Origin of the sequence: Candidatus Acidulodesulfobacterium ferriphilum (genome assembly GCA_004195035.1) — a bacterium.
GTDB classification, from domain to species: Bacteria; SZUA-79; SZUA-79; order Acidulodesulfobacterales; family Acidulodesulfobacteraceae; genus Acidulodesulfobacterium; species Acidulodesulfobacterium ferriphilum.
The window spans coordinates 1-115,343 of record SGBD01000003.1; the positions used below are offsets into that span (position 1 = coordinate 1).

The following is a 115,343-nucleotide window of genomic DNA, read 5'->3' on the forward strand; positions in this document are numbered from 1 at the left end:
TACCTTTCATAATACAAACTCTACTATTTAAATATATTTTAGCTAAAGGTGTCGCATACATAAGTTTAGAACAGAAACTTTTTAGAAAGGTGTTTGTCCTTTTGTTTATTTTTCTTAAATTAATTAAGAAAAGCGCATAAACAAAGCGTTAAGATTTTCTTGTTTGAATAAAATCGGAATGGTTTGTTGCAAAAAAGCTCCGACGGGCTAAATTAGCGGCGATAAAATCTTTGAAAAGCCTAAAATAATGGGATTGTTTGAAACAGGAATGAACCGCATAACTGGGTATGCAGTTTTATTATATATTTTTTAGATAAGAAGTTTCCCGGCAATACGGGCGTTTTAGTGCCGCAAATCTTTCTCTCCGCCTTTAAGGCGGGGGTGTGTAAAATAGATTAGCGTGATTTGCGTTAGGGGGCGGTAAATTGAATAAAACAAAGAAATGCTATGACCGCCAAAAAGTAAAATCCTAAAAAAATAAAAATATCCCTATACCTGAAAACAGGTGTTAAATAAATTTAAAATTTTAAGGATTTTATTAATGTTTTATTATTTAAAGAATTATAGATTATCCGTAAAAGCGGATATTATAATAAAATAAATAATAATTTCTAATAGGATTTAAATAATAATAAATAATTTTTAATATTATTTAAATTTAGGATTTTTGGACAAAATTGTCCGTAGAATGGATAAAATAGATAATTATTAAAGGCAATTATCTAACGGCGGTGTCTACTTTAAAATAATAATTTTAAAACTCAACCGCGTGGATAAATCTTCGGGGATAAATTTTCAGTGGTATCCCTTTTGTTGATTTTAAGTTTTGAATTTAAAATCTTTTCGCTTTTTGTTATAATTTCCGGTTTTAAGCTAATCAGCAAGTTGTTTAATCTAAAAAGCTCTTGCTGAACACACCCCCAAAAATACTACTTGAAAAAGGTAAACAAAATGTGTGCATAACCGGCAGTGCTTTCGTTTTTCTCTTAAGAGAGATACCGTAAACGAAGCATGAAAGATATTTCTAATTAATTGATTTTATTTTCTCATATTTTTAAATTCTATGTCAAGACTTTTTATTAATTTGCCTAAAAAAACTTTCCGCTTCGGATAAGGCTATCACGCGCGATAAATTATCTCCTTTCACAAATTCTTTTCTATAAAGCGTTTCCGTATGCTGTATGGGTTTATGATTCGTTTCGTAAACCCATACAAAACTATCCGTAACCAATACAGTTATTTTATGACTTACGACTTTTCCCGTCTTGCCGTCTTTAAATATTTCCGTCAACTTCTTGCCGGAACGTTCCTGTTTCGCTTTTATTTTAGGCTTAGATAAAAATATACGGACAAAACCTTTGTCGAAATGACGGACAACGCTTTTAACGAAAAATGGATATTTTTTAAAAGTTTCGTAATAACCTTCCGATAACGGCAAATATGCGATTTTACCCACCCCTATATCAACAATGTAGAACTCGTCCGTTTTAGATACTATCATACCCCTAATGTGTTTAGAAATTAAATAATTATATTTAACCCAATCCTTTGAAGTGCTTAATTTATTGGCTTCTTTGTTAATCTCCAAAACTATCTCTTTAAGAGAAATGCTGTCTCTCAAATTGCTTATATACTCATTTTTCAGGTTAATAACTTTTAAAAATATCTTATGCCTGATATTTCTCACGTCCTTAAGCGACGATATAAGTATCTTTTCATCATCGTTTTCGGCGTATAAATCATAGGAATCATCAAATACAACCCTGTATTTGCCGTAAAAAACGTTTTCCATCGCTTTTTCTATAATAAATATAGCCTCTGGCATACTTAATCCATTCGTTGACGATATTGTCCGAATTATGTTTTTAATATCCTGAAACCGTTCCATAAAAATTATTCATTAAATAAGTTAATTTATTCATGATATATGTTTTAGCATATATTATTGAACGTTGCAAACTTATAGCCAAGTTAAAAATAATCCGGCAACTTTTTTCCTGTCGGCGCAAATCCTTCTTTAACTTTTTATTTAAAACAGGTTTTGTCGTTAGCTCTCTGTTTGTATTTTTTCGCTAAAGCTCAAAAATACAAACAGAGAGCGGGTTTGCGGATATATTGCAGAATTAATTAATTTTGTAATCCGCAACAATTTAAACAACGATGTTGAGGTTTGTTTCTTGCTTCGTTTTATTTTGGTTTCCAAACCGGCAAGCGGTTTGAAAACCAAGCCTTGCGGCAAAATTAAACTACGGCGAAACAAACATTTAAAAGCATTGTATCGGGCTTCCGCCCGAACCTGACAAGCGTATGCACGCTTGACCGCAGGGGGTTATAGAGGCGTTAACCGAACGTTAATGGTTATTTCCGGCAGTGTTCACACTTCATACATTATTTTATTAAACAAAAACATCCCGACCAAGTCAAACGCAGTCGAGAGTGCGAATATGGAGGCGGGCGCTTATAAAAGTGAAGCTTTTATGTCCGCCAGAGTGATTAAATCTGACTTTAATTTTAGTTTTGGGAAATCCAGTTTATTTATAAAAATTTATAAATAATGATATAATTAATCTATGGAAAATAAAAATTATATATTAAATACCGCAAAACTAATAATTACTGAAGAAGTCGAAAAAGCTGGATATAAAACCGAAGCAATTTATCTTTTCGGTTCCCGTGCAAGAGGTGACTATAAAGAGGATAGCGATTGGGACTTTTATGTCGTCGTAGATAAAAATATGGAAAGAGATACAAAAATAAGAGTATCCGGAGATATTAGAAGGGGACTGAGAAATAAATTAAGAATATCGAGCGATATACTTATTCAGCCTCTTAATATCGTAAACGAAAGAAAAAAACAATCCGGTTATGTAGCATATTTTGCATTAAAAGAAGGCTTAGCCGTATGAATGACGAATTAGTAAATCTCTGGATAATTAAAGCAGACCATGATCTGAAAACGGCTAAAGATGAAATAACCGCAAACGATCCCGCTACCGACACCGTCTGTTTTCACGCCCAGCAGTGCGTTGAAAATATTTAAAAGCATATCTTGTTTTCAACGGTATAGAAATAATAAAATCTTTAAAAACTCACGATATTAGCGAATTAATCGATTACTGCAAGGATATAGATAAAGATTTTGAACAACTAATATCGGATAACGATGCCGATAGATTAACAAATTATTCTATCGAAGCGAGATATCCGGACGACTTTTATCTACCGTCCGTTGAAGAAAGCAATCAAGCGATATATATTGCAGAGAATGTAAAAGAATTTGTTAAAGTTAAAATTAAATAATGCGTTACCGCACCCGCTAATTGATTAGAATAAAAATAAGACGTAACAATTTACCCGGTTATTTTTTCATAAATCGTTTCAGAAGTAAAATTACCGCAAACTCAGGCGAGAGTGAGAGAATAAATAAATCTGGCACCTTTAATTCAAAATACATGATGCTATTGAAACGGAACAGGTCTTAAAAACTCTTTTTGATAAAACAAAAAAAGTGCTCCCCGAAACAAAACAAGACTGGTTAAATTTTGTAAAAAATATGAGAGGCAGATACCTGAATATATTGAAAGAATTATAAATAATAATTATATAACCTACAAACACAATTATGAACCAAGGAACCATTTTAATTGACATTAAAAATACGATAACCAGCACAATAAACGAAATCCTAAAGGATTTTGGTTGCTTTCCGGGTAAATATTTAACCGAAAGCGATGCCAGATGCCTTTTATTTAACCTGCTTATGCAAAATGACATTTTCAGCGAACTAAAACCAACCGCAGATAAAGATTTATCGCAATCTATCCCGCTTCACACAGAAGTGCGCTGGTATGGCGATTCAGGGAAATTAAAATACAGGTCGGATATCGTAATTATTGAAGTTTCCTCTTTAAGAGTTAAAGAAAAAATGAAACTACCCAGTAAAGGATTTAGCTTTAATAAATTCAGCGCGATCATCGAAATTAAACTGCGCAGAATAAACGGCGACCCGGATAAAAAGTTTATTGAAAAAATAAAAGCGGATATAAAAAAATTAAAAAATATCAAAAAGAAAATCGATGGCGTATGGGATTTTATACCCTTTTTATTAATTTTAGATAAAAAGAATAATATACAACACTCGATCAACAGCTTAAGTAATAAAGCAGATAGCTCAAATAATTTGCAAATTTTTTATAAATCATCCAAATAATAATAAAGATATGTTATGCCGCCGATACACAAATTACTTAGTCGCCGCATTTCAATTTTCATTATCAATGCCCGGAAAGATAACACCCTTGGGTTTTAGGTCAACGCAACAATGTCATTGGGAATAAATAAATCTTTTTTAAAAATTTAAGGCAGCCAAGAAAAAAGACCTTTTTCTTTTTTTTATAACAGTAAAAACAAAAACTCCCTGCCACGGCAAACGCAGTCGGGAGTATGAGAATAAATAAATCTGACACCTTTAATCTTAATTTTTTGGTGACATTGGCTTTTTTCTTTGCCTCAATAACTATGAGATTAGATTTATTACTGCCTCTTTTATGAATTATAATATCGGGATAAACCGTCGTTCCTTTATCGTCATTTGAGCGTGTTTTGGATACGCTTAAATTTAATTCTTTAGGAATAAACTTTGCCTCTGCTTCGCCATTATTATTTCTTTTGTTCGGCATCCTGTTATACTCGCAATCCACATTATAATCGGAAAAATATTTCTGTATATATTCGGCAAGCTTATGAGTAATACTTCGCTCATTAAGATTATTCTTTAACAAAAAACATTATTTTAATAAAAACTCGCTTATTGCTTTGACCAAATCATCCCCGCGCTCGAAGTCTTCAGGGATTCTTCCGATTATTGTTTCTTTAAATTTAACTTCGGATTTGCTCATAACGGTTGCCCTTTATTTTAAATATCCATAAATAAAAACTCCCGGCCGCGTCAAACGCAGTCGGGAGTAAGAGAATAAATAAATCTGACACCTTTAATTGTTTTTAATTTTTAAATAATTCGCTTGTCTTTTTGTTCTTAATCATTTCAAATTCAGTCATTTTTTCTTTATCATTGGATTCTTCAAGTTTGGCAATATATTTTAAATATTCAATTGAAAAAAAGAAAGATATAAAATCTTTTTGCGTTTTTAAAAGTTCTATTTTTTTTATAATTTCTTTATGTTCATTTGTAAAATTATGATAATTATCCATAACGTTTCTCCTATTTTAATTTAAATTTAAATTAAGTCTAAATAAAACCCCCGGCCGCGTCAAACGCAGTCGGGAGTAAAGGAATAAATAAATCTGACACCTTTAATTTTTGACAAAATCATCCCCGCGCTCGAGGTCTTCAGGGATTCTTCCGATTATTGTTTCTTTAAATTTAACTTTATGTTCGTTTGCAAAATTATTATATTTATTCATAACGGTTACTCCCCTTTATTTTACAATATCCATAAATAAAAACTCCCGGCCGCGTCAAACGCAGTCGGGAGTAAGAGAATAAATAAATCTGACACCTTTAATCTTAAATATCAGCCGTAAAGTAGATTAAGATTAGTAAGCTGTTCCGGAAACTAAATTCGCCGAACTGCTGAAATCGTCAACGGCATATATCTGCCAGTTAGAGCCAGTAAAATTGGTTTCAGCAAAAGCGGCATATCCGCCTCCGCAATAGCCGTTTGCTCCTGCTGCCCCTGTTTGTGTGGCGCCTGATGCGAGCGAGGTGACTGTCGGGGGCCACGCTGCAGCTACTCCTGCTGCTTGAGCGGCAACGGTGGGGCCGGAAAGTGATGCCACCCCATAGGAGAAATACAGGGTTCCTTTGGGATAAAAACCGATATCGGCAAAGCCGCCTTGAGCTTGAACAGATAAGGTTGTTGACGTAGCGGCGGTTGGGGCTATTGCACCGGTCGTTGTATTGATTGTATTAAGTCCGCCCATAGTGTCTAATGTCCCTCCATTGCAAGCAAACGGAGGTATATCGGAAATATATAATCCTGCTCCCTTTGTTAATGTTGCATCGTAAAAAGCGTGGGTGGGCGAAGCTGCCTTAGCAGTAAGAGCCGTTGCCGGTGCAGAAGAAGTTCCCGCGCTGATATAAGTCGAATTTGTCGCGTTAAACGCTGTTTCGTCCGTAAAGATTGCGCCGAGGTTCGTGGACGCCTCCGAATCCTTTGCGCGGTTTACATAGCTCAAATAAGTGGGAATCGCTATCGCCGCCAAGATGCCGATAATGGCGATGACGATTAAAAGCTCTATCAATGTAAAGCCTTTTTTCCCTTTTAATCTGTTAATGTTCATTTGTGTTGCCTCCTTAAAAAGTTAGATATGTTAATTTGGTTAATTTAATCCGCAAATAATTATTTTATTTTTTTGTTTGTTTTTTTACTTTATATTATAAAGTATAGATAAGCATATTTTATGCCAGAGCGTAAAAAAAGCATTAAAACCTGTGCAATAGGTCTATTTTACTGCCATTTTTATAAAATCTAAATAAATTAATATTCTTTCTTAAAATATGTTATTTGACAAAAATTGTCAACTTAAAATTAATAAATCCTTTGAAATGTATAATTTTATTTATATTTACGGGGTATGACAAAAATTGTCACCGATTGACAAAAATTGTCGTTTGAATTTTTAAAACTGTGACAAAATTGTGCCAGAATTGAAATCAAAATACGGAAAATACAGAAAATCCGGTAAAATATAGAATGTCTGCAAATGCTTAATACTGTTAGAAAGCAAGGCGGAGTGCCGGTTTAATTAAGTTAATTCGTCAATTTAAGCTACGTCAATAGGGCAAAGGATTCGGAAGCGTCCACGAACTTAGGAGCCATATTTACGGACGAAACGGCGTTTAACGCGACAAACTCAATGTATATTAGTGCGGGGTCAAGTTCTGGTCCCACTGCAACAGCATTGGCCGCAGGCGCTGTTTCACCTGTTCACGCTATGTATGATGCCACAAACACAGCAGGCGCAGGAACATACTATGCAGATGTTGCGCCTTTTGCGTGTACTGGTGGTGTTCTTACTAATAACGGCAGTTATACGACATATGCTCCCGGTGCGGCGCCTAAACCTACCGTGGGTAATACACCCGGAACTAAAGCAATTGGAGGCTTCGCTGATATTGGTTTTTACCCTAAAGGAAGCCTATATTTCTATTATGGCGTAGGAATAAGCTCTACTGCTACCGATGCTACCCCGACGGTTATAGGCACAGCTGCTTGGCCGGTAACTGTTGCACCGCTTGGTGTAGGTGGAGCAGCCGTTGGAACAACTGGTACGAACAGCTCTTGCGGAGGCGGTTATGAAGCCGTTGCCGGAACCAACTTTGCTGGTTCAAATTTCCAAATATACGCTGTTAATGATTATAGCAGTTCGCCTATTCTAATTGCAGGAACAGCATATTAATAAATTAAAGGTGTTATGATTTATTAAAGGTGTCAGATTTATTTATTCTCTTACTCCCGACTGCGTTTGACGCGGCCGGGAGTTTTTAAGTAAAATGCTATCCGATTTATTTTAATAAAGTCAGATTTATCCCCCCTGCCCCTAACCGTATTTGCTAAGCGTGATAAAGTAATCTAATATCCGCATTTCAACCCTCCAAATATTATAATTTTGTAAAAAATTATTTTTTCTATTTTTTTATATGGTATAATATATAAAAAAAGTTTATAAAATATAGGAAATAAAACGAAGTAACTCTTAATCAACAAAATTAGAACAATATGAAAATAACATTGGAACTTCCCGAAGACATAACGGCATTATTAAACGAAGATGCGCAAAACCTTGCCGACGATATAAAGCTTATGGCCATAATAAAAATGTATGAACTCGGCAAAATATCTCTCGGCAAAGTCGCCGAATTTCTAAAAATAAATGAAATGAATTTTATGGAATTATTAGGCAAATATCAAATACCCGCAATAAATTATTCTCCCCGCGAATTAGACGAAGAATTAAAAACATTAAACAAGTTTATAAATTAAATGATTGCCGTTGCCGATAGTTCATCACTGATAGCATTGTCTATATGCAACCGCCTTGATTTATTAGATATGTTTTTTGATAAAATAATCGTTCCCGAAGCCGTTTATAATGAAATAACGTTAAATGACAAACCTGAATCCGAAAAATTAAGAAATTATTTATAGAATAAAGTATCAAAAGAAAACATAGGCGAATACTTATTAAACGATATTTGTTTGGGGCAGGGAGAATTAGAAGCCATAGCTCTTTGTAAAGCCATAAATGCCGATTTTCTAATAATAGACGATAGGCTTGCAAGAAAAGCCGCATCGGCAAATAATATAAAAATAACGGGAAGTTTGGGAATATTATTGTCCGCAAAAAAGAAAGGATATATAAATACTATAAAACCCTGCATAGAAAGCAGATTAATAAAAAAAAAGGTGTCAGATTTATTTATTCTCTTACTCCCGACTGCGTTTGACGCGATCGGGAGTTTTTGTTTTTACTTCTTGTCCTACAATTTATAATTATGTTAATTATTTCAATTATCAAATTGTATTGATTTTATTTTTTATTTTATTTTGATATAATAATATAAAAAAATAATTTAATATGGATTTTAAATTATCAAAATATTTTACGGATAAGGTTTTAATTAAAAGACCTTATATTAAATTGGAATGGTTATCAGAAATTAAAACAAGTTATGTTAAAAAAGAAATTCAAGGCGATGGAAGAATAAGATACTGGGATATATAGATGAGGTTAAGAAATATTTACGCGTAGTTTTCTTAGAAGACGGCGAAACTATTCATAATGCTTTTTTTGATAGGAATTTTAAAGAAGGTAAACAATAATGAAAATAGATTATTATAATGATACAGACACGCTATACATAACTTTATCCGACAATCCAAGCGTTGAATCAGAAGAAATAAGCCAAGATGTAGTTATTGATTTAGATGAAAATTCGCAACCTGTTGGTTTTGAAATTGAGCATGCTAGACAAAAAGTTAATCTGAATTCAATTATTTTTAATTTAGGAAATATTCAATTAGAAAAAACCGCTTAAAAAAAAGTGTCAGATTTATTTATTTTCTTACTCCCGACTGCGTTTGACGCGGCCTGGAGTTTTTATTTCCTTTCACAGTTTTTCATTCAGTTATATAATTTTTAATTATGTAAAATTATTTTTACTGTTGAGAACGGAAAAATTGTAGTAATAAGTGTATTTCCATTTAAGAGAGGTAATAAAAAATGAAGATATTCTACGATAAAGAAGTTGATGCGGCATATATAAAATTATCCGACGTTAAACCTACAGGGGTTATCGAAGTTGAAGGCGGTATAAATATTGATACGACAAATAAAAATGAAATCGTGGGCATAGAGATTCTTGATGCTTCGCAAAAGTTTTCTTTAGAATCTTTATTTTCTTGCGATTTTCATGAAAATTATTTATTGGATAAAGCTAATTTATAATAAATAATAAAATTAAAGTTAATCAAAAATTAAAGTCAACTATGTTATTTAATTTCTGAAACCCTTGCCAATTCTGCGTTTCAGGAAAAAAAGGTGTCAGTAACTGTGTTATTTGTCAAGTATTGAAAAAATGAAATAATTAAAATAATTAAAGGTGTCAGATTTATTTATTCTCCTACTCCCGACTGCGTTTGCCGTGGTCGGGAGTTTTTGTTTTTTCCTTCCTTTCTTCCTTGCCTCATAATTTTCCGCTATGTAAACCGCATTATTCATAATTTATTATTTTTTATTATTGATTTTATTTTCGTGATATAATGTAAGTAAATTTTTTTTATAATAAAAACTGTTTTATTTAAATGAAAAAATACAGGAAATTAAATATATTTTATTTTTTGCTTTAAATGGATATTCAAATTGATACACACACATTATTGAGGGCTAAAGAAAGAGGAACTAATGAAACTGAAATTAAAGAAGTTATTAACAATGGTTTTATAATTGGGTCAAAATATGGTCGCATTGGAAAGGCTAAAATTTACGAATTTAAGCAAAATAGACTTAATAATTATTATGAACAGAAAAGGGTTGAAGTATTTTTTATTATTGAAAACAATAAAATAATTACTGTAACCGTATATGTTTTTTATGGAAAATGGGAGGTTGAAATATGAATATTGCCTACAATGATAAAACAGATCTATTATATATCAGGTTAGATGATAGGGCTCAAGATTTAATTAATAAAAGAGTTTCCGAAGATGTCGTTTTAGATATAGGAAAAGACGATAAAATCGTTGGTATAGAGATAACTGATGCATCTAAACGCATTTCTTTAGATAAGATTTTTCCTTTGAGTTATGAATTCAATAAAATCGCCTCTTAATTATTAATTTTTAATTAAAGTCAGATTTATTTATTCTCTCACTCCCGACTGCGTTTGCCGTGGTCGGGAGTTTTTATTTATGGATATTTAAAATAAGGGGCAACCGTTATGAGCAAATCCGAAGTTAAATTTAAAGAAACAATAATCGGAAGAATCCCTGAAGACTTGAATTAAAGTCAACTATATTATTTAATCTCTTAAACCCTTGTCAAATCTGCATTTCAGGACTTATTGGCATTTATGCAATAAGTCCTTTTTTTCCCTGACTTTGACACCCCACCCCATTTAAACAAATATCTTTCGTAAAAATATTCGGACAGACAGTACCGTTTCAGGCTTGAGGACTTGGATAAATTTATCGTTGACGACAGGACTCCAAGCTTGACCAAGCATAAATCAAAAATTGCCTTTCATCGCCGGGAGGCTTTAGGTTAGGCAAAAGGCTAAAATTATAGCCGGAATGTAACACAAAACTAAATCTCCTGCTTCTTTTTAGGTAGGGCGGGATACGGTTATATCTAAATATTAGCTTATCTATTGATTTTTGATTAAATAAGGGCATGGGGAAATTGACTTTACTTTAATTGTTATATGTAATAATATATTTAATATATAAATTAATAATTTTAGAGGCATTAATATGAAACTAAAAGACCAAACCATAAAGGAATTAGAATATCTGGAACCGTCCGAAATTATAAAAGTTTACGATATGGTAATTGCATTAAAATCGTCGCAGATAAAACCGGTTAAAAAGAGCGGCTTGTCTTATATGAAAACGCGAAAGGCTCTTGAAAACATAAAGGGCTCTCTCGGAAAGGATATCGTATTACTCAGAGAAGAAAGGATATGATTCTATTCTTTGACACATCCGCACTTGTAAAATTTTTTCACGAAGAAGACGGTTCGGAAAAAGTTACAAAACTTATAGCCTCCCAAAACAATAAAATTTTCGTATTGGATCTTTGTAAATTGGAGTTTTTAAGCGCTTTATACAGAAGATTCAGGAATAATGAGATAGACGAATATTCTTTAAATTTGGCAATTGAAGGTTTTGAAGAAGAAGTTGCCCTGTTCAATGTTGAGAATATGAGCTATCCCGTTTTATAAGAATCCGAAAATTTATTAAAAAAATACGGCAAAAAACACGGCCTTAGAACTTTAGACGCATTGCATCTCGGATGTTTCAGCTTAATTTCCGAAAATGATTGGTATTTTGTTTCTGCCGATGACAATCTCTGTAATATAGTTAAAATTATTGGCTTTAAAACAATTAACCCATTAACTAATGCGGATTAAAAAAGGGAATGGCGGTTTCATTTCTTTTTGAAGAGAATAAATAAATCCGACACCTTTTTTGTTTTTTGATTTGATTTTATTTTATTTATATATATTTTTCCTATGGCCGACTTCTAAAATCGTAATGGTTTTCTCTGTTTCATTAACAATATATATAATTCTATAATCACCATAACGATATCTAAACATTCCGGAAAAATTTTGTTTCAGAGGTTTACCAAGTCCAATTGGATCTTGTGATAAGTATTTTTCAACTTTTTCAAATATTTTTCGAGAAAGAGAAATGTCTAAACTTTTTAAATCATCTAATGCGGATTTATGCCAGATTAATTTATAATCCAAGATATTTCTTTGCTTCCTCGTGGTTTAAGTACTCGGCATTTTTATCATTCAAACGCTCTAATGCAACAGAAGCATCATCATTTTCTTCAAGATACAACTTTAAAGCTTCTCTTATATAAAAACTCTTTGATTTTCGCGTTTTAATCGACAAATCTTCAAGCCTATTTTCTAACTCTTCAGGCAATTTTAAATTTAACATAATAAAATATCTCCATAAATTTAATTTATAATTATATTATTACATTTATTACTGAAAATATCAAATAATTTTAATATTTTTTGGTCTGCTTTTAACAAACCGGTTTACATAATTAGAAATTATGACATGAAATTAAAAGGTGTCAGATTTATTTATCCTCTTACTCCCGACTGCGTTTGACGCGGACGGGAGTTTTTGTTTTTACTGTTATTTTAAATTTTTAAATGAAGTAGGAGGTATTAAGTGGAAGAAAAAGAAGAAAAGCCTCAAATTGTTTTTTTATTAGGCGCGGGTGCTTCGAAAGAAGCGGGTGTTCCCGATACTGTAGAATTTGTTGAGGATTTTAAAAAACATATAGAAAATGGAAATAATTCAAATGATATTCAAACGGTAAATAAGATAATAGAAATTTTGGAAAAATGGAAAAAGGCTGAAACAAGCAATTCTGAACAAAAAATAGATGTAGAACTCCTTTTGGAATCACTTACAAAACTTAATAAAAAGAAAGATGAGCCATTATTACGATTTTATAAAAATATCGAACAAAATTTTATATTAAGAGATTATGCTGAAAAGAAGCCGCTAATTGATGAATTAAGGGATTTTATAAAAAAGGAAGCTATAATATCCGACAGCAGAAAGATTGAATACCTTGAACCGCTTTTAGATTTTATCGAAAGGAATAAATAAATCTGACACCTTTTTTGCTTATTAATTCAAGGAACACCTTTTTTGCACCTTTTTTTGAAATTTGATTATTTCCTTAAACAGTGATATAAATGTAATATTAAAAGTTTAATAATGTATTAAGTAAAAGAGGTATTCAATGCTTACTATAACGAAAGAAGATATAAAAAATATATTTTATGCCAATTTATTTTACGAGATTCATAAAACAGAAGAAATCATTTCTCTTTTCAAAAAAAAATACGGGAAAAATTTTGAAGAATTTGAGAAGGACGCAAAAAACGGCAAAGAAAATTTTGAAATATGGGATGACTATATAGAATGGAAGGCATATAAAAAAACATTGGAAAAACTTAAAAAAGATGAAAAGGATTTAGCGAGTGGAAATATTAGATTGCCTCAATAAATCAAAATCGATAAAAAGTTATGAAATTTTAGATTTCAAATCATTTGAAAACGGTTTTTATATAAAAATTAAAGCTATTATCATCAATAATACCGAACTATTTATAAAATTAAAGGTGTCAGATTTATTTATTCTCATGCTCCCGACTGCGTTTGACGCGGCCGGTGCCGTTAAGGGTTGTATCGGCCGGGGAAATTTTTACGGGAGTTAGAATGATTTTATTATCGTCTTTTTTAATATCAAAATAATCCACGCCTTGAAATTTTAAAGCTATTTCTTTAGGCAAGGTAATCTGATTTTTAGATGTTTTTTTTGCAAGACAAATAATACACCCAAATCCCGATTTAGAAATTTATCTTCTGGATTACCGCGTAGGCGGGAATCCAGTATTGATAATACTTTGAAGCAGTTTTAAGAGTTTCTATCGGCAATTTTGGGTTATAAGGGGTCGGATTTATCCCACTTCCGCCCGCCCCTCTACCTCACTACATCGTAATGCTCCGGCGGTTTAAAGAAATAACCCCCCATCCATTCCAGCGCAGTCCTGATATAGCCGTTTGTCTCGAACCGCCTCATAGATGTTACAGCGCTTATATCTCCCAAATATTTAAACTTTGCCCCGCTTTTTAACGCAATGCTTATAAACTTAAGGTCTTCTCCCGCAGTCATACTCTCATCGAACCCGCCCGCTTCTTTATAAACATCCCTGTGGCAAAATATCAAAGCCATAGATGTTTTTGAAATTATATGGGCAATATTGTTGCCAAACATAAAAATCCTTGCCTTTAAAGTATTAATATCGGGCAAAAGCCTTGATGTTCCGATAAAATTATTTTTCTCCTTAAAGCCGTCAAGCCGTTTAATAAAACCGTCGTTTAAAAGCGTATCGGCATCTAAAAACAGGAAAACATCGCCCCTCGAAACATTAGCCCCGATATTTCTTGCCTCGGACACCCCGCTGAAATTATCCGAAATAAGATTTACCTTCGGGTATTTGGCAACCGCCCCTTCGGTATTGTCTTCGCCGCATGTAACGACAACCGTAAGTTCGCAGACGGTTTTGCCTTTGCCTTGAAAATCTGCGGGGTTTTCATCTTTTCCTATAAAAATAACGCCGCTCTGACTTAACAGTTTTTCGATAGATATTCCTATGTATTTTTCTTCTTCACGGGCAGGTATAATTATCGAAACCATTAAACCTCCAAATATAAATTTACTTTTTGTAATTCCCACATTATATATTATCAGTCCTTAATCCTTACCACTTTAAGAAACCTCTCGACACTTTCGCCGGTTTTCCAAGGCGGAACGAACCCTTTGAATTTTAACGCTTCTTTTGCGTCTATGTCAAGTTTAAGTTTCCCCTGTTTTACCGAATGAAAGAACCCGACCTTTTCTAAATGGTTTGCCAGATAAACCTGCTCCGTCTGTCCCGGGGTAGGTATAAAAAGGGCATTCCTGTTAATCTCGGCAACATCCATTATGGTTGTATAACCCGACCTTGAAACGACTATCTTTGCCCTGTTCATAAGCTCATCGCGCCTTGCTTTTTCAAGGTATGAATATATAACCGTATTGCCCACGACCTCTTTCGTAAACTTACCCGGCTTTCCAAGCGCAACGGCAATTTTAGAGCCGTTTAAAAGAGGAAGCTGCGAAAACAGCTTTTCTTCAAGTATCGTCCTTGTAGGTTCAGGACCGGAAATGGAAAACAGGTAATCTAAATCCTGTTTGACATCAAGACTCTCAAAATCGGAAAGAATCCCTATATATTCTACTTTTTCCGGTTTAAAATATCTTAAATTATGCGACAAATCCCCCGAAAGCGAGTTTTCGGCATAATCAGGAACGATAATTTTTTCAAACTTGTTTTGCAGATTATGATTATAAAACTCGGTTACCATTTCTGCCGGCGCCAGCCTTAAAGGCGCTATAAACCGCAATTGATGAAAAATAAGATAAGACGGAACCACCCTGGAATACGAGCCAAACCTTGAGTCAGAAATTATCAGATCAACTTTGTTTTCCTTAATCATCCTGTCAACCTCAAGGTTTTCTTCCTTAATAACTTTCATTATCTTTGGGGCTGTTTTCAAAAATCTGAAGGCAAACCCGATTTTATCGGAATATGGGGACGGATAAGGCACCGAAGCGACAAACCTTGCGCCGTCTTTAAGCTCGGACTGTAATAGCGCCAGACTTCTTCCAGAGGTGTAAACTATTACCTCATGGGAATCTTTTACAAGCCGCCTCAAGATGGGAAGAGACCTTGTGGCATGCCCCAAACCCCAGCTGCATAACGAAAATAATATTTTCATATATTATGAATCCTCTTCGCTTTTTTTAAAAAAATGTATGCCGTAATGAGGAACAAGAAAAAAAGAAATGGCGACCATAAGCAAATTTACCGCTCTCATTATAAGGCTGAAGGTAAGACCCAAATCCGACCCCAATCCCAGAATATCAAAAAGACCGACCTGCGACAGCTCATAGGTTCCAGCGGAACCGGGCGCGAGCGGCAGGGCGAATACAAGCATCGAAACCGAAAACACGAGGAGAGTCTTGGAAAAACCCATATTAATGCCAAGAAAGTGAACAAGAAGCCATATTTGAAAAACAAGAATTACAGTCTCCGTAATGCTTAAAAAGAGGCTTAAAAATAGATATTTTGCGCCTTTTACATAAAACAGGTGAAGCTCTTTTTCAAAATCGTTTATATGCTTTAAAATCTTGGATATTAAATTGTTAAGAATTTTAAATCTTGTTAAATATTGCAATATTTTAGTGAAAAACCTGTTGTCTATAATCGGATTAATTAAAAAAACAAGGGTTACTACGCCGACAAATATGCCTGCGATAAATAAAAAAAACCAGATTTCCGGCGGAAGATAGAAATACCTGAAACCGAGTATAAGACCGAGGTAAATGAACAGCAAAAATACCGCAAATTCTATCACCTTAGCCGCGAGGCCCGCCGAAAAGCCCCGTTTAAATTCAAGCCCGCTTCTTTTTTTCAGTATTAACGCCATAATGGCATCGCCGCCGATAAAACCCGCAAATATTCCAGACGGGGCGATGTAATTTGCGCTATAGCCTATAAGTTTTATGTTCGTAAGATTTTTTAAATCAATTTTGGCATCATATACATTTAAGGCGTTATTAAATGAAAGCGCCGAAAAAAATAGCGCGAGATAAGACAGGCAAAATAAAAGTATAAAGTCTATAATACTTAAGTGGCTTATCATCTGCAATATGCTTTTCGGTCCTACGATAAAAATCAAAGCTATAACAAACAATAAGCCAATGGATGTTGAAAGTACGAAAGTTTTAGTCAATAAAAATTAACTCCTTATTTATCCCCGCCTATCCCTCCACCATAAAAGGGGAGGGGAGTTATGAGCGGGCATTGTTTAAAATTTATTTATTAGTTAAGAGTTTCGAATACCACATAGGAACGCCTGCAAAGGCACAGCCCCAGCTAACCGTAACGGTATGTTCTACGGCAATCGATTTTATCTCCTTAATCCCGATATTTCTGTAATTCATGGCATCCTCCGCCATTTTTCTGACCGTCTCTTCGGCATTTTTTGCAGATGCAACGCCCGAATATTCCATTATAACACCAAATCCGTCTTCTTTGGATATGGCAATCGCAACTGATGCCGAAATCGTTTCGCCCTGCTTATCGCTTACGGCATAGCCGTAAGCGATGGGAACTAAAACTCCCTTCGGATATGTTATTTTATTTGTAAAAGTTGAATTTGGAGGCAATATGGAACTCAATTTAATTAAATTCGTATTGCCGATGCCCGCTTTTAGAATTGCAATGTCAAATGCCCCCAATTTTGAAGTTCCATTGGACTCCCCACTCACTAATGTGTATGTATCAGGCGTCTCAAACACTGTTTTCGCTCCTCCCGTATTTCTATTTTTTAAATTTTTTAATTTGGTTTATTGCTTTTAGATTATTTTTTGAAATAAATATTATGATTTCTTGCTTAAGCCGATAATAATTTCTCTGATAAGTTTTGCCGCGATAGCCGATGTTCTATCGGAATTATCCGTCGGCGGACAAACCTCGACCACATCGACACCCACAACATTAAGTTCCGATATAATTAACGATACGGCGTCAAAAAGCTCTTTAGACGATATCCCTCCCGCTTCGAGATAGCCTGTGCCGGGAGCAAAAGCAGGGTCAAGCACATCGATATCTATCGTTAAATAAATATCCCTGCCTATTAACTGTCCGATAACCCTTTTAAGTGGTTCGCAAACATCATATTTATAAAGACGGGTAAATTTATCCGCAAATTCGAACTCTTCCTTCGAACCCGAACGAATGCCGAACTGGTAAAGGCTGCCCTCTTTTAGAACCTCATAAACACGCCTTAAAACAGTGGCATGGGAAAACTTTTCGTTGCTCCATTGATCTCTTAAGTCGGTATGGGCATCGAGGTGCACCACGGTTAAATCTTTAAATACAGATATATATTGCTTTATAATGGGGTAGGTTATTAAATGGTCTCCGCCTATGCCGACAATTTTTTTGCCGTCCCCCAATAAATCCTTTGCGATTTTGTCGATAAATTTGATGCTTTTGTCGATATTGCCCCACGGCATAACAATGTCGCCGATATCGTAAAATTTATCGTCTATCGTTTCATCGAAAACGGGGCTATAACTTTCAAGCGTGCCCGATAATTCCCTTATCCTTTTAGGAGCAAACCTGGAGCCGGGAATATTGCTTGCGGTATAATCCATTGGAATTCCGAGAAGAACTATTTTAGAATTTTCATAAGAATCGGAGGAGTTAAGAAAAGATGCGGTTTTTGATATTAAATTTTCTTCTTTCATTTTCATAAATCTATTTACATATCTCCTTTACAAAATTAGGTAAAATAAATGACGAGGCATGAATTTCGGGCGAGTAATATTTGAGACTGAGAGAGGTAAAATCAAACCCTTTATAGCTTTCATTGATATTTTGAGGCTGATATTTTTTGGAACCTATCGTAAAACTCCATAAGCCGCTGGGATAAACGGGAATCATAGCATAATAAATGGACGGTTTTTCGTAAATATCTTTAATAATTTTATTAATATCCCTTATCAAATTTTTATTAAAAAACGGGGATTCCGTCTGTGCCGCAAAGATGCCGTCATCTTTCAGCGCTCTTTCGGCCGACTCATAAAAATCTCTTTTAAATAAGCCCTCGGCAGGACCGACAGGGTCGGTTGAATCTATCAAAATAGCATCGTATCTGCCGCTGCTTTCCACCCTTTTTAAAAATTCTATCCCATCGTCTGCAATCACCTCAACCCTGCGGTCTTTAAGCCCGCAGGCAATCTCGGGGAAAAACTCCTTGGACACATCCACAACCCTTTTATCTATTTCGACAAGGTCGATATGCTCAACAAAGGGATTTTTAAGGCATTCCCTGATAACCCCGCCGTCGCCCCCCCCTATAATGAGAATCCTTTCGGGGTTTTTATGCGAAAAAAGAGGGACAAGTCCGAGCATTTCATGGTAGATAAACTCGTTTTTATCGGTAAACATAATCGCCTGATCCAGAACAAGCATCCTGCCAAATTCAAATGTATCGTAAACCGTGATTTCTTGAAAGTTGGAATATTCGTGATGCAATATCTTTTCTATGCGAATTTTTATGCCAAAATTGCCGGTTTGGTTTTCGAAAAACCAGGCTTCCATTAATGTGTATTCTCCTTTATTATTTTTTTAATTTTTAACCCGGGGGCCAGCCAAAACCGCGTCCCGCCATAAAATGTATGTGCATATGATTCACTGTTTGACCGCCGTTTTCTTTAGTGTTTATGACAATTCTAAAACCCCTTTCTTCGACCTTAAAATCGTTTGCCAGGTCGTTAATTAAGGCAAATACTTCATTTCCGTTAAATTTGTTATTTATATCGAGAATGCTGTCGTAGTGTTCTTTCGATATTAACAAAAGATGAACCGGCGAAACCGGATTTATATCCTTTATAACAATAAAATTATCGGTTTCTTTAACTACACCCGCATTTATTTTTTTATTAACAATATTGCAAAAAATGCAATCCTTCATTTCCTTTTCCAATTTTATAAATGTTTAGTTTTTTATTATAATTAATTTATAAAATATAAACAATACAATTTTGAATCCCAAATCCCGATTTAGAAATTTATTTTCTGGATTCCCGCCTACGCGGGAATGACTATGTAAAGATTTAACTTTTAACCCAAAATGTGTCATTCCTGCGAAAGCAGGAATCCAGTGTTATTTAGCATTAAAACTTATAAATATTGTTCTAAATCGGGATTTGGGTGAATACCGAACCGAGAATTAAAAATTAAAGAAAGCAGGCGGCGGATAGCAGTTTTCCTAACTCATCAATGGATTTATGGTTAAGCCTGTAATGAGTTTAGGATAAAAGAAGGTGGATTTTTGCGGCATTCGTAAGTTTTGCGAGGCTATCTTAATTACATCCTCTATTTTAGTGGGGTTCATAAAAAATACGGCGTTCACAACCCCGTCGTTAAGCTTTTCTAAAGCCCTGTTTGCATCCTTTTCGTAAATTAAATATCTTTGATTGTCAATGTCGTCCTGAGAAATTTTCAGGGCTTTTTTCAGTGCATAATTTTCCAAAATAGAAACATCGAGGGATTCCAGGGGACTTTTTTCGGCGTCCGCATCTTTTCCCGTTTTATTATTTTTAAAAGACAATATAAAATTCCTTCCCGAACTATGCGCAAATCCAAACGAAGTGCCGCTTTTTCCGGCTTTTTTCGTCTCTTTCAGCAAAACCTCTGAATCAACCTCCCGTATGTTAAAATCGGCTTTTATTTCGTCAAGAAATGCTTCGAGCTCGATTTTTTTATTGACGATACAGCGGTGCGTAGGCAATATAATAAGACCTTTTTGGTTTGCCGGAGCAAAGTACATCATGCAGGCATCGGCATTAACTCCGTTTATTCCGTTTTGTCTGACATAGTTTCTAAAATTAACGCATGTTTCGAATCTATGATGACCGTCCGCTATGTAAAAGGATTTTCCGTCTATTTCATTTTGAATGGATTTTATTATGCTTTCGTCGGAAATTCCGTATAGTATATGTTCCGTATTGCTATCATCTTTAAAATCGAAAATTTTCCTTGCCGCGGCACTTTTTATCGAACCGGTCAATATGTTTAAAACATTTAAATCCTTATCTTCGAATATCGAAAAAATAGGGCTGAAATTGGCTTTTGCAGCCTCCATGAGCTTAAATCTATCCTCTTTCGGCTTTGAAAGCGTCATTTCGTGTCCGTAAATACTGTTGTTATTGCCGCCGCCTTCTTCATCCGCCTTATTTAACGAAAAAAGCGATATAAATCCGATTCTTTCATAAAGGGCGCCGCCTGCGTAGAATTTTTGAACATAAATATATATAGAATTTTCGGTTTCTAATTTTAAAATCCCTCTCTTAATCCAGTCCTTAAAAAACCCGCCTGCTCTGGAATATCTGTTATTGCCGCCACCGTTATCGCCGCTAAACTCTTTTCCGAGTTCCAATCTTATAATGTTAAAATCCGATTTTTTATACAGGTTGTCTTGAAGTTTCTCATCTATCACATCGTAAGGCGGGGAAACGACATCTTTAATATCGACAAATTCACTGTTATAAATATACGGTTTAAAGGGTAAAATTTTTTTGCCCGCCTCTTTCAAGTTTTTTCGGAGCCTCGACTAGATTATTTTTTATAAATATTTATTTTTATAATACAGGGGTTGACCCGGGGGTTGCGTAAGAATGAAGACCCGGAATTATTAAATCTACGCCCAGATAGCAGAATATTACGACGACAAATCCGATAACCGCAATCCATGCCATTTTCTTTCCCGCCCAACCCTTCGCAATTCTGGCATGTATAAACAGGATATAAGTAAGCCATGTTATGAGCGACCATGTTTCTTTCGGGTCCCAGCTCCAGAATCCTCCCCATGCGCTGTCCGCCCACGCGGCGCCGATAACGATACCCGCCGTTAAAAACACAAGTCCGAATACTATAACCTTATAAATGGCCTCATCGATGATGGTTGAATCTGGCAGCAGGCTTAAAAACCTTCCCTGTTTTTTGACCAGGTTGTTTTCTTTTTTGTATTTAAGCAGATAAAGAATACCGAGACCAAAGGATACCCCGAACGCCCCGTACGCCATAAAAAGCGCTATAATGTGATAAAGCAGCCAATAGCTTTGAAGCGCGGGAATAGTAGGTTCTATTGCGCTTGGGGCAAGCGGGGAAAACGATGCAAAAGCCAGAGCCGCAGCCGCGACGAATGTTACGATAAATCCCAGAGCGTCAAAATCGTAGAAAAGCCGAATAAGAATAAAGCCGAATATGACGACATAGGCAAAGAACGCCAGCGAATCGTATAAATCAACCAACGGGGGCGTATTTATTCCAATCTTATACGCATAAATCCATCTTTCCGCAAAAGCGAATGTCTGTATCGTAAAGGCCGTAATCAAAGCGGCAAAAGACAGCTTGGAAACCAGCTTATTGCCCGAAAATAAAAACGAAAAATAGCCTAAAAACGATAACAGCGCGAATACCAGCGATATAGTAAAAAACAAAGAACCGTCTAATATCGATATATTTGGAGAAATCATAATATATGCTCCCTTTATCTACCCTGTTTCAAAAAACATTTAAATTAAATAAAATTTTCGGGATATGTTCAATATTTATTTAAGTTTATTTTTTATATTTGCCGCTTTCTTGTCAAAATTTTTGTAAAACGACGGAAATTTCTTGCGGGGAATCGATAATATTTCTATACCTATACCTGCGCCTGCACCTTCCTTTTTAGGCATTAATCTCACCCATGTTTCCTGCTGATTAAAGAAAAACGAAAAAAACAAAGCGATGATAAGTATGATGGAACCTATCCATACAACCGAGGTGTAGGAATTTTTAGTTATCTCGACTCCGCTGTAATAATAGGTTTTTATGCCGTTGTACAAAAAAACTATATTTTTATATTTTGCAAAGACTAACGGGACTTTTTGGTCATGATTTTTGTATGGTAAAATATTAAATTTCAGTTCCTGAAAATTATTTTTATTTTTATTGTTATAAATATGAATTAAAAAAGGTATCTCAAATTTTTTAGGATGCAGCACCGGGATAAACTTAAATCTTATGTTATTATTTTTTAGATTATAAAAGGTATCCGGTTGGGCATAGATGACTTTTTTATAGCCGCGGTTTTTTAAATTAAGGACAAGAAGCCTCACGGCCGTCGGTTTGTAATGGCCGTAACTTGCCTGATATATAGTTATTCCGTTATATGTCAAAGGATGATTTACCTTAATTTCTTTGTTGGTGAGCACGGCTATATGTTTTTTATTAATTATGCTAATTGTGCTGATATAAGATTTCGGTATGCCGTCGGGGTAATATTTGGTTTCGTATTTATCGAGCCTTACGGTAAAAGGGAGTTTTATCGGTTTGTTGTTTTTTAGCAGGTATGAAATATTAGTCTTCTCCCCCACTTTTATATTGGTATAAGACCTGAAACCGTATTTTACGGTTAATAATACTCCTATAATAATGATTATAATGCTGAGGTGGGCGATATAGGGAGAAAACCTGAATATCGAATTTTTCGAATAGTATAATTCTTTGCCTTTTCCGTCTGTTTCGGAGGGGACGGATTCTTTAAGCGGGCGTCCGAATGCGCCGTTTAAAACTGCGGTAATGCCCGCAATGTCCTTTTTTGATTCAAAACTTTCATAGACGGCTTTAGGATTTTTTTTCTCAGCCGTTTCTTTAAAAGACGGATACGGTCCAAAAACAGCCCTCAGAGTTCGGGGCAGTATATTGGCCGATGCCGCCAAAAGATTTATAACCAATAAGGCTGCAAGCCCGATAAAATACCATGAATCATATATATTTAAAAATCCGAGCCAATATAAGATTGCAAAAACTTTCGCGCCGTATATAATTTTGTATTGCGCCATAGTATTGCCCTGGTTTATGAATGTCCCTATCATCGAAACCGCGGCAATAGCGATAAATAAAAATATGGCTAACTTAACGGAGGAAAAAAATTTGTTTAATTTCGAAAACATTTTTTTATTGTATTGAATTATCTAAAAATTGTAAAGAAAAAAATATCACCCAAATCCCGATTTAGAAAATATTTAAGATATTCTAATATTAAGTAATTCTGGATTCCCGCTTTCGCGGGAATGACACCCGCCGGGTGAAAAGGCTAAATTCCATAATTGTCATTCCTGCGAAAGCAGGAATCCAGAAAATAAATTTCTAAATCGGGATTAGGGAAACTAATAAAATCTTGACAAATTATAAAAATATTGGTTAAATGGTATTTAGCACTCATAATGGTTAAGTGCTAAATTAAAATCTTATTAATCTTATAAGATTGCAAAATAAATTGCGATATGGAAGATGCGGATATAGCCGTAAATGAAAGATACAGAGATGTTTTACTGGCAGTAATCGAGGGGTATTTCGCAACGGCAAACCCCGTAGGCTCAAAGTTTGTTTCCGAAAATTATTATCTAAACCTGAGTCCCGCAACAATCAGGAACATAATGGCGATTCTGGAAGAAGGCGGGTATATTTACCAGCCCCATTTTTCCGCGGGCAGGGTTCCAACAGCCAAGGGGTATAAGCTTTATATAGAAAGTTTAATGAAAACCGAAAAAATATCAAAAAAACAAAGGGAACAGGTAAAAAAAGCATTTAATTTGGAAAACAGAAACATAAGCGGCATATTGCATCAAACATCGAGGGCATTATCGGACTTATCGCATTACACGGGAATAGTTCTTGCCCCCGAAACATCGCGAATCACTCTTTTACATATAGAATTCGTGAGGGTTAAACCCAATAACATCCTCGTAATTATGGTATTTAAAAATGCCATAGTAGAAAATAGGCTTATATATGTTTATAAAGATATTAAACAAAACGAACTTAACAGGTATTCCGGAAAATTAAACGAGATTATAGAAAAAAAGGATTGCGGCATAGACGACCTTAGAGATATTATCGATGGCGAAATACACGATGACAGGGAAAATTTTTATTCCATATTGAACGATATGATATTTGATTTTACAAATAACGCCGACCAGAATACGGACACCCGTCTTTATATCGGACCTGAAACCGCTTTGCTCGACGAACCTGAATTTTCCGACAATGAACAGATAAAATTGCTTATCAAGACTATTAACGATAAAAAAATAATAATAAAACTGCTCGGGCTTGCCAAAAATTGCAAAACTAAACGAATATTTATCGGGTCAGAAGCGGAATGGTCGGAAATCAGCGGATTATCTTTAATAACCGCGCCTTATTTAAGCGAAAATAAAGTATTGAGGGGATCGATCGGCATAATCGGACCTTCAAGAATGAATTATTCCCAAGTTATTCCGATAATAGATTTTATGGCTGAATTTCTTGGCGAAATTATATAAGATTTATAAATTTATAATTTATTAAGAGATTTAAGAAATTTAAAAAAAGAGATTTAAAAAATAGAATTTTTAACCGGGAGATTGGACCGATGAATGAAAAGGAAAAAGATTTTAACGATGCGGACGACATTGAAAAGGAGTTAGGTAAGAAATTGCAAAATCCAGCCGAAGAGGCTATAGCCAACACGGCCGATTTAGATATAAGCGAGCTTCCAAACCCTTCCAGTCTCGCCGAAGCGGGAGATGAGCTAAAATATCTGGCAAATGCCTTTAAAAATATAAAGAAAGAGTATGACGACCTTAACCAAAACTACCTTAAAAGTTTAGCCGACGCTGAAAATTTTAGAAAAAGAATGAACAGGGAAAAAGAGGAATCGTTAAAATATTCTAACGAAAAACTTATAAAGGATTTGCTTCCCGTGCTGGATTTCTTAGATCTCGCGATAGGGCATTCGGAAACTTACTTAGAACAGGATAAAACGGGAAATTTAAAATCGTTTGTAGAAGGGGTAAAATTATCGTATGACGAGTTTGTTAAGACATTAAAAAACCACGGCGTAGAGATTATCGAAACAGCCGGAAAAACCTTCGACCCTAATTTTCATCAGGTAGTCGAAATGGTGGAAGATGCGAATCAACCGGAGGGAAAAATTTTAGAGGAAAAAAGAAGGGGTTATATTTACAAAGAAAGGCTGTTAAGACCTTCTTTAATATCTATTTCTAAATCAAAGAACGATAACGGCGGCAATTAAATAAAATATTACATATTACATAAATAACATATTTAAGATATAATTTATTTTATAATTACAAATAATTAAATAATTTTAAATTATATCGCATTTATAGCGTATTTATAACAAGTTTAAAAAATAAATTTACATATTTTTAAGGAGAAACTGATCATGGGAAAAGTAATTGGAATCGATTTGGGAACTACAAACTCTTGCGTTGCGGTTATGGAAGGGGGGGAGCCCGTCGTAATCGCAAACTCGGAGGGAGCAAGAACAACCCCGTCCGTCGTATCCATAACAGATAGCGGAGAAAGACTTGTCGGACAGGCCGCAAAAAGGCAGGCCGTCACTAATCCCGAAAATACGATTTACGCAGTTAAAAGATTAATAGGCAGAAAATATAACTCGCCGGAGGTTCAGTCTTTTAAGAAGGTATGCCCGTATAAAATCGTGGAAAGCGACAACGGGGATGCATGGGTTGAAATAAAAGGAAGAAAATATTCTCCCGCCGAAATTTCATCGATGATTTTAACTAAAATGAAAAAAACCGCCGAGGATTATCTCGGCGAACCCGTAACGGAGGCTGTTATAACCGTACCTGCTTATTTCAACGATTCGCAAAGGCAGGCAACGAAGGATGCGGGTAAAATTGCGGGGCTGAATGTTTTAAGAATTATCAACGAACCGACGGCATCCTCTCTTTCTTACGGACTCGACAAAAAAAAGGAAGAAAAAATTGCCGTATATGACCTCGGCGGCGGAACATTCGATATATCGATACTGGAACTGGGCGAGGGGGTTTTCGAGGTTAAATCCACTAACGGCGATACATTCCTTGGAGGCGAAGACTTCGACCAAAAAACGATAGATTATATTGCTTCCGAATTTAAAAAGGACTACGGAATCGACTTAAGAACCGATAAAATGGCGCTTCAAAGACTAAAAGAAGCTGCGGAAAAGGCAAAGATAGAACTCTCGTCGTCATTGGAAACGGATATAAATCTTCCGTTTATCACGGCGGACGCAAGCGGACCTAAACATCTCAATATGAAACTTACAAGGGCTAAGTTTGAACAGCTCACAAACGATTTAATCGAAAAATCTATCGGTCCTGTAGGAACTGCATTAAAAGACGCAAACTTAACGCCTTCTCAAGTCGATGAGGTTGTGCTGGTCGGAGGACAGACAAGAATGCCGAAAGTCCAGCAAAGGGTTAAAGAATTTTTCGGAAAAGAACCCCATAAGGGGGTTAACCCCGATGAGGTCGTGGCGGTAGGCGCGGCAATACAGGGCGCCGTTTTAAAAGGCGAGGTTAAAGATGTGCTTCTGCTCGATGTTACGCCTTTATCGCTCGGCATAGAGACTCTTGGCGGCGTTACTACAAAACTTATCGAAAAAAATACCACTATCCCGACAAGAAAAAGTCAAATATTTTCTACCGCGGCCGATAATCAGCCTGCCGTTACCATTAATGTTCTTCAGGGCGAAAGGGAAATGGCCGAAGGCAACAAAAGCCTTGGAAGATTTGAATTGACGGGGATTCCGTCTGCTCCGAGGGGCGTTCCCCAAATCGAAGTTACATTCGACATTGATGCCAACGGAATAGTTCATGTCTCCGCGAAAGACCTTGGGACGGGAAAAGAACAGTCCATTAGAATCACTGCTTCCAGCGGACTTTCTAAGGAAGAGATAGATAAAATGGTTAAAGAGGCTGAACTCCATAAGGAAGAGGACTCGAAAAGGAAGGAATTAATCGAGGTGAGAAACCACTTAGACGGTTTGGTTTACTCCGTCGAAAAAACCCTGAAAGACTCCGCGGATAAGATTGAATCTTCCGATAAAATGACCGCCGAAGAAAAAATTGCGGATGCAAAAAAAGCAATAGAATCCGATGACATAGACAAAATAAAGTCAATAACGGAGGAATTGGAAAAATTGTCCCATTCTATCGCAGAAACGATTTATAAAAAGACGGCTCAAGCTTCCGGCGCCGGTCCTTCCGAAGCTGAACAGGGGCAAGCCGCAGGGCAGGCATCGCAGGATGAAAATGTCGTGGAAGCGGAATATGAAGAAGTAAAGGATAAAAATAAAAATCAATAATTGATTTAACTTAACAATATATATTAGAATAGTGTAAAGAACAATATATTAAACTTGCTCAAAATTGCCGATAGAAATTATTAAAAATATTACAATGCGTTAATCCAAAAAAAGAAATTTCTACCTGCAATTTTGGGTATATTTATATAAATAATAACGATTATATTATTAAACACAGGTGATATGGCAGCTAAAAGAGACTATTACGATGTTCTGGGGGTTGACAGAGATGCAACCGCCGATGAAATAAAAAAGGCCTATAGAAAATTGGCCTTGAAGCATCATCCGGATAAAAATCAAGGCGACGGGGAATCCGAAGAAAGATTTAAGGAAATAAACGAGGCTTACGAGATTTTATGCGATGAGGAAAAAAGGGCGGCTTACGATAGATTTGGGCATGAAGGAGTCGGCGCTCAAGGCGGAGGCTATGGTTTTGGGTTTAGCGATATATTTAACGACTTTTTCGGAGATATCTTTTCTCATTCAAACAGGAAAGCTAAGCAAAGAAGGGGTGAAGACCTCAGGTATGCCGTTAAAATTAAATTTGAAGAGGCGCTCCTCGGCGTATCGAAAGAGATAAAATTTAACAGGTATGAGAAATGCGCAAGTTGTGACGGAACAGGGGCAAAAAAGGGGTCGAAGCCCGTTGTGTGCCCCATATGCAAAGGAACAGGTGAAATCAGGCAGCAGCAGGGGTTTTTTACGGTCTCCAGAACCTGTTATAAATGCAAGGGCGAGGGTGAATTTATAGAAAACCCGTGTCCCGTTTGCAAAGGCGACGGCAGGGTGATAAAGGAGCGCAAATTAGACATAAAAATACCCGCCGGTATCGACGACGGCAACAGGCTTAAGGTTTCAGGAGAGGGAGCGTCCGGAATTTACGGGGGACCCGCCGGGGATTTGTATGTGGATGTTGTTGTGGAACCGCATCATATATTTAAACGGAGCGACAGCGACATTTTTGTCAGCATACCGATAAGTTTTGCTCAGGCTGCGCTGGGCTGCGAGGTGGAAGCCCCCACCGTTGACGGAAAAGCAACTATAAAAATCCCGTCAGGAACTCAAAGCGGAACCCAATTCACATTGAAAGGCAAGGGAGCTCCAGGGCTTAATAGCGGCGTAAAGGGGAATGAGTATGTCAACATTATCGTGGAAACGCCGACGAACTTAACCTTAAAGCAAAAAAGATTGCTTGAGGAGTTTGCTTTAGAAAGCGGTGAAAAAACGCATCCGTTAAAAAAATCATTCATAGACAAGATTCTTTCCATCAATAATAATTAATACGCAGGGTCATGTACATTATCGCTGTTCCTGATTTATTTGATTTTGGAATTTTTTAAATAGTTTCTAAATCGGGATTAGGGTATTATATATCGTATTTATCGTACTCGATTTTTTCGGGAAGGGATTTTGCGGATTTTGCCCCCAATTTTTTTATTCCCTCGAGCTTACCGATTAAATTACCTCTTCCTGTCCGTAATTGTTTAAAGGCTTCCTCGTAAGCGTTACCTGCTTTCTTAATTCCCATTTCTATTTCCTGCATGCTTTCGATAAAATTAATAAACTTTTCGTGCAATTTTCCCGCTTCATTCATTATTAATACGGCATTGCGTTCGAGATTTGCCTGATACCAGAGATTTTCCACCATTCTCAGCATTAAAAGAAGGATGGACGGGGTGGCGATTATTATATTTTGATTTAAAGCCTTTTTAAGTATATCTTTATCTTCGTTCAGCGCAACGGTATAAGCAAAATCTATCGGTATAAACATGATAACAAAGTCAAGGGATTTGCCGCCCAGAGCCGTGTTGTACCGTTTCCCGCTTAATTCGTCGATATGCTTTTTAATAGAGTCGATGTGTCCTTTTAAATAAACCTTTCTGCCTTCATCGTTTTCGTCGGCGCTTATATACCTTTCATAATCTGTCAGCGAGACCTTTGAGTCTAAAATTAGCTCTCTTTTCTCAGGCAAATAGATGATAACATCCGGCCTTAAATTTTGAGCATGTTCATTTTCACCCGTTACGCTAAGGTTTTTTTGCGTTTCATAATTTTCGCCTTTTATCAGACCGGAGTTTTCAAGAAGCATCTCTAAAACCATCTCCCCCCAATTTCCCTGAACCTTTGCGTTTCCCTTTAAGGCTTTGGTGAGATTTTCGGTTGTCAGCTTCATATTGTTTTCCGTCTCTATAAGCTTAGTTATTTCGTTTTTTAGCGAATAGCGCTCTTTTGTTTCGGAGATATGGGTATCCTCGACCTTTTTTTCAAATTCCTTAATCTTTTCGGACAAAGGCTTTAATATATTATCCATGTTTTCTTTATTAGTCTCGGTGAATTTTTTGCTTTTATCCTCCAATATCTCTGTGGAAAGGTTTTTGAATGCCTCTGTAAACCTGTTTTCAAGCTCCAGAAACTCCGATTTTTGATTATTTAATCTTAAATCAAAATCCGCCTTTTGGGCGGCTATTCTTTCCTCAAGATTTTTATTATTGGTGGCCGCCTCGGAAAGGCCTACCCTGAGACCGGTATTTTCTTTTCTCAGGTTGAAGATTTCGGTTTCCGCGCCGCTTAACCTTTCGGCTGTCTGGTTATGCCGGCTTTTTTCGTTCTTAAGCTCGCTCTCAAGCACGATGTTGTTTTTGATATTTTGGTCGTTTTGAAGGGAGTTTTTTGTTATGATGTCGGAATAGTATGTTTTAAGCTTAGCTGTACGAACAAGCGAAACAATTACGGAAGCGGTAAATAAGACGAAAAATACCGCGGCTATAATTATAATAATTATCATCTGGACTGAGTCTTAACCTTAATATTTAAATATTAATAAAAGTTGAATCGTTAATAAAAAAATAATAAATATATAGATTTATATATAAATTTAATATTGCATTTTTATTCCGTTTTGTCAAATGCCGGGGGAAGAAATAATTGTTGACTTATGACTTTAAAGTCATTATAATAAAATTTACGCTTCAAAAAAAAATAGATATAGATAAATATAATTATAATTAAGGGTAACAAGGATTAATTATGGAAGATAAGTCTAAAAAGAAAAAATATCGCATTGCCCTTTCCTTCGTTTTAATTATAGTATTATGTTCGGTTTATTTAATTATTCCGGTTAGCAAAGCCTTTGCCTTTAAGGCGAGGCACGGAATCGGGATTAGAAATCGGCAAAGCTCAAACTCAAGAGTGCTCACTTTAAAAGAAGCCTACATCTTGGCTGCCCGCCGCAACGGCGCCATCAGGGCCAACAAAGAAAGCTATTACCAGTCCACGCTTTTAAAATGGTCTGCTATCAGTATGCTTTTGCCGAATATAAATCTCACATACAAAGACCAGAGGTTTCATTTGCATGAGCCGGCACCCGTGCCTTCTACCTCCGGTTCAAGTAATAATTTTAGTTTCTTTTTTCCCAATTATGAATACAGTTTTACCTTAGACCAGCCGATACTGAAGCTGGGCGCTCTTCCTGCTTACGGGGCTGCCGAGAATACGGTTTCGCAGGCAAAAATGAACCTTAATAATGTTTCGGCAACAACCCTTTATAATGTCGCCGCATCTTATTATACCGTTCTGAACGACATCAGTTTAATTAATGCCGACACGAAGACCTATAACGAAGCAAAGTCGCATCTTGAGCTTACCGAAGCAAAACTTCAAGCTGGGCTTGCCATAATTACCGATGTTCTTCAGGCAAAATCACAGTTCTATGCCGCAAAACAGGAACTTATCGGCGCTAAAAATTCGCTTAAATCGGCGAAGGCCGAACTTGCCTCTATTCTTGGCATCAGCCGCCGTTTCAAAGTTATTAAACCGCCGGAGCCGGTTATTAAAAAGGCTTTGTTAAAAAAATATATTTTTTTGGCTTATAAAAATAATCCGGGGTTAAGGTCGTTAAAATATGCAAAAAAGGCTGCAAACAATGAAACGCAGTATTACGAGACCCAATATATTCCTCAGATTAATTTTCAGGCTTCTTATAACGCCCTTTCCGATAATCATTTTATACCCGGGGGTTCTTTGAATTACTGGACGGCGGGGGCAATATTAACTATGCCTATATTTCAGGGCGGCACAAGAATTATATCCATCGAGAAAGCCCGTTCCGCCGCTAATGCGGCAATGTACAATATGATACAGTCTAAAAGAAATTTAAAGGCGCAGGTTATTTCGGATTTTTACAACATACAGAACCTTAAATATGAAGTTGCGGCTCTTGAGCACGAGGAAAAGTTCGCGTCAAAAAACTATATGCTCGTCGAAGAAGAGTATAAGGCGGGGGTTGCTACAAGCGTCGATGTCGTAACCGCTTTAGCCCAGCTCACTACCGCAAGGCATAACCTTTTGACCGCCAATCTAAGCTATTACAAATCCGTTTTAAACCTCAAAAGGCTTACCGGCTCTTTTAAAAGGAAACTTATAAGTTTAACCGTGGATAAGTTTAATTAAATAAACTTTATTTGAATATTATTATAATAATAAGAATAAAATGGTGATGCCTAAATGAACGGTGATAATGAAAAAATCGGCGGTAACGAAGACGGCGGCGCGTTCGCCAATAATAGTAAATTTACTAAAAAAAATATTATAACCGCATCTATTATACTTTTATTAGCCATAATAGGCGGTGTTTTTGTTTTAAGATGGTATCTTTTCGGTCTCACCCATGTTTATACCGAAGACGCCGAGATAGACGGGCATATCGTTTCCGTCAGCACGCAGGTTCCGGGCAATATCACGGCAATCTATGTGTATAAGAACGAGCATGTTAAAAAAGGGGAGCTGATTGCGCGCATTAGCGATTCCACATATTACCCTGCAATGCTTCAGGCAAGGGCAAATTATAAGCTGGCAAAGGCCAAACTCTTTAGCGCGGGCGGCAGTGTAGCGCAGTTTATAGGAAACTCTTATAATTCGTATTATTTGAATAAATTGGCTTACAGGACCGCTTTAGCAAATCTTCATAAGGCTAAGCTTACTTATAAATTAGACAAAAAAAATTACTTAAGAGGGCTTAAACTTTTTAAAAAAGAGTTTATAACAAAACAGCAGTTCGATACATTAAAAACGCAGTATTTAGTTTCTAAACAGGCGCTTATTTCCGCCGTGTCGTCCTTAGGTTCCGCAAAAAGGAATTATTTTGAGTCAAGCTATGTGAAAAGCGTCAGTTTTGCAAATAAGATGACCACATTAATACCGTTAAAAAAAGCTATTAAGATTGCGAAAGCGGCATATAAAACCGCCCTCGCAAACTATAAAAACACCTATATATATTCTCCTATAAACGGCGTTGTTACCGAAAAAATGTCCTACATCGGAGAGTATATTACGCCGGGGACGCCGATAGTTATGGAAAATAACCCTCAAAGGGTATGGGTTACCGCAAATGCTAAAGAAACCGTCATTGGAAATGTAAAGAGGGGAGATCCTGTTAAAATTACCGTAGATTCTTTCCCCGGAAAGACTTTTAAAGGCACGGTAGAATTCGTCGGTTCGGTGAGCACTTCTAAGTTTGCGTTGATTCCGACAAATAACCCCTCGGGAACATTTACGAAGGTTACGCACCGGCTTCCCGTAAGGATTAAAATATTGAACGATAAAAATCATATCTTGAAACCGGGAATGATGGTTGAGGTGACGATAAATACGGCGGCAGATGCGAATAAATGAATAATGAAGCGGTAAAATGGCAAAAAGTATGAAAATAGGGGGATAAATTTATGAAAAGCAGCCTTAAAGTTATAGCTATAACATCGATATTTGTGCTTGCCTTCTTCTTTTTAGGTTTTATAAAGCCCAAGCCTGCATCCGCAAGATTTTTTAATACATATAAAAGCGGCGGTAAATACCTATTTCATTATTATAATTGCGACGATTGTCATTCAATTAACGGAGTCGGCGGCAGTTTAGGTCCCTCGTTATCTAACTATGGCAATATTATTCCGGATTTTAACTGGACGGTAGAGCAGATTAAAAATCCTGATTCTCATTTTAAAAGAGGAGATAAGATAAGCATGAACGGTAAAACCTATTATGTCATTATGCCCTCTTACGATTACATACCGCTTAAAAACATTAAAAAGATAGCCTCGTATCTTGAATCCTTAAAAAAATAACCCTATATTTATTTATTGTATGTTTTACTTTTAAACAAATATTAATAAAGGGCGCTTTAACCGTCAATCACTGCTGTCTTGCTTAAGGATGCCACCGTCTTGCCTGAGGATGCCGCCTGTTGCATCAGTATTTTGTATCCTTAAATCGTTTTTAAACACTAAGTTTGTCCACGGATATGTCAAGTCGATGTCATATTCCGCGAATTTCTTGGCTATCTCAAAATTTATATCGCTTATAACAAAGTGCCTTCTAATCGGGGTTGCTATCCATAGAATCAGCTCGAGATTGAAAGATGAGCTTCCAAACCCGATAAACCAGACCGTCGGTTTTGGCTTTTTTAAAACCTCCGGATTATTCTCGGCTATTTCAAGTAAAACCTTCCTTGCAGGTTCTAATTTAGAGGCGGTTTCCTCAATGCCGAGAGGTATATGCAGCCTTATTTTCGGGTCCCTATGAGACCAGTTTATAACATTTGAGGTTATAAAATTAGAATTTGGAACGATGATAGAGATGTTATCCCTTGTGGTAATCGTTGTGCTTCTCGCTCTTATATCGCTGACAATTCCGTCGTAACCCGACACCTCGACATATTCCCCTTCCTTTATCGGCTTTTCGAACAGTATAATAATGCCGGAAATAAAATTGCTTATAATGTTTTGCATGCCGAACCCTATGCCAAGCCCTATAACGCCTGCTAAAAAGGCAAGCGAGCTTAAGTTTACTCCCAGAACCTGAAAAGATATAAAAAAACCGATTATTATTATAAGGTATTTGATAAATCTTGTTACGGTTTTTATAAACAGTCTGTTTAGCGTGGCATTCTTCTTGAATTCCTTTTTAATTAGAAATGAAAATAAATAGGCGGCAAGGTACGCGATTATGATAATAGAAATAGACAGGACTATTGAATAAAGGCTTATTTTATCGCTGCCGATATTATATGTTTTGTTTTTAAGAAATTCGAACATAGTTAAAATTATTAATTAATGCTGGATTCCCGCTTTCGCGGGAATGACATAGCGATGATATGCATTCACTTTCCGAATGATACAGCGATACATGCATTCACTTTCCGAATGTCATTCCCGCGAAAGCGGGAATCCAGCATATAAAATTCTAAATCTGGATTTAGGTTGCAATTTTCATTTGTTTTATAATTTATAATTATAATATAATAATTATATAAAATAAAATTAAATAACAATAAAAACAGCAGGGAATAAAATAAACAAAAAAATATAAAATATAAAATGATAAAAAGAAGACCCACCCGAACCGTTAAAGTCGGCAGTGTTTTGGTTGGCGGGGATGCGTCCATAAGCGTTCAGTCTATGACAAATACGGCCACGGAAGATACGCTTTCCACTGTCCGCCAAATAAAAGAACTGGAAAGTTATAGCTGTGAAATAGTCAGAGTTGCGGTGAATACGATTGAATCCGCAAAATCCTTAAAAGATATAATAAAGCAGGTTAGTATTCCGGTAATTGCCGACATTCATTTTGACCACAGGCTCGCGCTGGCAGGGGTGGAGGCGGGAGTGAGCGGTTTAAGGATTAATCCTGGAAACATCGGGGATAAGAAAAAAGTAAAAGAAGTCGCGGCCGCCTGCAAAGATAAAGCTATACCTATAAGAATAGGGGTAAATTCCGGGTCTTTGGAAAAGGGAATTTTAGACAAAAACGAAGGCGATTTTGCCGCGGCAATGGTCGAAAGCGCCCTTAAACATATTAAACTGCTCGAAGATGAATCGTTTTACGATATAAAAATTTCATTAAAATCAACCGATGTTTTAACGACCGTTCGCGGGTACGAGCTTTTAGCCGCGCATGTCGATTATCCCTTTCATATCGGCATAACCGAGGCTGGAACCGTTTTTTCGGGAGCGATAAAATCTGGAGTCGGGCTTGGGCTTTTGCTTTATAAGGGGTTTGGTGATACCGTCAGGGTTTCTTTAAGCGACGACCCCGTCATGGAGGTTATAGCGGGTTATCATATTTTAAGGGATTTGGGCTTGCGGGAGGGGGGCGTCAGGTTAATATCCTGTCCGACTTGCGGAAGGGCTGAAATAGACATAGTCAATATCGCAAAGGAGTTCGAAAGAATCTCTTTTAAAATAAAGTCTAACATAAAGGTTGCAATAATGGGGTGCGTCGTAAACGGACCTGGAGAATCGGCTCACGCGGACGTCGGTATCGCGGGCGGCAAAGGAAAATCGGTTTTATTTGCAAAGGGCAAAATAATCGGAAAATTTGACAACGAAGAAATATTGAGCGTATTAATTAAGGAAATCGAAAACATTACAGGAGAGAAAATTTTATGAGGCAAAGGGGTAAATAAACATGAGATATTCTAAATTTTTTATACCGTCGTTAAAAGAAGACCCGAAGGAGGCCGTTCTTAAAAGCCATAAACTGCTTTTGAGGGCGGGATATGTCAGACAGCTTTCGGGGGGCATTTACACCTATCTGCCGCTCGGCTTAAGAAGCTTGAGGAAACTGGAATATATAATAAGGCAGGAAATGAATTCAGCGGGGGCGGTCGAACTTTCTATGCCTTTTGTTCAGCCTTTGGATATTTGGAGGCAGTCCGGCAGGGATGAAGACTACGGAAAGGAATTGTTAAGGTTCAAAGACAGGCAGGACAGGGATTTTTGTCTTGCGCCGACTTATGAAGAGGTTATAACCGACCTTGCAAAAAGAAACATTAAATCTTACAAGGAATTGCCGTTAACCTTATATCAGATACATCTTAAATTTAGAGATGAAATGCGCCCAAGATTCGGCCTTATGCGCGCAAAAGAATTTATTATGAAGGATGCTTATAGCTTTGACGCAGACGACGCAGGTTTAGACAAAAGTTACAAAGCGATGAGGAAAGCGTACGAAAGCATATTTAAAAGGCTCGGGTTTGCCTTTAAATTTATTAAAGCCGAAGCGGGGGAGATAGGCGGCTCATACTCCGAAGAGCTGATGGTTTTTTCGGAATACGGCGAAGACAGGATAGTCCTGTGCGGTAATTGCGGATATTCAGCCTCTATAGATGACGCCGATTCCGTCGGCGATTATCACGGTCCTCTCGAATCGTGCAGACAGCCCAGAATGACAAAGCTGTTTACCCCCGGCAAAAAATCGGTCGAAGATGTCAGCGCGTATCTTAAGGTGGATAGAACCTGTTTTGCGAAAACAATTATATATGAAACGGAGTCCGGTTTTGTAGTCGGAGTCGTAAGGGGGGACAGAGAGATAAACGAGCATAAATTAAAAAAGGCGGCAGGCGTTAAAAACTTGTTTCTTGCCAAGGAATCGGATGTGGAAAGAATAACAGGCGCTCCTTGCGGCTTTGCCGGTCCGTTCGGTCTTAACGGGGTCCGCCTCATAGTTATAGACGAGGAGATAAATAATTCGGAATACTGGATTACCGGGGCAAACGAACAGGATGCCCACATGGCAAATGTAAAGCCCGAACGCGATTTTACGCCCGATGTCGTCGCCAACATAAGAAGCGTTCAAAACGGGGATAAATGCCCCAGATGTTCGGGCGGCTTAAGCGTTAAAAATGCAATCGAGCTTGGGCATATTTTTAAGCTCGGCGATAAATATTCAAGCATTTTAGACGCAAAATTCTTAGATGAAAAAGGAGAATTTAAATTTTTCGTTATGGGATGTTACGGGATTGGAGTAGGAAGAACCCTTCAAACGCTTATAGAGGTTTTTTCCGACGAATCTGGAATAAATCTTCCCACGTCTATAAGTCCGTTTACCGTTGCGGTTGTTTCGCTGAATACCGGAGATGAGGAGATAGTCGGCCTTTCCGAAAAGATTTACGGCGACCTTAAATCTTCGGGAATAGATGTTCTTTACGACGACAGAAAATTATCGGCGGGGGTTAAACTTAAAGATATAGATTTAATCGGAATACCGTTTAAAATAGTTATCGGAAATAGAACGATTAAGGATAAAAAATATGAACTGATTATAAAAACCGGCAACATAAAAGAGTCTTACGAAGACCTCGAAAGTCTTTATAAAAGGGTGTCAGAATTATCGAAGATAGACGGCTTTTTCGGGAATGACGCATAGACGCATGGATATTACAATAGTTTCTAACGGTGAGTTAAGAGTATATTATTAATTTATTAATTAGCTGAGCTGAAGGGGTACGCCATGATAGAACTAAATATACCGGGCATTACAAATGTTAAAATAGAAAATGTGGTATTCGATATGAACGGAACGCTTTCGGAAAACGGGTTAATAAAAGAGTCCGTAAAAGGGCTTTTAAACGAGCTTTCTAAGCATGCGTCCATATATATAATTACCTCCGATACTTTTGGAAGCGCCAATGAATCAGTTAAAGGGATAAATGCCAAACTTTACATAATAAAAGGAGACGATTCAGCCCAGAAGAAAAAGGAGATGGTTTATAAATTAGGGTATTCAAAAACTGTGGTTATAGGCAACGGCTATAATGATTATGCAATGTTTAAGCAGGGTGTTATAGGTATCGGAATAATGGAAAGCGAAGGGCTTGCCGTTAAAGCCGCCCTTCACTGTGATATTATTGTGACAAAAATAGAAAATGCTATAAATCTTTTGTTGAATCCTAAAAAATTAGCTGCCACATTAAGAAATTAATTTAATTTCGCAAGAATAACAAGCGAGAATGACAACTTGCCGGAAACGGGCAGACCGCCCGCTAAATTAAGCTCAGCCAAAACCGCTGCTGTGTCCGCCGCCGCAAGAGCCGGATGAATTATAACTTACAGGAGACCCGGAATTTCCATAGCTGCTAAAAGAGCTAACCCTTTTAACCGGTTTTTCTGCTCCGCAAACAGGACATTTAATATCTTCACCCTTTTCGCTGAGCCTCTGATAAATTTCAAATACTTTTCCGCATTTTTGGCACTGATATTCATATATCGGCATATTTTACAATATCCTCCTTTATAATTTAGATTTATTATTTTGGTTATTATAACATAAAACCCGCCGAAAATCTATGGCGGTGCGTCAACCCAAAATTGCCGATAGAAACTCTTAAAACTGCTTCAAAGTTTTATAAGCACTGGATTAACGCTTCGCTCTCGACCTTTGGTCTCATGAAGTTTATTCTAAACTTTCCCGCCTACGCGGGAATGACACCAGTTGGGTGAAGGTCTAAAAACCTGCAAAGTCATTCCTGCGTAAGCAGGAATCCAGAATTAAAATTTTCTATCGGCAATTTTGGGGTCAAGATTTAGATTCGGGAACCATCGTTAATCTTCCCGTAACAAGTTTTATGTAATATTTATTTAAAGTTAATTCGTATAACGCGTTTAAATAGCTTACTCTGGCTGTTTTATACTGATCCAGCGTTTTATATAGATTTATTAAGGTTGTCATGCCCGCCTTATATCTATTGGCCGTAATTCTTAATGTCTCTTTGGCATTTAAAACGGCTAATTTTGCAACATTTGTATTTATAAAATTTGTCTTATATTGCAAATAAGCCTTTCTAACCTGCATTTCAATCTTATTTCTAAGCAGTCCCTGATATTCAATCATTGTGTTATAACGGCTTTTTGATTTTTGCAGATTATTATAATCGCGTAATCCCGAGAAAATATTGAAGTGGAGCATTACGGTAAAGGCGTAACTGTAAGAATCATCCGGATGTATGGCAGGCCCGTTGCTAAAATAGTCATATCCGGCAACAAGCGTGGGTAAAAACTTTCCGTACGCCTCTTTAATTCCAATGCCCATATTCTTTTTATTAAAAAGAAGCGCTTTATAATCGGGTCTATAGGCAAACGCTTCTTTTTGCAAAGAATTAATCGACAGAGATTTATTGTAAGAAGGCGTCAATTTAGATGTCAATTTATATTTTGCGTCAACATTCAGTCCTATCGTGATATTTAAAAAATATTTGGACAGTTTATAATTCTTTTTTGCCGTAGCAAGCTTTTCTTCCGCCGTAGCAAGCTCGACTTTCGCCCGTAAAACATCCGAAGAAACAACCTGTCCGGCTCTATAAAGGTTTTCCGACAAATTTTTATAAGCCTTAGCGGTTTTCACAATGCTTTTCATTAACTTAACATATTTATGCGCCAGAATGACGGAGTAATAAGCCTTTGCTACGCTGTAAAGCACCTTTTGCTTTGTCTCGCTTAACCCATTTTTTAAGGATAACTTATGAAGGCGCGCCCTTTGATAACCAAGGTAAATTTTTCCGCCCATAAACAACGGCTGTTCTATTTGGAATTCGGATTGATAGTTGTGAATCATTCCCGGGTTATTTAAGAAATTGGGGCTGAAATAACTCTGGACATTTTGATTTGTAAGGATTTTTTGGTTCAGAACGCTCCCAAATGCGTATAGCGGATTATCCGTGTTTAAATATGTTTCGTTAAAATTAATCTTCGGGAAAAAACCGCTTAAAGCCTCATTTTCTTCATAGCCGGCTATATTAAGATTTGCCTTTCCCAATCTCAGTATTTTATTGTACTTTAACGAGTATAAAAAGGCTTTGTTTATAGACATACCCTCTATTCCGGCTGCGCACGCGCCTTTTGGAACAGTTATCGCCGTTATAAGAATTGCGATTGGAATTAAATAAAAAATACTGCTAAAAGGATTATCGGTAATTTTAGTTGTTTTACTTTTATTCATATATATTAATAATTATATATTTAAATTTAGAACATTGCAATTAAAATAAATGACCCAAATCCCGATTTAGAAAATATTTAAGATATTCCAATATTAAGTAATTCTGGATTCCCGCTTTTGCGGGAATGACACCCAAAGGGTGAATATTTAAATCGCAGTTCAGTCATTCCTGCGTAAGCAGGAAAGTTTCTTTGAAACTTCACGAGTGCCGTAAGGCACGAGAGCGAAGCGGTAATCCAGAATATAAAACCCTAAATAGGGATTAGGGAATGAATTGAAAATCAGCGGAGCTCATTTATTACAGATATAGGGTAAAGGTTTTTTTACGATAAAATTTAAGATTTATTTTGGTAAATTCAAAGAAATAGAATTATCGGCTTTTGCGCCATGATTGTTATTGGAAGAATTACTGTAATCTTTTAACTCGTTGAATATCCTTTCGATCCTCTTATCGCTAAGCTGATAGCACATCATCACGCCATCGCGCTTGCAGCTGACTATGCCTTTATTTTTAAGAGAAACAAGGTGCTGTGATACGGTTGCCTGAGGAAGCCCAAGGGTTTCCCATATATTCTTTACGCACGATTTATTGCTGATTAAAACTTCTATTATTTTGAGCCTTATGGGATGACCAAGCGTTTTAAGAATCTCAGCCTCGGCAACAAATGAGCTTCGCTGATTTTCAATTTCATTTTTTTTATCCATTATTTATTTATTCCGTGGAAATTTAATAAATTAAAAAAAATTATCAACTATAAAATATAAATATATACATATATCATGATTATATTTAATTTTAAAAATTGTGTCAATAAAAAATAAAACCCCTGTCTGATGCCAGGGGTTTTATTTTAGCAGTATCGTTTTTGCCGTTTATTTTTAGAACGCTAAATGTATGTCGGCGCCGGCGGCATAATCCAAAAATGAAGCCGCTCCCGCGAATTCAAGCCCGTCGATCAAATCCTCTTTTTTAAAGCCGAATAAATCCATTGTCATCTGGCAGGCTATCATCCTGACGCCCGTTTCCTGACATAAGGCAATAAGTTCGGGAACGGTAGCAACGCCATTTTTTTTAATCATGGATTTCATCATAGTGGTAGCCATGGCGGTCATACCCGGCAGCGCGCCGATAATATTTGGAACGGGCATCGGCATTGCCGGATTGCCAAGGGGGGCAACTTTGAGGCTGTCTCCCGCATCCTTTCTTAGAATTGCCAGTCCGTAAAATGTAAAAAATATGGCGCTCTCGATATCGAGCGTTGCGGCGGTTGAAGCAAGAATAAGCGGAGGATATGCCATGTCAAGCGTGCCGTGAATGGAAATTATAGCCATTTTTTTTTGATCAGCCATTTTCTTTCTCCTTCTTTAAGGTTTAATTAAATTTTTTAATAAAATAAACGAAGTCAGTTAAATTTATATGGATTAGGCCGATGCTCTAAACCTGTTCAAATTTAAATTAAAAATAAAATGATTTATTAATTTAATAAAATAAATCAAAAATTGTCAATAGTTAAATTATAATCCCTTATAAATTCATGAGAAATAACTTATATTAAATTTTAAATTAATTTTTTATTAAAATAATATAAAAAAATATAATTTATACCCTGTTTTTCGTTTTAAAAGCATTGTTTTAGCTAAAATTATGCCCCAAATTTGACAAATCATAAAAAGTGTGGTACATTTTATATCAAAAATATAAAAAAAGTTTATTTATTTTGCAAAAATAATATTCGTTAATATTTATTTTAGATAATTTTGAGGAAAAATATTGAAGATAGTTAAAAAATTCTTTGGAAATTTGAAACCTGCTCCGCTGGGCGCGCCGTTTGCAGGCGAAGCGGGCCGCGCCGGTTTCGCATCCCGTTTCCGCATATCTATAAGAAGTTTTGTTAAGAAAATTAAATTTAAGTATTTTCTGCCTATTTTTATGTTAATTTTCATACTGGCTTCGATAGCCCTATTTTCTTATTATTATGCACTCCCTATGTATTACAGCCTGTTAAAAGAGCATCGCGAAATAAAAATTCTTAAAAACAAAATTCGCGTAGATCATGAAAAAACCCAGATTTTAAAAATTATAACTTCGTTCCATTCGGGACTTCCTCCGGCGGAAGAAAAAAATATTTCCGACCTTATTTTTAATATCGGGAAAAAATATACGATAAGCCCCGCCTTAATTTTAGCGGTTATCAGGGTTGAAAGCTCGTTTAACAATTTTTCATATTCCAATATGGGCGCCGTAGGCCTTATGCAGGTTAGGCCGGTCACCGGACTTTATTTAATCAAAAAATATAAGATTAAGTCGAAGGAATTTAATTATAATACGAACCGTATAGAATATCTGCCTGTCAGTTATTTATATAATCCTTCCCTGAATATCAGGATTGGGGCAAGATATTTATTAAGTTTATTGTACGAATTTAAAAATTTAAAGCTGGCACTGTTTGCCTATAACGCCGGTCCGACTATTATTTTTAAAACCATAAATTCAAATCAATTAAATTTAAAAGAAGAAGGGAGCATTTTAAACAAACTGGAAAGCACGAACCAATTATTCTCGGATTTTTATTACGGATATTATAAAAGAATTAAGAAATATTTTAAGGAGTATAATAAAAAGATATTTAAAAATGATGATAATTTAAGGGTTAGCTGGAAACATAAAACTTTAGGCGGAAAGCCTTCCCAAGTCCGCATCGCGCCCGTTAATTATAATCCTGTGCTGGCCATAAAATAGCGGATAGCGGGGAAATCGATATTCACATAAAATCAGAGTTATGGCTTTTTACATATCCCAATGATTTTATAAAGGATATTACCATTATAAAAGAAATAATAAAGACGACCAAGAAAAATCCTACCCCGAGACTGTGAAGATTATGAACCTTAATAGGGGTTATAATTCCTATCTGAATTAATTTAGGAAAGGCAAATTCCAGTATCGCGACAAATACAAAAGTCAGTCCGCCCCAGAAAAGGGTAAGTCCCGATGTTCTTTTGGCAATATATTCTATGCCCTTTTTTGGAATATTCAAAACTTCCATAAACCTTCCTATAAGCATGCCGACAATTATTTGCGTTACCATAGTTCCAAATCCAAACAGAAGCCCGGGTAAAAATCCAAAATAAGCGTTCGGCATTTTAGGGGCAAGGACGGTATATACGATAATGGCAAACGCCCCCGTGCCCCATCCTGCGATGAAACCGTGTATCAATACCATATATATAGGAACAGGCTTATGTTCTTTATTAGCCGTCAATTGATTTCCGTGTTTAATATTATTAAAACTATTTCTGTTTTTAAGATGCGGTTTCTCATTCGAGTTTTTTAGAATCAAAAAATTTAATAAATTCATTACGGCGTGTTCTATTCCTTCGAATAATTCGAAATTTTTTCCAATGCCGATTATGTAAGCCCCGGCGTATGACATAACAATTCCGACGAATATATATACGACAGGGATAACATCCGGTTTTGTCAATATCTTTCCAAGGGCAAAATATGACAGCTCGGATGCGAAGGCTCTTTGAAGCGTAAACGCAAGCGAAAAAAGAAGTCCGGTTTTAAACCCTCCCTTCGTGCTATAACTGCCTATAGAATAACTGAAAGTAATCGGCCAGGTATGTTCATCGGGGGTAAATCCGTGAATAATTCCCAGAAGAAATGCGGTAAGCAGTATCGAAAATATGGATGAAAAACTTTGAGGATTCCAGAGATTTATCATATGGGGATGTTAAATTTGGAGCCGTAAAACTCCCTTGTTTTTATATAAATTATGACATTATTTTATGCTATAATATTATAATATAAAGTCGATGCAAAACAAAGCGTATTTATGTTCCTTAATCCTGCAATAGAAAATATTGCAATGTTTCTTTTATATGTAAATACTGGATTCCCGCTTTCGCGGGAATGACTATACGGGGATTAAGGTTTTAACCAAAAGGGTGTCATTCCCGCGAAAGCGGGAATCCAGAAAATAAATTTCTATTGCAGGATTAAGGATGTTCAAAAATATTAATTATAAAAGCATTGACCATTGACGCAATTCGGCAAAACTTGACAAAAACGGCTTGCCGGTGATAAAATACAAACCAGTCGGTATGAGAGGAATTTAATAAATTTATTAAATTTAATTTGCAAATTAATAAAACAGGCAAGAGGTTTTTATGGAACTGCTCGATTGTATTTTAACACGGTCGTCGAAAAGGGATTTTAAGGATATTCCCGTTCCGAGGGATGTTCTTGATAAATTATTGGAGGTTTCTTTAAATGCCCCGTCCTGGGCTAATTCCCAGCCGTGGGAGATTGCCGTTTCGATCGGCAGGACAAGCGAATTTATTAAAGAAAAGATTTATAAGCCGGCATCGGAGGATAATCCCGGAAATCCCGATTATCCGTTTCCGGAGTTCTGGCCCGAAAGGCAGGCTAATAACATGTTTGAAACGGGCAGGCACAGGTATGAAGCTCTCGGCATTGCAAGGGACGATAAAGCGGGGCGCAGGGAGATAACCCTTTCAAACTATCTGTTTTTCGGATCCCAAACGGCAATATTTATTTATATGGATCAAAAATTGGGACACTGGTCAACGCTCGATTGCGGAATGTTGATTCAAAATATTCTTCTGGCCGCGCACGATTTAGGTCTTGGAGCCTGTCCGCAGGCTTATTTAGTCAGGTATCCCGATATATTAAGAGAGGCTTTTAAGCTGCCCGGCAGTAAAAAATTTGTGCTGGGAATTTCCATAGGCTATTATAAAAAGGATAGTGCTATTAATAATATTAAGACTTCGAGAACAAGTTTGAAAGACGCCGTAAGGTATTACGAATAATTTGCGAAATAAACTTATAATCTTAATGTTAAGCGGTGAGCAGCGCGGGGGTCGAACCCACGCGGCCGCCTGAGTGAAACAGTTTTGAACGAAACATATTTATGCGCTGTTTACTTTATATTACTTCGATTATTTCCGAAACATTTTTTCTTTCGGTTTTAGAATGTCTTTCTACCGGCTTTCCTACAGGGATAAGTGCAACGAGATTGTCGGGGCTTTTTACGCTGATAATGTCTTCCAATTCCTGCTTTGCGATTAACGGGCCGGTCATCCAACAGGCTCCCAAACCCTCGTTATGGCAGAGAAGCAATATGTGGGTAATAAAACTTGAAACGCTTTGAAGCCCCGGGTTTACGATAAATTTTCTGGCGAAGTTTCTGTCTTTGTCCGTTTTTTCAAGAATATTATCGATATTTCCGATGTACGGTTTTTCAACAATTGCCAGTACGATAGGCGCCTCATTAAAGAATGTATAAACACCGGGAGTATCTTTTTCTGTAATGGTTTTATATACCTTTTCGACCCCGTTTCTCATCCTGCCCAGAACATCTTTATTTTTAATTATATAAGTAAACCAGTTTTGCGAATTGCCCCCGCTCGGGGCGTTCGACGAAATTTCGATAATCTTTATAATTTGGCTTATATCTATATCTTCTTTCTCGAACCTTCTAATGCTTTTTCTTGTTTTAATCGCAAGGGTCAGATCCATAGTATAATAACATCCTCCATGATAGGTGAAATAATCAAGATTTTAAGATTTCAAAATATTCGGGCGGCAGCACTTAAGCCGCGGCCCGAATATTATCGCCGGAATCTCAGTTTTATTTCTTCTTTGTTGACGGTTTTTTTGTTTCTTTCTTTACAGGCTTGTTTGCCATTTTATATCACCTCCCGTTGGTTATTATGATTATTATATATTATATATATCAAATATTAATATTAGGCAAATAAAATCGTTCATCTAAAATCATTTAGATAAGATTATTTATCGCGCCGTTAAATATTATATCGTCAACTTTTAATTTGTCTTGAATCTGCCCAAATTCATTTTTCTATAATTTTTCTATAACTGACATTGTAAAAATTAATTTTATGGATGAAGAAGAAAAGGAAATTATCAAATCCTTAAAAGACATAGATGTAGATTCCATTAAAAACGATAAAAAGAATATTGAACTGCTCCAAAAATCTGCAAAGGATTATATTGCCAAACCCCCAAACCCCTGCAAATTAAGCGACTAGAAGGAAGACGGCAGACACCTTTTTTCAACCATATGGCGTTTTACGGCCATCAATCGTAAAATTCTGTTATAATTAGCGGGATATTAAGATAGTGCTTGTCGGTCGTAATAACTTTAAGCCCGTATTCCATAGCCGAAGCGGCTATCCATATATCGTTGGATGGTATCGGCGTACCGTTTTTGCGCAGGTAATTTATTATAGCCGCATATCTTTCGGAGGTTTCTTCGCCGATAGCGGCAACATTTACCCTTGAAGATTTTAAGAATTTCCTGAGAATTTCCCTGTTCCGCTCCTCGTTTTTCCCCATAACGAATCCGGATAATAATTCACCTATCACAATCGGATTTATAAATATCTCATCTGAAATTTGTATTGCAAATTTTATCTTATCGTGTCCTCTCAAGAAAGAAGAGTAAGCGGAAGTATCAAGTATTATTTTTCTGCTGTCCATAACTCTTTATCAATTTTTCTTATATCTGAAAGATTTTTTTTAAACGCTTCGGCTTCGCTTTCCGACCATAAACCGGAAAAACAGTCTAAGTCATGATACAGCTTTTCTTTTTTGCTTTTATTTTTATTAATGCCTATAGATTTTACCGCCAGCGAAACAAGCGCCCTGTTAAGACTGATCCCCTTTTCCGCAGCCTCTTTTCTAATAATATTTTCGAGTTCGTCCGGTATTCCTCTTATAGTAAGTTGTTTCATCGATATTGCCTCCATTTATGATTCACAATAGAGTCATTTTATATTATAAATAAATCTATTATCGCATCATACGAAAATATTATCAACTATTTTTTCCCGCCCAAAGGTATATTTTTGTATTTAATGAAAAAGGTATCTGAAAAAGGTATCTGTAATGAAAAAGGTATCTGATTTATTTTATCTCTTACCCCCGCCTGTATTTGCCTAAAAAGGCATCAAAGACATCAAGCCGCAGCGAAATTATTAAGTCGCCGGCAGTATATTTCGTTTCTCTTATCTATAAAAGGGAAACGAAATATACTGCCGAAGCAAAATCTTCCGAACTTAAAAAAACCAGTTATTACAAGGTCGTTCAGGAGCTTTATCGAAAAATACAATCCTAAGGAAGCAGGGATAATAAATCTTTCGCTTAATTTTAAGACGGTTTATAAAGGCACGGAAATAAAATTTATACCAGCGGTTGATTTAGCAGTTTAAGAAAAATCCCAAAATTGCCGATAGAAATCTCTAAAATGGTTTTTATCTTTGCACGCCAAAGATGACGAAGTTTTTTTTGGGATTTAATTTTACTTCGGCTATCAATATTGTTTTATCCATATTACTTACCGCCCGCCAGACATGGAAAACCGCCCCTTGCAAAATCTGGATTTGGGTTGCAAAAATACCTTGTAATTTTGCAATATGATTGATATAATCTTTTTATGGATTATATTGAAAGATCGATTACCGATAAAATTATATCAAGGTTTCAACAAAGGCGCGTTATCGCGATAACCGGAGCAAGACAGACCGGCAAAACCACGCTTTGCAAAAATATTATTCCGGCGGCGATAGATAAACCTTTTAAGTATTACACGTTTGACGACCCCGATGAAAGAATAAGATTTAAAAATTCTGCAATAAGGATTCTTGAAAATATAAAAGAACCAGTAATAATTCTTGATGAAATTCAAAAAATACCTGAAATTTTCGATCCCCTAAAATATTTAATAGACAAAGAAGGGCAGAATAAAAAATTTATTATTACCGGTTCATCGCAGATACTGCTTATAAAGGGAATAAAAGAAACGCTTTCCGGCAGAGTATTCCTTTTTAATCTTTATCCCCTTTCTTTTTCGGAAGTAAATCAAAGACGGGGTAAATTAATTTTTTTAAATAAGATAATAGAGCAAAAAGGAATTTTTAAAAAAGATATCGAAGAAATAAGTCTTATCCCTTCGGATAAACTTAGATATTTATTGAATACAAGGGATAAACTTTTGGAATGGGGCGGCTATCCTGCAATATGGCGGATGGACAATGACGATAAGGGCATAGAAAAGATTGGTTGGTTAAAAGACTACAGGAAGACATATCTTGAAAGGGATGTACCCGATGTTGGAAGTTTTACTAATCCCGAGGCGTTTATTTTAACGCAAAAACTATTGGCGTTAAGAACAGGGCAGATTCTATCGATTTCCGAAATAGCAAAAGAAGCCGGTGTAGCTGTTAATACCGTTAAAAGATATATTTACATTTTAGGTGCAACATTCCTATGTTTTTTGCTCAATCCGTATTTTAATAATACATCTAAAAGGTTAGTAAAGAGTCCTAAGATATATTTTCCGGATAATGGATTAAACAGGGTGATAGCAGGGGAAGACGGAATTTCCAGAGGAGCCGAATATGAGACATGGATATTTTCGGAACTTTTAAAATGGAAAGAACTCCAGGACATAGAACCAGAGATTTATTTTTATAAAAGCGCTTCGGGGCTTGAAGTCGATTTTATTATAAAAGCTAAAGGTTTTATCCTGCCTATCGAAGTAAAATCCACTCAAAAAGTAAATTACGCCGACGGAAGAGGCATCGAGTCGTTTCTTAAAGAATATAAAATTCCTTTAGGAATAATCGTTTATCAGGGTAAAGAAATAACGGAAATAAGAAAAAATGTTTTTGCCGTCCCCGATTGGCTTTTGTTTACCTGATCATGCAAACGGGTAATTGGTACTATTACAATTTTACAATAAATAATAAACAAGATTACGAAAATCTATGAAAATCCTTCACATTATTTCTTCGAGGGGATGAGGCGGGGGCAGAAAACAGCGCCGTTTATCTTGCAAAAAAACAGATAGAAAAAGGAAACGAAGGGTGCATTATGCTTTCAAAATTTTCCCAATAAGTTCTTCCATAATATGAAACATCGACTTCATAGATTCTTAATTCTGTGTCAGAAATAAAGAACCTTCCGGGCGGATTCACCTAATTTTTGCTATCCCATGCATTTTAAGATGTTTATTTCCTTTAAACATTTACGTTTTCGCTTTTTCCTTTAGTCCTATATCTTCAATTACCCTATCTATATCTATTTCTTCCATACATTTTAGATTAACCGGATTATTGCAACTGCTTATTTTATAAAACGAGCAAGGGGAGCAATCCAAATTTGACCAAAAATACCCGATGTTATTAAAGGGAAGCGAGTTTTTTGGGTTGGAGTATCCGAACAGGCAGTAAGTATTTTGATTTACCAAAGACGAGATATGCATTAGTCCTGAATCAATGCAAATATTTAAAAAGCTGCCTTGAAGGAGTAAAAAAGCCTCTTTTATATTTTTGGTTTTTTTGATGAACACTTTTTCCTTAAGATTATCGTTAATAAGTTCTAAATATTTATAGTCATCCGGTCCGCCCAGAAGATTTATTTCGCAATTTATAAATCCGTTTCTTAGCAAGTTGATTAACTTAAGCGAATTTGCCAAGGGGAGCATTCTGTGCATAAGCCCCCCGCTATTGCTTGATAGTATTAAGTTTACATATCCGGCTTTTCTATGTTCTTTGCTTTCTTTTTCCAAATCGGGTAATTTCAAAGTGAATTGTTTATCTAATTTTTTAATATCAAAAAGCGGGGTGAAAAGATTTAAATAATTCTCGAAGATATGGGTGTCTGCCTCTAAATTAACGAGGAGATCGTATAGCGCCGTTTTAACCGGAGCACTGTTAAATCCTATTTTATAAGAATTTACGAAAAATAGCATCAGCGGAATGTTTACCGGCATACCGGTCATATCGAAGACGGCATCGTATTTGCTTTTTTTGATATGACCGGTAATTTTAAAATAGTCAATTAAGTTTAATGGATTAAATGAGATAATGTCGAATTCATTGTTGGTTTTTTGAAAGATTGAAAAAATAGGATTTTGTTTTGTTGTCAGGACATCAATTTTTAAGCAGGGATATTCCGCCTTTAACCTGTGGATTATTTCGGTGATGTAGATAGAGTCGCCCAGCCCTTCAAGTTTGATAATCAGTATTTTTTTAATTGAAACAGGAGGGTTTTTTTTGCTCCCCCCAAAGATTTTAAAGGTTTTGAGAATTTTAACCGAAATAGGGCTGTTAATAAAGCCCGAGATAAATTCGTTAATTTTTTTGTTATTCAAAATATTAGCTATAAAATAGCTTAAAATAAATTAATGTAATTGTATAATTACCTCTTTTATTAATTATAGTTCATTATAGCAAATTTATTTTCTTTACAAAATATAGAAAATAATGTGAAAGATAGTGTATAATCATAATGTCCTTGAATGTAAACAAATTTAATTTAAATAAGTCGTATAATTTCTTTAAAATATAAGAGTGAAACTATATAAAGGGAAAATATCTATATTAATGCCCGCTTATAACGAGGGCGACAGGATTTTCGGCAACCTTTTAAAGGCGTGGCAAACATTTAAAAAGTTCAGATTTCCGTTTGAAATCTTGGTTATAGACGATGGAAGCAAGGATAATACCAAAGACGAAATAAAAAGAGCAGGTTCTATCCATTCAGAGATAAAACTTGTGGAAAATAAAACGAATATAGGCAAGGGTTCTGCTTTAAAAAACGGATTTTTAAATGCGTCCGGAGATATAATCGTATTCCTGGACAGCGACCTTGAAATCGCCCCGTTTCAGGTCGGAAATTTATTGAAGGCGATGAGGGATAACGATTCGGAGATTGCTATAGGTTCTAAACGGCATAAGGAGTCCAATTTGGTCTATCCTTTTTCGAGGAAGATATTAAGTACCGGCTATTACGTTATCATAAAGTTATTATTTAATCTGCCCGTTAAAGACACGCAGTCCGGCATTAAAGCATTCAGGCGCGATGTTCTCGATAAAATATTTCCAAAGATATTGTGCAAAAAATATGCCTTTGATGTGGAAATACTTGCAAATGCGGTTCGCAGAGGATACAAAATAACAGAAGTTCCAATAAAAATTGTTTTTTCAAGAAAAAATAATATTGGACGTATTAAAATAAAGGATATACTGGATATCTGGACAGACACCATGGCTATATGGTACAGAATGAAGTTAATAAAATATTATGATAAATAAAATGCAAAGCCTGGTTAAAAGGCTGACTTCCGACAAACTTTTTTTTAATAGCGCGCTGGTTTTCTTTTTTATAATGGCCGGGAATTTTTTTAACTATCTTTTTCAGATTGCCATGAGCAGGAGCCTCAGCGTTTCCGATTACGGCACGCTAAACTCCCTCCTGTCTTTGCTTGTTATAACCTCTATACCGTCGGGAGCCTTAACAGCCTTTTCCGCAAAAAATATTTCACACAATCTTGCCGGCGGGGATATTCGGGGTGTAAGAAAATTTATTAAATACGCTCTTGTTAGAACTTTCTTATATGATTGCCTGTTTCTGGCAGTTTTTGTTATCGGTATTCCTTTCTTAATGAAATTTATGAAAATAGATTCTTATTTTTATTATGCCATAACGGGACTGGCTATTTTTCTGATATTCCCTTTTTCATTACTGCTGGGCAGTCTTCAGGGTTCCAGAATGTATTTATCTCTAGGGCTGTTCTCAAGCCTGTCTTCAATCATTAAATTTATTTTAGCCGTTGCGTTAGTATATGCCGGTTTAAACGTCGTCGGGGCTTTATTTTCGGTTGCGGTTTCACCTTTGCTTATTATGGTGGTTGCCGCCATTGTTTTATTTTCATATTTAAAACATAAACAAGGTGAGGCAGAGGAGAAACATATAATCATCGATAAAACAGGAGAAAACGGCCTAAAAACTGGAAAGTTTTATTTTTTATCTCTATTTTTTATGTTATTCTTTTTTACATTTTTTACGAACATTGACCTTGTAACGGTGAAACATTTCTTTCCGGCATATAAAACGGGGATTTACTCCGTTGCCGACATTCTCGGCAAGATAATACTTTATTTTCCTTCCGCCGTTGTACTTGTTATGTTCCCCGAAGTTTCCCACGCCCATGCTATCAACAACAAAACAAAGCATATATTGCTTAAAACTCTTTTTATCACATTTCTTATGTGTTCGTTTCTTGAAATATTTTATATATTATTCCCGGATAAAATAATTTCGTTTCTTATGGGAGCAAAATATATAAGCTCAGCCCCATTGCTTACCTTATACGGTTTAAGCATGTTCCCTTTTGCCTTCATAAATATTTTTATTAATTACTTTATGGCCGTAAATAATTCAAAGATATTAATTTCCATGTTTTTATTTTCACTGCTGGAGATATTACTATTTTATCTGTTTCATTATTCTTTAAGGGGAATAATTTTAATCATTATGATAACCGGCTGGGCAGCGATGCTTTCCTTGTCCATCCATGCCTTTTATAAAGAGTTATCCCTGTTGTTGAAAAGATTTTTGCGTATCGTTCAAAACATAATACCCATAAATAATAATTAAAAATAAAATGAAAAACAATGCGTTTGTTTCAATCATAATTCCGCTTGTCGGCATAAATGACTATTTTTTGGAATCTTACCCGCATTTGCTTGCTCTCGATTACAAAGACTATGAAATAATTGTTTTGCCGGACGAGCCTGTTCCAGAGGATTTTCAAGGTATAAAAATAATTTCCACCGGCAGAGTTTCTCCCGCGATAAAAAGGGATATAGGCGCCGAAAATGCTAATGGAGAACTTTTATTTTTCCTTGACGACGATTCTTATCCAGAAAAAGACTGGATAAGCAAAGCCCTGCCTTATTTTAACGACCCATCCGTTGCGGCTGTGGGCGGTCCTGCAATAACGCCTCCCGACGACAACTTTCTTCAAAAAGTGTCAGGAGCGGTTTTCTTAACAAAGGTGGGCGGGGGTATTCCCGAAAGATATTATCCTAAAGGTGGAATTAAAGAAATTGACGACTGGCCGTCCGTTAACCTCATCGTCAGAAAGGAAATGTTTATGAAAGTAGGCGGATTTAAATCGGAATACTGGCCGGGCGAAGATACAAAGATCTGTCTAGAGATAATAAAGGAAGGCGGCACGATATTATATGCTCCGGATGTTGCGGTATGGCATCACAGGAGGCCCGGTTTATTGCGCCATTTGAAGCAGATCGGCAATTACGGACTTCACAGGGGTTTTTTTGCAAAAAGATACCCCGAAACATCCTTTAAACTCTTATATTTCATTCCGGTATTTTTTGTGCTATACTTATGTTTGTTTATTGTTTCCCTGTTTTTCTTTAGCGGATTAGCATATTATTTGGCTTTCGGCTTTGTTTTATATGCAGGGGCATTAATATACGCTTTCTTTGATATTAACGGAAAAGTGAAGGATTTTAAAATATCGCTGGTATCACTTTATTATATTGTTTTGACGCATATCTGGTACGGCCTAAGATTTTTTTACGGCTTTGTATTTGTGAAAGAACTTAAAAGCAAGCTAAGGTAAATAAATTTAATAACAATGAAAATTTCGATATCGTTTCCGCCGTTAGAATCAGAAAAGGGTGTTCCTCTTTTAACTCAAAACCGGCAATTTCAGTGGTTTAAAGACCCTACATTTATTTATCCTGTTATCCCGGCTTATGCAGCTACATTATTAAATAAAAACGGTTTCGATGTCATATGGGACGACGGCATAGCCGAAGGGCTTTCGTATAATGAATGGCTTTTAAGGCTGAAAAATGAAAAACCCGATGTAGTTGCTATAGAAACAAAGACACCTGTCGTCAAAAGACACTGGAAAATAATATCCGATATAAAACGACTTTACGAAAGTAATTCTCCTAAAGTCGTTTTAATGGGGGACCATGTTACCGCTCTTCCTGAAGAATCCCTTTTAAATTCGGAAGCCGATTTCATAATTACGGGAGGAGACTACGATTTTTCGCTTTACGGTTTATGTTCTTATTTAAATTTATCAAAACATTCAGCTTTAGAATCATTAAAAACTTCAGGCATATATTACAAAGACAACGGAAAAATACTTAATACCGGCAGGTTTGAGCTTAATAACGACCTTAACGACCTGCCTTACATAGATAGAAAGTTAACCAAATGGCATTTGTACGCTTATAAGAACGGAAATTTCAAATATACCCCCGGCACATATGTAATGGCTGGAAGGGACTGCTGGTACGGAAGATGTAGTTTTTGTTCATGGACGACCTTATTTCCCGGTGCAAAATTCAGGTCCGTATATCCCGAAAGACACCTTGATGAAATAGGAAAACTCATAGAGGAGTTAAAAGTTAAAGAGATATTCGACGACAGCGGCTGTTTTCCGGCGGGAGACTGGCTTAAAGAATTTTGCAACGGAATGATAGAAAGAGGATATAATAAAAAAGTCGTAATGGGCTGTAATATGAGGGTAGGGGCTTTAAAGCAGGAAGATTGGAACCTGTTAAAAAGGGCCGGTTTCAGGTTTATCCTTATCGGTCTTGAGTCTATGACGCAAACTACACTCGATAAGCTCAACAAGGGCATAAAAGTATCCGATATAGAAGAAACTGTTAAGACGGCTAAAAAGGCGGGATTGGAACCACATATTACTACAATGGTCGGTTATCCGTGGGAAACCAAAGAAGAAGCTTTAAAAACTATTGATTTTGCAAAATATTTGTTTAAAAAAGGTTATCTCGACTCGCTTCAGGCTACTATCGTTATTCCGTATCCAGGCACCCCTTTGTTTGTTGAAGCAAGGAAAGAAGGTTGGCTATTAACGGAAGATTGGGATAGGTACGATATGAAAGAGTCCGTCTGGAAAAGTCCCGTGGATAATAATGATGTCTTAAAATTCACGCAGGGTTTGTATTCGGCAGCGTTAAATCCGGCATTTATAGCCCGAAAAGTAATTTCCATAAGAAATGCGGAAGACCTGAAGTTCATGTTGAGGGCAGGCAAGAAAGTTGCGGCGCATTTTATGGATTTCGGTAAGAGCAGAAAGTGAAAAAACATATGAAACGTAAGGTAAGCTAAAATTAATGTTTTAAAATTTTTATGGTTAAAAATAAAAAACTTCTTTTAATATCCTTAAGAGACCCATTTCTTGATTCAGACAGGGTAATGCCGCCTATCGGAGTAATGTCTTTGCAATCTTATATGCTATCCTTAGGATTTGATTCTAAAATAGAAAATGATTTCGATTTGTATAATATAGACAAATATCATGAGTATACCCATTTTGCAATATCATGCATGACTCCTCAGAAAAAACAGGCATATAGCATTCTAAATATAATCAAGTTAAGATTTAACGATAAGAGTGTGATAATTGGTGGGCCTCATACGCAGTATTATTTAGAAGATTGCGTAAAAGAACCGTTTGATTATATAATAGTCGGGGATGGCGAATATTCTCTTAGAGCGGTAATAGAAGGTAAAGCAAGTCAAAGAATACTTAATATACCTATAACATCGGCTGAAATGAATAAACTGCCTGTTCCATACAGAGAACCTGAATTTTTAAAACAGTATAACTTTAATATTCAGGGAATCAATGCCTCTACTATTCTGACCGCGAAAGGTTGCCCAATGTCATGTGCTTTCTGTGAAGATGCCGGGACCAAGGTAAGGCTTTATAATCCAGAAAACATAGATATCCAAATAAAGGATGTACTAAATGCAGGGTTTAAGGGGATTATGTTTTTTGACGATATATTTGCGATTTCAAAAAAAAGGATTAAAGATTTAGTATATGTAATTGGAAGATATAATATTTCCTTTAGATGTTTCGGACACGCGAAAAGCATGACCGATGAAATGGCCAAATTACTTTCTGATAGCGGTTGTATTGAGGTAGGATTCGGAGCAGAATCCGGTTCTCAACGCATTTTAAGTGCAATAAATAAAAGAACCACAGTTGAGGAAAACATTAAGTTTATTGAAATCTGCAACAAATACGGGATTAGGGTAAAGGCTTTTATAATTATAGGACTCCCTGGAGAGGATTTTACTACCATAGAAGAAACAAAAAAATTTCTTGACATACTCTTGTCTAATAAATTTACGAATAAATTCGGAAAAGAGGTTACGAACGATTTCGATATAACGGTATATTTTCCCTACAAAGGGACAAAAATCAGAAGCGCTATGGATAAAAATTCTGGAGAATATGATATTTATTTTTCTCAGAATCCCGACGATTTGCAGGGTTTTTATAAAGGAAGAGGGGGAAGTACCGAGATTTCTGTGAGGACTTCTTTGTTAGACTCTGGTCTTATCCAAAAAACGCAGAAAGAATTGTTAACAGAGTATAAGCGTAAGGTCATTAACCATTAATATTTAATGTAATTTATTTATTAATTTAATCCTATGGAAAAGAGTCTTGTTTCTGTCATAATAGCGACAAAAAATGAAGGGAATAATATTGAGAATTGTCTTAAGTCGATAGTATTTCAAACATACAAAAATATCGAAATAATTGTGGTTGACAACAACTCAACCGACGACACAAAGGAGATAGCAAGAAAATATACAGATATTGTATTAAATAGGGAACCCAAAAGATCAATTCAAAGTAATTATGCCGTCGATATTTCAAGCGGCAAATATATTTTTCATGCGGACGCAGATATGGTTCTCGCCCCGAAGCTTATTAATTCTTGCATTCAAAACGCCCTTAAGTATCAAGATGTTATAGGTTTCTATGTTTCTGAAATAGTGCTTGGAAAATCGTATTGGAGCAAGGTAAGACGGTTTGAAAGAGGGTTTTATGATGGAACGGCCATAGACGCCGTTAGATTTTTTCACAAAGATGCATTTGTAAAAATAAATGGATATGACGAAGAAATGTTATGGGGGCCTGACGACTGGGATCTGAATAGAAGATTGTCCGAGGTCGGTAAATTAAAAATAATATCAGATTCCGAATCTCTTGCGAAAACGGATAACGCATATAATAATATTGAAAATTTAACGAAATGGCATAATGCTTTCGATCGCTTTTTGGAAGAAAGAGGAGTAACGAATGCTGCTCTATCTGAGGGGAGCATTTTATTTCATAACGAAAGCGAGTTTAATCTTAAAAAATATATGACAAAAAAAAGGGTCTATTCTAAAAGTTTCAGCCAATACATAAGTAAATGGGGAATTAACGATCCTATCATTAAAAAACAGTTTGGGATATTGTATAGGTATTTTAGCGTGTTTATCGAGAACGGCAAGTGGAAGAAGTTGATTAAACATCCTCTCTTAACATCGGGGATGTATTTTTTAAGGATTAATGTAGGATTATTGTATTTAAAAACCAAGTGGCCGCTAAATTAAAATGAGCAAATAAATTTTAGATAACAGTAAATTTAAAATAATAAAAAATTTTAATATGAAAATTTATCCTAAAATCAATATCTTAATACCAACTTATAACCGGGCTAATTATCTGATAAATGCTATTGAAGGCGCCTTATCTCAGGATTATGAAAATCTTGAGGTAATCGTTTTAGACGATGCCTCTTCGGATAACACTCAAGAAGTGGCTCAAAATTATTTAAAAGACAAAAGATTCAAATTATATAAGAATACGGAAAATCTGGGCGGGTTCAGGAGTTTTAAAAAACTTGTGTATGAGTATAATAATTCTGATTGGTTTTTGTTTCAATCCGATGATGATTATTTAACGGATAATAAATATATTTCTAAATGCGTCTCTCTTTTAAATAAATATAAAGAGAAAAATGTGGTATTAATCGGTTCTAATCAGGATCATGTTTTTGAAGATAATAGAAATATTAAAATTAATACATGTAGATTTTTTTATGAAATTAATGATGGGAGGTCAATCTTTTTAGATTTTTATAAAGCAAGCTTTCCGGGAGCTTTTTCTTTGCAGAAAACAGATGTTATTAAAAAACTAAAATGCTGGACATTTGAAGGTTTTTCTTCCGATTCTGAAGCAATATTGATGCTATGCTTGAATGGATATGTAGGATTTTTGAATGAAACATCGGGATGTTTCAGATTTTATAATACTTCTAAAGCCTCATATATGTCATATTTAAATTTGCCTTGCCATGAAGCTTTGAAAATTGCTATGAACAACATTCAATTTATTAAAAATCTATATAATTATGCAAAAACTGAGCAAATTTTTCCTAATAAAATTTTAGAGAATTGGCGCGAAAAAATGATAATATGGTATTCGAGGTCCACTTTTTTTAACTTTTTGCATAATAGTAATAGCGAATCAGCAATGCTTTTCAAGAAAGAGATTATTAAAAAATATCCTTTTGTTTCTCTTCATAAAGTATCAATTATATCAATAAGCTATTATTTAACCACAAAAAACTTTTTTATCAGGAAGATAGGTTACTTGTATAAATATAAAATGCTAAATATTATGAGACTTATATTTAAAAAGGGTTATTCAGGAGATATGATTAAATAAAGATAAGAGGTGGGCATCTATCTACTAGTATCTGAAACAATCGGACAAATAATTAATACTAAAAATTTTTAAAATGTCAAAAATTAAAATTCCTGATAATTACAACTATTTAGCCTGCTTTCTGACGCATGCATGTAATTTGTCATGTCCTTATTGCATAAATCTGAATGAGAATGGTTTAACCAGAAGAATGGTTTCTAAAAGCATGCATATTTCAGGAGAAGAATGGATAAATTTTATAAACAAGCTAGAAATAAGACCTGACGGACTTCCCGTTACTCTCCAAGGCGGAGAGCCTACTCTTCATAAGGATTTTTATAAAATAGTAAACGGGATCAGAACTGACATAAAGCTTGATCTTCTTACAAATCTTATGTTCAATGTTGATGAGTTTATTGCCAATGTGGATCCAAAAATATTTAATAGAAAAGCCAAATATGCGGCTATAAGGGCAAGTTATCATCCCAGTCAAAACAACATAGATGATTTAGTTCAAAAAATACTTAAAATGGCAGATGCGGGATTTTATATAGGGCTTTATTCCGTCATGGTTCCTGAAAACGAGGCCCATATAAAAGAAATTCAGGAACGTTGTTTAATCCTCGGGATAGATTTCCGAGTAAAAGAATATTTAGGCTATTCTAATGGCACATGGTATGGAACTTACAGGTTCCCTGAGGCTATAACACAGCGCCATGAAAAATACTGCGAGTGCAAAACAACTGAACTTATAATTGGACCGGATGGAAGTGTATATAGATGTCATGCCGATCTATACTCAAAAAGGAGTCCGATAGGTTCGATTTTGAATATAAATTTTACAATAGAAAATATTTACAGGCCTTGTTATGTATTTGGGCATTGCAATCCATGCGATATTAAAGTTAAAACAAACCGCTTTCAAGAATTTGGACATTCTTCCGTTGATATTATAAATATTAAAGAACTTAATGGACAGACTCTACCAAATACCAATATGATCTAATATTTAACCATATTTCTATATTTTATACGTAATAACATGAATTATAATTTCGATGGTCATAAGCTTTTTTATAATTTTAAAACAACTTGCGATATTTTATTAGATAAAATCGTAAATCCTGTTTACATAGAGTATTCTCCTGTAGGTAACTGCAACCATAGATGCATTTTCTGTGCTTATGATTACATAGGCTATAAGCATAGACAACTAAATAGAGAAACGACCGTAGCATCTATAAGGGATTTTGCAAAGATAGGTGTTAAGGCAATGCTTTTTGCCGGAGAAGGAGAACCATTGCTTCATCCGGATATTTCGGCTTTTATAACAACTGCCTTTGGGTCTGGTGTTGACACCGGAATTTATACTAATGGGGTGCTTTTTGACCAGAAAAGAATTAAAGAAATTTTTGATAAGCTTACATTTGTGAGAATATCATTTAATGCCGGTTCGAGGGAAGTGTATAGAAAAGTGCATAAAAAAGACGATTTTGACAAAGTAATAAAAAATATTAAATTTGCGGTTGATTTTAAGCGTAAAAAGAACGTAAAGGCTGATATAGGGCTTCAATTTGTGGTTATTCCGGAAAATTTAGATTCTTTATTGAAACTTTCCGAACTTGGCAGAGAACTTGGAATTGATTACCTCGCTGTAAAGCCGTTTGTCCAACACAACAGTCAAAGAGGTTACGAATTCAGGCACAACTATTCTCTGTCTGATATAGAATTAGTTCTTAACGAAGCAGAAAGTTTTTCAACGGAATCTTATAAGGTTATAGCTAGAAAAGAATCTTTTAGGAAATATCATGAAAGGACATACGATCACTGTCTTGCCCTTCCGTTATTTGGGGTTGTTTTAAGCGACGGCAATGTTTATGCCTGCGGTCCGTATCTTGGAGACGAAAGATTTCATTACGGCAATATTGATGAAAAAAGCATAATACAAATATATCGGGGCAAGAAAAGAAATGATATAATTAAGTTTGCAAAAACAGATTTGAATTGCAGGAAGAATTGTATGCCTAACTGTCGTTTGGATGCCATTAATCGTTCGCTCTGGGAATTGAAGCATCCTACTGTAAAACATATTAACTTTATTTAAAATGGATAGAAGATTACTTAGTTCGGAAGATATAAGAAAAAAAACAATCCGCCTTTCCTGTGAAAGCGGAGCGGGACATCTTGCCCCTTCTCTATCCAGCATTGAGATTTTAACGGTTTTATTTAGGGATTTTATGAAATTTAAGGACTATGATCCTTTTTGGGAAGGAAGAGACAGGTTGGTTTTCAGCAAAGGTCACGGTGCTTATGCGTATTACATAATTTTAAACGAAATTGGATTTTTACCAGATTTTGAACTTAAGGAATTTTATAAAACCTCAAGTATAAAAGGTTGCTTAGTTTCTAATCCAAATTATATGATAGAAGCATCTACCGGTTCTTTAGGTCATGGTCTTCCGATTGCTGTCGGTATGGCCAAATCGCTTAAAATGCAGAACCTCTCAAATAAGGTTATCGCTATAGTTGGAGATGGCGAGATGCAGGAAGGAAGTAATTTTGAAGCCTTACAGCTTGCTTACCGTTTTAAACTTGACAACTTATTGCTTATAATAGATGCAAATGATCTTCAGGCAATGGACAGGGTTGAAAATGTCGGTCTTCCTAATGATAAGCTAAGCAAAATTCTTTCATTATTTACTGTAAAAAATTGTTTTTACGATATTGACGGTCATAACGAAGAACTTCTAGGAAATTGTTTTTCTAATGTTTTCTTAGGAAAAGGAAGGAAAGGATTTATAAACATTGCTTTCTGCAGAACAGTTAAAGGAAAGGGACTTGATTTTATGGAAAATGTTGCAAAATATCATTTTAGATGTCCAACTGAGGACGGGTACAAGTTAAATAATGACGCTAATAAATAAAACCGAATTAATGAAAAGATTTTATAATTATTTCTCTAAAGAAGAAAAAGCGGTTCTTCTGGTCGGGGATATGGGTTTTTCTGCTTTGGACGATTATTTTAAAAATCATCCTGACAGAGTATTTAATACAGGTATAACCGAACAGGCTACCATAAGTTTAGCCGCGGGCATGAGTATGACAGGTTTAAAACCTTTCATATACTCGCAGGCACATTTTATAACTATGAGGTGTTTTGAGCAGCTAAGGTATGATTTGGACGAACATAATATGCCCGTTAAAATAATAGGGGTTGGTGCCAATAATTATTTTGAAAAGCTTGGAAGATCGCACTGTGTGGATGAAGATGATAAGCTTGTGGTATCTGTTTTAAAAAACTTTATTATCATGGAGCCAACCGTCTATACCGTTGATAAAGATATTAAAAAATTTATTTCTTATAATAAGCCTGTTTATTTAAGATGTATTTAGTAATGGTTCAAATGCAATTTATTCTCTGCGGCATTAATTTATACAGAAGGATTTAAAGGACTTATATGAATAAGATACTTGTCGTAAAAATGGGTTTATCGGAAACTCTTGATAACGAAAGAGGAAAAACAGTAAGCCTTGGAGATGTGTTAAGATGCACGGTTATTTTAGAACCTTTAAAAAAGACCTACCCAAGTTCTTCTATAGCATGGCTTGTTTCAAACGAAGCATTTCCATTGCTTAAAGATAATTCCGATATTGATAGAATTATGGTCTGGGACGAATTTATGCCTTTTGCATTAATGCGTGAAAGGTTTGATATGGTAATAAATCTCGAAAAAATTAACGGTGTAAGTGCTCTCGCCGATATGATGGATGCCCCAGAAAAGCTGGGTTTTAGATTTAATCCTTCAACAGGGGAATTTGATACATACCTGAGGTCGTTTAGAGCTAAAGAGTACATTGTGGAAAAAAATAATAATGGGAAAAGAACTATCTGGCAAGAGGTTATATTGTCTATGGTTGGCTTTGAATGGAAAAACCAAGAGTATTCTTTGGGATATAAACCAAAAACTGAAGAAAAATATACCGTAGGCTTAAATTGGAAAGTTGGAACAAAGTGGCCAACTAAAGGTGCCAGTGAATCTTGGTGGAAGAAACTCGGGTCCGCTTTAGAAAGTAAAAACATAGATTATTCCTGGCAACAGGGCATGAGTAACCTTTATGAATATATGGATTGGATAAACAGCTGTCAGGTTCTTATCACCAACGACAGTTTAGGGTTACATCTGGCTTTGGCATTAAAAAAGAAAATCGTTGCTTTGTTCGGCGCAACAGATCCTTCCGAAGTTTTCATGTATGGAAGAGGAAAAATCGTTATTCCTAAAGCAGAATATAATTGTTTTTCTTGTTATAGCCCTGTTTGCGACCAAAAAATGAATTGCATGGAACTCATGGATATTAAAGATGTCATAAATAATGTTATCTTATTTCTCGATTAAAATTGATTTTATTAAATTATATTATTGAAGGGTGATACGATGTCCGATAAATACATGATGTCCGGCCATAAGCTATATTGGCACCTTGATAAAGTCCTTGGTTGGCTTAACGGGGAAAAGCAAGTTCCTTTGCATATGGATATAGGTATAGCAAAAGGTTGTGATATATCATGCGTATATTGCTATGGTGTAACGCAGGGCAGGGCTGGTAAGAATATTTATATACCAAAAGAACCGCTTGTAAACTTTATGAAAGATGCCGCAGAGGTTGGGATAAAATCAATAGCAATAACGGGGGAAGGAGAACCCACTTTAAATCCGCACTTAACGGAAGCGCTTATAATCGGTAAAAGGGCTGGGTTAGATATAGGGTTGGCAACATGGGGTGGCAATATAAAAGAAAATGAATTGGAAGAAATCGCTTCCAGTCTAACATGGGTAAGATTTAATATAAGTGCGGCAGATAGCGTTAGTTATAAAAGAATACACAGGACAGCGGAAGAGAATTTCGATAGGGTTATCGGCAATATTAGAAAAATGGTCAACATCAAGCATGCTAAGAATAAAAATATAACCATAGGACTTCAGATGGTTACAATGCCGCATTATGCTAATGAAGCCTTAAAACTTGCCCAACTAGGGAAAGAACTTGGCGTTGATTATCTGGAGATAAAACATTGCAGTGATACCCATGACGGCAAGTTAAATGTTCAGTTTGACGAATATGATAAAGTATTAGATATACTTAAAAAGACTGAAGAAATAGGGGATGATGAATACAGCATAATTGTTAAATGGGATAAAATCGTTAAGAAAAAAGAAAAAAGATACAATATTTGTCATTGTGCAGGCAATTTTATGCTAAGGATGTCCGGTAATGGTATAGTTTATCCATGTGCCCAATTTTATGATTGGAGAAGCGAAGAGTTTGCCATAGGCAATATAATGGAGAGGTCATTTAAAGACATTATCTACAGCAAAAGATACACAGAAGTTCTTGAAAGAATTTTAAATTTAGATGTTCATAAGGAGTGTTATTCAGGATGCAAAGAAGATGCCATAAATGAATTTTTATGGATGTTAAAGCACCCTCCGGAGCATATAAATTTTATATAATTTATTTAGAGTATGTTATGCTAATAAACTTATTCTGTAAAGATGAAGCTATTTCTCGTAATTATAAATAAATATCTATATATACTTTTACATGTCAAAACGCATGAATCCGGCAGTATCAATCGTTATTGTTAATTACAATGGTAAAGATTATATCGATAAATGTATATTGTCCATATTGTCTTCAATAGAAACTTATTCGGATTTTGAACTTATTATTGTTGATAACGGTTCAAATGATGGGACTGTTGCATTTATCAGAAGCAAATATGAAATATTTTTATATATGATTAAGTTTGTTGAACTGAATCAAAATTATGGTCCTGCAAGGGCAAGAAATGAAGGAGTAAAAATAGCCTCTGGTAAATATATAGGTTTTTTGGACAACGATACTATTGTTGATAAAAATTGGATATTAGCGGGTGTAAGAAAGTTCGAATCAAATAATAAAATAGGGGTAATCCAGTGTAAATTACTGCTCATGGATGAGCCTAATAAAATTGATTCTATTGGAGAATGGATAGGGAGAAATGGTTTTTTAATCCAAATAGCACCGGTAGGTTCGCCCGATAATGAAGAGTATAATAAAGAATATAAGATATTATCGGCAAAATCGGCAGGAATGTTTATCAGAAAAGATGTCTTTGACACTATTGGCGGATTTGATGATGATTACTTTATATATATGGAAGAAACGGATTTATGTTGGCGTGTTTTATTAATAGGTTATGAAAATATATTCCTGCCCGATTCGATAGTATTCCATAAATTTGGCACAAGTTCGGTGATACTTGGGAAAGATAAAATTAATTATGCTTTGAAATTCCATGGTACTAAAAACTACATCTTGACATTGCTAAAAAATTTAAATTCTTTAAATTTGGTTTTTATTGTGCCTATACACATATTATTATGGATTGGCCTTGCATATTTTGGCTTAATTTATAAGAGAAAATTGGCTTTTTTTATATATATACATAAGGGAATTTTATGGAATGTAGTTAATATTTTAAAAACATTTCAAAAAAGAAAATCTATCCAAAAAGTGAGAATTATAAGCGATAAAGATATTTTTTACGCTTTGATGAAAAAAAGAAGTTTTTTTTACTATGTCAATAAGGTTCTATCAAATAACAATATAGGAAATTCAAAAAGTTATTTTGAATAATTTAGCGTTATGGAGCCGGAATATTAATGTTTTCATCATTTAAAGTAAAACGGGCACAATAAAAATTGGATCAGGATTTTTTTCATACATGAAGATACTTTTTGTAATACCTCGTTTGAAGTCAATGTATGGCGGAACGGTGGAAAGGCCTGGGCATCCGCATGTTGGAGTCGCATACCTTATCTCATGGTTAAAAAAGAATAATGTTAAAATAGATATATTTGATGATGGATTGCAATCTAATGAAAAATTAGAGAATAAAATTAAAAATTCGAATGCCGATTTAATCGGTATCACGATGTTCAGCTATTGCTACCAGAGTGGGTATGATATCATAAACTTTATTAAAAGTAATACAGAAATCCCTTTGGTGGTTGGAGGTGCTCATGTATCAAGCACTAAAAAGCAAATATTGGAGGAAACTGAAGCCGATTTTGCAATCAAACACGAAGGTGAAAAGACGCTGCTTGAATTAATAAGATATATCTCTGCAAACAGAAGCGACTATGAAAATATTGACGGTTTGATTTGGAGATATAACAATGAAATAATCGAGAATAAAGACAGAGAATTTTTAACTTCGAAAGAATTAGACGAACTGCCATTTCCAGATTACGAGGCATTTGATATTGAGGAATATCTTTGTTACCAGACAAGAACACTGCCTCTAATTACTTCCAGAGGTTGCCCTTATGAATGTAATTATTGTTCCGTAAAACTCTCAATGGGAAGAGGGTTTCGCTACCGTAATGCCCAGAATGTTTTCAATGAACTAAAATACTGGCATGATAAAAGATGGTCCAGTTTTGAAATTAATGATGATTGCTTTACCATGAACATGCATAGGGCAAACGATATTTGCGATATGATAATTAAAAGTGGAATAAAAATAAAATTTTCTTTATATAACGGTATTAGAGTAGATCGTGTAAATTATATTCTTTTAAGTAAGATGAAAGAAGCTGGGTGTATTTTTCTTTCATTCGGATGTGAATCTGGAAATAATGACATATTAAAAAAAATTAAAAAAGGGATAACAACACAGCAGGTTTTTCAAGCTTCGGAATGGGCATATTCCCTCGGTATCAGTCATAGCGTTAATTTTATTATAGGCCATACAGGAGATACCTTTAAGACCGCTTTAGATTCAATTAATTTTGCCAAAAGCCTGCCCTGCAATTTTGTTAATTTTTACAATTTAATTCCTTATCCCAACACAATTGCGTATGCTTGGGCAAAAGAGAATGCAAAATTTATAGTTGATGAAAATGATTATCTAAAATTAGTATCATATAGAGATAATACGCCGATATTCGAGACCGCTCAATTTACAAAAGAAGATAGAATGAAAATTACAAAGATTGGTTTTGATTTGTATGAAAAAAAAGTTTTAGAATTCAGATTAGGAAAAATTATCGGATTAATAACATATTATTTTACGAGAGTTTCCATTTTTCATAGAATTGCCGTTAAATTAATAGGGTTTAAAATTGGCTGGAAATTTTTTGTTTTCTTATCTCGCAAATCGAGGATGTAAATATTTATTATGAAGCAGAAAAACAAAATTTCCTATCTATTTGGAATTAGCAGGTTTATTTCTGATAATTATCCTATATCAGTTTTCTTTTGCTTATCATTCGTGCCATTATTATGGTTTTACAGAATAAATTATCCCGTGGGTTTTGGCGATACAGGTTTCACTTTTTTCTTCTATAATCCAGGATATCTTTCTAAAATTTATTATTACTCTTGGCAGTCTTCTAATATGGGGCAAAGATTTAACGGAATATGTCTCGCATTCCTTGCATTTATTTTTTCCATTTTATTTAAAATAATTAAAAATTACAAAATCATACAAGAAATTTTATATATTCTTAATATTTTCATTTCTTTATTATTTTTTTATAAATTAAGCAGACTATTATTTGAAAATTTAAAGGATAATAAAATAATTTCTTTTTTTGCCGCTATTTTTTACGTTTTTAATATTTATTTTATATTATTTTATTTATCTTATGGTTTTGGCGGTAATTTTATTATTTTTTATTCATCTTTTTTGCCTTTATTTTTATATTTTTTCCTAAAAGGAGTGAAATCATTTAAATTTATCTACATTATAATTGTTTCATTACTTTTTTTGTTTTTTTCATTTATATTTAATTATGAATTCCCATTAATTCCAATATTTCTTTTAGCTTTATTTCTTCTTTTTCGGGAGATGTACCAAAATTATTTTAATAATGAACTTAATGTTGGGAAAATAATTAAATATTTATTTTTGATGATTTTGTTTATAATCTCTTTAAACGCTTATTGGATGATATATTTTTTTAGATCAATCTCGCTTCGCTATGGTATAGAGTCTAACCTCTATGGAAACTCCGGCTTCGGTGGAATATTTCAGATGTTTTCATCAATAACTAACCTATTTTCGATTTTTCGCAATTTTTATTATAGGCATTCATACTTTATAATTGATGACCCAGTGAGATATTTTAATTTTTTGCATTATTATTTTAAATCTTTTTTTATTATTTTAGGCATATTTATTACTTTTGTTATTTTAATAGCAATAATTAAAAACGGCAAAAACCTGATAAGTATCTCCCTAATTTATATTTTAGGCGTATCCATGATTTGTTCTGCCAGTCATCCTTTTCCCAGTCTTAAATTTAAAATATTAAGCGGCATGCCATATTATAGCTCTTTCTCAAATTCTTATATTTTTTTTATCTTTGTTATATTTTCTGAATCAATCTTATCAGGATTTGGAATATTTGCCATATATAGTTTTTTAAAAAGTACTATTAGCAATTTCTTTATAAAGATATTTTTAATCTCCTTAATAATGATTTTGATTTATGTCATTTACCCATTTCCGCTATGGAGTGGTTCGAAAATTTACAGCACAAAGTTCAAATTAAAGGGCCATAATGGTGCAATGATGGTTAAGATTCCAACCTATTACGACAATGCTGCAGATTATTTTCGAAAAAAAAAGTTAGATTATACTCTAATGAGTTTTCCGATCTTACGTTACGGTTATTCCTCATTTAACTGGAAATACGGCTATTATGGGGCGTCATTTATGTATATTTTATTCAGGCATTCTATATTTTACAATACATATCTCGATATGTTGCCCCAGTATAGCATTTATGCTTCTTCTCAAAATAATAATTTTGTTTCATTTTCGAAAATGAGCGGTATTTTTTCCATTAGATATATCATAGTTAACAAAGATGAGTATGTACCAAAATATAATTCGGTCTATTTTAATAGAAAATTTTTTCTAAAACCTGTCCCGCTTAGCCAATTTTTAAGCGTATTGAAAAACAGTAAAGATTTCAGATTTGAAAAAAGATATGGCTTGTTATCATTATACAAATCAAGCGGTAAATATTACTTAAATAGGATATGGATATCCAGAAACATCATGGTAATAAAAAATAATGGTACAAACACATTTGGTAATTATTATAAATATTCCGGCTTTATCCCTTTTATCCTTTCATCTCCAAGGTATAATATTAGAACTTCCATTATATTTTATAACAAGAATAAAACAAAAAAGGTTCAGCGTTTTTTAGAAAAGAAAATTATTAGGAAAGTATATTATGATTTTGATAATAAAGTAATTGATGCAAGAACGATTAAATTTAATAAACCTCCGAAAATTTATTTTAAAGAAATTAATCCCGTAAAATATATAATAGCGATAGATAAAGTTAAGAAAAATTTTTTTATTAATTTAAATGAAAAGTTTTCTCATTATTGGAGGATTTATCCTGTACCTTATTTCGGCATGCAAACTGAAATAAACCGCAATGTTATCAGGAAATATATCTCAAAGGATTATAATGGTACTATACAGGATGAAAATTTGCCCTCAGGGCATATATTGCAGACTTTATTGTTAAAACCAGTAAGTGAGAAAGACCATTATTTCACTAACGGATACGCTAACGGTTGGTGGATAAGTTTAACCGGTATAAAAAATTTAGGGGAAAGATATTATAAAAAAAACAAAGATGGAACCATAGATATTGAATTTATAATAGGATATTGGCCTCAAAGATTAATATATATAGGAACCATAATATCGACAGTTACAATCACATTTTTTATTATATATTTAATTTATAATCTTTTAATTAAGATAAAAAATAGAGATTGATGAAAATAGGAAAATGGGAATAGATAAAAAAATAATAGAAGACATAAAAAATATTGGTTTTAAAATGGAAAAAATTTTATTCCATATTTGGGGCAATAAATCAAGATTATTTAAATGGGCGCTGATTATACTTGGATTGTTTATTGTATATAGGGTTTATAAAATAATAACCCGCCATAAAGTTACGAGGAGCCTGCCTGTTGTCAATAAAACAATTTCAATAAAAAAAACGGGATATTATAAGCTCGGAGTCTATTTAAATATTAATAAAAAATATTTTTCTGAAAGAAATATAATAGCTAATATAGTATTTAACAATGGAAAAAATAAAAATACTGAAAATATTTTATTGCTAAAATCGTTAGGAAGCGATTTATATTATTATTACGGCAATGTAAATATAAACGGCATTAAAAAGCATAAATTCAATAAGCTGATTTACAAGCATTTAAGATTTGCTTCAGCGATATCAAATTTTAAAAACGGAGATAGCCCCTTTTTTCTTTTCTATATAAATTTTGCCCCCAACAATAAACTCGAAAGAATACTTTATACCCCGATAAATATTCCTGCGGCTAATATATTTTACAGCCATATTATTACCGCAAAAATAAGAAATAACGGCTATATAAAACTTATTAGTTCTCCTGCCGATAAAAAGCCTGAAATTAAAATAAATAAATCTATTTATTTTTATCCTAATTACACGATTATGGGGACAGTTAATAATATTAAAGCCGTATTTGAATATAAATATAAAGGTAAAAAATTTTTTAAAAGTATCGGCATATACAGCGGCGAGCTAATAAACATTTACAAAATGTTAAAAAACAAAAAAAATAAAGGAAACGATATTAAACTAATTAAAGTTAATTTTACTTATAAAAAGATTAAAAACAAAAAGGGGAGCATCAAATTTACCGGTTCGGAACTAATTGAGCCGGATATTTCATCGTTTGAAAGGATATTTATGAATTTTATTTTTAAAAAATATTTTATAGATTTTATGCAACATAGCGCGGCGTTTAAAAAAGAGCTAAAAAAACAGATAATTAAAGACAGAAAAGAACTTATTCCGCCTAAAACGGTTAAAAAGAACTTTATTAATAATACGGTAAAGAAGATTTTTCTTATTGATTATAATACAAAAATAGCACATATATCTTACATTCACAATAAAATCGTGAGGGCTTTTTATCGGTTTATTTATAGGCATTATGTGCATAAACGTAACTTGGCTGATTATATAACAACTTTATTTCATCATAAAAAAATATGGTATAAGAATATTCTTATACCTATAAAATCTGATTCAATTAAATTAAAGGTTATTTCGGAACCGAATACTGCCCGAAATAAAAAAACCGCTTATTTCTTAATAAACTTTAAAAATATTAAATTATATAAATATTTTACGAATGATAAAGCAATATTGAATAGAATAATATATAAAGAAAAAGAAGCAAAAAATAAAGATAAATTTATTTTAAGAGGCAGTAATGACGACTACTGGTATGGTAAACAATATTATAGAAATTATCCTGAATTGCATAAAATAAAACTATTTATATTTAACAAAAAGCCAGAGGACATTAAGTCCTATTTTTATTTTAACGGTTTGCCGAAACCTTATCCTAAAATTTTAATTCTTAAATCAAATAATGATTATCCATTATTCGACATATCTATTATATCTATGCCGTATAATTATAATAATACTTTAAGCATTATAAAAAAATACAATAAAATAGGACCATATAATTTTTTTAATAAATCATTGGTTCTAAGCGAAAATTATAAAATTGTTAATATAAAGGAGAAGGAGAAGGAGAAGGAGAAGGATTATGTATTATTAGATAAAAACTATTATTCCCGAATATCTTCGCAGAATAATTTAAATAAAATTATTATTCTTAAGATTAAAAGCTTAAACATAAGAAATTTCCGAGATGTTTTAGTAAAATTTTACTCAAATAAAAAATTAAAGGACATTAGAAAATTTATTAAATTGAAAGCAATCATCTTGGATAACTGGGATATTAAAAGACAAATTGTTTTACCTGTTAAGGTTATAAGCCTGAACGGGAGCAAATATGCTAAAATTTATCTAACCGGGAGTAATTTAAAGTACAAATTATTTGATATAAACGAAATTAATTTAAAGGCTATGCCTAAAAGAATAAGCAGATTTAATCTTTACGAGTTTAAACAGATTCATTTTAAAATTGTCGGAAATAGCATAACGTTTTTTAATTTTAAAAAATCAAATGAAACTCTGCTAAAATATATAATTAAAACTCCTTTGATTAGTTTAAAAAATGAAAAGACAAAATTTCTTTCATTGCGGAAGTTTATAAAAAATGAACAACAATTCAATGATTTATTTAAAAACGGCGGCGGCTGGATTTATAAAAAAATATATCTTAAAAAGGGCATTTATTATATTGGTTCATTAAAAAATAATTTATTCCAAATAGAAATGTTTACTTTAGAGAGGTCGAATGCGGAATAATATCGCTTTTTTAATTATAAATTTAATTGGAGCGGTGTTTGCCGTTGATTTAATCGTTAGAGTATCAAACGGCTATGTAGGGTTTGGTTTTCAATGGCTCGGAATAATTGTAGTCGTATTGTATTCATTGTGGATAAGGTATTTCATCAGGGAAAATATCTTAAATAAAATAAAGTTTTTCAAATACGGCGGGATATCCAGACCTTATATGGCGGCGGCGATGTTTTTTTTATTCGTTGCAATGATATTCGACTTGTCGGGAAAGGAAAGGGTTGCCAACGGTTTTGCAATTATTGTTTATTATTTTTTAATTGAAACCGTTATTATTGAAATGATAAACATTAGGAAAAAAGAAAATACGGAAGAAAAGGAGGACGCTTAGGTTTTGCCGGCAATGAATCCAGACAGCAGGTTTATCAGGCTAAAAGAAATGTTTAAAAATAACCTTACCCCTTTAATATTTTGCGTTTTATATACCGCAATATTTTCTATCGCCACGATTTTAAGATACGAAACATTCAATGCGGCGATAATGGACCTTGGCGCCGAAATGCACGAACTGTTTCTTATTTCCAGAGGTTATCTTTATTTTTTTAATGCTAACGGGAGTTTAAGCAATGTAAGTGTTTTAGCGGGATATTTCGAAATTCTTTACATCCCGTTAGGGTTTATTTATAAAGTCATCCCGCATGTTTCTTTTTTTCTGATTCTGCAGTCGTTTCTCATCGGGATAAGCGCATTTCCTTTTTATTACATAAGCAGGGATTTGCTCGGAAATAAATGGGGATTTATAGGACCGCTCCTTATTCTTTTTAACCCCCAAATACATACCGGAAATATGGACGATTTCCATATTTCGGTTTTTTATGTTTCGTTTATAAGTTTTGCTTTATATTTTGCTTTAAAAAGAAGGATATTTCTTTTATACCTGTTTTCCTTTTTAGTTTTGGTTACTAAAATGGATTCTTTTATCTACCTAACGTCTATAGCCGTTTTTATGTTTATTCTCGACTATAAAAAGAAACATGTATTTATAATGTTAACCGTTGCATGGGCATACGGTTTTTTCACCCTGTTTTTATTGCCTCATATTCAAGGAAACTTAACAGGGGGATGGGCGGCAGGCACCGATCACCCCGTGTACTTAATACTTACAGAGGGCATTAAATATCTTAAGGCGTTTAATTTAGTTGGTTTAGCTTCCACCGTCGTCAGTCCTTTGTTCCAAAATATCAAATATAATTTCAGGTTTTTGTTGTATTTGCTTGCCGCTCTGGGCTTTATGCCGTTATTTTCAAAAAAAATGCTAGCGGTTACGGTTCTGCCTTTGCTTGTCTGCTGGTTAGTCAGCTTTTACCCAAATCATTTTTATTATTATGAGCCCTTTCTTATCTTTCAGTATTCGTATTTTACCGTTCCTTTTTTTGTATTAGCCGCGATTTACGGATTGAAAAACGTATCCGGTTTTATAAGCAAGTTGAAAGTTGGATTTTTAAGAGAGCGTTTTAATATAATTTTTGCGGTATCGATACTAATTTTAACGGTCTTGATTCAAAATTATTCGTCTATTTCGAATTTCGGTTTATTTAACATATTTAACATGCAGAATTACGAGTATAAAAACGGTATGCACCCCGGAAGCCTTCGTAAAGCTTTTGAAGCGATAAAATCGGAATATTCCGTTTCGGCTTCTAATTTTATAGGCTCGCATTTATACAAAAGGTATTTTATTGCATTATTTCCCGACGACATTAATCATGTAGATTACATCGCATTTTCAACATGTTACTTTATTCCCTACAATAAAAAAAGAGACCTTAAGTTATTAAATACATTTGATACCCTTAAAAATTCAGGGCGATATAATGTTGTTTATAAAAAGGGGTGTAATACGATTATAAAACTTAAAACAAGATAAACATGGATAACCCTTTATTTTGACGCCATAAAGGTTTTAATTTCGTTTAAATCTTTTTTAGTAATAGTTTTTAATACCAGAGATAAAATAAAATAAACAGCCGCTCCTATAATTATACTTAAAATCAGACCTTGATTTAATATAATTACAATAATAGCCATTAAACTTGCGGATAAAACGACCTTTATTAAATTTAACAAATTAATTTCCATTTTTATCTGGCTTTTAGTTATAAAAATGAGTAAAAGCATAACCACAAGCTCGATTGACAGGAATAAAATAGCGGCGCCGTAGATTCCAAAATATCTTATTAATAAATAACCGGATATAAGTCCGTATAATGAGGATAATAAACCGACTTTAATAATGCCTGTTTTTAGGTTTTTTACCGTTAAATATCCTATCATAATTGAGCCTAAAGTGCCAAAAATTATGGAAATAGCCATAATTTTCAAAAGATGTGCAACAAATATAAATTTTATCCCTAAAATTAAATTTATTAAATTATGACTTATAGCGAAAATTCCAAAACTTGCCGGTATTGCAAATGTATAGCCAAATCTTAATAATTCATTTATTATATTCTTTTCTTTATTAATATCTTTATTGTTTACAACGGATTTAATCACGGGCAGGGAAGCATTTGACATTAAGTGAAAAAGCGTAAAAATAAAAAAAATAAATTTATATGATATATAGTAATAGCCTATATCTTTATTTGTATTAAAAATTTTTAAAAATATAATAGGAAGAGATCCGTATATAAAAAACAATCCAGACATAATTCCAAACGGCAGCCCTTTTTTTAATGTTATCCAAAATTTATTTAAACCGAATCTGAATGAAGCGATAAATTTTCTTATATATAAGAATTGAATTAAAGATATTATAAAATTTGAACCTAATAAAATTATTGCGGCGAGAAAATAATAACTTTTATCTAAAACCAGCAAATATAATAAAGTTATATAAAGCGTTTTTCCTATTAAATTTGAAATTGAAAACAAAAAATTTTTTTCAAGTCCGGTTATAGCCCAACTTACCGAAATGGAATTAATCAGCGGTAAAAAAGCAAATACATAAAGTATTTCTTTTTGAACATGGCCGAATTTTAATATATTAACTAAAAACAGTATAACTATAAAGGAAAATGTTGATAAAATTATGTTTGCCGATACAATATTATTAACAATAAAATTTACATTTTCTATATTATTTGAAACTTCTATCATCCCGTATTGCGATAAACCTAAGTCTGCAAATATAATAAAATATTGAACAAATGTTAAGCCGAAGGCAAAATCGCCGTAAACGGAAGAGCCTAATCTTTTGATGATAATAATATTAATTAAAAGAGAAAATATTATTATTATAATCCTGGATAAATAGAGAAATCCAAGATTTTTTATAAATCTTTGTTTATTCGATATCAAAATTCAACCCATTTTGATTAATTTATGGCTTATTTAAATCTAAAATATCTAAAAAAATGTTTTTAGCCGTTTCTTTAAAAAAATGTTTTTTAATATAAGCCGTTTCTTTTTCGCTCATTAATTTAAACAGCGATTCACTGTTATATATCTTTATTACTTCAGCCGCAAATTGTTTTGCATCGTCTATCGGTTTTATTGTTTTTTGGATGTCCGGCATGCCTTCGATTCCAAAAGATGTTGACACAACGGGGACTCCGTAATACATAGCTTCGACGGTTTTTCCTTTAACGCCCGCCCCATATCTTAAGGGTATTATTGCAATTCTTGCGTTGCCGTATAAATTTTTTAATTCTTTATCGTCCACATAGCCTTTAATCATAATGTTATGTCCGTTATCCATATTCCTTAAGATATCAGGCGGATTAGATCCGGCTGAAATGAGCCTCGCATCTTTTATATTTTTTATTATTAAAGGAAAAATTTCTCTTAAAAACCATAAAATTCCGTCAACATTCGGGGTATGATTAAACCCCCCTACGAAAAGAATATCTTTTCTTTCGGTAAAGTCTTTATTTGTTAAATTAAAATTATCATAAAAGAAAGGCGGAACAACTTTTGTTTTTTTGCCGGATGAATTATTATCTATAATAATTTTTTCATTAATGCTGGGTGTCAATATTAAGTCGGCTTTATTAAATACACTAAATTCTATTTTTTTCCATTTTTCGGATTCTTTCAGTATGGCAGGTTCTTTTTCCGTTTCATATCTCCTAAGCCCTCTTATATAATGTAAATCATGTCCATAATACAGCACCTTGGCTTTTGAACAGGTTTTAATCAAATCCATATATTTTACGGCTATATCCGGGCGGCTCAGAAGCGCGAAATCAAAATATTTTGCGTTTTCTTTTATCCACTTCTTAAAGTTGTTATAATAGTATTTGCCGTATAAGATTTCTATGCCCATATTTTCTAATTTTTGGGCGTATATCGCATCATATCGGAAGTCGTCGGGCATAAATTTAACATTTAAACCTAACTCGCAAAAAAGTTCCAGATATTGATATATCGTTTTTGAACCCGCGTCCTGGTCCGGCGTCGGAATGCGATGGTCTATGATTAAAATAGTTTTTTTATTAAAAGACCTGTCCCTTGCCAAAAAAAAATCCTTATCCTTGCTAAAATGTTCTTTTTCTAAGATTTTGTTCCATTTTTTATAAAACGCTTTTTTATTGGCAAGTAAATGAGGCGCGTTATTGCCGTGGGAAATATTTTCAAAATGAACTATTGTCGATTTAGGTTGATAAAGAACTTTATAGCCATGCTTTCTCGCTTCAAATGCCAAATCCGAATCCTCATAATAACTCGGAGCAAACCTTTCGTCAAAACCGCCGATATCATCCCACAATTTTTTTTTAATCATTATTGAACATCCTGAAACATAATCAACTTCTTTTATGTAATTATACCGGTATTTCTCAGGTTCATCGCCGTTGCCGTAACTTGCCGACGACCCGTCTTTCCATATTATTCCGCCTGCTTCTTGAAGAATGCCGTTTGGGTATATAATTTTAGAACCTACAATACCTATTTTTTCATCGCTTTCAATTAATTCTAAAAGATATTTTAAATAATCGGATTGAATATTGGTATCGTTATTTAACAGCAATATGTATTTCCCGTTTGCAAACTTAGACGCGTTATTGCAATTTTTTAAAAACCCGATATTTTTTTTATTTCTGATTATTTTTATGTTTTTAACATAAGTTTCAATATTTTTAGTTTCATCGGTCGAATTGTCATCGGCAACTATTACTTCATAAGGAATATCTTTAATATTTTCCATTAAGGAATTTAAACAGGAAAAGGTGTAATCCAATTTATTATATACGGGAATAATTATTGATACCGAGGGGTCTTTGAATATGGGAAAATCAAAATGTTTTTCTCCGAAATCTTTAATATTGTAAGTTTTTATATCAATTTTTTTTAAATCTGAATCTTTAGCAAGGAAAATAATCAGTTTATTTTTTATTACTTGAAAATCCCCTCTTTTGAGATACTTATATGAATTTTTTATTTTTAATAAAAATTTTTTAGGATTTAATATTATAAAAGATATAAAACTACTGAAAGTGTTTATAAATTGTTTTGATTTATCTAATATTTTAAATTTCATGCGTTAGTTTATTAAACCAATTTTTTAAAATTATATAAAAAAATGCTTAAGAATAGCCTTAGCCCGTTCGTAATCTTCAGGCACTCCAATATCTATGAAACAGCCGTTAAAATTAATGCCGTAGAATTTGCCGCAACCATAGTATCTTTCTATAATATCTTTCTCAAAAGAAAAAGGATAAGAATTTTCTATATTATCTAAAAAAGATTTGTTTAAAATATAAATTCCCCCATTGATAAAGCCCGACATAACATGGCCATGACCTTTTTCGAGGAACTTCATAATTTTGTCGGTTATGTCTATTTCTATAAAACCGTACCTGTCTGAATTTTCCATTTTTTTAAGGGCAATCGTTAAGGCGGAGTTTTTATTTCTATGAAATTCGTATAATTTTTTAATATCGATATTAAAAAAGGTGTCCCCGTTTAATATTAGTATTTCATTATCCCCGCCAAATTTATTTATTGCATTTTTTATAGCTCCGCCCGTGCCGAGCGGCTTATCCTCTATTGCATATTTCAGGTTTAAAATTCCGTATTTATTTCCATAATAATCTATTATACGCTCGTGCTTATAACCAACCGATAGAATCAATTCTTCGATGCCCGCGCCCTGATTTAAAATATAATCGAATAAGTAAGATAGAAAAGGCTTTCCGTTGATATCGGCCATAGGCTTAGGGATGTCGCTAATAACGCTTCTAAGCCTTGTGCCGAAGCCGCCGGCAAGGATTAATGCTTTTTCGGGTATATTAATTATATTCGACATATTGTTAAATTTAGTAAGGATAGAATCTAACGGCGTTCACTTTTATTAAATTTTCCAGCTTAATGCTCCATGATTAGAAAAAAGAAATCTTCTAAATTCTCCTTGAAACCTTTGAAGCGAATTTATCACATCGTATCTTGCATTTTGGGGGCAGTAAAGCATCATAAACCCGCCGCCGCCGGCTCCGGATAATTTTCCGCCCAAGGCGCCGGCCTTTTTCGCGGCTTGGTATATTTCGTCTATAACGGGATTTGTTATTTCATTCGTCATTTTTTTCTTATACTTCCACCCAAAATCTAATATTTCTCCTAATTCGTTTAGATTGCCTTTGAGGAGGGCTTCTTTCATCAACACTGCCTGCTCTTTAAGCTTATGCATAGCTTCTATGGATTTTTTATTTTTGTCGTTGACATTTTTTATCTGGCTTGCGATTATTTCGGAAGACAGTCTCGATGTTCCGGTATAAAATAGCAGTATGTTGTTTTCAAGCTCGTTTATATATTTCTGTTTAATGCGCAAAGGATTTACTATAACCTTGCCGTTGCCGTAAAATTCCATAAAGTTGAAACCGCCGAACGCCGCCGCATAATGATCCTGTTTTCCGCCCGTCATGCCGATATCTATTCTTTCTATTTCGTAAGCGAGATGGGACACATCGTATTCGCCTAAGGGGAGGTTCAGCCATTCGGCAAAGGCGCTCAATATTGCAACAATAAGCGTAGAAGAAGAGCCAAGCCCTGAGCCTGGGGGAACATCTACATATGTGGTAAGTTTAAATGCCAACGGCTTTTTTGTAAAATCTCTTACAATTCTGTTATATACACCCTTTAAAAGGTCCAGATTGCCATCTATATCCAATTTTTTAGTTAACGGAATTTCTATAAGTTTATTGCTATCTACGGAGTTTAAGACGATTTTATTATCCTTATCGAGGGGTTCGATAGCAGCGTAGGCGAACATAGTAACGGTAGCATTTAAAATCATACCGGAATAAATGTCGCAATACGGACTTACATCTGTCCCGCCTCCCGCAAGACCTAATCTTAATGGAGCTTTTGAACGAATAATCATGGTTTTGGTTTTATTTATAATTTAAGATTAACATGTTAAAGATAAAAAATAAAGGCGCAATATTAAAATTTTAATAATTTTTCGATTGCCCTATTAAAATTTGGTATAATTTTATAATGAAAAAATCAAAAAATCTTACCGCGAAAAAATCAAAAAACACTGCATTGTTGATTAATATATCGGTGTTTTTTATATATTTAACTGCTTCGGTTGTTCTGTTCGGCTTTCCCGCGCTTTTAGCGCCAAAAACACGATTTATCGGCGCGAGCGCAGACTCGACTCTTTTTATTTGGCTTTTAGAGTGGTGGCCTTATGCGTTATCGCATCACTTAAACCCCTTTATGACGGCGTATATGTGGGAACCGCAGGGCATAAAAAGCCTTTTATGGATAAATGCGATACCCGGTCTAAGCCTTTTATTTTCGCCCGTAACGCTTGTATTCGGACCGATAGTATCCAACAATGTAATAGCCGTTATCAGCCCCGCCGTTTCGTCTTTTTTCGCCTACCTGCTCATAAAATACCTGACGAAATCGCCGTTAGCCGCCGCCTTTGGCGGCTACTTTTACGGATTTTCTCCTTACGCTTTTACCAATGTGGACATGAATCTTTATTTTATCTGTTTGATTCCGCTATTGATTTATTTATTTTTCCTTGGCTTAGATAATAAAATCAATAAATTATTTTATATAGCCGCAACATCGATATGTATAGCTTTAGAATTTTTAATTTCCGCCGAAATATTTACCACAATGACATTCTTTGGCTTTTTAAGTCTTATAACGGGATTATTTATATTCAAAACCGGTCGAAGAAGACTCGCCGGCTTTATTCCCTATGTATCGGTAAGCTACCTCATATCTTTTATCTTGATAAGCCCTTTCCTTTACAACATGATTTCGACGATACGATATGCCCCGAAATATCCATTAAGCGCCATGCTGTATTCTGTAAATTTAATAAATGTGGTAATACCCGCGCCTATTATTTTTATCGGCGGAGGTTTATTTGCGGGCACGGGCTTTAAACTAATGCAGGATATTTCCTATATGGGGATTTTTATTATTTTACTTTTGATATTTTATATGAAGGATAACCTGAAAACGCAAGCCGGAAAGTTTTTAATTATTATGTTTTCCGTTGTTTTTATTTTTTCGCTTGGTCCTTATCTTCATATAATAAATGTTAATGCCGGTTTGCCATTGCCGTGGTTTATTTTTTACGGGATGCCTTTAATCCAGAAAGCCGTGCCGATAAGGTTTATGTTGTATGCTTACTTATTTATAAGCATCATTGTGGGATATTTTGTCTCGCAATCGAGTAAATCCGGCAAAAAAATTAAGATAATGAGCTACTCCGTTGTTTTTTTATCTATTTTGTCGATTATCCCGACTCAGTATTTTTTCGAGTCAGATACCCATACGCCAAAATTTTTTTTAAACGGCGTTTACAAAAAATACTTAAAAAGAGGTTCGAATGTATTAATAATTCCGTTTTCCAATGACGGCTATTCTCTTGCATATCAGGCGGAAACGGGATATTACTTCAAATTGGCGGGGGGTTATTATGACTTTATTCAGGGGTCATATACACGGAATCCGGTATTTAATATCTTAATAGGGGACAGGGGCGTAAAAAAGGCCGGCAACTGCGATAAGTATGCGTTAAAATATTTTCTTGCCTCTCATAGCGTTCATTATATAATTATAATAAGAGGCAAAATGTCCAACATGGCTAATTACAATATGTATCACCCATATGAATCATTTAAAAATTTAGTCGGCGTTTTAAATTTAAAACCGAAAATGATAAACGGGGTAGCATTGTATAATGTTCATAAAAGATTGCTCGAAAATAAAGGAAAGATTTATAAAGATTATGTGAAATATTGCAAAACTAAAACTTTAAGAACTAAATAAAAAAAATAAATGATGAAAAAATCTTTGCTTGTGGATATACAAAAATGGACGGAAGAACCCAACTGGGGTATTCCTGTTTTTACCTATAACTTAATAAAAAATTTTATCTCCTTAAACGAAGAAAATAAAAAAGCCGGCGCGGAATATCTCAATTTGTATTTTCTTCAGGATACCGTGAGGGAAAAACCGGAATACGATAAGGGTAAAAAAACAATTAACAAATACAAGGAGCTTTCAAAACATTACATTGAAAAAGTCGGAATTTTAAGAAGCGGAGCCGATTATACATACAATAAATTGAAGAAATTTAAGCTTAACGGAATATATAACGGGCAAACAAAGAAAGGAGGGAAAGGAGAAAAATTTGATGCGATATATTTGCCCAACGCCGGATACTATTTCCCCCCTTTTAAAGCAGACAAGATAATTGCAACGATTCACGATATAGCCGGCATTGACAGAGCCAAAAATAAGAGTTTAAATTTTAGGAATTACCTCAGGCTTTCGGAGAGGAAACGGGTAGAATCTGATTCATTGGCTAACATAAAAAGGTCGAATATTATAACGACTGTTTCAAATTACACCAAATCAAGGCTTATTGATTTATTAAACATAGACGAAGGCAAGATTAAAATTATTCCGAATGGCGTAGATATGAATATATTTAAGCCAGTCGAAGACGGAGGCAAAGGTAAAGATAAAGTAAAGGAATATCTGAAAAACAGGCATAATATCGAAAAGCCTTTCATACTTTATGTAGGAGCTATCCAGCCGAGAAAAAACATTAAAGGTCTTCTTAACGCTTACATTTATTCAGAGCCGCTAAAAAAAAATTTTGACATGGTAATCGTGGCTGGACAGATTTGGCAAAGCGGAGAAGAACTGAAATTGATATCGAAATATTCGGATAATATTCACCTGATCAGAAATGTAAGGGTGGAAGAATTGCCGCTATTTTACAATGCAGCGGAAGTTTTTATATATCCGTCTTTTTATGAAGGATTCGGGACACCGCTGCTTGAGGCGTTTGCGTGCGGGACGCCCGTGGCTGTGTCTGACAGGACTTCTTTGCCGGAGGTGGGGGGCGAAGCCGCTGTATATTTTAATCCTTATGAAATAGACGATATAAGGCAAAGTCTGGAAAGCCTGATTTTTGATGATGAATTAAAGCGCCGGTTGATAAAAAATGGGTTTGCAAGAGTTAAGGATTTTACATGGGAAAAGGCGGCAAAAAAACTTTTAGAGATTGTGGAATTAAACTAAGCAATTATATAATTAAATTAACGGATTTTCAAAACAAGACCGGGTGAGCAAGACAGGGTGAAGCAAGGTCGGAGTGAGATGGAGGAGAAAAAACTATAAATGTCAAAAAAAATATTTGATATGTTTTCTTCCATTGCAGGCGTATATGATATTATGGGGCATTTATTCAGTTTCGGGATTGACGGATTATGGCGGGAAATGACCGCAGGAGAGGCTTTGATAGAAAAAGACGGCTATAAAATACTCGATGTGGCAACGGGCACCGGTTCTATTGCAATAGATATTGCCAAAAAGGCAAAAAAGGCAAAAAAACAGGTCGAAATTACGGCCGTGGATTTCAACGAAGATATGCTAAAGATAGCCGAAAAAAAAATCGATAAAAGAAAGATTAACAATATACGCGTTAAAACAGGGGATGCCATGAAACTTGACGAGCCCGATTGTTATTACGATGTCGTTACGGCAGGATTCTTACTCAGGAATGTCGATGATACGAAAGTTTTTGCGGAAGAGCTTAAAAGAATTTTAAAAAAAACCGGAAAATTTATATTGCTGGGAATGGGAAAGCCGCAAAACAAACTGTTAAATATGTTTTTTAAGACATACTTTTCTATTATAAGATTGGCCGGTTCCTTAATCGATAAGAGGGCATACCGCTGGCTTACATACAGCATAATGGCATTTGACAGGGATAAGATGTTAAACATATTAAAAGACAAAGGGTTTAAGGATTTAAAAATTAAAAACCTGCCGTTTCATATCGCTTTTATAATAACGGGTATAAAGGGTTAAATACATGAATTTGCTAAACAGAACCTTTTTTACCGGAGATAATGTCGAAACGATAGCGCGGGAACTTTTGGGCAAGTTTTTATTTACCGATACCTTTGAAAGCGGTCTTACAGGGGGGATAATTACGGAGGTAGAGGCTTATTTGGGAACAAAAGATATGGCATCCCACGCTTATAACGGCCGCCGTTCCAACAGAAACGAATCTTTATATAAAGACGGAGGAATAGCTTATGTCCATTTGTGCTATGGAATCCACAAGATGTTTAATATCGTAACTAATAAAGCGGGCATTCCGCAGGGGGTTTTGATAAGGGGGCTAATCCCCGTTTACGGGATCGATATTATAAGGGAAAGGAGGGGCGGCGGCAGTTTTAAATCTTTTAAACAGGATAACAATTTGGCTATAGGGCCGGGCAATTTAACCAAAGCTCTTGGAATCGAAATGAGGCATAACGGTGTGTTAGTCTGTCCGGATGACGCCGTAAAAAACGGGGGCAATTTGGATTTAGAAATTTTTATCGAGGATAGAGGCATAAAAGTTGACGAAAATATGATAATTACGAGTCCGCGCGTAGGGGTTGATTATGCCGGAGAATGGGCAAAAAAGCCTTTAAGGTTTCATCTGGACGAAAGATTAAAATTTATTGAACCGGCCAAATAGCGCGATACGCAATAATTGAGACCAAAAGAAATAATAACCCCAAATCCTGCGTTAGAAAATATTTAAATGTTTCTTTTATACGTAAATTCTGGATTCCTGCCTGCGCAGGAATGACAATACGGGAATTTAACTTTTCACCCAACAGTCGTCATTCCCGCGAAAGCGGGAATCCAGATTTAACATAGCTTTTGAGTATATAATGTAACTTCTAATGCAGGATTAAGGAATAATCTCGGCCTTGACAAGGATGTTTTGTTAATGGTAAAATACAAACCAGTCGGTATGTAGAAAACTAAAATAACTTAATCGTTTAACAAATTAAAAAAGGCGGAGGTTTTTATGGCAAAAGCAAAAGCTTTAATTATTATCCTTTCCGGGGCTGACAGTCCGGTAAAGGTAAAATTAGGTCTTAATGTTGCATGGAGAACAAAGAACAGCGGTGCATTCGAAGATGTTAAGGTTATATTTTTCGGGCCGGGAGAAGATTTTATCGCAAAAACCGACGATAAAGAGATTTTAGAGGCATACAATCAGGTGCTTGCAAACAATATCATGCCCCAGGCATGCGTGGCTATTGCCGAAGGATACGGCATTGCTCCTATATTAACGGATAAAAAAATAGAACTTGTTCATGCGGGACAGGCAATTGCGGGTTTTATGGCCGACGGCTACCAGCCGTTGACATTCTGATGCAAAATTAAGTATGCCTTAAATCACCGTTAGAAATGTCTTTTTCTGGATTATCGCGAAAGCGTTAATCCAATTTTTATTATATGTTTAAGCAGTTTTAATAATTTCTAACGGTGATTTTTAGATGTATTTATTTTTATAAGCGGGTGATAAGTTGTTAAAAAGAAGTGAGATTTTGGATGCCGCATATAACTTGCTGCTTAAGAAGGGTTACGAGGATACGAGCATTCAGGATATAATAGACAAAATAAACGCCACTAAAGGCTGCTTATATTACCATTTTAAGTCAAAAAGAGACATTGCCGTTGCCGTAATTCAAGAGATAATAATGCCAGCGTATATAAATACATGGGGCGGCGTATATAAAGCTAAGGATCCCATCGGCGAGATTTGTTTTGTCGTCGATAAGGTTTATGACCAAAAGGCAAAGGAGATTGCCCAAACTGGATGTCCCGTCGGAAACCTTGTGCTTGAACTTTCGTCCAAGGATAAAGTTCTATCAAAACATATAAACGAAATAATGATTTTATGGCAATCCTTTATTGAAAAAGCCATCGAAGCCGCTAAAACTTCCGGTATAATCGGACAGGATTTAAATGCAAAAAACATATCAGGTTTCGTGGTAGGTTCGTTCGAAGGTTGCATTATGCTTTCAAAATCTTCCCACAGCAAAGCAGTTTTAGAGGATTGTTTTTCCACGCTGAAAGATTATCTTAATTCTTTAAGAGTCAATAACCCATAAAAATGGATTCCCGACAAAATATAAAAATACCGACCAGGTCCGGGTTATTAATGACTAACGTGCTTAAAGTTAAGCATTAAATAGGCCTGAGTCGGTATTTCCTACACTCGCTGTTTTTTCGATCATCGCGTCAGATGTTTTAGTCTTTGTTAAAGAAGCAAGATACCATACCTATGTTATCCGGTTTCACATTATCATTATCAAGTTTCTAAATCAGCTTAACCAAAGTTCATGTGATATATACCGGAATCGCATATCAAAGCATTATTTAACTTCTATAGCGATAGGCTTTGCCTCGGCTGCTTTCTTCAGGGTAACTTCCAGAATGCCGTCCTTCATAGATGCTTTTGCCGAAGATGCATCAACATCGGAAGGAAGCTCGATACTTCTATAAAATGAGCCGCATTCAATTTCCTTCCTGTAATAGTCTTCTTTCTTCTCTTCTTTTTCCGTCTTATGCTTGCCTCTTAATATGAGTTTATTTTCGTGAGCCTCAATTTTAACCTCGTCTTTCGAGATTCCGGGAAGCTCGGCTTTTACGATTATCATGTCTTCCTTTTCTAATACATCGACGGCCGGCTCCATTAGCCCGGGCTCACCCCATATTCTTTTGACGCTTGTCGGAAAAAAATCCGAAAATAACTTTTCAAAATCGCTTCTAATGTTGCTGACAGGATCCCAAATAGAAACATTAGCCATAATACTACCACCTCCAATCTTTAATTTCTTTTCGTTTTACTTTTTTATTACGTTGTTTAGGGCTTATCACCCTCTTTAGTTTTATTTATCTCTTTACATCCCTTTCTACTTTAATAATACCACAGTTTTTATCATTTTCAAGTAGCCGTACAAAATATTTTAAGCAGTTAATATAATTGCGCCTTGACAAGGCGTCCTTTGAATCTTGACAATTTTTTGCCAAGGTGTATAATTTAACTACGCTGGTATTTTTGTCCACATCAAAGGCGTACTTTGATAAGCTCATGGACAAAAATATCGCGTACGCGGGAATGGTATTAACATAACTTTCTTATATCGGGACGTGGCGCAGTTCGGTAGCGCACCTGCATGGGGTGCAGGGGGTCGCAGGTTCAAATCCTGTCGTCCCGACCATTCAAAAACCTTGTAATATCTGACACTTAAGCCTGAAAACATGATAAATAAATTCAAAAAACAGGGGCGGGATGCCATGTTTCTTAATATCCAGGTATAATTGTATTTATTATATTATAAGGAGATGCTTTTTGGATAACATTGCGGTTTTATCGCTTAATCCTGCCTTGGATGTATCGTATAAAATTCAAAAGTTAGTTGACGACGAAAAGGTCCATTCGTTTGAAACGAGGTTTGATCCGGGCGGAAACGGAATAAATGTCGCGCGGGCGCTCAAAAAGCTTAAAATAAAAGCTTCCACATGCTGCGTTTTGGCGGGAGAAATCGGCAAGCTGATTTCGAACATTCTTACGGAAGAGTTAGACGACCCTCATTTTATATGGGAAAATGGTGAAACAAGGATAAACTGCGTGATTCAGCAAAGCGATCCCGTCTCTCAATACGAAATAAACGGTATGGGTCCCGTTATGGATTTTTCCGTTCTCGACAGGCTGGAAGAAGACCTTTATATGTACTCCAAGAATGGTCTCGCCGTGCTTACGGGATCGTCTCCGCTAAATATCACTTACAATATATATTATATATTATGCACCCGCCTGAAAAATGCAGGCATAAAATGCCTTGTTGACGCCGACGGGGCATTATTAAGCAGCGCCGTCAAGGCGAAGCCTTTCATAATTAAGCCTAATATACATGAACTTGAAAGATTGGTAAAAAGAAAATTAACTTCAAATTTTGAAATTGCTTCCGTAGCTTTAGACCTTCATAATTTTGGTATCGAATATGTATTTGTATCCCTCGGCTACAAAGGGGCTATAGTCGCGTCGAATGAAGGGGTTTTTTACGCGGCGGCTCCCGCGGTTTCCGTAGTTTCGAGAGTCGGGGCGGGCGATTCGATGGTTGGAGCGATTTTAAGCGTGATTGTAAAAGGGGGAAGTTCGGCAGAAGCTTTAAAGCTTGGGATTGCCTGCGGATCCGCAACCGTTCAAATGCCCGGAACGGAGCTTTTTACAATGGAATTAGCGGATAAACTATCGGGTGCTATTAATATAGAAAAGATAGATATTTAAAATGAAAATCCTTCATATAATTTCCTCAAGGGGCTGGGGCGGGGCTGAAAACAGCGCTATTTACCTTGCAAAAAAGCAGATAGAAAAGGGGCATAAGTCGGTCTTTTTTATTCATTCATTAAACAAAAAAATGAGATTTTTATTGGAAAATAACGGCGTGCCTTATTATAAGGTATTCGACCCCGAGAGAAAAAATGTTTTTGCGATAAAAAGAATGATAGACATATGCAAAAAGGAAAATATAGATGTTATACATACGCATTTGGGAACAGGAAATTATATTGGCGTATTAGCGGGCAATTATCTCGGCATACCTGTTTTAAGCACAATTAACATATTTAGCGGTTATCCATACTATGCGTTGGCGAACAAATTATGTTTTTCGAGCGCCGCTTTAAAAGATTATTTCGTTAAATATTTTTCCGATGAAGAATATAAAAATTATAAGCCGGCTTATATCGAAAAAATAATAAATAATATTTTCGGATTCAAATATAGCCCGAAAGGTATAGGCGAAATTGAAGGCAAGATGGACATATCCTTCGAGAGGATAGATGAAGGCGGGTTTATAGATTATAGCCATACCGCAAATGTAAATGACGATGAAACTTTTTATAACAGGTTTAAAAATTTTTTTAATATTGGAATTACCGGACGGGTAACGGAGCAAAAAGGGCAGATTTATTTCGTAAAGGCCGCGGAACTTTTGTTAAAGGAGAAAAATTCGGATGTCCTGCGGCATTCAAAGCCTTTGATGTTTCATATCGTCGGCAGCGGGAATGATGAAAAAAAATTAAAGAAGATGGTAAGAAAAATCGGGATTGAAAGCAGTTTTATGTTCTGGGGTTATCAAAGCGATGTAAGAAAATTCGTAAGCATGTTCGATATTGCCGTTTCTTGTTCGCTAAACGAGCCGCTCGGCATTAATAATATGGAGTATATGTTTATGAAAAAGCCGTGCATCGCGACAAACGCGGGCGGTATTCCCGAGGTTTACGGCGATACGAATATTATAATTCCTCCAAAAGATGAGGTAAGACTCAAAGAAGCCGTAGAAACCTATATCTCCAGTCCAAAATATATGGAGGAAGAGGCGTTTAAAGGCTTTGAGAGGGCAAACAGGCTTTTCAGGTCGGACATTTCGGTAAATAAGATTATAAGTATGTATGAAGATATAATTGAAAGACCTCCGGTTGTAACAAAAATTTAACATAACCGTAATAAAACTGTAACATTCAAATGATAAAATAATCAAAATATTATAGTAATATTAAAATTTTGATTTGCGAAGCAGTTTTTGTTGCAGGCGTTAAGTTAAATTAAAAAATTCATTAAACGGAGGGCTTTTATGGAAGCTAAAAAAGATCTTAGAAATGACCTGTTAGACAAGGTTGATGAGGTTGACCTTGTTCGCCATCATTTTAGGACGATGTTTACGGCGGGGATGGGATTTTTTACCGACGCGTATGACCTTTTCATTATCGGCGTAGTTATTGCGCTTTTAACGCCGATATGGCATCTTGACACATCCGAAATTGCGTTGCTCGGCAGTTCGTCGCTTATTGCGGCAGCCGTCGGGGCGTACTTATTTGGAAGATTAGCCGATATTTTTGGGAGAAAGGCAATTTATGGATTAGAGGTTATCATTCTGACGATAGGGGCAATAGGTTCCGCATTCTCACAGGATATTACCCAGCTTATAATCTGGAGGATTGTTTTGGGTTTGGGCATCGGCGGGGATTATCCTATAAGCGCAATAATTATGAGCGAATACGCAAATAGAAAGGACAGGGGCAAGCTCGTGTCTATGGTATTTTCTCTTCAAGGCATCGGTTTGATTGCCGGTCCTATGGCCGCCATACTTATTTTGATGATGGGAGTTCCGCATGATGCTGCGTGGAGAATTCTTTTGGCGCTCGGTGCAATTCCTGCGGCAAGCGTTATATATTTAAGAAGAAAAATTAAAGAAACCCCCTATTATAGCCTTAATGTCAAAGGAGATACTAATAATACCGTTGCGGCCATCAATGATATTACCGGAACTAAAATTAAAGTTGACGACAATAAGCATAGCAATGGAAACGGGGTAAAATTAAAAACAAAATGGCATGATTTATTTAAATACCCGAACAACTTGAGGCTGCTTGGAACCGCTGGAAGTTGGTTTTTATTAGATTGGGCATTTTATGGAAATTCTATAAGCTGGCCGTTAGTGATGAAATCCGTCATTCCAAATGCAACCTTTATTCAGGGTCTGGCGTTATCTACCATTGTGTTTGTGGTATTTGCGGCCCCATTTTATTGGCTTGCGGCTTTTAGCATGGATAAGCTTGGAAGAAAATTTATTCAGATACTTGGTTTTCTCGGTATGGCAATATGTTATTTAATAATTTCTTTGACAAGTTTTGCCGGTTATATGCTTATCCCGGCCATGTTCGTAATGATATTTGGCTTAAGCTATGTTTTTACTGAATTCGGACCTAATGTGACGACATTTGTTTATCCGTCAGAGGTTTTTCCCACTCCTGTCAGGGGTTTTGGCGATGGAATATCCGCGGGAACAGGAAAATTTGGAGCATTTCTCGGGACCCTTTTGTTTCCGTTTTTAATGATGACCATAAAAGTCCAGGGAACATTTATGGTTCTTGTCATAATATCTTTTCTGGGGGCGATTTTGACAGCCTTTGCTTTGCCTGAGCCGAAAGAACAATCTTTAAGGGTTGTCAGCGAAGAAGAAAAATACGCTGAAGCAGATAATTCGGCAGTTCCCCATAAAGCTTGATTTATTAGCAAGCTCAAAATTGCCGATAGAAATCTTTGAAACTGTTTCGACATATTATAAATTCTGGATTCCTGCCTACGCAGGAATGACAATCCCTGAATTTAACTTTTCATCCAACAGGCGTCATTCCTGCGTAGGCAGGAATCCAGAAAAGAAATTTTATATCGGCAATTTTGGGAGCAAGGCATATTGTGCTATAATTTGAATTAAGGTTAAATTATGAATTCTTTAAAAATAAATCAGGCGCTTTATTCAAAAGCCGATACGCACATTCATACGAGTTATAGCGACGGGACGAGTTCCCCCGAGGACATCGTAGAAGCCGCCGCAGGAAAGCTTCGGGTAATTGCTATCACTGACCATAACAGGATTAAGGGGGCGCTTAAGGCAAAGGAATATGCCCTAAGGAACAACTTTCTCGAGGTGGATGTTATAGTCGGAGAAGAGGTTTCGACAAAAAACGGACATGTTATAGGTCTTTTTTTAGAAAAAAAGGTTATTCCGGGTAAAACGGCTATGGAAACTATAGATGAAATACATATGCAGGGTGGGTTGGCGATTGCCCCTCACCCTTTTTATTTTGTATCTTACGCCGAAAAGGGGCATAAGCCCATAAGAAAAATGTTAATGGATTTGGATTTTGATGCAATAGAGGTTATTAATAATTCAAGCACATTTTCGATTGTTTCCAATGCCGTAACTTCTTTGGTAAATGTTTCGATAGGGCTTGCGCAGTTAGGGGTTAGCGATGCGCATACGCGTGAATTTATCGGCAAAGGATATACAAGATTTACCGGTAAATCAGCCTTAGATTTAAAAAACCAGATTAAAGAAAAAAGGGTAACCGCTCATTTCAGCCATTATTCTTTGCCTGAACTAAAGCTTAACACTTTGCAGACATTTAAATCGCTGTATCTTTATTTGCTCAATAAAAGGGAAAAGGCTTAAGCACGATTTAAGGGCGATTTTTATTGACAGTCTTTTTATAAATATATATACTGCATTAAAATGATGACTCGCGTGGATATATCCATATGGTCGTTCTTTGACAATTAAATGCCTAATCCCGCAATATTTGCGGGAGCGGAGGAACCGTTATTTTGGGGCCAATACTTTCTTAAAGAAAGCAAGGGATTACTCTTTATTCCTAGCCCGGCAGCTAACTTCGTAAGCTATTAAAGGGATTCAAATATATTAGTTTATATGTATTGCCGGCATTAATCGCCGTCGCAATTCATTCTTATCGTTATGTCGTTTTTTAGTAAATATTTTATTTAAATTTAGACAAAAACACTTTAATAGCCGGGGCAATTTCCTTCGGCTATTTTTTTTGCAAATTTTTCCATGCTTTACATGCTCTAAAATATAAAATTAAAATGAGGATTCTTTTATGATCGAAAATACTATTCTTTTAATAATCTTGGCAATCGTGTTAGCGTATCTTTTTTATGTTCTTATTTATCCTGATAAATTTTAATAGCGGAGGACATGTATGCTTAGTTCACTGTTTGTTTTATTAGTTATCGGCATAATGTATGCCGTGTTATGGTTTTTGGTAGATTTTTTGGAAAAGATTTAAAAATAATAATAATTTAGAAAATGATGGAGAGGTGAAAATTATATGACTGCTACGGGTATATTGCAAATTATTATCGTACTTTCGGCGATAATTTTGGCTGCCGTTCCTTTAAGTAAATATATGGCGCATATTTTTAACGGGGAAACAACCTTTTTAGATAAGATAATAAATCCAATAGAAAATATTACATTTAAATTTCTTAAAGTAAATGAAAAAGAACAAATGGACTGGATAGGTTACCTAAAGGCAGGGCTGATTATCAATTTTTTTATGCTTGCAATTGTTTTTCTCGTACTAAGGTTTCAAAATTATCTTCCGTTTAACCAGATGCATTATAAAGGCATTACATGGCCGCTCGATTTTAATACTGCTATAAGCTTTATTACCAATACTAATTGGCAAAATTATGCAGGCGAAGAGACCCTGTCAAATTTTTCGCAGATGTCTTTAGTATTTTTACAGTTCACATCTGCCGCAACAGGGCTTGTTTTTTTAATAGCGTTTATAAGAGGATTAATAAGGACGCAGGCAAAAAATGTCGGCAATTTTTATATAGATTTTACAAAAACCGTCTATAGAATTTTTATTCCCTTAGCCGTTATCTTTGCCATAGTTATGCTTTTTCTGGGTTCCCCCCAGACCTTTACGATGCAAAAGGGCGTGGTTAATATGACGGGGGCAAAGCAGTATCTTTCCATGGGTCCTGTCGCCTCGATGGTTTCCATCGAAAACCTCGGAACTAACGGAGGAGGTTTTTACAATGCAAACGCGGCACAGCCTTACGAAAATCCAAGCCCTTTTACTAACGCCCTGATAATATTTATGATGAGCGTTATTCCTGTGGCGATTTTTTTTATGTACGGGATAATGATAGGCAACAAAAAGCATGCCTTGACCCTGTTCCTTGTCGCTCTCACACTTTTGACGGTATGTATATTTGCCGTATATCATCAAGAAGCCGCCGGCAATCCTTTTATGGCAAAATTAGGAGCCGACGTTAAAGTCTCAAAGTATAACCCGGGCGGAAATATGACAGGCAAAGAGGAACATATCGGCATTGCGCAAAGTTCCTTATTTGCATCGGCCACCACGGCATTTACCACCGGAAATGTGAACAGCGCTCATGACAGCTATATGCCGCTATCCGTTATGGTTCTTTTAGGCGAAATGATGTTAAATCTTATATTTGGAGGAAAAGGGGTCGGTTTATTAAATATGCTGACCATGGTTATTATCGGCGTATTCATTGCAGGCCTTATGGTTGGAAGAACGCCTGAGTTTCTGGGGAAAAAAATAGAGGCAAAAGAGGTTAAACTTGCAACTTTAGCTATGTTTGCCCATGCTTTTATAATAATAGTTCCTTTTGCCGTTGCCCTTTCGATTCCCGCAGGTTTAGCAGGAGCATTTAACCCTGGTCCGCATGGATTCAGCGAAATTTTATACGCCTTTACTTCTACGGTTGCAAACAACGGCTCGGCAATGGCCGGGTTTAGCGGAAACACGCTTTTTTACAATATAATTTTGGGTCTTACGATATTTTTTGGAAGATATGTCCCGATAATCTGCCAGGTGGCAATAGCAGGTTCTTTAATTAAAAAGAAAAGCACTCCCGAATCTTTGGGAACATTTCCTGCCCATGGGCTGCTTTTTTATTCGGTTGTAATGGGGACAATAATTTTAATCGGGGCATTAACATTTTTTCCGGCCCTTGCTTTAGGTCCTATTGCCGAGCATTTTGCGCTTATGGAAGGACATCTTTTTTAATCTGCAATTTAATTTTAATTTTTTGGGGCGACTTATGTTAAACGATTTTTTGAAGTCGATAAAATTAGCTGTCTGGTTATTTATATTATGCTCCGTTGTGTACACATTTTTTATATGGGGCATAGGGAAGATTTTTTTTCCGTTTCAGGCGGGGGGGAGTATAATCTATAAAAATTCTAAGCCTATAGGCTCTTTATTAATCGGCGAGAAATTTAACTCGCCGTATCTATTTAATTCCAGACCGTCGAGCGCAGGCATAGGCTACCAGGCCGATGCGTCATCGGCTTCCAACTATGGACCGACGAATAAGGATTATATCGATGCCGTCAAGAAAAGGATTAAAAGGTTCTTGTCGGAAAATCCAACCGTCAAAAAGGGCGAAATTCCAGTTGATTTAGTAACAGGTTCCGGTTCAGGGTTAGATCCGTTTATCTCCGTCCTTGGCGCCCTTACGCAGATTACAAGGATTTCGAAACTAACGGGAATTAATCGAAACAGGCTAAGGGAACTTGTAGAAAGCAATATATCTTATAGAGATTTCGGGATATTTGGAACGCCGGGAGTAAATACGGTAAAACTAAATTTAAAATTAGCTTCATTATTAAAAAGTGTTAACCCAAAGATTTACGATAAGGTTTTTAGAGGGCTTGTAAATACCGGAAATAAAAATTAGTCAAAAATTAAAAATATAACCTTAAATCACCGTTAGAAATTTATCTTTCTGGATTCCCGCTTTCGCGGGAATGACTTTGCGAGTATTTGGCATTTAACCCAAAGGGTGTCCCAACCCGCTTCAGCGGGAATCCAGAATTTGCTATATGTTAAAGCAATTTTAATAGTTTCTAACGGTGATTTAAGGTATGAATAATGTTAATTAATTAAATAAATAAAATAAAAGAGGTGTGTGAATATGCCAAAGCAAGATTATTATGTATCGGCATTTAACAAAGAAATATTGGTATCGGCTATATGGGAATCTTTTAGAAAGTTAAATCCTAAGGTTATGATTAAAAATCCGGTTATGTTCGTTGTCGAAATCGGGTCGGTTATAACTGCCGCCATTTTTTTAAAAGATGTTTTTTTCCATGATTTTAAAGATATAGCTTTTATATTTCAGATAACTTTATGGCTCTGGTTTACGGTTTTATTTGCAAATTTTGCCGAAAGTATCTCTGAGGGCAGGGGTAAGGCTCAGGCGGAGAGTTTAAGGAAAAGTAAAACCGAGGTCATCGCAAGGTTAATTCATCAAACAAGCGGGAAAGAAGAAAAGATAAAAGCCTCATTGCTTAGAAAGGGCGATATTGTTGTTGCGGAGGCGGGCGATATTATACCTGCCGATGGAGAAATTATCGAAGGCATTGCTTCGGTTGACGAGTCTGTGATAACGGGTGAATCCGCGCCTGTTATAAGGGAAAGCGGCGGGGATAGAAGCGCGGTTACGGGGGGAACAAAGGTGCTTTCCGATAAAATATCGATTAAAATAACATCTAATCAGGGGGAGGGCTTTATCGACAAGATGATAAGCTTGGTCGAAGGAGCTTCAAGGCAGAAAACCCCGAATGAGATTGCCCTGAACATACTGCTAGTCATGTTTACCGCCCTTTTTTTAGTCGTAGTTGCGGCTATAGAACCTATGGCTCACTATTTTAATGGAAATATCTCTCCCGTTATACTTGTTGCCCTTATCGTGTGCTTAATTCCGACAACAATCGGAGCGCTATTATCGGCAATAGGCATATCGGGTATGGACAGATTAGTTAAGCACAATGTTATAGCTATGTCAGGAGCATCGGTTGAGGCAGCGGGAGATGTAAATACACTTCTTTTGGATAAGACGGGAACTATCACATTCGGCAATAGAATGGCCGTTAATTTTATTCCGGCCAAAGATGTCAATATAAACGATTTAGCGGATTATTCCCAGCTCTCGTCGTTATCCGACGAAACCCCCGAAGGAAGGTCTATCGTTACTCTGGCAAAAAAATACGGGCTAAGAGGCAGGCATATCGATGAAAAAAATGTGAATTTTATTCCTTTTTCGGCATTAACGAGAATGAGCGGGGTAGATATATTAGATAAAAAAGAAAATATAAGAAAGGGCGCCGTTGATTCCGTTATAAGGTTTATTGAACAAAACGGCGGCGTCGCGGAAAAGTCTATTACCCTCGCGGCCAATAATATTTCCAAGCAGGGAGGGACGCCTCTTGCCGTTGCCGTAAACGACAAAATACTTGGAATAATACATTTAAAAGATGTAGTCAAGGGCGGGATTAAAGAAAGAATCGATAGTTTAAGAAAAATTGGCATAAAAACGATAATGATAACGGGCGATAATGCTCTTACCGCAAAAGCCATAGCCGATGAGGCAGGTGTCGATGAGTTTGTTTCCGAAGCTACGCCCGAAACCAAGATGGATATAATTAAAAAAGAGCAGGCATTGGGGAAGCTAATCGCTATGACAGGGGATGGAACCAACGACGCGCCGGCTTTAGCCCAGGCCGATGTCGGCGTCGCTATGAACACAGGCACTATGGCCGCAAAAGAGGCGGGAAATATGATAGATCTTGACTCAAACCCGACGAAACTTATAGAAATAGTCGAGACCGGAAAACAGCTTCTTATAACAAGAGGTTCTTTAACGACATTTTCTATCGCAAACGATCTGGCGAAATACTTTGCTATAATACCTGCTATGTTTGCGCCTATAATGCCGTGGCTTGCCCCGTTAAACATAATGGGTTTGTCTTCGCCGCAATCCGCAATACTTTCGGCCGTTATATTCAATGCCGTTATAATAATAATATTAATACCGCTCGCCCTGAAGGGTGTGAAATACAGGCCTGCGGGGGCGTCTGCTATTCTAAGAAGAAACCTGTTGATTTACGGGCTTGGCGGAGTAATAGCCCCTTTTATCGGCATTAAAATAATAGATATAATAATTACCTATTTACATTTCATTTAAGTTATTCGGGCGTTTAAAATTAATTATGTAGTATAATATTTAATAGATAACGATGCTTACGGCATACGGCACATTTGTAGTTGCATTAATGGTGTTTTTTTATGCTCTTGAACCGAGAGGCCGTATTTATACTTTTTTATTTGCCCTATCCTGTATAGCTTCCGCTTTATATGGGTTTTTGGCGGGAACATGGCCGTTCGGGATAGCAGAAACTATCTGGGGCATTATTGCTTTTAGGAAGTGGATTAACCGCGTCAAAGAACAAAATTAAGGTAAAAAAATAAAAAAGGTAGCAAAGATTGAAAATAGAATATAACCGGCCTTCCGCAGAGTCGATACTTAACAGGATAAAATATTCGACCGAAGAATCCCAAAATATCTTCAGGGTTTATCTAGGGTCGGCTCCCGGGACGGGCAAAACATATATGATGCTTGAAGACGGCAATTATTTGCGTGAAAACGGCATCGATGTCGTTATAGGCTATATTGAAACGCACGGAAGAAAGGAGACGGCGGACGAGATTAAAAAACTTGAAGTTGTTCCGAGAAAAAAAATATTGTACAAAGGCAGTGAATTTGAAGAGCTCGATGCCGATGCCGTTATTGCAAGAAAGCCTGCCATTGCCTTAATAGACGAACTTGCCCATAATAATATTCCCGGGTCCAAAAATTTAAAAAGATATCAGGATGCCATCGAGATTTATAAATCAGGCATAAGCGTGTTCACCACTTTAAACATATTTCATCTTAATTCGATAGCCGAAAAGGTCGAGGCGGAGCTCAGGGTTAAAGTCAGCGAAAGAGTTCCTGATTATATATTAAACTATGTTACGGAAATAATTAATGTGGATATTCCCGCCGGAGAACTTATAAACAGGCTGAAAGCAGGTAAAATTTATTCTAAGGATAAAATTCCGGTCGCGCTGGAAAACTTTTTTAAACTCGAAAATCTTTTGGTATTAAGGGAACTTGCCTTAAGAACCATTGCCGATGAGCTTAGCACGCAATCAACAGAAATCGGAAATCCCGAGGAAAAACTTGAATTGAAATCCAATGAAAGGGTTTTAGTTTTAATAAGTTCCAACCCCGATTCGGCAAGGCTTGTAAGAATAGGTTCAAAACTTGCGGGGAGGCTTAACGCAAATCTTTATGTTCTCCACATAAACTTAAAAAACAGGGATAAGAATAAACCTGAAAACTATGATCAGGCGCTTGCGAGAAATATTTCCATAGCCGAAAACCTTGGAGCCGCCGTTTTTAGTTTCCAGGCAAACGATGTAGTATCGGGAGTTATAGATTTTGTTAAAAGTAATAATATTGCCCATGTCGTTATAGGCGCTACAAATGAAAAAGTCGGTTTCATAAATAAACTTTTTAAAAAGAGTATAGTAAACAAATTAATAGACAGCCTTCCCGATGTTTCTTTCCATGTCGTTCCAACCGCTTCCGCAGGGGTTTAACCGGGGGCAGGTTTATACCTTTATTAATTATGTATGATACGTAATTTAATTACAATTTATGAAATCCAATAAAAATTCGTGTTATAATTCTTAATATAAATTATAAATATAATATGAATAATATATATATAACATGAATGATACGAATGATACCCGCAAAACCAAAACATCCGGATATGCTAAAGAAACAAAAACAATAAACGGCGTCATAAAAAGGGTCGTATTTCAAAATATGGAAAGCGGCTTTACGATTTTTAATATTTTTTCGAACGGCAAATTTATAACTGCATCCGGCGCATTTTTTGACAAGCCTGTAATAGATTCAAAAATAAAATTGAAAGGGGAATTTACGCACCATAAAAAATACGGCTACCAGTTTAATTTCACAGAGTATGAAATTTCGCTGTCAAATACAAAAACGGCAATAATAGAATATTTATCGTCGAATATTTTTAAAGGGATAGGAAGGGTTATTGCAGGCGAGATTTATGAAAAGTTCAAAGAAAAAACATTGGACATAATAGACAACGAACCGGAAAAACTTAAGAGCGTCAACGGAATAGGCGCAGTTAAACTCGCCACGATTTTGGAAGGGCTTAAGGAAAGTTACGGTTTAAGAAATGCCGTAATGTTTTTTAAACCGCATCAGTTCAGCGATTACCAGATTAAAACCATTTATAATCAATTTAAAGATAAATCGATTACGATTGCAAAAGAGAACCCTTATTTATTCACCGAAATAAAGGGAATAGGGTTTAAGAAAGCCGATATTATGGCAGAAAAGTTGGGGATTCAAAGGGATGACCCCAACAGGGCTAAAGAGGCTGTCAGGTATATTATTAATCAGATTTGCGAAAATTCGGGAAACTGTTATGTTTACTACAAAGATATAAGAGACGGAATAAAAGAAATAATAGATGATTTGGAGGAATTTAATCTAAAAAATTATTTAAACGATTTGATAAAAGAAAAAAAGATTTTATTGGATTTTAAAGAAGCTCCAGGGCTTCAATGCTTCACCGGCTTTGAAGCCTTAGATTTAACCGATGTTAAAGATGATAACCAGATAAATTATATAAAAATATATCTCCCCGTTTATTATTATTGCGAACTGGGCGTGGCCAAAGAGTTGAAAAGAATTGCAGGAAACAATGTTTATTTTGCGGGTAATGAAAATAAAATCCTATCCGTAGAAGATTTGGATAGAAATCTTCTACGGGAGGGCGGGCAGAGCGAAAATAAAATATTGCTTACGGAAGAGCAAAAAGTTGCAGTATTAAACGCCTTAAAACATAAAATTTCCATCATATCGGGGGGGCCGGGCACGGGAAAATCCACAGTGATAAGGACTATCGTAAACTTATATAAAGGGAAAAAGACGGCGCTCACTTCTTTGTCGGGGAAAGCGGCGCAAAGGCTTTCTGATATAGTAAATTCGGGATATAAGGAATATGCAGGGAGCGGCGCCGATATATCGACTATTCACAGGCTTTTAAAGGCGCAGTACGACAGGCAGACCAACGAATCTTTTTTTACTTACAATAAAAATAATAAACTTCCGCACGACCTTATTGTTATAGATGAAATGAGCATGGTTGATATCGTTATTTTTTACAATCTGTTAAAGGCCGTAAAAGACGGTGTAATTTTGGTTTTGGTAGGCGATGTGAATCAAATACCGTCGGTCAGTCCGGGAGATGTTTTGAGAGACTTGATATATCCCGATGCGGGTTATCCGCATAAAATCAATGCATTTTTTCCCGTAACATTTTTAACGAAAGTATTTAGGCAGAATGAAGGCGGACTGATAAATTTAAATGCCCATAATCTTTTAAACAACAAAAGGTTTATAACTTCAGGAAATAGCAACGGCAAAAGCGGAAGTACCGCGGACGTAAGCGACAGTTCATTTATAATTAAATATAAAAGGGAGTACGATGCGGCTTCCGAGGGGAAAAATGAACTTTTAAAAGATTTTATTGAATTTGTCAAAAGGGTTAGCGGTAAAAGAATTAATAATAAAACAGGCAATGTTGAAAATGCGGACACAGCTATTCCGACAAGGATTTTTGACGATATTCAGATTTTGACTCCTATGAGGAAAGGGGATTTGGGGTATTTTAATTTAAACAATATATTGCAGAATATATTCAATCCGATGCCCGTACCCGCGGCTGCCGAAGATATTTTTATTTGCAACGGCGTCCAGTTTAGATTATACGATAAGGTAATACAGAAAAGAAATAATTACGACCTCGATGTGTTTAACGGCGATACGGGCTATATAATTAGTATCGATTATACGGCAAAAAGTTTAACCGTTGATTTTTCAAATTATGGGAATTTTGGGGATTTTGCCAAAGATAAGAATATGGCCGAAAGCGAAGCTAAAAAACAGGTTAAATTTGATTTTTTAGATGTTTATGATAATATTTCGCTGGCATACGCTCTTTCGATTCATAAGGCTCAAGGCAGCGAATTTAATAATGTGATTATATTATTTCATCAGGCACACTATTTGATGTTAAAGAAAAATTTATTATACACCGCTATTACCAGAGGAAAGAAAAATGTTGTTATTTTTGGAACATTTAAGGCATTTAGTATTGCCATGAGATCTAAGGAAGAGATTAGAAATTCGGGACTAGGGGATAGACTTTTGGATGAATTTTCGGCTATAAATTAAAAAGGGCTTGCTATTACAGAAATAAGGTTAAAATATAACTGTTTTACTTTTAGCCATAACTGGCGGAGAGAGAGGGATGAGCGTCCAAGGACGCTAAAAGCGGCGAACCCTCTGACGCCCTTCGGGCTTACGGGTTCGAATCCAACTACCCTTAATTAAATATCCGACTTAGCTTATATAGCGTTTTAACTGGCGGAGAGAGAGGGATGAACTTTCCTTTGGAAAGTTTTAAGCCGTTCGAACTTCCTCTTGCGGGCTTCGCCCTTCGAGGGTTCGAATCCCCATTGCTTTACTTTATTTTCTTATATTCCGTATATTGCGTTTTAACTGGCGGAGAGAGAGGGATGAACTTTCCTTTGGAAAGTTTTAAGCCGTTCGAACTTCCTCTTGCGGGCTTCGCCCTTCGAGGGTTCGAATCCCCATTGCTTTACTTTATTTTCTTATATTCCGTATATTGCGTTTTAACTGGCGGAGAGAGAGGGATGAACTTTCCTTTGGAAAGTTTTAAGCCGTTCGAACTTCCTCTTGCGGGCTTCGCCCTTCGAGGGTTCGAATCCCCATTGCTTTACTTTATTTTCTTATATTCCGTATATTGCGTTTTAACTGGCGGAGAGAGAGGGATTCGAACCCTCGGTACATCTATTAGGATATACATTCGCTTAGCAGGCGAACGCCTTCGACCAGCTCGGCCATCTCTCCATTATTTAGATAGTGTATTTTATAATATAACATTAAAGGAGTTATTATTCAAGTATAATTAGCCTCGCTAACTTCCTATTTTTATTATAAAAATATTGTGTCTTCCTTGAATCCGGTTTTTAGAAAAAGAAGGATATAATCTCTTAAATGGCGGGTGATCAAGAAATTATGCTTTACATGGTTATGTCCGTTTTTACCTAATTGTTTGGCATATTCGGGATTCTGAAGCAGTTGCTTTACATATATCGCTGTTCCCTCTATTGTTCTCGATAAAAGACCTGAGTATTTGTGCGTGATTTGAAGAGGTATCCCGCCCACCGCCGATGCGACGACGGGTTTTGATTTCCAGAGGCTTTCCGATACGGTTAAGCCGAAGCCTTCCTTTATGGATTTTTGCAATATAACGGTTGACGCCCTTTGCAAAGCATTAATTTCAATATTACTTGTCGGGGGAAGGTTTAAGACATGAATATCTTTATCGTCTCCCGCTTTTGCGAGAACCTCGTTGAAAACCTCTATCCCCTCAGGGTCGTCCGTTGCCCCTCCGCCTGCCAAAACAAGCTGGCAATCCACATATTTTTTTGCAAGCCTGTAAACATCGATTACTCCAAGCGGGTCTTTCAGCCTGTCAAACCTTGAGATTTGGGTTATTATTTTTTTCTCCGGATCTATTTTAAATCTTTCTAAAACCTCGTTTATTGTTTCTTTCGGTATCTCTTTATTTTTATCCGATAACGGATCTATCGATGGAGAAATTAATATTTGGGGTATCCTGAGTTTTTTAGCAAAAAGCGGAGATGAAAAAACCGAATAATCGTATTTCTCGATAAATTTTTTTAAAAAATTGAATGTTTTTGTATTTGCCGAACTTAAATCTATGTGGCATCTCCAGATAAATTTTTTATCTTTATAACCGGGTTTCTTCTTAATTTTAATCAGCCCGATTGGTTGAGGGTCATGTATGAAAATAATATCCCCATATAAATTCATCTCTTTTAAATTTTCATCGGTAACATCTATGAAATGTTTAAACTCGCTTGCAGAAATATCTTCCTCGATTCCGTGCAGGGAGTTGTGGATCTTTTTGGTCACCTCGAAAAATTTTTCTCCGCCTTTTATAAAATCCCATCTTGCATCAACCCCTAATTCCTTTAAAAGCGGGATCATTCTATTGAGAATTTCGGCAACGCCGCCGCCGACAGCCGTTGAATTTATATTTTGAATAATCTTGCCGTTTAGATAGGATGCTAATTTCTGAACTTCCTCGATTGTTTCATTGCCGACAATATCGGTATAATCGCTTATTGAATTCATTTTAATTTAATTTTTAAACTTACAAAACATTTATAAACATACAAGCTATAAATAATTTTCCGTTAACTTGATAATAGATTCCTTAAGCCTGTCCATAGTAAGAGTATATGGGTCAAGATTCGATATTTTATAAGCTAAATCGGGAAGTTTGAGTTCATCTCCAATCCAGATGGAAAAATCGTTTGCCTTTGAATTTAACCTGAAATGTGCCTCAAAAAAGTGGTAATAAATAGAAAAAATTGTAATATTACTCAGAATATTATGAAATTCGGATAAAGTATATGCCTCCCTGCCTGTATCCATTGCAAATGTTATTGCTTTCATAAAATTAAATCTTTCATCCATCTCAACCCGTCTGGTTCTCCCATTTTTAGCAATAAATGCACCTATTTTTTTTATTATTTCATTTTTATATTCATTAGTTGTACTATAATCAAAAATGTCGATACTTGCTATTTCTTCCCCTAATAAATTTTCGCCGAGCCTGTTAGTAATCCAGTAGGCAAAGTCATTAGGCGAGGAGGGAATAATATAATGATGCTGCATCAGGTAATGGTGGGTGTGATAGTAAATAATAGAATCATCGGCATTTTTTATGCCTTCAAGGAGACCTTTTAAGTTGACGGCATAAATTCCCGTAAGCTCCGGCAGGGTTAATCTTGTGTAAAATTTAAACGGATAATCCGCTCTTATTTCAGTCGGCTTTGTTTGGCTAAAGCCCTCTGAAAGCGAATATGCGGATTCGGGTTTTAAGACCTCGTTATTGCCGTTCAGGCGCATTTTATTTTAGTTTATTTTTTCTCTTTTTAGGGTATAATAAAAAACAGAAAAAGATTTAAATTTTGGTCGATTTATATGGCATCATATAAATAAAAAACAGCATAAAATATACATTATTAATCAATGATAATACCTAATAGCCTTGATTGTCAATAAAAATAAAAACATAAAAATAAAAAATAAAATTTAAGGACTAAACAGATACTAAACAGATGGAAACGCTTGAGAGGATTAAGTTAATATATTCTTTTACCGATGAAGATGCATCGAATTTGCGTTACTTAAGCGCTATAATGAAATCGAATGCTAACGATTTTATTTCCGGCGTTTATTCATTCATTTCTAATTTTCAAGATTTTAGCAAATTTTTACCTGACGACGAGATAAAAAACAGGCATCGGGAAAAACTTAAATCATGGTTTGCCGGTCTTTTTTCGGGAACATACAGCAATGAATATCTAAGGCGGCTTAAAAGAATCGGAGAGGTTCACGCGGATATAAAATTACCTTCGCATTATGTCAGCGCGACGATGAATTATATAAGGAATTATATACACGATATTATTCTTAAAAATTTTCAAAATCTGGATAAAAACAAAATAGACGAGTTAATTGTCTCGGTAAATAAAATTCTTGATATAAACTTAGATATTATTATCAGTTCTTATATCGATGAGGGTAAATTCTACATAGCCGCAACAAAATTTGAAACAAAGATTGTCAAGTTCAGTTCAAAATTTTCTTATATACTTGATTTAGCGCTGATAGTATCCTTAATAATCGCAACGATTATGGTTTTTTTATTATTCGTATTTGAGATTTATGATCTTGCGTTTGCCGGCGGCAATTTCGAAACCACGGTTATAGATATATTAGGCGCAATGTTAATTATTTGGGCGATAAGGGAGCTTCTGGAGGAGGAAGTTAAAAAGCTTCAGGGGCATAAGTTTGCTTTAAGCGCTTTTATCGGTCTTGCGATGGCCGCTTTATTGCGGAAGATTTTGATTTTTACCTTAGCGCCTCATAAATCGACAGAGGTTGCCATCCTCGGTTTTCTTGTTTTGGTTTTGGGTATTGTGTACTGGCTTATGAATAAAAGCCCTAAATCCTGAATGAATTCGCGCGGACACCATACGGGAAGTCCTGACCTATCTAATTATCCTTTTTTTTAAGAATCGGGTCAAATCCTTTAAATCCAATTCTGCCGTATCTTCATTAACTAATTAACCGGTCCTGCATAATAAATCGTAAAAATAAAAAATATAAAAATATTATACTGCATCATTATACTGCATCCAGAAACCTAAAGAGAGCTATATTATGCCGATTTCAAAATGTGAAGACGACATCAGGTTTATCTGCGGTTAAAAAATGAACGCATAGAATTAAAGTACGGACAAATCGGTAATATACTATTTTCACGGAACTATGCCGTTATTAAAGAAAAAATATTGCTAATTTTATTTATATTTGGTAAAATCGCTAAATATTTACTGCAATATTTAATTTCTTTTCGGGGCGTGGCGCAGCCCGGTAGCGCACCTGCTTTGGGAGCAGGGTGTCGGAGGTTCAAATCCTCTCGCCCCGACCATTTAAAACCGCAGTATTTAAGCCTTTCAAAACAATATCTTATCTTGACATAATTTCTAAATATTGATAGAATTTAATCAATTTTAACGAATTTTGCATACAAAAACGCATACAGTTTTTACGGTAAATTAATATGAGAATTTACAAACGCGGACAGGTTTACTGGTGCGAGTTCAGGCTTGACAATAAGCATTATCAATATTCCTGCAAAACCAAAGATAAAGAAATAGCAAAAGAAGTGGCGTCCGCCATTCATGCCGATATGATAAGAAACAGGTTTAATATACCGGCTAAAAATGCGGGCAAATATATCTTTCGTGATATTTTCAAAGAATATATCGAAAATCAAAACGTTTCTATAAAGACTAAAGAAATAAGAACTACCGCCGCTAATCATTTCTTGCCGGTATTTAATAATTCGGATATTAAAAATATTTCCGCCGCCGATTTAGAGAAATACCAGTTTATAAGAAAACTTGAAGTATTATCTATGCCAAAAAATACAGGCAAAAGAGAACAGGATATAAGTTTCAGGTTAATTAATATCGAAATTGCTACGCTGTATAATTTATTCAATTATTGCATCAAGAAAAGTTATATCGATAAGAACCCGGCGGCTGGCATTAAAAAACTCAACGAACTATCCCGCCTGAAAACTTTATCCGACCAAGATATTAATAAACTTATCGCCGGAGCTACGAATAAACTTACAAGGGATTTAATAACTTTTCTTATTTATAGCGGCTGCCGCAAAGGCGAAGCATTAAATCTTAAATGGGACGACGTGGACTTGCAGAACGACGTAATAGCGATTAAGGGGACCAAAACGAAATACGACCGCTATGTTCCTATAAGCAAGCCGCTGAAAGAGCTGTTAAAGGCGATAGAGAAAAATCAAGACTGTTTATATGTATTTAATAATAGCGGGGCCAAAATCGGCAATTTCAGAAAATCGTTTATGACCGCCTGCAAGAACGCAGGATTCAAAGATTTAAGAATCCATGATTTGCGGCACGTTTTCGCTTCAAAAATGGTAATGGGCGGGACGAGCCTTTATATTACGGGCGAGCTATTGGGACACAGGACCACGCAGATGACGAAACGGTATAGCCATTTGGTACCGGAGACGCTTAGGAAAGCGGTTGACGATGTGTGGGGTAAGGACGATAAAAAAGGTTAATGTTTTTATACCTACCTTGCCGTTTCCGAGCCTTAAAACGCAAATTTGAAAGGATTTATATTAAAGCTTAGTCAAACTAAAAGTGGAATTTTTATAATTAACGGTGAGAATAAAATTACTTAGAAAACTTTTAACCCCTAATAATACGACATGTAAGTTTGGCATGAAATCTATCAATACGTTCTCAATTTCTATGCTGTCCGTTTTAAAGCATAATGTATGCGCATAAGCGGTAGTTGCGCCATTGCCGGTGCTAATTGTTTTGCGAATACCGGCTTGTAAATTATGACCCAGTAACGGAGCGTATTCAGCGGGAATCGCACATTCATCGGCGCCCGTATCGATTAAGCCATATACTTTTACGGATAGTTTTGTATGCGGATTATGAATTGTAACCGGTAACCACGGTCGGGCTATATCGTTATCGTTAAATTTTGTAAAAGGAATATCGGCGGCGGTCATCAGTATATCTGCACCATATCCTTAACTGGAATGAATGTAATGACGGGTTCTTTATAACCTTCCCGTTGCGCTTCATCGTAAGCTTCTTTCGGACTATCGCCTGAACCGATTACCGTAGAGTCTTCAAAACTTTTCAATGCCACATATTTTCCTGCAAGGTCGTTATTTTTAATTAAAACCTGTATCATTTTTACCTCTCCTAAAAATTAATTGCTTTATATTCTAAAATATAGCACTATACGGAAAGATAATCAAGTTATGTTCTCTACCTTCAATTTGCCGATAGAAAATTTTAATTTTGGATTCCTGCCTACGCAGGAATGACTTTGCAGGTTTTTAGGTCTTCACCCAACGAGTGTCATTCCCGCGTAGGCGGGAATCCAGTGTTTATTTAATTTTAAAGCCATTTTAACGGTTTCTATCGGCAATTTTGGGAACTGAATTTATACTGCCAGGGTATCTTAAAAGTACTAATCGGGAATTGGAATAGAAAGGCTTTTGTTTCTTTCCTCCATAATAAACTTATAGTATTTTCCTTAATATTTACATTCCTGTTCTCATAACCGAAGCTCCGCTCATATTTACCGTTCCAGTGAATACTCCTTTTGTGAATACTCCGGTCAAAGACATGTTATGCGAGTGGCCGTAGATAAATCTCGCAACCGACCTTCTTGCTCGGATTAAGGAGTGTTTAATTTACTTTCTTTTTGATAGTTATTTTTCTACTTTTTTCTTTTTAAAATAAATAAATCCGCCGATACCGCCGATTAAAACAATAACAGCAACGACAACGATATCACTAAAATTTGCTATTGCTGGTTTTGAGATTAAGACATATCCTTGATATTTTTCATAATTAACAAGATTTGTCCCAAAAAAACTTTTTTCGGAATAACTCTTTTTATAATCATTATTTTCATAATAATAAATAAATCTTTTTGCATAACTGTTAGAATATGGCTTTTTGCTTGTCACCGCTAAATATTCAATTTTTGCGGTGAAAGGGTGCTTTTTAGCAAGTTTAGCAATTGTTTGTCCTTTAATTAAAGTATTATATAATGCGGATTGTATATTTTTAGGATTAGACATTGCAAAATTATTAAGCCCTGATGTTCCATTTATGGCTAAATTACTATCGGCGTTTTTTATATAACTATCGATATTTTTTACAGTTCCTGCAATTTTCATATATTTATAGTTAATTAAGTTGGCAGTGGCGTTTGTAATTGGTGTGAAAATAGTTATTTTCTGGGAAGTTTTAGGATTGGTAGATAAAATATATAATTGCATAAGCGAATCTATCGCTTTAAAGTTATTTTGCCGATAATAATGCATTAACATTAAAGCGCCCGCCAAAACATGGTTGAAGCCGCCCGTAGTTATGGTAAAGTTTTTGCCGAGAAAGTGACAAAAACTTAGGTCATAATTAATATTAACCGGGTTTGACGACGATAATTCCTGTGACATAGTTTTTGCGATATCGTTAGCGTTTTCGCTTTTAGCGGGTTTATGGCTTCCTATATTTATTCCTGTTATTTCTGGTATAGATATCCCCATTTTATTATCTATCTTATCTATGAGTTTCTTGGAAACGGCCTTAGATTCATTAACGGAATGGATTATTTGTTTATAATTAGAAACAGTTACCGGCAGACCCTCTATGCCGGTAATAGCAGAATAAGGCATATTATTTACATATTGATTAAGACTGCCGTTCATATTCCAATAAAAGTATATTTTTATACCCCCCGCCATAGCGACGCACGATCCGTTTGTGCAATTTTCATTAATCTCTATCGCATTAGCGGCTTTGTTGATAAAAACGAACAAACCGAAAAATAATAATAATGTAATAGCAAGTTTTTTCATATTTAATAACCTCTTTTCTTCATTTTCTGTTAAATTGCCAGTATGTTCTGATTCTTCGTCTATTATTTCGTATTTTTCGGGGAATTCTTTTTGCGACTTGGCATAACCGTCCGCAAAACCTTTATTATAACCATTACTATAATATATTGCGGAGTTATCGTCTATACCGAGTATGCCGGCTACGAATCGCTTTTTAGCTGCATGGTTTTTATGAAAAAATAATATAATTTTACCTCTACGAACTACCCATCAATAAATTAATAGACTTTCCGTTTTAACGATATGTCGTTTTTTTAAACTTAATAGCGAAGTTATTCGGCTTTAATATTTATTTTTAAAAAGAGAGAATTATCGCCGGTTAATTAATATTGCCAAAATGCCATATTAGAGGAACATTTAAAAAATTTCTATTGTGGGATACGCCATTACCTGCTGTCGAAGAATAATAATGGAGACTAATTCCTCTTCCCGATTCAATATCCGCATTAGCCATCTTTGCCGATAATGTATTTTTATAAGAAACATAAATACAACTCGCCATTATACCAAAATTATTGGAATTAACGACCTTATTATGATAAATTATTGATGTTACGTTTGGATTTGCTCCATAGCTAATCAAAACTCTATAGACAATCTTTAAATTATTAACTGCTGCCATAAATATAGGGGTAACGTAATGAATGGATGTTGCAGAAATGAAACATCTTTTTTTGTACTCGGAATTAGCAGTAACGGTTCCCTGATGATTAGGTTTTAGATGTTTATTATATTTAAAAGCGATATATATTATTTCTGCCGCTACCTTATCGTTTTGTTTAGATGCTCCGGCTATTAAATGTAAAACATCGTGATTTGTGGTTATTTTTGAGGCTTGATTAGGATGCTTTTTAAAAATTAAAAGCAAAGCATTAAAATTATGGTTGTGATAATAAAGTTTAAGAGCGTCCGGAACATTTTTTGGTATATTAATCGGCTGATTTGATATTATCTTTCCAAAACCGCTAAGAACCCCTGCATAAGTATTGTTTAACGAAAAACAAGTTAGCAGTAAAAGAACAGGTAAAAGTATTAGTAATAATTTTTTAGTTTTCATAAGCACTCCTTGATTTTAATTTGTTTAATAATATCATATTTATAAGTTATGCGTATGTCCCTTAAATTTAATATTATGATCGCAAATACTTCCATCTTGCGAAAGAATTATAAGAACTAACACAACGTCCATATATCCTTACTCTGTAAAAATAGGCTGGAGAGTAAAAGGATTGTGTCCTGTAATGAGCATTCAGGAGTCCGCCCCTTGTATATGGGCTCGGAACACCTAATTTTTTTAATTTATATTTAACTATTTTTACAAAAGACATGGGTAATACCTCTATATATCTTTTGTCCGCATTATGTTTAAACTATATAAAAAATAAATCTACCTTAATAAATCTGGTAAATTTTATTTATTATTTCCAGATATAATAATCTTTATTGGCAATTGAAATGGCTTTATCGACAGCAAAATAATTTGCTTGTAATTCAGCCTGAGATAGCGTGTCATTTTTAAAAATTGATTTTAATTTTCTGTCTGGGATAGTGCCTCCGTATATTGCATCCCACTCCTCCGTGTCGTGATATGTATGCGTAACGAATACCGATGCCGTAACAAAATAAACGCCGTTAGCGTTTTTTCCGGTTGTTGAAATTATAAAAGTATAATCTTTACCGCTATTATCCGCCCTTTGGATATTTGTAAGTTTTTTATTATGAAATAATTCATATGCCGTTTGATGTTCTATTGATTTTTCAGGGATATTTTTTGAATTTGTATGACCAACGTTAAAAACAACTTTTGCAGATGCTAAAGAAGGTATTGCAAGAACAAATAAAGCTAAAAATAAAATAATTCTTTTCATTTTTTTACCTCATTAAATAAAATTTATTTTAAGTTTAAAAGATACACTTATCGCTTATTTAGATATTTTAATTAAAATGAATTTTTTAATTTTTTTATAAAGCTATTAACTTCCGCTTGATTTATTAAGATAGGCGACGATAAACCGGAGTCAAACATATTTAAAAGAACGCCATTACTCCCGTATGTAAATATAGACTGATTTCGGTACGTGAAAATTTGTATGCCGCCCATTACGTTTATTTCTAAAGATGCGCATTTTTTATTATATTTTATATTTTTAATTAAATTTGTTCCTAAATATGTTATTTTTTTAAAATTACAGAATGCGTCTGGAGGAATATTGATAACCCCATCCGTGCTTCTTCCTCTTGCATTTATCTTAATGTCTATATAGGCTGGCTGAATTTTATGTAATCTATTAAACCATTCAAAAATCGCCACTTTACCGTTTTTTGCAAACAATTTCTTTACGACGTAGATAGCTTTATCGACATTTGCCTCGTCGGTGAGCTTATACGAATACGACACATATCTGCCGTTAAAAGAACTATTCACAACATAAACAAAAAGTTTTTCAATCTGATTTACAGGTTTTTTTACTATTCGGTTATTCCCATTGGATATAATCATTATATAATTAGGCTTTCCCCTTTTAACATTTATTATAGAATTGACATATTTATAAGCATAAACGGAGTTAGCCAAATTCGTCTCTTTATTTTCGCCTTTTATTTTATTTTCCAAGGAAAGGCAATATTTTGCGCCAGATACATCCTTTGCGTCTTTATATAGATTATAAGCTTTAGAATAATAAATAACGGATTTTTTATCGTTTTTCAAATGTTTATATAAATAACCTAAATTCTGATAACCGTACGCCAAATCATAATCTACGTCTTTTTTATTGCCCGCTTTTTTAGCTAAAGACATGCCGTTGATTATGTATTTTTTTGCTTCATTGTATTTTTTTAATTTTATATAAGAGTATCCCGCATTTAGAATATTCATTGAAGCCCCTGCGTAATTTTTTATGCCGCTGTCTATAATAAATGCTTTTTTATCGTAATCTATCGATTTAGGATAATTTGAAATGTCAAAATACAAAATGCCTATTACGTTATATTCGTGAGATAAAGACTTTTTGTCTTTTAGCAAAGAGGCATATTGCTTTGAATAATATATATCTTTTTTATAATTTTTTTCGTTAGAATATATTGTTTTGATGAACCATAAATCGCCAATTTCGTCATTGATATTGTGAAGTTTTTTAGCCAGTGTTAGAGACTTGTTCAAATAAAATAACCCTTCCTTATAATTTTTAATACGGGCATAATCTCCGCCTATCCAGTTATAGATTTGCGCCTGATTTGCATTGTTTGCCGCAAAAGGAACCGCTTTTTTGAACTCTTTAATAGCGGACGAATAATTCTTTAAACCATGAAAAGCTCTTCCGTAGCAAAAATAGGCATGAAAACTTTTAGGATAATTATTAACTGCTCTTTTGCCGGCTATTAAGGCAAGTTTGTAACTATGTTTTATTAAATCGTTAAAACATGCGTAAATAATATTGTTTTTAACCTGAGTTTGAATATTGCCTTTTATTTTATTTATCATAGAAAGGCAATGCTGGGCACCCGAACTGTCCCCGCTTATTATAAACATTTTATAAGCTTTTTCGTAATACGCCAAAGACCTCTTGTTATTTCCTTTATTCCTATAAAGCCTGCCTAAGTATTTATATCCTACCCCAGTCCACTCTTTATTTCCTATTTTTTTCTCCATTAAAAGACCTTTTAGTATATATTTTTTTGCGGGAATATAATTTTTATCTAATGTATTTAGCCAGCCGAGATTTAAAAAATCCGAAGCAGTTCCGTAATAATCGCCTATACTTTCATTTAAATTTAGAGCTTTAGCCTCGTATCTTATAGCTTCGGGATAATTATTCATTTCGGCATAAACCATTGCTATATTATTATAACTTATAGCCTTTCCTTTTTTGGTTTGACGCAGTGCCAAAGATTTTTTATCGTAAAGCAGGCTTTTTTTATATTTGCCTTCGTTTTTATAAATTGAAGCGATATTACCGATATCGGCAGATTCACCGCTTGTATCATTTAGTTCTCTTGCAAGTTTTAACGACCTGAAATCATACATTAAGGCGTCTTTTTCGTCCCCGACCGAGTCAAACGTTAAACCTATCCAGTTATAAACCAAATCAAGCCTATTTTTATCGTTTGCAAGGGGAATAGCCCGCTTAAAATCGTAAAGCGCGGGTTTGTATAAGCCGAGATGAACATCTGCTTCTCCGAGACATAAATGCGCGTAAAAACTTTTAGGATGGTTATCTACCGCCCTTATTCCCCAAGACCTTGCCGTTTTAAAAGCCTGAGCGCTTATATGGTCGAAACACTCGTTTACGGAATAAGGAGATGCATAAGATTTAACCGAAAAGGTTAATAAAATAAGTAGGGATAAAAATAAGATTTTTTTCAACATAGTTCCTCCATATTTATTTAAAATGCGCCGCTCTGCGATTTTGCTTTTTTAGCTATTTTATTTTCTTTCTGTTTATGCAGTTCATAAAGAAACCTGCGGTAGTTTGGAATATTTCTCAGATTAAGATAAACGGATGTGGAAGGCCAGCCTCTAAATATTTTAATCTCTTCGTTAGAGCCGAAATACCAGTATGCCGTTACGTCTCCGAGATTATAATTTCCGTTTATGCTCTCAGGCTTGCCGTATTTATCGGATACCATGGTTATTACGCGTTTAACAAGTTTGGTATTCATAAAAGCAGGAAAAACGTATTGGGCGTTTGCAAACCTGTTGTTTTGGGTATAACAGACGTAGAGTTTGGAGGCTCCGGCAAGTTGGCCGTTTACTTTATAGCTGTCGCAGAAATAATTAGAACCTGCGTTAATAGGAGTAAGTCCCGCTTTTTTAATTGCGTTCTCAAGAGTTTTTCTATCCGGATTCAGCAAAGACACGTTAAACAGCTTTAACCGGCCGGAGGTTTTGACTTTAGTTTTCGTTAAAGTATTAGGTTGATTTGCGTTCTTATTGGAATTAGAATTTTTGGAACACGAAGAAAGGGAAATGGGGATAAAAATTACTAATGCCGCTAAAATAAAAAATAATTTGTAGGTTTTCATTAAACGTCCTCCTAAAGATTTTTTTATTTTACTAAAATTAGTTATTATTCCTTATTTTGACTCAATATTTGTCTTGCCTCCAGCTTTTATGATTATTATTTTATCAATTTTTTGCCGATAAACTTAAAATATTTTAATAGCCAAAAATCATTATTATAATGTTTTCAAATGAGTTTTTTCTGGCTATACTCTAAATCCCGCCTTTTATAAAAATTTTACATTTTATTTCTTATATTTTTCATTATTGTATGACAAATTAAATTAAGTATTATTTTATTTATCTACAAATTTAAAAATCTTTAAAACCCACTCCGGCAGCCATAAAGCCTTTGGCTTTATAAACGCCCGTCCCCGTATATCGCCTCTAACTTTATTCCATTCAGCACATATACGAATACCGTCCCGACGTAAGCCCCCGTCTTTGCTATTACCTTATATCCGTAATAATTAGCGGTCGCTTTGCCGTATTGTCTTGCTTCCGCTATTACATTATTTATAACAGGTTTAATACCGTTTGGCAAGTTATTCCAGCCCGCCATATTGGTATTTTTAACCCTTGATACATTACCGGAGCATATCTTGTAATTTTCGATAGCGCCCAATATGCAGGTTTCGGAAAGCCCTGCGTGCGCCTTATGATGCTTATCAGTTTACAGCCCGACATAGTCGTCGTTATCGGTATGGCGTTATAGGTATAGGCTCCGTTCCGAGCCTATACGGTCAAATTTAAAAGAATTTTAAAGCCGAGCAGAAGCATTTTTCAGCGTTCTTGAGAGATAATCCTCGATATGCCCTTTTTTTCTTATCACAATATCCGGGCTATATTGCATAATTGCTTTTTTGATGTCATTGGGATTAAATCCTTTCAAGATTGCATATTTGGCGGCTTTGAAATCAATGGCGGATATATCGCTTGTATTGCCGCCATCATAGACTTTTTTAATATATTTGTAGCAACCGGTATTACCCGCCTTTTTTCTCCCTGCCTGTAAGGCGGGGGGTGTGGCTATATGTCTTTCAGGTAATTCTATTAAACCGTTTTCGATACCTTGCATAATTCTGTCTATATATTCTTGCCTTTAGAACATACTTTATTAATCCCGATATTTAACTTAACAAATGGATATAATCCGCCATTTAAATATTTCAATTTCCGGTTCGTGAAGCCTGCAAGTCTGAAAAAATGCGATATATCGGTAGAGTTGGGATCTCCGCCGTAAAATTCTGTAAGTCGCCTTGATATAAAAGTTTGCAGGTTCTTATCAATTTGGTTATCGGATAATTTTATAATAGCCTGAAAGTTCACATGTGACGTTTCTAAAAAATAATAAGGTCCAAAACCGTTCTGATTTAACTTATCTATTACCGCTTGAGAAATATCGTCAAGCA

Annotated in this window: 109 protein-coding genes, 3 tRNA genes and 2 pseudogenes (1 of these 114 running past the window's edge); 69 read left to right on the forward strand and 45 right to left on the reverse strand. The window is 35.2% G+C overall.

Annotation, left to right across the window (positions count from 1 at the left end; translation table 11 throughout):
- Positions 1 to 1,066 precede the first annotated feature (1,066 nt).
- Positions 1,067 to 1,888 carry a hypothetical protein gene (locus EVJ47_05905; GenBank protein ID RZD14202.1) on the reverse strand — a complete coding sequence of 274 codons (822 nt, stop codon included), beginning with the start codon at positions 1,886 to 1,888 and terminating at the stop codon, positions 1,067 to 1,069.
- A gap of 682 nt (positions 1,889 to 2,570) precedes the next feature.
- On the opposite strand from EVJ47_05905, the gene EVJ47_05910 reads away from it, so the two are divergent.
- From EVJ47_05910 to EVJ47_05920, 3 genes and pseudogenes are all read left to right on the forward strand, one after another.
- The gene (locus EVJ47_05910) at positions 2,571 to 2,906 is read left to right on the forward strand and encodes a nucleotidyltransferase domain-containing protein (GenBank protein ID RZD14203.1); all 336 of its coding nucleotides are present in this window, start codon (positions 2,571 to 2,573) and stop codon (positions 2,904 to 2,906) included.
- Positions 2,903 to 3,300 (forward strand): annotated as a pseudogene (locus tag EVJ47_05915) (HEPN domain-containing protein). The gene EVJ47_05910 and the pseudogene EVJ47_05915 overlap by 4 nt, the downstream one beginning before the upstream one ends.
- A 322-nt stretch (positions 3,301 to 3,622) precedes the next feature.
- A complete protein-coding gene (locus EVJ47_05920) occupies positions 3,623 to 4,210 on the forward strand; it encodes a hypothetical protein (GenBank protein ID RZD14204.1) in 588 nt (195 codons plus the stop codon).
- A 100-nt stretch (positions 4,211 to 4,310) separates the two neighbouring features.
- On the opposite strand, the gene EVJ47_05925 is transcribed toward EVJ47_05920, so the two are convergent.
- The 3 genes from EVJ47_05925 to EVJ47_05935 form a co-directional block, all read right to left on the reverse strand.
- Positions 4,311 to 4,781, reverse strand: coding sequence for a hypothetical protein (locus EVJ47_05925; GenBank protein RZD14205.1), 471 nt, complete (start codon positions 4,779 to 4,781; stop codon positions 4,311 to 4,313).
- 220 nt (positions 4,782 to 5,001) lie between these two features.
- Positions 5,002 to 5,211, reverse strand: a complete 210-nt coding sequence (locus tag EVJ47_05930) for a hypothetical protein (protein RZD14206.1) — start codon at positions 5,209 to 5,211, stop codon at positions 5,002 to 5,004.
- Positions 5,212 to 5,556: 345 nt separating this feature from the next.
- Positions 5,557 to 6,303: a prepilin-type N-terminal cleavage/methylation domain-containing protein gene (locus tag EVJ47_05935; protein RZD14207.1), complete on the reverse strand. Its 747-nt coding sequence runs from the start codon at positions 6,301 to 6,303 to the stop codon at positions 5,557 to 5,559.
- Between the two features lie 654 nt (positions 6,304 to 6,957).
- Between EVJ47_05935 and EVJ47_05940 the strand changes: the two genes are divergently transcribed.
- The 10 genes and pseudogenes from EVJ47_05940 to EVJ47_05985 all read left to right on the forward strand — a co-directional run bounded on the left by EVJ47_05940 (position 6,958) and on the right by EVJ47_05985 (position 11,464).
- The gene (locus EVJ47_05940; protein RZD14208.1) at positions 6,958 to 7,422 is read left to right on the forward strand and encodes a hypothetical protein; all 465 of its coding nucleotides are present in this window, start codon (positions 6,958 to 6,960) and stop codon (positions 7,420 to 7,422) included.
- 320 nt (positions 7,423 to 7,742) lie between these two features.
- The gene (locus EVJ47_05945; protein ID RZD14209.1) at positions 7,743 to 8,006 is read left to right on the forward strand and encodes a UPF0175 family protein; all 264 of its coding nucleotides are present in this window, start codon (positions 7,743 to 7,745) and stop codon (positions 8,004 to 8,006) included.
- A gap of 186 nt (positions 8,007 to 8,192) precedes the next feature.
- Positions 8,193 to 8,516, forward strand: a complete 324-nt coding sequence (locus EVJ47_05950) for a DUF3368 domain-containing protein (protein RZD14409.1) — start codon at positions 8,193 to 8,195, stop codon at positions 8,514 to 8,516.
- A gap of 85 nt (positions 8,517 to 8,601) precedes the next feature.
- A pseudogene (locus EVJ47_05955) lies at positions 8,602 to 8,846 on the forward strand (hypothetical protein).
- Complete coding sequence (locus EVJ47_05960; GenBank protein RZD14210.1) at positions 8,846 to 9,061, forward strand: DUF2283 domain-containing protein; 216 nt, start codon at positions 8,846 to 8,848, stop codon at positions 9,059 to 9,061. Before EVJ47_05955 ends, EVJ47_05960 begins: the two are co-directional and overlap by 1 nt.
- A gap of 185 nt (positions 9,062 to 9,246) precedes the next feature.
- Positions 9,247 to 9,471 carry a DUF2283 domain-containing protein gene (locus tag EVJ47_05965; protein RZD14211.1) on the forward strand — a complete coding sequence of 75 codons (225 nt, stop codon included), beginning with the start codon at positions 9,247 to 9,249 and terminating at the stop codon, positions 9,469 to 9,471.
- 401 nt (positions 9,472 to 9,872) lie between these two features.
- Entirely contained in the window at positions 9,873 to 10,142 is a 270-nt protein-coding gene (locus tag EVJ47_05970; protein ID RZD14212.1) for a DUF4258 domain-containing protein, read from the forward strand.
- Positions 10,139 to 10,354: a DUF2283 domain-containing protein gene (locus EVJ47_05975; GenBank protein ID RZD14213.1), complete on the forward strand. Its 216-nt coding sequence runs from the start codon at positions 10,139 to 10,141 to the stop codon at positions 10,352 to 10,354. Before EVJ47_05970 ends, EVJ47_05975 begins: the two co-directional genes overlap by 4 nt.
- Positions 10,355 to 10,994: 640 nt before the next feature.
- On the forward strand, positions 10,995 to 11,207 hold the full coding sequence (locus EVJ47_05980) for a hypothetical protein (GenBank protein ID RZD14214.1): 213 nt from the start codon (positions 10,995 to 10,997) through the stop codon (positions 11,205 to 11,207).
- On the forward strand, positions 11,204 to 11,464 hold the full coding sequence (locus tag EVJ47_05985) for a PIN domain-containing protein (GenBank protein ID RZD14215.1): 261 nt from the start codon (positions 11,204 to 11,206) through the stop codon (positions 11,462 to 11,464). Before EVJ47_05980 ends, EVJ47_05985 begins: the two co-directional genes overlap by 4 nt.
- 270 nt (positions 11,465 to 11,734) lie before the next feature.
- Here the strand turns inward: EVJ47_05985 and EVJ47_05990 are convergent, their stop codons facing one another.
- The gene (locus EVJ47_05990; protein RZD14216.1) at positions 11,735 to 11,995 is read right to left on the reverse strand and encodes a type II toxin-antitoxin system RelE/ParE family toxin; all 261 of its coding nucleotides are present in this window, start codon (positions 11,993 to 11,995) and stop codon (positions 11,735 to 11,737) included.
- Positions 11,985 to 12,194: a ribbon-helix-helix domain-containing protein gene (locus EVJ47_05995; protein RZD14217.1), complete on the reverse strand. Its 210-nt coding sequence runs from the start codon at positions 12,192 to 12,194 to the stop codon at positions 11,985 to 11,987. The genes EVJ47_05990 and EVJ47_05995 overlap by 11 nt, the downstream gene beginning before the upstream one ends.
- Before the next feature lie 243 nt (positions 12,195 to 12,437).
- Here EVJ47_05995 and EVJ47_06000 point away from each other — a divergent pair, with 243 nt between their 5' ends.
- Positions 12,438 to 12,884: a hypothetical protein gene (locus EVJ47_06000; protein RZD14218.1), complete on the forward strand. Its 447-nt coding sequence runs from the start codon at positions 12,438 to 12,440 to the stop codon at positions 12,882 to 12,884.
- A 136-nt stretch (positions 12,885 to 13,020) separates the two neighbouring features.
- Entirely contained in the window at positions 13,021 to 13,287 is a 267-nt protein-coding gene (locus EVJ47_06005; protein RZD14219.1) for a hypothetical protein, read from the forward strand.
- Positions 13,288 to 13,764: 477 nt separating this feature from the next.
- Here the strand turns inward: EVJ47_06005 and EVJ47_06010 are convergent, their stop codons facing one another.
- From EVJ47_06010 to EVJ47_06055, 10 genes are all read right to left on the reverse strand, one after another.
- Entirely contained in the window at positions 13,765 to 14,481 is a 717-nt protein-coding gene (locus EVJ47_06010) for a glycosyltransferase (protein RZD14220.1), read from the reverse strand.
- A 50-nt stretch (positions 14,482 to 14,531) separates the two neighbouring features.
- Positions 14,532 to 15,605, reverse strand: a complete 1,074-nt coding sequence (locus EVJ47_06015) for a glycosyltransferase (GenBank protein RZD14221.1) — start codon at positions 15,603 to 15,605, stop codon at positions 14,532 to 14,534.
- Between the two features lie 3 nt (positions 15,606 to 15,608).
- Positions 15,609 to 16,622 (reverse strand): flippase-like domain-containing protein, encoded by a 1,014-nt coding sequence (locus EVJ47_06020; GenBank protein ID RZD14222.1) that lies wholly within the window; start codon positions 16,620 to 16,622, stop codon positions 15,609 to 15,611.
- An 82-nt stretch (positions 16,623 to 16,704) separates the two neighbouring features.
- Complete coding sequence (locus EVJ47_06025) at positions 16,705 to 17,190, reverse strand: arginine decarboxylase, pyruvoyl-dependent (protein RZD14223.1); 486 nt, start codon at positions 17,188 to 17,190, stop codon at positions 16,705 to 16,707.
- Between the two features lie 81 nt (positions 17,191 to 17,271).
- Positions 17,272 to 18,144, reverse strand: coding sequence for an agmatinase (gene speB / locus EVJ47_06030; protein ID RZD14410.1), 873 nt, complete (start codon positions 18,142 to 18,144; stop codon positions 17,272 to 17,274).
- Between the two features lie 10 nt (positions 18,145 to 18,154).
- A complete protein-coding gene (locus tag EVJ47_06035; GenBank protein RZD14224.1) occupies positions 18,155 to 19,000 on the reverse strand; it encodes a polyamine aminopropyltransferase in 846 nt (281 codons plus the stop codon).
- A 34-nt stretch (positions 19,001 to 19,034) separates the two neighbouring features.
- Positions 19,035 to 19,373, reverse strand: a complete 339-nt coding sequence (locus tag EVJ47_06040; GenBank protein ID RZD14225.1) for an HIT domain-containing protein — start codon at positions 19,371 to 19,373, stop codon at positions 19,035 to 19,037.
- Between the two features lie 297 nt (positions 19,374 to 19,670).
- Positions 19,671 to 20,996 (reverse strand): DUF1015 domain-containing protein, encoded by a 1,326-nt coding sequence (locus EVJ47_06045; GenBank protein ID RZD14226.1) that lies wholly within the window; start codon positions 20,994 to 20,996, stop codon positions 19,671 to 19,673.
- Between the two features lie 46 nt (positions 20,997 to 21,042).
- Entirely contained in the window at positions 21,043 to 21,939 is an 897-nt protein-coding gene (gene ccsB / locus EVJ47_06050; GenBank protein ID RZD14227.1) for a c-type cytochrome biogenesis protein CcsB, read from the reverse strand.
- Between the two features lie 75 nt (positions 21,940 to 22,014).
- Positions 22,015 to 23,403 (reverse strand): hypothetical protein, encoded by a 1,389-nt coding sequence (locus tag EVJ47_06055; protein ID RZD14228.1) that lies wholly within the window; start codon positions 23,401 to 23,403, stop codon positions 22,015 to 22,017.
- A 333-nt stretch (positions 23,404 to 23,736) separates the two neighbouring features.
- Here EVJ47_06055 and hrcA point away from each other — a divergent pair, with 333 nt between their 5' ends.
- The 4 genes from hrcA (at position 23,737) to dnaJ (ending at position 28,895) form a co-directional block, all read left to right on the forward strand.
- Positions 23,737 to 24,780 (forward strand): heat-inducible transcription repressor HrcA, encoded by a 1,044-nt coding sequence (gene hrcA / locus EVJ47_06060; GenBank protein ID RZD14229.1) that lies wholly within the window; start codon positions 23,737 to 23,739, stop codon positions 24,778 to 24,780.
- A gap of 89 nt (positions 24,781 to 24,869) precedes the next feature.
- Positions 24,870 to 25,532: a nucleotide exchange factor GrpE gene (locus tag EVJ47_06065; GenBank protein ID RZD14230.1), complete on the forward strand. Its 663-nt coding sequence runs from the start codon at positions 24,870 to 24,872 to the stop codon at positions 25,530 to 25,532.
- A gap of 153 nt (positions 25,533 to 25,685) precedes the next feature.
- A complete protein-coding gene (gene dnaK, locus EVJ47_06070) occupies positions 25,686 to 27,614 on the forward strand; it encodes a molecular chaperone DnaK (GenBank protein ID RZD14231.1) in 1,929 nt (642 codons plus the stop codon).
- Between the two features lie 183 nt (positions 27,615 to 27,797).
- The gene (gene dnaJ / locus EVJ47_06075) at positions 27,798 to 28,895 is read left to right on the forward strand and encodes a molecular chaperone DnaJ (GenBank protein RZD14232.1); all 1,098 of its coding nucleotides are present in this window, start codon (positions 27,798 to 27,800) and stop codon (positions 28,893 to 28,895) included.
- 85 nt (positions 28,896 to 28,980) lie between these two features.
- On the opposite strand, the gene EVJ47_06080 is transcribed toward dnaJ, so the two are convergent.
- Entirely contained in the window at positions 28,981 to 30,399 is a 1,419-nt protein-coding gene (locus tag EVJ47_06080) for a DNA recombination protein RmuC (protein RZD14233.1), read from the reverse strand.
- 242 nt (positions 30,400 to 30,641) lie between these two features.
- On the opposite strand from EVJ47_06080, the gene EVJ47_06085 reads away from it, so the two are divergent.
- From EVJ47_06085 to EVJ47_06095, 3 genes are read left to right on the forward strand one after another with little or no spacing between them, the layout of a single operon-like run.
- Positions 30,642 to 32,063 (forward strand): TolC family protein, encoded by a 1,422-nt coding sequence (locus EVJ47_06085; protein ID RZD14234.1) that lies wholly within the window; start codon positions 30,642 to 30,644, stop codon positions 32,061 to 32,063.
- A 54-nt stretch (positions 32,064 to 32,117) separates the two neighbouring features.
- Complete coding sequence (locus EVJ47_06090; protein ID RZD14235.1) at positions 32,118 to 33,284, forward strand: HlyD family secretion protein; 1,167 nt, start codon at positions 32,118 to 32,120, stop codon at positions 33,282 to 33,284.
- 50 nt (positions 33,285 to 33,334) lie between these two features.
- Complete coding sequence (locus tag EVJ47_06095; GenBank protein ID RZD14236.1) at positions 33,335 to 33,730, forward strand: c-type cytochrome; 396 nt, start codon at positions 33,335 to 33,337, stop codon at positions 33,728 to 33,730.
- 63 nt (positions 33,731 to 33,793) lie between these two features.
- On the opposite strand, the gene EVJ47_06100 is transcribed toward EVJ47_06095, so the two are convergent.
- Positions 33,794 to 34,699: a mechanosensitive ion channel gene (locus EVJ47_06100; protein ID RZD14237.1), complete on the reverse strand. Its 906-nt coding sequence runs from the start codon at positions 34,697 to 34,699 to the stop codon at positions 33,794 to 33,796.
- A 282-nt stretch (positions 34,700 to 34,981) separates the two neighbouring features.
- Between EVJ47_06100 and EVJ47_06105 the strand changes: the two genes are divergently transcribed.
- The 3 genes from EVJ47_06105 to EVJ47_06115 all read left to right on the forward strand — a co-directional run bounded on the left by EVJ47_06105 (position 34,982) and on the right by EVJ47_06115 (position 38,366).
- Entirely contained in the window at positions 34,982 to 36,052 is a 1,071-nt protein-coding gene (locus tag EVJ47_06105; protein ID RZD14238.1) for a flavodoxin-dependent (E)-4-hydroxy-3-methylbut-2-enyl-diphosphate synthase, read from the forward strand.
- A 19-nt stretch (positions 36,053 to 36,071) separates the two neighbouring features.
- Positions 36,072 to 37,811 carry a proline--tRNA ligase gene (locus EVJ47_06110; GenBank protein RZD14239.1) on the forward strand — a complete coding sequence of 580 codons (1,740 nt, stop codon included), beginning with the start codon at positions 36,072 to 36,074 and terminating at the stop codon, positions 37,809 to 37,811.
- A gap of 84 nt (positions 37,812 to 37,895) precedes the next feature.
- Positions 37,896 to 38,366: an ATPase P gene (locus EVJ47_06115; protein RZD14240.1), complete on the forward strand. Its 471-nt coding sequence runs from the start codon at positions 37,896 to 37,898 to the stop codon at positions 38,364 to 38,366.
- A gap of 72 nt (positions 38,367 to 38,438) precedes the next feature.
- Here EVJ47_06115 and EVJ47_06120 read toward each other — a convergent pair whose 3' ends face one another.
- From EVJ47_06120 to EVJ47_06135, 4 genes are all read right to left on the reverse strand, one after another.
- The gene (locus tag EVJ47_06120) at positions 38,439 to 38,657 is read right to left on the reverse strand and encodes a zinc ribbon domain-containing protein (GenBank protein ID RZD14241.1); all 219 of its coding nucleotides are present in this window, start codon (positions 38,655 to 38,657) and stop codon (positions 38,439 to 38,441) included.
- A 303-nt stretch (positions 38,658 to 38,960) separates the two neighbouring features.
- Positions 38,961 to 40,379, reverse strand: coding sequence for a TolC family protein (locus EVJ47_06125; protein RZD14242.1), 1,419 nt, complete (start codon positions 40,377 to 40,379; stop codon positions 38,961 to 38,963).
- A 342-nt stretch (positions 40,380 to 40,721) separates the two neighbouring features.
- Entirely contained in the window at positions 40,722 to 41,084 is a 363-nt protein-coding gene (locus EVJ47_06130) for an ArsR family transcriptional regulator (protein ID RZD14243.1), read from the reverse strand.
- Positions 41,085 to 41,258: 174 nt separating this feature from the next.
- Entirely contained in the window at positions 41,259 to 41,729 is a 471-nt protein-coding gene (locus tag EVJ47_06135) for a peroxiredoxin family protein (protein RZD14244.1), read from the reverse strand.
- 421 nt (positions 41,730 to 42,150) lie between these two features.
- On the opposite strand from EVJ47_06135, the gene EVJ47_06140 reads away from it, so the two are divergent.
- Positions 42,151 to 43,119 carry a hypothetical protein gene (locus tag EVJ47_06140; GenBank protein RZD14245.1) on the forward strand — a complete coding sequence of 323 codons (969 nt, stop codon included), beginning with the start codon at positions 42,151 to 42,153 and terminating at the stop codon, positions 43,117 to 43,119.
- 22 nt (positions 43,120 to 43,141) lie between these two features.
- Here the strand turns inward: EVJ47_06140 and EVJ47_06145 are convergent, their stop codons facing one another.
- On the reverse strand, positions 43,142 to 44,107 hold the full coding sequence (locus EVJ47_06145) for a hypothetical protein (protein RZD14246.1): 966 nt from the start codon (positions 44,105 to 44,107) through the stop codon (positions 43,142 to 43,144).
- Between the two features lie 445 nt (positions 44,108 to 44,552).
- Between EVJ47_06145 and EVJ47_06150 the strand changes: the two genes are divergently transcribed.
- The gene (locus EVJ47_06150; protein RZD14247.1) at positions 44,553 to 45,215 is read left to right on the forward strand and encodes a hypothetical protein; all 663 of its coding nucleotides are present in this window, start codon (positions 44,553 to 44,555) and stop codon (positions 45,213 to 45,215) included.
- A gap of 115 nt (positions 45,216 to 45,330) precedes the next feature.
- Here EVJ47_06150 and EVJ47_06155 read toward each other — a convergent pair whose 3' ends face one another.
- The 3 genes from EVJ47_06155 to EVJ47_06165 all read right to left on the reverse strand — a co-directional run bounded on the left by EVJ47_06155 (position 45,331) and on the right by EVJ47_06165 (position 47,162).
- The gene (locus tag EVJ47_06155) at positions 45,331 to 45,924 is read right to left on the reverse strand and encodes a nitroreductase family protein (protein RZD14248.1); all 594 of its coding nucleotides are present in this window, start codon (positions 45,922 to 45,924) and stop codon (positions 45,331 to 45,333) included.
- 582 nt (positions 45,925 to 46,506) lie between these two features.
- A complete protein-coding gene (locus tag EVJ47_06160; GenBank protein RZD14249.1) occupies positions 46,507 to 46,908 on the reverse strand; it encodes a type II toxin-antitoxin system VapC family toxin in 402 nt (133 codons plus the stop codon).
- The gene (locus EVJ47_06165) at positions 46,890 to 47,162 is read right to left on the reverse strand and encodes a hypothetical protein (protein RZD14250.1); all 273 of its coding nucleotides are present in this window, start codon (positions 47,160 to 47,162) and stop codon (positions 46,890 to 46,892) included. The genes EVJ47_06160 and EVJ47_06165 overlap by 19 nt, the downstream gene beginning before the upstream one ends.
- Positions 47,163 to 47,863: 701 nt before the next feature.
- Between EVJ47_06165 and EVJ47_06170 the strand changes: the two genes are divergently transcribed.
- A complete protein-coding gene (locus EVJ47_06170) occupies positions 47,864 to 49,129 on the forward strand; it encodes an ATP-binding protein (GenBank protein ID RZD14251.1) in 1,266 nt (421 codons plus the stop codon).
- 327 nt (positions 49,130 to 49,456) lie between these two features.
- Here EVJ47_06170 and EVJ47_06175 read toward each other — a convergent pair whose 3' ends face one another.
- On the reverse strand, positions 49,457 to 50,584 hold the full coding sequence (locus EVJ47_06175; GenBank protein ID RZD14252.1) for a lipopolysaccharide heptosyltransferase family protein: 1,128 nt from the start codon (positions 50,582 to 50,584) through the stop codon (positions 49,457 to 49,459).
- A 199-nt stretch (positions 50,585 to 50,783) separates the two neighbouring features.
- On the opposite strand from EVJ47_06175, the gene EVJ47_06180 reads away from it, so the two are divergent.
- The 19 genes from EVJ47_06180 (at position 50,784) to EVJ47_06270 (ending at position 74,062) form a co-directional block, all read left to right on the forward strand.
- Complete coding sequence (locus EVJ47_06180; protein ID RZD14253.1) at positions 50,784 to 51,527, forward strand: glycosyltransferase family 2 protein; 744 nt, start codon at positions 50,784 to 50,786, stop codon at positions 51,525 to 51,527.
- On the forward strand, positions 51,517 to 52,872 hold the full coding sequence (locus EVJ47_06185; protein RZD14254.1) for a hypothetical protein: 1,356 nt from the start codon (positions 51,517 to 51,519) through the stop codon (positions 52,870 to 52,872). Before EVJ47_06180 ends, EVJ47_06185 begins: the two co-directional genes overlap by 11 nt.
- Positions 52,873 to 52,879: 7 nt before the next feature.
- A complete protein-coding gene (locus EVJ47_06190) occupies positions 52,880 to 53,863 on the forward strand; it encodes a glycosyltransferase (GenBank protein RZD14255.1) in 984 nt (327 codons plus the stop codon).
- A gap of 15 nt (positions 53,864 to 53,878) precedes the next feature.
- Complete coding sequence (locus tag EVJ47_06195; GenBank protein ID RZD14256.1) at positions 53,879 to 55,363, forward strand: radical SAM protein; 1,485 nt, start codon at positions 53,879 to 53,881, stop codon at positions 55,361 to 55,363.
- Between the two features lie 50 nt (positions 55,364 to 55,413).
- Positions 55,414 to 56,694 (forward strand): B12-binding domain-containing radical SAM protein, encoded by a 1,281-nt coding sequence (locus EVJ47_06200; protein RZD14257.1) that lies wholly within the window; start codon positions 55,414 to 55,416, stop codon positions 56,692 to 56,694.
- A 33-nt stretch (positions 56,695 to 56,727) separates the two neighbouring features.
- Entirely contained in the window at positions 56,728 to 57,681 is a 954-nt protein-coding gene (locus EVJ47_06205) for a glycosyltransferase family 2 protein (protein ID RZD14258.1), read from the forward strand.
- Positions 57,682 to 57,736: 55 nt separating this feature from the next.
- The gene (locus EVJ47_06210; GenBank protein ID RZD14259.1) at positions 57,737 to 58,798 is read left to right on the forward strand and encodes a glycosyltransferase family 2 protein; all 1,062 of its coding nucleotides are present in this window, start codon (positions 57,737 to 57,739) and stop codon (positions 58,796 to 58,798) included.
- Positions 58,799 to 58,871: 73 nt separating this feature from the next.
- Entirely contained in the window at positions 58,872 to 59,783 is a 912-nt protein-coding gene (locus EVJ47_06215; protein RZD14260.1) for a radical SAM protein, read from the forward strand.
- Positions 59,784 to 59,819: 36 nt separating this feature from the next.
- Positions 59,820 to 60,881 carry a radical SAM protein gene (locus EVJ47_06220; GenBank protein ID RZD14261.1) on the forward strand — a complete coding sequence of 354 codons (1,062 nt, stop codon included), beginning with the start codon at positions 59,820 to 59,822 and terminating at the stop codon, positions 60,879 to 60,881.
- A 1-nt stretch (position 60,882) separates the two neighbouring features.
- Positions 60,883 to 61,701, forward strand: a complete 819-nt coding sequence (locus tag EVJ47_06225) for a transketolase (protein RZD14262.1) — start codon at positions 60,883 to 60,885, stop codon at positions 61,699 to 61,701.
- Positions 61,685 to 62,170, forward strand: coding sequence for a transketolase (locus EVJ47_06230; protein ID RZD14263.1), 486 nt, complete (start codon positions 61,685 to 61,687; stop codon positions 62,168 to 62,170). The genes EVJ47_06225 and EVJ47_06230 overlap by 17 nt, the downstream gene beginning before the upstream one ends.
- 65 nt (positions 62,171 to 62,235) lie before the next feature.
- Positions 62,236 to 63,171, forward strand: coding sequence for a glycosyltransferase family 9 protein (locus tag EVJ47_06235; GenBank protein ID RZD14264.1), 936 nt, complete (start codon positions 62,236 to 62,238; stop codon positions 63,169 to 63,171).
- A 39-nt stretch (positions 63,172 to 63,210) separates the two neighbouring features.
- The gene (locus EVJ47_06240; protein ID RZD14265.1) at positions 63,211 to 64,287 is read left to right on the forward strand and encodes a radical SAM protein; all 1,077 of its coding nucleotides are present in this window, start codon (positions 63,211 to 63,213) and stop codon (positions 64,285 to 64,287) included.
- Between the two features lie 91 nt (positions 64,288 to 64,378).
- Positions 64,379 to 65,455 (forward strand): glycosyltransferase family 2 protein, encoded by a 1,077-nt coding sequence (locus EVJ47_06245; GenBank protein RZD14266.1) that lies wholly within the window; start codon positions 64,379 to 64,381, stop codon positions 65,453 to 65,455.
- An 88-nt stretch (positions 65,456 to 65,543) separates the two neighbouring features.
- On the forward strand, positions 65,544 to 66,992 hold the full coding sequence (locus EVJ47_06250; GenBank protein RZD14267.1) for a B12-binding domain-containing radical SAM protein: 1,449 nt from the start codon (positions 65,544 to 65,546) through the stop codon (positions 66,990 to 66,992).
- A gap of 1,791 nt (positions 66,993 to 68,783) precedes the next feature.
- Positions 68,784 to 69,632 carry a hypothetical protein gene (locus tag EVJ47_06255; GenBank protein ID RZD14268.1) on the forward strand — a complete coding sequence of 283 codons (849 nt, stop codon included), beginning with the start codon at positions 68,784 to 68,786 and terminating at the stop codon, positions 69,630 to 69,632.
- A 13-nt stretch (positions 69,633 to 69,645) separates the two neighbouring features.
- Positions 69,646 to 72,144 carry a hypothetical protein gene (locus EVJ47_06260; protein RZD14269.1) on the forward strand — a complete coding sequence of 833 codons (2,499 nt, stop codon included), beginning with the start codon at positions 69,646 to 69,648 and terminating at the stop codon, positions 72,142 to 72,144.
- A complete protein-coding gene (locus EVJ47_06265; GenBank protein RZD14270.1) occupies positions 72,134 to 72,526 on the forward strand; it encodes a hypothetical protein in 393 nt (130 codons plus the stop codon). Before EVJ47_06260 ends, EVJ47_06265 begins: the two co-directional genes overlap by 11 nt.
- A gap of 3 nt (positions 72,527 to 72,529) precedes the next feature.
- The gene (locus EVJ47_06270) at positions 72,530 to 74,062 is read left to right on the forward strand and encodes a DUF2079 domain-containing protein (protein RZD14271.1); all 1,533 of its coding nucleotides are present in this window, start codon (positions 72,530 to 72,532) and stop codon (positions 74,060 to 74,062) included.
- 14 nt (positions 74,063 to 74,076) lie between these two features.
- Here EVJ47_06270 and EVJ47_06275 read toward each other — a convergent pair whose 3' ends face one another.
- From EVJ47_06275 to EVJ47_06290, 4 genes are read right to left on the reverse strand one after another with little or no spacing between them, the layout of a single operon-like run.
- Complete coding sequence (locus EVJ47_06275; protein RZD14272.1) at positions 74,077 to 75,495, reverse strand: hypothetical protein; 1,419 nt, start codon at positions 75,493 to 75,495, stop codon at positions 74,077 to 74,079.
- A 22-nt stretch (positions 75,496 to 75,517) separates the two neighbouring features.
- The gene (locus tag EVJ47_06280) at positions 75,518 to 77,674 is read right to left on the reverse strand and encodes a glycosyltransferase (GenBank protein RZD14273.1); all 2,157 of its coding nucleotides are present in this window, start codon (positions 77,672 to 77,674) and stop codon (positions 75,518 to 75,520) included.
- 30 nt (positions 77,675 to 77,704) lie between these two features.
- Positions 77,705 to 78,442 carry a D-glycero-D-manno-heptose 1-phosphate guanosyltransferase gene (locus EVJ47_06285; protein RZD14274.1) on the reverse strand — a complete coding sequence of 246 codons (738 nt, stop codon included), beginning with the start codon at positions 78,440 to 78,442 and terminating at the stop codon, positions 77,705 to 77,707.
- Positions 78,443 to 78,487: 45 nt separating this feature from the next.
- Positions 78,488 to 79,513 carry a dehydrogenase gene (locus EVJ47_06290; protein ID RZD14275.1) on the reverse strand — a complete coding sequence of 342 codons (1,026 nt, stop codon included), beginning with the start codon at positions 79,511 to 79,513 and terminating at the stop codon, positions 78,488 to 78,490.
- A 116-nt stretch (positions 79,514 to 79,629) separates the two neighbouring features.
- Between EVJ47_06290 and EVJ47_06295 the strand changes: the two genes are divergently transcribed.
- The 6 genes from EVJ47_06295 (at position 79,630) to EVJ47_06320 (ending at position 85,580) form a co-directional block, all read left to right on the forward strand.
- Positions 79,630 to 81,432 carry a hypothetical protein gene (locus EVJ47_06295; protein RZD14276.1) on the forward strand — a complete coding sequence of 601 codons (1,803 nt, stop codon included), beginning with the start codon at positions 79,630 to 79,632 and terminating at the stop codon, positions 81,430 to 81,432.
- A 9-nt stretch (positions 81,433 to 81,441) separates the two neighbouring features.
- Positions 81,442 to 82,695 (forward strand): glycosyltransferase family 1 protein, encoded by a 1,254-nt coding sequence (locus EVJ47_06300; protein RZD14277.1) that lies wholly within the window; start codon positions 81,442 to 81,444, stop codon positions 82,693 to 82,695.
- 99 nt (positions 82,696 to 82,794) lie between these two features.
- A complete protein-coding gene (locus tag EVJ47_06305) occupies positions 82,795 to 83,487 on the forward strand; it encodes a ubiquinone/menaquinone biosynthesis methyltransferase (protein ID RZD14278.1) in 693 nt (230 codons plus the stop codon).
- Between the two features lie 4 nt (positions 83,488 to 83,491).
- Positions 83,492 to 84,148 carry a DNA-3-methyladenine glycosylase gene (locus EVJ47_06310; GenBank protein ID RZD14279.1) on the forward strand — a complete coding sequence of 219 codons (657 nt, stop codon included), beginning with the start codon at positions 83,492 to 83,494 and terminating at the stop codon, positions 84,146 to 84,148.
- A gap of 339 nt (positions 84,149 to 84,487) precedes the next feature.
- Positions 84,488 to 84,838 carry a hypothetical protein gene (locus EVJ47_06315; GenBank protein ID RZD14280.1) on the forward strand — a complete coding sequence of 117 codons (351 nt, stop codon included), beginning with the start codon at positions 84,488 to 84,490 and terminating at the stop codon, positions 84,836 to 84,838.
- Between the two features lie 154 nt (positions 84,839 to 84,992).
- Positions 84,993 to 85,580: a TetR/AcrR family transcriptional regulator gene (locus tag EVJ47_06320; GenBank protein RZD14281.1), complete on the forward strand. Its 588-nt coding sequence runs from the start codon at positions 84,993 to 84,995 to the stop codon at positions 85,578 to 85,580.
- Positions 85,581 to 85,844: 264 nt separating this feature from the next.
- Here EVJ47_06320 and EVJ47_06325 read toward each other — a convergent pair whose 3' ends face one another.
- Positions 85,845 to 86,279 carry an Hsp20/alpha crystallin family protein gene (locus EVJ47_06325; protein RZD14282.1) on the reverse strand — a complete coding sequence of 145 codons (435 nt, stop codon included), beginning with the start codon at positions 86,277 to 86,279 and terminating at the stop codon, positions 85,845 to 85,847.
- A gap of 337 nt (positions 86,280 to 86,616) precedes the next feature.
- Between EVJ47_06325 and EVJ47_06330 the strand changes: the two genes are divergently transcribed.
- From EVJ47_06330 to EVJ47_06390, 13 genes are all read left to right on the forward strand, one after another.
- Positions 86,617 to 86,693, forward strand: a tRNA-Pro gene (locus tag EVJ47_06330).
- Between the two features lie 71 nt (positions 86,694 to 86,764).
- Positions 86,765 to 87,763, forward strand: coding sequence for a 1-phosphofructokinase family hexose kinase (locus EVJ47_06335; protein RZD14283.1), 999 nt, complete (start codon positions 86,765 to 86,767; stop codon positions 87,761 to 87,763).
- Position 87,764: 1 nt separating this feature from the next.
- Complete coding sequence (locus EVJ47_06340; GenBank protein ID RZD14284.1) at positions 87,765 to 88,973, forward strand: glycosyltransferase; 1,209 nt, start codon at positions 87,765 to 87,767, stop codon at positions 88,971 to 88,973.
- Between the two features lie 168 nt (positions 88,974 to 89,141).
- Complete coding sequence (locus EVJ47_06345; protein ID RZD14411.1) at positions 89,142 to 90,545, forward strand: MFS transporter; 1,404 nt, start codon at positions 89,142 to 89,144, stop codon at positions 90,543 to 90,545.
- Between the two features lie 19 nt (positions 90,546 to 90,564).
- On the forward strand, positions 90,565 to 90,750 hold the full coding sequence (locus tag EVJ47_06350; protein RZD14285.1) for a hypothetical protein: 186 nt from the start codon (positions 90,565 to 90,567) through the stop codon (positions 90,748 to 90,750).
- A gap of 14 nt (positions 90,751 to 90,764) precedes the next feature.
- The gene (locus EVJ47_06355; protein RZD14286.1) at positions 90,765 to 91,493 is read left to right on the forward strand and encodes a PHP domain-containing protein; all 729 of its coding nucleotides are present in this window, start codon (positions 90,765 to 90,767) and stop codon (positions 91,491 to 91,493) included.
- A 442-nt stretch (positions 91,494 to 91,935) separates the two neighbouring features.
- A complete protein-coding gene (locus EVJ47_06360) occupies positions 91,936 to 92,022 on the forward strand; it encodes a potassium-transporting ATPase subunit F (GenBank protein RZD14412.1) in 87 nt (28 codons plus the stop codon).
- A gap of 144 nt (positions 92,023 to 92,166) precedes the next feature.
- Positions 92,167 to 93,888: a potassium-transporting ATPase subunit KdpA gene (gene kdpA / locus EVJ47_06365; protein RZD14287.1), complete on the forward strand. Its 1,722-nt coding sequence runs from the start codon at positions 92,167 to 92,169 to the stop codon at positions 93,886 to 93,888.
- Positions 93,889 to 93,922: 34 nt separating this feature from the next.
- Positions 93,923 to 94,561 (forward strand): potassium-transporting ATPase subunit C, encoded by a 639-nt coding sequence (locus EVJ47_06370; GenBank protein RZD14288.1) that lies wholly within the window; start codon positions 93,923 to 93,925, stop codon positions 94,559 to 94,561.
- Between the two features lie 237 nt (positions 94,562 to 94,798).
- Positions 94,799 to 96,850, forward strand: a complete 2,052-nt coding sequence (gene kdpB / locus EVJ47_06375) for a K(+)-transporting ATPase subunit B (GenBank protein ID RZD14289.1) — start codon at positions 94,799 to 94,801, stop codon at positions 96,848 to 96,850.
- A 52-nt stretch (positions 96,851 to 96,902) separates the two neighbouring features.
- Positions 96,903 to 97,121 carry a hypothetical protein gene (locus EVJ47_06380; protein RZD14290.1) on the forward strand — a complete coding sequence of 73 codons (219 nt, stop codon included), beginning with the start codon at positions 96,903 to 96,905 and terminating at the stop codon, positions 97,119 to 97,121.
- A 28-nt stretch (positions 97,122 to 97,149) separates the two neighbouring features.
- Positions 97,150 to 98,310: a sensor histidine kinase KdpD gene (locus EVJ47_06385; GenBank protein ID RZD14291.1), complete on the forward strand. Its 1,161-nt coding sequence runs from the start codon at positions 97,150 to 97,152 to the stop codon at positions 98,308 to 98,310.
- 133 nt (positions 98,311 to 98,443) lie between these two features.
- Positions 98,444 to 100,996: a hypothetical protein gene (locus EVJ47_06390; protein RZD14292.1), complete on the forward strand. Its 2,553-nt coding sequence runs from the start codon at positions 98,444 to 98,446 to the stop codon at positions 100,994 to 100,996.
- Positions 100,997 to 101,600: 604 nt separating this feature from the next.
- On the opposite strand, the gene EVJ47_06395 is transcribed toward EVJ47_06390, so the two are convergent.
- The 3 genes from EVJ47_06395 to EVJ47_06405 all read right to left on the reverse strand — a co-directional run bounded on the left by EVJ47_06395 (position 101,601) and on the right by EVJ47_06405 (position 103,789).
- Positions 101,601 to 101,695: transfer RNA gene (locus tag EVJ47_06395), tRNA-Ser, on the reverse strand.
- An 84-nt stretch (positions 101,696 to 101,779) separates the two neighbouring features.
- The gene (locus tag EVJ47_06400) at positions 101,780 to 103,009 is read right to left on the reverse strand and encodes a glycosyltransferase (GenBank protein ID RZD14293.1); all 1,230 of its coding nucleotides are present in this window, start codon (positions 103,007 to 103,009) and stop codon (positions 101,780 to 101,782) included.
- Positions 103,010 to 103,054: 45 nt separating this feature from the next.
- On the reverse strand, positions 103,055 to 103,789 hold the full coding sequence (locus tag EVJ47_06405) for a hypothetical protein (GenBank protein RZD14294.1): 735 nt from the start codon (positions 103,787 to 103,789) through the stop codon (positions 103,055 to 103,057).
- Positions 103,790 to 104,001: 212 nt separating this feature from the next.
- On the opposite strand from EVJ47_06405, the gene EVJ47_06410 reads away from it, so the two are divergent.
- The 3 genes from EVJ47_06410 (at position 104,002) to EVJ47_06420 (ending at position 106,559) form a co-directional block, all read left to right on the forward strand.
- Positions 104,002 to 104,901 carry a hypothetical protein gene (locus EVJ47_06410; protein RZD14295.1) on the forward strand — a complete coding sequence of 300 codons (900 nt, stop codon included), beginning with the start codon at positions 104,002 to 104,004 and terminating at the stop codon, positions 104,899 to 104,901.
- A 402-nt stretch (positions 104,902 to 105,303) separates the two neighbouring features.
- A tRNA-Pro gene (locus EVJ47_06415) sits at positions 105,304 to 105,380 on the forward strand.
- 132 nt (positions 105,381 to 105,512) lie between these two features.
- On the forward strand, positions 105,513 to 106,559 hold the full coding sequence (locus EVJ47_06420) for a site-specific integrase (GenBank protein RZD14296.1): 1,047 nt from the start codon (positions 105,513 to 105,515) through the stop codon (positions 106,557 to 106,559).
- A gap of 60 nt (positions 106,560 to 106,619) precedes the next feature.
- Here EVJ47_06420 and EVJ47_06425 read toward each other — a convergent pair whose 3' ends face one another.
- The 10 genes from EVJ47_06425 to EVJ47_06470 all read right to left on the reverse strand — a co-directional run.
- The gene (locus EVJ47_06425; protein RZD14297.1) at positions 106,620 to 107,021 is read right to left on the reverse strand and encodes a hypothetical protein; all 402 of its coding nucleotides are present in this window, start codon (positions 107,019 to 107,021) and stop codon (positions 106,620 to 106,622) included.
- Complete coding sequence (locus tag EVJ47_06430) at positions 107,021 to 107,209, reverse strand: hypothetical protein (protein RZD14298.1); 189 nt, start codon at positions 107,207 to 107,209, stop codon at positions 107,021 to 107,023. The genes EVJ47_06425 and EVJ47_06430 overlap by 1 nt, the downstream gene beginning before the upstream one ends.
- Positions 107,210 to 107,735: 526 nt before the next feature.
- On the reverse strand, positions 107,736 to 108,890 hold the full coding sequence (locus EVJ47_06435) for a hypothetical protein (protein ID RZD14299.1): 1,155 nt from the start codon (positions 108,888 to 108,890) through the stop codon (positions 107,736 to 107,738).
- A gap of 358 nt (positions 108,891 to 109,248) precedes the next feature.
- Positions 109,249 to 109,986 (reverse strand): hypothetical protein, encoded by a 738-nt coding sequence (locus tag EVJ47_06440; protein ID RZD14300.1) that lies wholly within the window; start codon positions 109,984 to 109,986, stop codon positions 109,249 to 109,251.
- Between the two features lie 361 nt (positions 109,987 to 110,347).
- Positions 110,348 to 110,797 carry a hypothetical protein gene (locus tag EVJ47_06445; GenBank protein RZD14301.1) on the reverse strand — a complete coding sequence of 150 codons (450 nt, stop codon included), beginning with the start codon at positions 110,795 to 110,797 and terminating at the stop codon, positions 110,348 to 110,350.
- 71 nt (positions 110,798 to 110,868) lie between these two features.
- On the reverse strand, positions 110,869 to 113,298 hold the full coding sequence (locus EVJ47_06450; protein RZD14302.1) for a tetratricopeptide repeat protein: 2,430 nt from the start codon (positions 113,296 to 113,298) through the stop codon (positions 110,869 to 110,871).
- Between the two features lie 17 nt (positions 113,299 to 113,315).
- On the reverse strand, positions 113,316 to 113,954 hold the full coding sequence (locus EVJ47_06455; protein ID RZD14303.1) for a hypothetical protein: 639 nt from the start codon (positions 113,952 to 113,954) through the stop codon (positions 113,316 to 113,318).
- Between the two features lie 335 nt (positions 113,955 to 114,289).
- Positions 114,290 to 114,556 (reverse strand): hypothetical protein, encoded by a 267-nt coding sequence (locus EVJ47_06460; protein ID RZD14304.1) that lies wholly within the window; start codon positions 114,554 to 114,556, stop codon positions 114,290 to 114,292.
- Positions 114,557 to 114,691: 135 nt separating this feature from the next.
- On the reverse strand, positions 114,692 to 115,009 hold the full coding sequence (locus tag EVJ47_06465) for a hypothetical protein (protein RZD14305.1): 318 nt from the start codon (positions 115,007 to 115,009) through the stop codon (positions 114,692 to 114,694).
- Between the two features lie 8 nt (positions 115,010 to 115,017).
- Positions 115,018 to 115,343: the 3' portion of a hypothetical protein gene (locus EVJ47_06470; protein RZD14306.1), read on the reverse strand. It continues 262 nt past the right edge of the window; the window shows 326 of its 588 coding nt (coding positions 263–588); its start codon lies beyond the right edge, outside the window — the gene reads right to left on this strand; the stop codon is at positions 115,018 to 115,020.

Excerpts from the sequence above, each read along its gene's own strand:
- EVJ47_05905 (RZD14202.1), bottom strand. The coding sequence starts at position 1,888 with ATGGAACGGTTTCAGGATATTAAAAACATAATTCGGACAATATCGTCA.
- EVJ47_05910 (RZD14203.1), top strand. The coding sequence starts at position 2,571 with ATGGAAAATAAAAATTATATATTAAATACCGCAAAACTAATAATTACT.
- EVJ47_05920 (RZD14204.1), top strand. The coding sequence starts at position 3,623 with ATGAACCAAGGAACCATTTTAATTGACATTAAAAATACGATAACCAGC.
- EVJ47_05930 (RZD14206.1), bottom strand. The coding sequence starts at position 5,211 with ATGGATAATTATCATAATTTTACAAATGAACATAAAGAAATTATAAAA.
- EVJ47_05935 (RZD14207.1), bottom strand. The coding sequence starts at position 6,303 with ATGAACATTAACAGATTAAAAGGGAAAAAAGGCTTTACATTGATAGAG.
- EVJ47_05940 (RZD14208.1), top strand. The coding sequence starts at position 6,958 with ATGTATGATGCCACAAACACAGCAGGCGCAGGAACATACTATGCAGAT.
- EVJ47_05945 (RZD14209.1), top strand. The coding sequence starts at position 7,743 with ATGAAAATAACATTGGAACTTCCCGAAGACATAACGGCATTATTAAAC.
- EVJ47_05960 (RZD14210.1), top strand. The coding sequence starts at position 8,846 with ATGAAAATAGATTATTATAATGATACAGACACGCTATACATAACTTTA.
- EVJ47_05965 (RZD14211.1), top strand. The coding sequence starts at position 9,247 with ATGAAGATATTCTACGATAAAGAAGTTGATGCGGCATATATAAAATTA.
- EVJ47_05970 (RZD14212.1), top strand. The coding sequence starts at position 9,873 with ATGGATATTCAAATTGATACACACACATTATTGAGGGCTAAAGAAAGA.
- EVJ47_05975 (RZD14213.1), top strand. The coding sequence starts at position 10,139 with ATGAATATTGCCTACAATGATAAAACAGATCTATTATATATCAGGTTA.
- EVJ47_05980 (RZD14214.1), top strand. The coding sequence starts at position 10,995 with ATGAAACTAAAAGACCAAACCATAAAGGAATTAGAATATCTGGAACCG.
- EVJ47_05985 (RZD14215.1), top strand. The coding sequence starts at position 11,204 with ATGATTCTATTCTTTGACACATCCGCACTTGTAAAATTTTTTCACGAA.
- EVJ47_05995 (RZD14217.1), bottom strand. The coding sequence starts at position 12,194 with ATGTTAAATTTAAAATTGCCTGAAGAGTTAGAAAATAGGCTTGAAGAT.
- EVJ47_06005 (RZD14219.1), top strand. The coding sequence starts at position 13,021 with ATGCTTACTATAACGAAAGAAGATATAAAAAATATATTTTATGCCAAT.
- EVJ47_06010 (RZD14220.1), bottom strand. The coding sequence starts at position 14,481 with ATGGTTTCGATAATTATACCTGCCCGTGAAGAAGAAAAATACATAGGA.
- EVJ47_06015 (RZD14221.1), bottom strand. The coding sequence starts at position 15,605 with ATGAAAATATTATTTTCGTTATGCAGCTGGGGTTTGGGGCATGCCACA.
- speB (RZD14410.1), bottom strand. The coding sequence starts at position 18,144 with ATGAAAGAAGAAAATTTAATATCAAAAACCGCATCTTTTCTTAACTCC.
- EVJ47_06035 (RZD14224.1), bottom strand. The coding sequence starts at position 19,000 with ATGGAAGCCTGGTTTTTCGAAAACCAAACCGGCAATTTTGGCATAAAA.
- EVJ47_06040 (RZD14225.1), bottom strand. The coding sequence starts at position 19,373 with ATGAAGGATTGCATTTTTTGCAATATTGTTAATAAAAAAATAAATGCG.
- ccsB (RZD14227.1), bottom strand. The coding sequence starts at position 21,939 with ATGATTTCTCCAAATATATCGATATTAGACGGTTCTTTGTTTTTTACT.
- EVJ47_06055 (RZD14228.1), bottom strand. The coding sequence starts at position 23,403 with ATGTTTTCGAAATTAAACAAATTTTTTTCCTCCGTTAAGTTAGCCATA.
- hrcA (RZD14229.1), top strand. The coding sequence starts at position 23,737 with ATGGAAGATGCGGATATAGCCGTAAATGAAAGATACAGAGATGTTTTA.
- EVJ47_06065 (RZD14230.1), top strand. The coding sequence starts at position 24,870 with ATGAATGAAAAGGAAAAAGATTTTAACGATGCGGACGACATTGAAAAG.
- dnaK (RZD14231.1), top strand. The coding sequence starts at position 25,686 with ATGGGAAAAGTAATTGGAATCGATTTGGGAACTACAAACTCTTGCGTT.
- dnaJ (RZD14232.1), top strand. The coding sequence starts at position 27,798 with ATGGCAGCTAAAAGAGACTATTACGATGTTCTGGGGGTTGACAGAGAT.
- EVJ47_06080 (RZD14233.1), bottom strand. The coding sequence starts at position 30,399 with ATGATAATTATTATAATTATAGCCGCGGTATTTTTCGTCTTATTTACC.
- EVJ47_06085 (RZD14234.1), top strand. The coding sequence starts at position 30,642 with ATGGAAGATAAGTCTAAAAAGAAAAAATATCGCATTGCCCTTTCCTTC.
- EVJ47_06090 (RZD14235.1), top strand. The coding sequence starts at position 32,118 with ATGAACGGTGATAATGAAAAAATCGGCGGTAACGAAGACGGCGGCGCG.
- EVJ47_06095 (RZD14236.1), top strand. The coding sequence starts at position 33,335 with ATGAAAAGCAGCCTTAAAGTTATAGCTATAACATCGATATTTGTGCTT.
- EVJ47_06100 (RZD14237.1), bottom strand. The coding sequence starts at position 34,699 with ATGTTCGAATTTCTTAAAAACAAAACATATAATATCGGCAGCGATAAA.
- EVJ47_06105 (RZD14238.1), top strand. The coding sequence starts at position 34,982 with ATGATAAAAAGAAGACCCACCCGAACCGTTAAAGTCGGCAGTGTTTTG.
- EVJ47_06110 (RZD14239.1), top strand. The coding sequence starts at position 36,072 with ATGAGATATTCTAAATTTTTTATACCGTCGTTAAAAGAAGACCCGAAG.
- EVJ47_06115 (RZD14240.1), top strand. The coding sequence starts at position 37,896 with ATGATAGAACTAAATATACCGGGCATTACAAATGTTAAAATAGAAAAT.
- EVJ47_06120 (RZD14241.1), bottom strand. The coding sequence starts at position 38,657 with ATGCCGATATATGAATATCAGTGCCAAAAATGCGGAAAAGTATTTGAA.
- EVJ47_06125 (RZD14242.1), bottom strand. The coding sequence starts at position 40,379 with ATGAATAAAAGTAAAACAACTAAAATTACCGATAATCCTTTTAGCAGT.
- EVJ47_06130 (RZD14243.1), bottom strand. The coding sequence starts at position 41,084 with ATGGATAAAAAAAATGAAATTGAAAATCAGCGAAGCTCATTTGTTGCC.
- EVJ47_06135 (RZD14244.1), bottom strand. The coding sequence starts at position 41,729 with ATGGCTGATCAAAAAAAAATGGCTATAATTTCCATTCACGGCACGCTT.
- EVJ47_06145 (RZD14246.1), bottom strand. The coding sequence starts at position 44,107 with ATGATAAATCTCTGGAATCCTCAAAGTTTTTCATCCATATTTTCGATA.
- EVJ47_06150 (RZD14247.1), top strand. The coding sequence starts at position 44,553 with ATGGAACTGCTCGATTGTATTTTAACACGGTCGTCGAAAAGGGATTTT.
- EVJ47_06155 (RZD14248.1), bottom strand. The coding sequence starts at position 45,924 with ATGGATCTGACCCTTGCGATTAAAACAAGAAAAAGCATTAGAAGGTTC.
- EVJ47_06160 (RZD14249.1), bottom strand. The coding sequence starts at position 46,908 with ATGGACAGCAGAAAAATAATACTTGATACTTCCGCTTACTCTTCTTTC.
- EVJ47_06165 (RZD14250.1), bottom strand. The coding sequence starts at position 47,162 with ATGAAACAACTTACTATAAGAGGAATACCGGACGAACTCGAAAATATT.
- EVJ47_06170 (RZD14251.1), top strand. The coding sequence starts at position 47,864 with ATGGATTATATTGAAAGATCGATTACCGATAAAATTATATCAAGGTTT.
- EVJ47_06185 (RZD14254.1), top strand. The coding sequence starts at position 51,517 with ATGATAAATAAAATGCAAAGCCTGGTTAAAAGGCTGACTTCCGACAAA.
- EVJ47_06190 (RZD14255.1), top strand. The coding sequence starts at position 52,880 with ATGAAAAACAATGCGTTTGTTTCAATCATAATTCCGCTTGTCGGCATA.
- EVJ47_06195 (RZD14256.1), top strand. The coding sequence starts at position 53,879 with ATGAAAATTTCGATATCGTTTCCGCCGTTAGAATCAGAAAAGGGTGTT.
- EVJ47_06200 (RZD14257.1), top strand. The coding sequence starts at position 55,414 with ATGGTTAAAAATAAAAAACTTCTTTTAATATCCTTAAGAGACCCATTT.
- EVJ47_06205 (RZD14258.1), top strand. The coding sequence starts at position 56,728 with ATGGAAAAGAGTCTTGTTTCTGTCATAATAGCGACAAAAAATGAAGGG.
- EVJ47_06210 (RZD14259.1), top strand. The coding sequence starts at position 57,737 with ATGAAAATTTATCCTAAAATCAATATCTTAATACCAACTTATAACCGG.
- EVJ47_06215 (RZD14260.1), top strand. The coding sequence starts at position 58,872 with ATGTCAAAAATTAAAATTCCTGATAATTACAACTATTTAGCCTGCTTT.
- EVJ47_06220 (RZD14261.1), top strand. The coding sequence starts at position 59,820 with ATGAATTATAATTTCGATGGTCATAAGCTTTTTTATAATTTTAAAACA.
- EVJ47_06225 (RZD14262.1), top strand. The coding sequence starts at position 60,883 with ATGGATAGAAGATTACTTAGTTCGGAAGATATAAGAAAAAAAACAATC.
- EVJ47_06230 (RZD14263.1), top strand. The coding sequence starts at position 61,685 with ATGACGCTAATAAATAAAACCGAATTAATGAAAAGATTTTATAATTAT.
- EVJ47_06235 (RZD14264.1), top strand. The coding sequence starts at position 62,236 with ATGAATAAGATACTTGTCGTAAAAATGGGTTTATCGGAAACTCTTGAT.
- EVJ47_06240 (RZD14265.1), top strand. The coding sequence starts at position 63,211 with ATGTCCGATAAATACATGATGTCCGGCCATAAGCTATATTGGCACCTT.
- EVJ47_06245 (RZD14266.1), top strand. The coding sequence starts at position 64,379 with ATGTCAAAACGCATGAATCCGGCAGTATCAATCGTTATTGTTAATTAC.
- EVJ47_06250 (RZD14267.1), top strand. The coding sequence starts at position 65,544 with ATGAAGATACTTTTTGTAATACCTCGTTTGAAGTCAATGTATGGCGGA.
- EVJ47_06260 (RZD14269.1), top strand. The coding sequence starts at position 69,646 with ATGGGAATAGATAAAAAAATAATAGAAGACATAAAAAATATTGGTTTT.
- EVJ47_06265 (RZD14270.1), top strand. The coding sequence starts at position 72,134 with ATGCGGAATAATATCGCTTTTTTAATTATAAATTTAATTGGAGCGGTG.
- EVJ47_06280 (RZD14273.1), bottom strand. The coding sequence starts at position 77,674 with ATGAAATTTAAAATATTAGATAAATCAAAACAATTTATAAACACTTTC.
- EVJ47_06285 (RZD14274.1), bottom strand. The coding sequence starts at position 78,442 with ATGTCGAATATAATTAATATACCCGAAAAAGCATTAATCCTTGCCGGC.
- EVJ47_06290 (RZD14275.1), bottom strand. The coding sequence starts at position 79,513 with ATGATTATTCGTTCAAAAGCTCCATTAAGATTAGGTCTTGCGGGAGGC.
- EVJ47_06295 (RZD14276.1), top strand. The coding sequence starts at position 79,630 with ATGAAAAAATCAAAAAATCTTACCGCGAAAAAATCAAAAAACACTGCA.
- EVJ47_06300 (RZD14277.1), top strand. The coding sequence starts at position 81,442 with ATGATGAAAAAATCTTTGCTTGTGGATATACAAAAATGGACGGAAGAA.
- EVJ47_06305 (RZD14278.1), top strand. The coding sequence starts at position 82,795 with ATGTCAAAAAAAATATTTGATATGTTTTCTTCCATTGCAGGCGTATAT.
- EVJ47_06310 (RZD14279.1), top strand. The coding sequence starts at position 83,492 with ATGAATTTGCTAAACAGAACCTTTTTTACCGGAGATAATGTCGAAACG.
- EVJ47_06315 (RZD14280.1), top strand. The coding sequence starts at position 84,488 with ATGGCAAAAGCAAAAGCTTTAATTATTATCCTTTCCGGGGCTGACAGT.
- EVJ47_06325 (RZD14282.1), bottom strand. The coding sequence starts at position 86,279 with ATGGCTAATGTTTCTATTTGGGATCCTGTCAGCAACATTAGAAGCGAT.
- EVJ47_06335 (RZD14283.1), top strand. The coding sequence starts at position 86,765 with ATGCCATGTTTCTTAATATCCAGGTATAATTGTATTTATTATATTATA.
- EVJ47_06340 (RZD14284.1), top strand. The coding sequence starts at position 87,765 with ATGAAAATCCTTCATATAATTTCCTCAAGGGGCTGGGGCGGGGCTGAA.
- EVJ47_06355 (RZD14286.1), top strand. The coding sequence starts at position 90,765 with ATGAATTCTTTAAAAATAAATCAGGCGCTTTATTCAAAAGCCGATACG.
- EVJ47_06360 (RZD14412.1), top strand. The coding sequence starts at position 91,936 with ATGATCGAAAATACTATTCTTTTAATAATCTTGGCAATCGTGTTAGCG.
- kdpA (RZD14287.1), top strand. The coding sequence starts at position 92,167 with ATGACTGCTACGGGTATATTGCAAATTATTATCGTACTTTCGGCGATA.
- EVJ47_06370 (RZD14288.1), top strand. The coding sequence starts at position 93,923 with ATGTTAAACGATTTTTTGAAGTCGATAAAATTAGCTGTCTGGTTATTT.
- kdpB (RZD14289.1), top strand. The coding sequence starts at position 94,799 with ATGCCAAAGCAAGATTATTATGTATCGGCATTTAACAAAGAAATATTG.
- EVJ47_06380 (RZD14290.1), top strand. The coding sequence starts at position 96,903 with ATGCTTACGGCATACGGCACATTTGTAGTTGCATTAATGGTGTTTTTT.
- EVJ47_06390 (RZD14292.1), top strand. The coding sequence starts at position 98,444 with ATGAATGATACGAATGATACCCGCAAAACCAAAACATCCGGATATGCT.
- EVJ47_06400 (RZD14293.1), bottom strand. The coding sequence starts at position 103,009 with ATGAATTCAATAAGCGATTATACCGATATTGTCGGCAATGAAACAATC.
- EVJ47_06405 (RZD14294.1), bottom strand. The coding sequence starts at position 103,789 with ATGCGCCTGAACGGCAATAACGAGGTCTTAAAACCCGAATCCGCATAT.
- EVJ47_06410 (RZD14295.1), top strand. The coding sequence starts at position 104,002 with ATGGAAACGCTTGAGAGGATTAAGTTAATATATTCTTTTACCGATGAA.
- EVJ47_06420 (RZD14296.1), top strand. The coding sequence starts at position 105,513 with ATGAGAATTTACAAACGCGGACAGGTTTACTGGTGCGAGTTCAGGCTT.
- EVJ47_06425 (RZD14297.1), bottom strand. The coding sequence starts at position 107,021 with ATGACCGCCGCCGATATTCCTTTTACAAAATTTAACGATAACGATATA.
- EVJ47_06430 (RZD14298.1), bottom strand. The coding sequence starts at position 107,209 with ATGATACAGGTTTTAATTAAAAATAACGACCTTGCAGGAAAATATGTG.
- EVJ47_06435 (RZD14299.1), bottom strand. The coding sequence starts at position 108,890 with ATGAAAAAACTTGCTATTACATTATTATTATTTTTCGGTTTGTTCGTT.
- EVJ47_06440 (RZD14300.1), bottom strand. The coding sequence starts at position 109,986 with ATGAAAACTAAAAAATTATTACTAATACTTTTACCTGTTCTTTTACTG.
- EVJ47_06445 (RZD14301.1), bottom strand. The coding sequence starts at position 110,797 with ATGAAAAGAATTATTTTATTTTTAGCTTTATTTGTTCTTGCAATACCT.
- EVJ47_06450 (RZD14302.1), bottom strand. The coding sequence starts at position 113,298 with ATGTTGAAAAAAATCTTATTTTTATCCCTACTTATTTTATTAACCTTT.
- EVJ47_06455 (RZD14303.1), bottom strand. The coding sequence starts at position 113,954 with ATGAAAACCTACAAATTATTTTTTATTTTAGCGGCATTAGTAATTTTT.
- EVJ47_06465 (RZD14305.1), bottom strand. The coding sequence starts at position 115,009 with ATGCAAGGTATCGAAAACGGTTTAATAGAATTACCTGAAAGACATATA.